This window comes from Prevotella micans F0438, from assembly GCF_000243035.1.
GTDB lineage: Bacteria > Bacteroidota > Bacteroidia > Bacteroidales > Bacteroidaceae > Prevotella > Prevotella micans.
Window position 1 is genome coordinate 381,744 of record NZ_JH594522.1, and the last position, 85,020, is coordinate 466,763.

66 protein-coding genes, 1 tRNA gene and 2 pseudogenes (1 of these 69 cut by a window edge) are annotated in these 85,020 nt (G+C 45.3%); 28 read left to right on the forward strand and 41 right to left on the reverse strand.

Annotation, left to right across the window (positions count from 1 at the left end; genetic code table 11):
* The 13 genes and pseudogenes from HMPREF9140_RS06100 to HMPREF9140_RS06160 all read right to left on the reverse strand — a co-directional run.
* On the reverse strand, positions 1-529 hold the 5' portion of the coding sequence (locus HMPREF9140_RS06100) for a lysylphosphatidylglycerol synthase transmembrane domain-containing protein (protein ID WP_006952641.1). The gene continues 476 nt to the left of window position 1, outside the view; 529 of the gene's 1,005 nt are visible here — the first part of the coding sequence; its start codon is at positions 527-529; the stop codon falls past the left edge of the window.
* Positions 526-1,641, reverse strand: a complete 1,116-nt coding sequence (locus HMPREF9140_RS06105) for a PdxA family dehydrogenase (RefSeq protein WP_006952643.1) — start codon at positions 1,639-1,641, stop codon at positions 526-528. Before HMPREF9140_RS06105 ends, HMPREF9140_RS06100 begins: the two co-directional genes overlap by 4 nt.
* Positions 1,638-2,569: pseudogene (locus HMPREF9140_RS10955) on the reverse strand (DUF4837 family protein). The gene HMPREF9140_RS06105 and the pseudogene HMPREF9140_RS10955 overlap by 4 nt, the downstream one beginning before the upstream one ends.
* Complete coding sequence (gene rlmN, locus HMPREF9140_RS06115) at positions 2,570-3,598, reverse strand: 23S rRNA (adenine(2503)-C(2))-methyltransferase RlmN (RefSeq protein WP_018571900.1); 1,029 nt, start codon at positions 3,596-3,598, stop codon at positions 2,570-2,572.
* A gap of 12 nt (positions 3,599-3,610) precedes the next feature.
* Positions 3,611-5,293: a S41 family peptidase gene (locus HMPREF9140_RS06120; protein ID WP_006952648.1), complete on the reverse strand. Its 1,683-nt coding sequence runs from the start codon at positions 5,291-5,293 to the stop codon at positions 3,611-3,613.
* 20 nt (positions 5,294-5,313) lie between these two features.
* Entirely contained in the window at positions 5,314-6,639 is a 1,326-nt protein-coding gene (gene ftsZ / locus HMPREF9140_RS06125) for a cell division protein FtsZ (RefSeq protein ID WP_006952650.1), read from the reverse strand.
* Positions 6,640-6,694: 55 nt separating this feature from the next.
* Positions 6,695-8,128, reverse strand: coding sequence for a cell division protein FtsA (gene ftsA / locus HMPREF9140_RS06130; protein WP_006952652.1), 1,434 nt, complete (start codon positions 8,126-8,128; stop codon positions 6,695-6,697).
* 137 nt (positions 8,129-8,265) lie between these two features.
* Positions 8,266-9,138: a hypothetical protein gene (locus tag HMPREF9140_RS06135; RefSeq protein ID WP_006952653.1), complete on the reverse strand. Its 873-nt coding sequence runs from the start codon at positions 9,136-9,138 to the stop codon at positions 8,266-8,268.
* Positions 9,139-9,141: 3 nt separating this feature from the next.
* Complete coding sequence (locus tag HMPREF9140_RS06140; protein ID WP_006952654.1) at positions 9,142-10,521, reverse strand: UDP-N-acetylmuramate--L-alanine ligase; 1,380 nt, start codon at positions 10,519-10,521, stop codon at positions 9,142-9,144.
* A gap of 42 nt (positions 10,522-10,563) precedes the next feature.
* Positions 10,564-11,673 carry an undecaprenyldiphospho-muramoylpentapeptide beta-N-acetylglucosaminyltransferase gene (gene murG / locus HMPREF9140_RS06145; RefSeq protein ID WP_006952655.1) on the reverse strand — a complete coding sequence of 370 codons (1,110 nt, stop codon included), beginning with the start codon at positions 11,671-11,673 and terminating at the stop codon, positions 10,564-10,566.
* Between the two features lie 9 nt (positions 11,674-11,682).
* Positions 11,683-12,972, reverse strand: a complete 1,290-nt coding sequence (locus tag HMPREF9140_RS06150) for an FtsW/RodA/SpoVE family cell cycle protein (protein WP_006952656.1) — start codon at positions 12,970-12,972, stop codon at positions 11,683-11,685.
* A gap of 4 nt (positions 12,973-12,976) precedes the next feature.
* Positions 12,977-14,308, reverse strand: a complete 1,332-nt coding sequence (murD, locus tag HMPREF9140_RS06155; protein ID WP_006952657.1) for a UDP-N-acetylmuramoyl-L-alanine--D-glutamate ligase — start codon at positions 14,306-14,308, stop codon at positions 12,977-12,979.
* A gap of 486 nt (positions 14,309-14,794) precedes the next feature.
* Positions 14,795-15,577, reverse strand: coding sequence for a DUF6261 family protein (locus tag HMPREF9140_RS06160; RefSeq protein WP_006952658.1), 783 nt, complete (start codon positions 15,575-15,577; stop codon positions 14,795-14,797).
* 646 nt (positions 15,578-16,223) lie between these two features.
* Between HMPREF9140_RS06160 and HMPREF9140_RS06170 the strand changes: the two genes are divergently transcribed.
* The gene (locus HMPREF9140_RS06170) at positions 16,224-16,598 is read left to right on the forward strand and encodes a RidA family protein (RefSeq protein WP_006952660.1); all 375 of its coding nucleotides are present in this window, start codon (positions 16,224-16,226) and stop codon (positions 16,596-16,598) included.
* A gap of 50 nt (positions 16,599-16,648) precedes the next feature.
* Positions 16,649-16,933, forward strand: a complete 285-nt coding sequence (locus tag HMPREF9140_RS06175; protein WP_006952661.1) for a hypothetical protein — start codon at positions 16,649-16,651, stop codon at positions 16,931-16,933.
* A 166-nt stretch (positions 16,934-17,099) separates the two neighbouring features.
* Here HMPREF9140_RS06175 and rplS read toward each other — a convergent pair whose 3' ends face one another.
* Positions 17,100-17,468 (reverse strand): 50S ribosomal protein L19, encoded by a 369-nt coding sequence (rplS, locus tag HMPREF9140_RS06180; protein ID WP_006952662.1) that lies wholly within the window; start codon positions 17,466-17,468, stop codon positions 17,100-17,102.
* A 141-nt stretch (positions 17,469-17,609) separates the two neighbouring features.
* On the opposite strand from rplS, the gene HMPREF9140_RS06185 reads away from it, so the two are divergent.
* Positions 17,610-18,371 carry a 5'-nucleotidase C-terminal domain-containing protein gene (locus HMPREF9140_RS06185; RefSeq protein ID WP_006952663.1) on the forward strand — a complete coding sequence of 254 codons (762 nt, stop codon included), beginning with the start codon at positions 17,610-17,612 and terminating at the stop codon, positions 18,369-18,371.
* A gap of 20 nt (positions 18,372-18,391) precedes the next feature.
* Complete coding sequence (locus HMPREF9140_RS06190; protein WP_025073429.1) at positions 18,392-19,252, forward strand: bifunctional metallophosphatase/5'-nucleotidase; 861 nt, start codon at positions 18,392-18,394, stop codon at positions 19,250-19,252.
* On the opposite strand, the gene porT is transcribed toward HMPREF9140_RS06190, so the two are convergent.
* Positions 19,224-19,970, reverse strand: coding sequence for a type IX secretion/gliding motility protein PorT/SprT (porT, locus tag HMPREF9140_RS06195; protein WP_006952665.1), 747 nt, complete (start codon positions 19,968-19,970; stop codon positions 19,224-19,226). The two genes, HMPREF9140_RS06190 and porT, sit on opposite strands and share 29 nt — an antisense overlap.
* 208 nt (positions 19,971-20,178) lie before the next feature.
* On the opposite strand from porT, the gene HMPREF9140_RS10290 reads away from it, so the two are divergent.
* The 6 genes and pseudogenes from HMPREF9140_RS10290 to HMPREF9140_RS06215 all read left to right on the forward strand — a co-directional run bounded on the left by HMPREF9140_RS10290 (position 20,179) and on the right by HMPREF9140_RS06215 (position 25,932).
* Positions 20,179-20,349, forward strand: coding sequence for a 4Fe-4S binding protein (locus HMPREF9140_RS10290; RefSeq protein WP_006952666.1), 171 nt, complete (start codon positions 20,179-20,181; stop codon positions 20,347-20,349).
* 199 nt (positions 20,350-20,548) lie between these two features.
* Positions 20,549-21,652, forward strand: a complete 1,104-nt coding sequence (locus tag HMPREF9140_RS06200) for an AI-2E family transporter (RefSeq protein ID WP_006952667.1) — start codon at positions 20,549-20,551, stop codon at positions 21,650-21,652.
* A gap of 553 nt (positions 21,653-22,205) precedes the next feature.
* Positions 22,206-23,327: a DNA polymerase III subunit gene (locus tag HMPREF9140_RS06205; protein ID WP_006952669.1), complete on the forward strand. Its 1,122-nt coding sequence runs from the start codon at positions 22,206-22,208 to the stop codon at positions 23,325-23,327.
* A 27-nt stretch (positions 23,328-23,354) separates the two neighbouring features.
* Positions 23,355-24,503, forward strand: a pseudogene (locus HMPREF9140_RS06210) (PSP1 domain-containing protein); the annotation flags it as partial.
* Positions 24,504-24,509: 6 nt separating this feature from the next.
* Positions 24,510-25,001: a gliding motility lipoprotein GldH gene (locus HMPREF9140_RS10925; protein WP_018571893.1), complete on the forward strand. Its 492-nt coding sequence runs from the start codon at positions 24,510-24,512 to the stop codon at positions 24,999-25,001.
* A 19-nt stretch (positions 25,002-25,020) separates the two neighbouring features.
* On the forward strand, positions 25,021-25,932 hold the full coding sequence (locus HMPREF9140_RS06215; RefSeq protein ID WP_006952671.1) for a DNA/RNA non-specific endonuclease: 912 nt from the start codon (positions 25,021-25,023) through the stop codon (positions 25,930-25,932).
* 8 nt (positions 25,933-25,940) lie between these two features.
* Here the strand turns inward: HMPREF9140_RS06215 and HMPREF9140_RS06220 are convergent, their stop codons facing one another.
* The 6 genes from HMPREF9140_RS06220 to HMPREF9140_RS10665 form a co-directional block, all read right to left on the reverse strand.
* Positions 25,941-26,564: a radical SAM protein gene (locus HMPREF9140_RS06220; protein ID WP_006952672.1), complete on the reverse strand. Its 624-nt coding sequence runs from the start codon at positions 26,562-26,564 to the stop codon at positions 25,941-25,943.
* Positions 26,561-27,253 (reverse strand): carboxypeptidase-like regulatory domain-containing protein, encoded by a 693-nt coding sequence (locus HMPREF9140_RS06225; protein ID WP_006952673.1) that lies wholly within the window; start codon positions 27,251-27,253, stop codon positions 26,561-26,563. The genes HMPREF9140_RS06220 and HMPREF9140_RS06225 overlap by 4 nt, the downstream gene beginning before the upstream one ends.
* A 2-nt stretch (positions 27,254-27,255) precedes the next feature.
* Positions 27,256-27,738, reverse strand: a complete 483-nt coding sequence (locus HMPREF9140_RS06230) for a DUF6359 domain-containing protein (protein WP_006952674.1) — start codon at positions 27,736-27,738, stop codon at positions 27,256-27,258.
* Positions 27,739-27,752: 14 nt separating this feature from the next.
* On the reverse strand, positions 27,753-29,945 hold the full coding sequence (locus HMPREF9140_RS06235) for a S9 family peptidase (protein ID WP_006952675.1): 2,193 nt from the start codon (positions 29,943-29,945) through the stop codon (positions 27,753-27,755).
* A gap of 564 nt (positions 29,946-30,509) precedes the next feature.
* Complete coding sequence (locus HMPREF9140_RS06245) at positions 30,510-33,902, reverse strand: leucine-rich repeat protein (protein WP_026253231.1); 3,393 nt, start codon at positions 33,900-33,902, stop codon at positions 30,510-30,512.
* A 32-nt stretch (positions 33,903-33,934) separates the two neighbouring features.
* Positions 33,935-34,075 carry a hypothetical protein gene (locus HMPREF9140_RS10665; protein ID WP_018571889.1) on the reverse strand — a complete coding sequence of 47 codons (141 nt, stop codon included), beginning with the start codon at positions 34,073-34,075 and terminating at the stop codon, positions 33,935-33,937.
* A gap of 23 nt (positions 34,076-34,098) precedes the next feature.
* Between HMPREF9140_RS10665 and HMPREF9140_RS06250 the strand changes: the two genes are divergently transcribed.
* From HMPREF9140_RS06250 to kdsB, 3 genes are read left to right on the forward strand one after another with little or no spacing between them, the layout of a single operon-like run.
* Positions 34,099-35,019, forward strand: coding sequence for a YitT family protein (locus HMPREF9140_RS06250; RefSeq protein ID WP_006952677.1), 921 nt, complete (start codon positions 34,099-34,101; stop codon positions 35,017-35,019).
* A gap of 7 nt (positions 35,020-35,026) precedes the next feature.
* Positions 35,027-36,004, forward strand: coding sequence for a GNAT family N-acetyltransferase (locus tag HMPREF9140_RS06255; protein WP_006952678.1), 978 nt, complete (start codon positions 35,027-35,029; stop codon positions 36,002-36,004).
* A 6-nt stretch (positions 36,005-36,010) separates the two neighbouring features.
* Positions 36,011-36,754 (forward strand): 3-deoxy-manno-octulosonate cytidylyltransferase, encoded by a 744-nt coding sequence (gene kdsB / locus HMPREF9140_RS06260; protein WP_006952679.1) that lies wholly within the window; start codon positions 36,011-36,013, stop codon positions 36,752-36,754.
* Between the two features lie 428 nt (positions 36,755-37,182).
* Here kdsB and serB read toward each other — a convergent pair whose 3' ends face one another.
* Positions 37,183-38,424 (reverse strand): phosphoserine phosphatase SerB, encoded by a 1,242-nt coding sequence (gene serB / locus HMPREF9140_RS06265; protein WP_006952680.1) that lies wholly within the window; start codon positions 38,422-38,424, stop codon positions 37,183-37,185.
* A 9-nt stretch (positions 38,425-38,433) separates the two neighbouring features.
* The gene (locus HMPREF9140_RS06270; protein ID WP_006952681.1) at positions 38,434-39,063 is read right to left on the reverse strand and encodes an HAD family hydrolase; all 630 of its coding nucleotides are present in this window, start codon (positions 39,061-39,063) and stop codon (positions 38,434-38,436) included.
* 114 nt (positions 39,064-39,177) lie between these two features.
* Here HMPREF9140_RS06270 and HMPREF9140_RS06275 point away from each other — a divergent pair, with 114 nt between their 5' ends.
* The gene (locus tag HMPREF9140_RS06275; protein WP_006952682.1) at positions 39,178-39,756 is read left to right on the forward strand and encodes a GNAT family N-acetyltransferase; all 579 of its coding nucleotides are present in this window, start codon (positions 39,178-39,180) and stop codon (positions 39,754-39,756) included.
* Here HMPREF9140_RS06275 and HMPREF9140_RS06280 read toward each other — a convergent pair.
* Positions 39,741-40,190: a type I restriction enzyme HsdR N-terminal domain-containing protein gene (locus HMPREF9140_RS06280; protein WP_006952683.1), complete on the reverse strand. Its 450-nt coding sequence runs from the start codon at positions 40,188-40,190 to the stop codon at positions 39,741-39,743. The genes HMPREF9140_RS06275 and HMPREF9140_RS06280 overlap by 16 nt on opposite strands.
* A gap of 84 nt (positions 40,191-40,274) precedes the next feature.
* Here HMPREF9140_RS06280 and holA point away from each other — a divergent pair, with 84 nt between their 5' ends.
* Together holA and HMPREF9140_RS06295 are read left to right on the forward strand one after the other, a co-directional pair.
* Complete coding sequence (gene holA, locus HMPREF9140_RS06285) at positions 40,275-41,300, forward strand: DNA polymerase III subunit delta (RefSeq protein WP_025073409.1); 1,026 nt, start codon at positions 40,275-40,277, stop codon at positions 41,298-41,300.
* Positions 41,301-42,683: 1,383 nt separating this feature from the next.
* Positions 42,684-47,198: a choice-of-anchor J domain-containing protein gene (locus HMPREF9140_RS06295; RefSeq protein ID WP_018571883.1), complete on the forward strand. Its 4,515-nt coding sequence runs from the start codon at positions 42,684-42,686 to the stop codon at positions 47,196-47,198.
* 455 nt (positions 47,199-47,653) lie between these two features.
* On the opposite strand, the gene HMPREF9140_RS06300 is transcribed toward HMPREF9140_RS06295, so the two are convergent.
* Entirely contained in the window at positions 47,654-49,282 is a 1,629-nt protein-coding gene (locus tag HMPREF9140_RS06300) for a hypothetical protein (protein ID WP_006952704.1), read from the reverse strand.
* 37 nt (positions 49,283-49,319) lie between these two features.
* Positions 49,320-50,447, reverse strand: coding sequence for a hypothetical protein (locus HMPREF9140_RS06305; RefSeq protein WP_006952706.1), 1,128 nt, complete (start codon positions 50,445-50,447; stop codon positions 49,320-49,322).
* A 168-nt stretch (positions 50,448-50,615) separates the two neighbouring features.
* Here HMPREF9140_RS06305 and prmA point away from each other — a divergent pair, with 168 nt between their 5' ends.
* Positions 50,616-51,470 (forward strand): 50S ribosomal protein L11 methyltransferase, encoded by an 855-nt coding sequence (prmA, locus tag HMPREF9140_RS06310; RefSeq protein WP_006952708.1) that lies wholly within the window; start codon positions 50,616-50,618, stop codon positions 51,468-51,470.
* On the opposite strand, the gene HMPREF9140_RS10300 is transcribed toward prmA, so the two are convergent.
* From HMPREF9140_RS10300 to HMPREF9140_RS06350, 8 genes are all read right to left on the reverse strand, one after another.
* Complete coding sequence (locus HMPREF9140_RS10300; RefSeq protein ID WP_006952710.1) at positions 51,397-52,293, reverse strand: glycoside hydrolase family 25 protein; 897 nt, start codon at positions 52,291-52,293, stop codon at positions 51,397-51,399. The genes prmA and HMPREF9140_RS10300 overlap by 74 nt on opposite strands.
* A gap of 330 nt (positions 52,294-52,623) precedes the next feature.
* Positions 52,624-53,259: a murein L,D-transpeptidase catalytic domain-containing protein gene (locus HMPREF9140_RS06320; protein WP_006952712.1), complete on the reverse strand. Its 636-nt coding sequence runs from the start codon at positions 53,257-53,259 to the stop codon at positions 52,624-52,626.
* 94 nt (positions 53,260-53,353) lie between these two features.
* Positions 53,354-54,997, reverse strand: coding sequence for a diphosphate--fructose-6-phosphate 1-phosphotransferase (locus HMPREF9140_RS06325; RefSeq protein WP_006952714.1), 1,644 nt, complete (start codon positions 54,995-54,997; stop codon positions 53,354-53,356).
* Between the two features lie 447 nt (positions 54,998-55,444).
* The gene (locus HMPREF9140_RS06330; RefSeq protein WP_006952716.1) at positions 55,445-62,179 is read right to left on the reverse strand and encodes a hypothetical protein; all 6,735 of its coding nucleotides are present in this window, start codon (positions 62,177-62,179) and stop codon (positions 55,445-55,447) included.
* The gene (locus HMPREF9140_RS06335) at positions 62,176-64,623 is read right to left on the reverse strand and encodes a hypothetical protein (RefSeq protein ID WP_006952718.1); all 2,448 of its coding nucleotides are present in this window, start codon (positions 64,621-64,623) and stop codon (positions 62,176-62,178) included. The genes HMPREF9140_RS06330 and HMPREF9140_RS06335 overlap by 4 nt, the downstream gene beginning before the upstream one ends.
* A gap of 13 nt (positions 64,624-64,636) precedes the next feature.
* Positions 64,637-65,191 carry a DUF3575 domain-containing protein gene (locus tag HMPREF9140_RS06340; protein WP_006952721.1) on the reverse strand — a complete coding sequence of 185 codons (555 nt, stop codon included), beginning with the start codon at positions 65,189-65,191 and terminating at the stop codon, positions 64,637-64,639.
* On the reverse strand, positions 65,188-66,714 hold the full coding sequence (locus HMPREF9140_RS06345) for a DUF3575 domain-containing protein (protein ID WP_006952723.1): 1,527 nt from the start codon (positions 66,712-66,714) through the stop codon (positions 65,188-65,190). Before HMPREF9140_RS06345 ends, HMPREF9140_RS06340 begins: the two co-directional genes overlap by 4 nt.
* A gap of 76 nt (positions 66,715-66,790) precedes the next feature.
* A tRNA-Leu gene (locus HMPREF9140_RS06350) sits at positions 66,791-66,872 on the reverse strand.
* A 332-nt stretch (positions 66,873-67,204) separates the two neighbouring features.
* Between HMPREF9140_RS06350 and HMPREF9140_RS06355 the strand changes: the two genes are divergently transcribed.
* Both HMPREF9140_RS06355 and HMPREF9140_RS06360 read left to right on the forward strand, forming a co-directional pair.
* A complete protein-coding gene (locus HMPREF9140_RS06355; protein WP_006952724.1) occupies positions 67,205-68,023 on the forward strand; it encodes an AAA family ATPase in 819 nt (272 codons plus the stop codon).
* Between the two features lie 4 nt (positions 68,024-68,027).
* Positions 68,028-69,047 carry a DUF4435 domain-containing protein gene (locus HMPREF9140_RS06360; RefSeq protein ID WP_006952727.1) on the forward strand — a complete coding sequence of 340 codons (1,020 nt, stop codon included), beginning with the start codon at positions 68,028-68,030 and terminating at the stop codon, positions 69,045-69,047.
* Positions 69,048-69,956: 909 nt separating this feature from the next.
* Here the strand turns inward: HMPREF9140_RS06360 and HMPREF9140_RS06365 are convergent.
* Positions 69,957-70,805 (reverse strand): hypothetical protein, encoded by an 849-nt coding sequence (locus tag HMPREF9140_RS06365; RefSeq protein ID WP_006952730.1) that lies wholly within the window; start codon positions 70,803-70,805, stop codon positions 69,957-69,959.
* A gap of 142 nt (positions 70,806-70,947) precedes the next feature.
* Here HMPREF9140_RS06365 and fabD point away from each other — a divergent pair, with 142 nt between their 5' ends.
* From fabD to HMPREF9140_RS06380, 3 genes are all read left to right on the forward strand, one after another.
* Positions 70,948-71,835 (forward strand): ACP S-malonyltransferase, encoded by an 888-nt coding sequence (gene fabD, locus HMPREF9140_RS06370; protein WP_006952731.1) that lies wholly within the window; start codon positions 70,948-70,950, stop codon positions 71,833-71,835.
* Between the two features lie 94 nt (positions 71,836-71,929).
* Positions 71,930-73,609 (forward strand): alpha-amylase family glycosyl hydrolase, encoded by a 1,680-nt coding sequence (locus HMPREF9140_RS06375; RefSeq protein WP_006952739.1) that lies wholly within the window; start codon positions 71,930-71,932, stop codon positions 73,607-73,609.
* 182 nt (positions 73,610-73,791) lie between these two features.
* The gene (locus tag HMPREF9140_RS06380; protein ID WP_006952741.1) at positions 73,792-74,067 is read left to right on the forward strand and encodes a winged helix-turn-helix domain-containing protein; all 276 of its coding nucleotides are present in this window, start codon (positions 73,792-73,794) and stop codon (positions 74,065-74,067) included.
* A gap of 778 nt (positions 74,068-74,845) precedes the next feature.
* Here HMPREF9140_RS06380 and HMPREF9140_RS06385 read toward each other — a convergent pair.
* From HMPREF9140_RS06385 to HMPREF9140_RS06410, 6 genes are all read right to left on the reverse strand, one after another.
* On the reverse strand, positions 74,846-75,448 hold the full coding sequence (locus HMPREF9140_RS06385; protein WP_006952743.1) for a Maf-like protein: 603 nt from the start codon (positions 75,446-75,448) through the stop codon (positions 74,846-74,848).
* On the reverse strand, positions 75,415-75,933 hold the full coding sequence (locus HMPREF9140_RS06390) for a KdsC family phosphatase (protein ID WP_006952744.1): 519 nt from the start codon (positions 75,931-75,933) through the stop codon (positions 75,415-75,417). Before HMPREF9140_RS06390 ends, HMPREF9140_RS06385 begins: the two co-directional genes overlap by 34 nt.
* Positions 75,930-76,712: a Rossmann-like and DUF2520 domain-containing protein gene (locus HMPREF9140_RS06395; RefSeq protein ID WP_018571877.1), complete on the reverse strand. Its 783-nt coding sequence runs from the start codon at positions 76,710-76,712 to the stop codon at positions 75,930-75,932. The genes HMPREF9140_RS06390 and HMPREF9140_RS06395 overlap by 4 nt, the downstream gene beginning before the upstream one ends.
* Before the next feature lie 271 nt (positions 76,713-76,983).
* The gene (locus tag HMPREF9140_RS06400) at positions 76,984-77,334 is read right to left on the reverse strand and encodes a DUF2023 family protein (protein ID WP_018571876.1); all 351 of its coding nucleotides are present in this window, start codon (positions 77,332-77,334) and stop codon (positions 76,984-76,986) included.
* Positions 77,335-77,386: 52 nt separating this feature from the next.
* On the reverse strand, positions 77,387-77,875 hold the full coding sequence (gene fldA / locus HMPREF9140_RS06405; RefSeq protein ID WP_006952748.1) for a flavodoxin FldA: 489 nt from the start codon (positions 77,873-77,875) through the stop codon (positions 77,387-77,389).
* Positions 77,876-77,998: 123 nt separating this feature from the next.
* Positions 77,999-80,110 carry a S8 family serine peptidase gene (locus HMPREF9140_RS06410; protein WP_006952749.1) on the reverse strand — a complete coding sequence of 704 codons (2,112 nt, stop codon included), beginning with the start codon at positions 80,108-80,110 and terminating at the stop codon, positions 77,999-78,001.
* A 211-nt stretch (positions 80,111-80,321) separates the two neighbouring features.
* Between HMPREF9140_RS06410 and recF the strand changes: the two genes are divergently transcribed.
* Genes recF through HMPREF9140_RS06440 form a run of 6 tightly spaced genes read left to right on the forward strand, consistent with a single transcriptional unit; the run spans position 80,322 to position 84,972 of the window.
* Positions 80,322-81,443, forward strand: a complete 1,122-nt coding sequence (recF, locus tag HMPREF9140_RS06415; protein ID WP_018571874.1) for a DNA replication/repair protein RecF — start codon at positions 80,322-80,324, stop codon at positions 81,441-81,443.
* Positions 81,430-81,720 carry a DUF721 domain-containing protein gene (locus HMPREF9140_RS06420; protein ID WP_006952752.1) on the forward strand — a complete coding sequence of 97 codons (291 nt, stop codon included), beginning with the start codon at positions 81,430-81,432 and terminating at the stop codon, positions 81,718-81,720. Before recF ends, HMPREF9140_RS06420 begins: the two co-directional genes overlap by 14 nt.
* Positions 81,721-81,747: 27 nt before the next feature.
* Positions 81,748-82,848, forward strand: coding sequence for an Mrp/NBP35 family ATP-binding protein (locus HMPREF9140_RS06425; RefSeq protein WP_006952758.1), 1,101 nt, complete (start codon positions 81,748-81,750; stop codon positions 82,846-82,848).
* Positions 82,845-83,345, forward strand: a complete 501-nt coding sequence (locus tag HMPREF9140_RS06430; protein WP_006952759.1) for a low molecular weight protein-tyrosine-phosphatase — start codon at positions 82,845-82,847, stop codon at positions 83,343-83,345. The genes HMPREF9140_RS06425 and HMPREF9140_RS06430 overlap by 4 nt, the downstream gene beginning before the upstream one ends.
* On the forward strand, positions 83,342-83,599 hold the full coding sequence (locus HMPREF9140_RS06435) for a hypothetical protein (protein ID WP_006952761.1): 258 nt from the start codon (positions 83,342-83,344) through the stop codon (positions 83,597-83,599). The genes HMPREF9140_RS06430 and HMPREF9140_RS06435 overlap by 4 nt, the downstream gene beginning before the upstream one ends.
* An 11-nt stretch (positions 83,600-83,610) precedes the next feature.
* A complete protein-coding gene (locus HMPREF9140_RS06440) occupies positions 83,611-84,972 on the forward strand; it encodes a dipeptidase (RefSeq protein WP_006952763.1) in 1,362 nt (453 codons plus the stop codon).
* The last annotated feature ends 48 nt before the right edge of the window (positions 84,973-85,020 follow it).

Genomic DNA, 85,020 nt, shown 5'->3' on the forward strand with positions numbered 1-85,020 from the left:
ACCCCGTCAGAAAAAACCATATCGCAGAAAGACTGAATACTGCTGTGAGGACGAGAATCGTAGCAGTGAAACTGTCGAGCGGTTTAGTGATGATGAAAAGAAGAATGGAAACAAGCCAGAACCAAAAATGACTGAAAATGTGAGTCATGGCATAAAGCAAAACCGACGAGGTGGCACGCTCAGGACCGAGTTTCGGCGTTAGTTCCATTATTCGATAGGGCTCACCACCCATGAGCCCAACAGGGGTAGTGTAGTTAAGCGCAAAACCTGAGACGGTGATTTTGTAGAGCCATCCGAAAGATATTCTTCGCCCGGCACGGTCGGCCGGCGTGTCTTGACTCCTAATAATTATCATCCAAGCCGAAGTGTTGAAGATGTAGAGAAATGCCCAGAGCACAATGACAGCCACAGCCCAATAACCTGCATGCTGAAGGGCTTGCCAGGTTTGGCGATAGTCGAGCCCGGCAAGCATAACACCAAGCAATGCAAGACCGAGAATGAAGAATATGTTCTGGTATTTTCTCTTCATTCGGAGCCGTTTTGTATTGACGATTCGTTTTGCTTCTTCGGAATATTGAATCGCACCTTGTCGTTTTCGTCGCGTTTTTCGTGATATAATTTCTGAAGCGGATTAGCCATCGGTTCGTCGTATTCTTTCCTGTGCCTGAATATGTCGATAGCAAGGAATATCGCATGACGCATGGCTGCCGGGTCGGCAATGCCTTTACCGGCAATATCGAATCCAGGTGTAAGTTCGGGGGCAGTTCTTACCAGAGGTAATCCGGCGAGATAGTTCTGCGCATCGTCGAAAGTCAGGGTCCTGAAAGGTATGAATCCCTGGTCGTAGTACATCGCAAGCACTGCGTCGAAATAAACCATTTGGTTTTCGGCGAAGAATCTGTCAGCAGCATATGGCCCGAAAACTTGTATACCTTCCTTAGCCAGTTCTTTGGTAGCAGGCACAATAATTTCTTGTTCTTCAGCCCCGAGAAGACCGTCCTCGCCAGCTTTGGGATTCAGTCCAAGCATTGCTATTCGCGGGTTTGAGAGTCTGAAATCACGTTTCAAACTACGGTGCAATAGTGTAATTTTCTCCTTTATGTTTGCTTTCGTGATTGACTCGGCCACCTGTTTTAGTGGCAAGTTTCGCGTAACGAGCGCCATTCTCATTTGCTGATTAAGAAGAATATTAAGGCCTTGTCCTTCAACTTCCAAATGGTCTTCAATGTATCTACTCTGTCCGCTGAACTGGAAGTTTTGGTTGTTCTCAAGCGGGGCCGTGACAAGCACATCAAAATACCCCTCATTGTAATCGACTAATGCTCTGTCTATAGCGTGCAATCCGGCAAGCCCAGAGTTTTCAGTAGGTATTCCGAACTCCACTTTGATTTCTTCGTCGAAAGCAGGCATGAAGTTCACGCGGCCGTCTTGAATTTCGTTCCCATCATTGATAATTGTGAAATTGGGCTGCATTTCAAGAACATTTCTATGATATGTTGCCACCTTCGGCGAACCATAAATGATGGGTGTACAAAGTTCTAGCATCTCGGGATCTTCGAATGTTTTGAAGATTAATTCGTATCCGATTCCGTTTGTGTCGCCGTGTGTTATTGCGACGCGTATCTTTCTATTTTCGTTCATTTCGTATCGTGTTTGGTTGATTGTTTCAATGTGTATATCGCTGCTTCGAGTCTTCTAACAATATTTCTTTTCTTGCTTTCGGGGGCAAACACAAAGGCTTCTGCCACGAGGATTGAGCGCGATCCGGGAGATGGAATATAGGCCACGAATGGACCACCCATTGCGTCGGAATTCATTTCCCAAAGTCCGCGAACGGTTTTTGCTCCGCGTTTGCTCACAACTACTTCATCTATCCGGGTAGTCTGCATAAATGAGCCTTTCCACTCACCTGGAATATTTCGTTGCATAATGCTGTCGCGCTGCTCTTTGAAGTCGGCTGTATTGATGGTGTAAAGACAGATACTAGCCATAGATGTATTTGCGTTATTCGACAGCCAAAGGAAGTTTCTGCCTTGTTTCGAAGCCAACATATCAGCAGGAACAAGCATTTGGGCACCGAACATCTGTTTTATTTTTTTTCGGCTTCGGTGTTGTGAGTTAGTTGCAACAGATGTTGCTCACGTCGGAGTTCAATTTTCGTGAAATAGTTTACAAGTCTCTGTCCAGTACTTCCCAAAAATCTGGCAAGCTGATTCTTCGAACGTGCCGTGATGTAGAGAATAACCTGATGCTGGGCATAAACGTTTTGTTCAGCTTTTATATCAATGTTTTTATATCGATTGTCAATCTTCAGAACAATTATGTTTCGTGCCAAACGCTCTATTCCGGAGAAGTTTGCAGAGTCAGTTTGCGAAATATCGAAGAGCGGTTCACTTTGAGGCAGACCATTCATCGGCTTTTCGAACTGCTGACACAAAATACCCTCTTTATCACCAACAATTAGCATCTCATAGGGTTTGTTGCTACTTGCAGGCAAAGTTCCAGTTGACTTTCCGCAACTTGCAAGGAGAATGGCCACATAGAACAAAATAGGTCTAAGAGCACGCATCTAATTGCTCCTCTTTGCAGTTGAAAGCAATCCGCAAGCGGCAAAGATATCTTCACCACGACTTGCTCTAATAGTCGTAAAAATACCATGTGAGGTTAGGAAATCGCGCATTCGTTCCATAGTTTGCAGACTGGCACCTTGCAGATCGACGTTCGGAATCTTATGAAATCTGATAAGATTTATCCGACAGTCAACACCGCGCAACAAATTAATTATCTCCTTAGCATGAGTTAGCGAATCGTTCACCCCATCAAAAACTATATATTCAAACGATAATCGGCGTTGGTGGGCGAAATCATAATTTCGAAGCAGCGCAACAATTTCACCGATACTCATAGCTTTCTCCGCCGGCATGAGCTTGGCGCGCTGATGGGTAAGAGGAGAATGTAAACTTATAGCTATATGACACTCACTCTCGTCAAGAAATCGTTTCAGTTTGTTTTTCACGCCCACGCTACTCACTGTGATTCGTTTCGGAGACCAAGCAAAACCATATTCAGCCGTCATGATTTGCGTGGCGCGAAGTACGCTGTCAAGATTATCCATCGGCTCACCCTGTCCCATGAAAACAATGTTTGTGAGTCGGTTTCTTTCGGGCAGTGAGTGAATTTGATTCAATATGTCAGCAGCCGAAAGATTTCCTTCAAATCCTTGTTTTCCCGTTTGGCAAAAAAGGCAGTTCATTTTACAACCAACTTGAGATGAGACACACAACGTTGCTCTGTCAGTATCAGGAATAAAAACCGTTTCAACCATCTTACCGTTCTCGACCGAGAAGAGATATTTCACCGTTCCATCCTTGGAATATTGTGCATCTACGGGTTTGCTGGCTCCAACGGAATAATTCTCAGCCAACCGAAGCCGATTAACCTTCGAAATGTTTGTCATTTCGTCTATCGTTGTCACATGATGCGAGTAGAGCCATTCGGTAATTTGCTTGCCGACAAATGCAGGTAAACCAAGGTCGACTACAACCGAACGTAGTTCGTCAAGTGTCATTCCCAATAGCTTTTTCTTCTCAGCTTTCATGCAACAGAAGGATTAATTTTTATTGGAAGCGGTCAGAATCTTGCGATATTCCTCGAGATTTCTGAGCAACTCCACGGTACGCTTCCATTGTTTATCGAACTGCAGACTGTTTTCAACCGTTCCGCGTTGATAATAATAAACAGCAACAAGGTCGGCCGTAAGAACCTGTTTCAATATTTCCTTATTGTAGTCTAGATCTTTCGCAAGATTGTGACTCAATTTCTTTTCGAGAGCATCGAATTCTTCTTTCGCATCATTATAATAACCCTCAAATTTGGCAAGCTTTACGAGATTTTCCATGTATCTTTTGCTTTCACGGTCGTATTTGAATCCGCTTTTGAGAACGGTTTTCTTGAAGTCTTCGTAGTCGGCATCCGAGATGAAGAAGTTACGAGCGGGTGCAATCGTGGGATGGTTCTTGATGTATTTGAGTTCCCAATTGAGCATTACTTCTGTTGAGTCACGTCCGGTTGATGCTAAATAGAAAGCTATATTCGGCAGCGAGTCGGGTGTCACCTCCACGTCAGGTTTGATACCTCCACCATCGCGCACTTCTCTACCATTAGCAGTATGGAATAGTCGGGTGAGCGAATCAGGAACATGCTCGATGTAACCTCCATTATTATGCTTGTAGTTGATGGCCTGAATACAGCGGCCGCTTGGAATATAGTATTTACTTGTTGTGAGTTTGAGATTTCCATTATAGGGTAAATCCACCGAGGCTTGCACCAATCCTTTGCCGTAGGTTCGCGTACCGAGCACAACAGCTCTGTCTAGGTCTTGCAAACTTCCGCAGGTTATTTCACTTGAGCTCGCGCTTTCGCCATTAACCATCACCACAATAGGAATAAGTGTATCGATGGGTTCAACAGTTGTTTTGTACTCCTTATTTGTACGTTCCAGTTTACCCACAGTTTTCACCAGCGTCAAATCTTTCGGCACAAACATATTCACAATATTTATTGCCTCCTGCAAGCTACCTCCGCCATTGTTTCGGAGATCGAGTACGAGCGATGTCATACCTTGTTTTTTCATTTCGAGGAATGCACGCCGAACATCTTTTGCACAGTTGGTTGTGAAAGAATTGAGATTGATATAGCCTATACCATCTTCCTGCAATCCATAATAGGGTACTGCTGGAAGTTGAATAGACCGACGAGTGAGTTTAAACTTCATTGTTTTTCCGGTTGTGGGACGTTGTATTTTCAAGATGAAGCTCGTGCCAGCATCTCCGCGAAGATGATTACTCACGAAAGGCACGTTTTTGTCAACCATCGACGAGTCATCTATAGCCAGAATTATGTCGCCTTTCTTTAGCCCTACTTCTGCTGCCGGCATATTTTCGTAGGGTTCGTCGATTACAACGCGTTTGAGCTCCATATTGTATCTGATGAGAGCTCCCACGCCAGCATATTTTCCTGAAATCATCATGTTCAGGTCTTTTACGTTCTCCTCGGGATAGTAAACAGTGTAGGGGTCAAGCGAACGCAGCATTGCATTAACTCCATAGCCCACAACATCGTTGGCATTGAGCGTGTCGACATACATTATGTCAAGATATTTATATATGGCCGAGAAAGTTTCTAGATTCTTGGCCACATTAAAATTATGTTCTTTTTCGTACTTATCTTGCGCCATGATATTCATTGCCGAGTTGAGCAAGCATAACACGATGAACAGAAGAGTTTTTTTCATTATTACTGTTGGTTTAAACGTTACACGAAGCTAATGATTCCTTGGTCGGGCGCACTGGTTTCGTCGTCGTTCTGCATTTTGTTTGGCGACCCGATACGTTTTATGTCACCTAGCATTTGTTTTGTACGAAGATATGTCGGCGTATTTTCAACTGCAAGGATAACATCCTCATTATCCAGTTCGTCGAAATTAAAGAGGAATATCTGTGGACGATGTTTGTATTGTGAACTGTTATTATCCTTATAATAATTGTTACGTCGGTCGCGACGTTCAGCTCGTTCTTCTTCTTCTCTTGCGCGTTGTTCCTCTTCTTCGAGAGAATGTTTTTTCATGTGCGAACCCATTCCTTCCACGTCATCGATACCGAATCCGGTTGCTAGTATGGTTACTTTCACTTTCTTATCGAGTGTTTGATCTATTGCTAAACCCCATTTCAACTCAAAATCGGTTCCAAATCTGCTCATAAATTCATGCACATCGTTCATTTCTTCCATCGTGAGATCATCATTTTCCTTATTGTCGCTTTTAAAATTGATGGAAAGTAGAATTTTTTTCGAGTTGTAGATGTCGTTATAGTTCAGCAGTGGTGAGTTCAGAGCATCTTCAATAGCCTTCCTCACGCGACCTTCACCTTCTCCGTAACCAGTACTCATTATCGCCACTCCGCCGTCTTTCAGTACGGTATTCACATCTTTGAAATCGAGGTTTATCACTCCTTCAACTGTGATTATCTCGGCTATACTTTTGGCTGCTACACTAAGTGTGTCATCGGCCTTTCCGAAAGCTTCAAGCACTCTCATTTCGGGGTATATTTCGCGCAGCCTTTCGTTGTTTATAACTAGCAGTGCATCTACATACTTTGCTATTTCTTCGACTCCGTCGAGCGCCTGGTCTATTTTTTTTTCGCCTTCGAAACGAAATGGAATAGTAACGATACCCACCGTTAATATGCCCATTTCTTTGCTCAACCGAGCTATCACGGGAGCAGCTCCGGTGCCGGTTCCACCTCCCATTCCAGCGGTTATGAATGCCATTTTGGTTCCGTCGTTGAGCATTTCGCGAATATCGTCAATTGTTTCTTCAGCAGCTTCGCGAGCCCGAGCCGGTCGATTTCCTGCGCCTAAACCTTCGCTGCCAAGTTGCAAGCGGAAAGGAACAGGTGAATTATTGAGTGCCTGCGCATCGGTGTTACAAACAACGAACGACACGTCGTAAATACCTTGGCGATACATGTGATTAACGGCATTTCCGCCACCACCGCCAACTCCTATCACTTTAATTATACTAGGTTTAATTTCGGGGGCCCCGAAGTCTAGGACATCTTTATTTTTATTATCGTCTGTCATAATGATTCGTTTCTTGGTCTGAATGTTTTGCAATTTGTCTATTTACGAACTATTGCTAGTCTTCGGGTTCGAGCATGGAGCCACTGAAGTCTTTTATTTTTCGCGATAGTTTTCCCCAGAAGCTATTTTTGCGTTTCTCGGCTTCTTCATGTTGCAGTTGTCCAGCTTCTTCATCCTCGCGTTTGCGTTCTTCTTCGCGTCGGCGTCGTTCGACTTCTTTTTCAGCTGCGGTTTGAACCACTCCTGGTTCTATTTCATTTGATTTACGAGTGTTTTGATGTAAAGTTGATGGGTTGGATGGTGTTGAACTATTCTCATCGAACAGGTTGGGTGAGAGCACAACCTCGTTACCGGCACAGTTAATATCGCCTTTAGCCATCAAACCCAGAAGAGTGTTCATTGTTCCATCCTTCGCGTTGATTTCAGGGTTTGTTGATGTTACGGTTTGGATAACGAACTTGGCATTTCTGATTTTTTCGATTCGGGTACGACTACGGAAAGCTTGTTCTATGTTTTTCAGATTTGCTCCGCCGCCGGTGATAATCAATCCGCCCAGGAGTTTTGAAACATATTCGGAGGGAATTTGATGCAATGCATTCTCGACTATTTCCTGCACGCGTGCTTCGACTACTTCTGCAAATTTGAGGCTTTCAACCGAGCGTTCGGAGTCGATTGAATAGTTTATCCTTATGTCTACATCGCTACCATCAGTGAATGCGCTAGCATATTTGAGTTTCATTTTCTCAGCATCGGCTTCTTCCATCTGTAAACTTGCGATATCCTTGGTTATATTGTTCCCACCAAGTGGTATCACGGCCAGATGCCTCAATACGTTTTTGTGATAAACGGCTACAGTTGTCGTGTCAGCTCCAAGGTCGATGAGTGCGCATCCGCCGCGTTTTTCGGCTTCGGTGAGTACACTATCAGCCAGGGCCAAGGGTGATAGATACATCTCTGCAATAGCTATGCCTGCTTTTTCGAAACAGTTATTGAGATTGTCATAGAATGATTTCCTTCCAAGGATGTTGAGGAAATTACCCTCTATATGACAGCCTTTCATACCGACGGGGTCGAGCGTGAGTTGTTTGTCGACTTTATATTCCTGCATGGCTGCATCGAGAATTTCTTGCTCTGGATATGTCATATTGCGATTGGCATCCATGAGTTCGTTTATCATATCGCTCGTTATGATTGTTTCAGCTGGGAGATTTTTCACAATCACATTCTTGACGCTACGAATCGACTGTCCGCCTACACCTACATACACGTGGGCTATTTCGTGTTTGAGTTGTTTTTTCAGTTTGCCGACGATAGTCGTGAGACTTTGTGCCGTTTTATCGATATTGTTAACTACTCCTTTCCTGATGCATTGGGATGCGTCTTCTACAACAAGGGCGAGCACCGTCATTGTACCGTCTAGATTTTTTCTGCCAGCTATTCCTGTAATCTTAGATGAGCCTAATTCAATGGCTACTATGAATTCTGCCATATGTATAAAAGTATTTTATTCTTGTATTTCTTATTTGTTTTACACCAGGAAACGTTGTTTCTAGATGATTCCAGTTTGGGATGCTTGAAGAAATATTGTTTCCGATTATTTCGCTCGCGGAATTATACTTCATTCGATCATCCCCCTTCAGACTGTCCGGTTTTGTTCGCTGTCTCCTCAAGTGTATTCTGTTTAGATACATCTTTCTCCTTATTGACTTCAATTGGATATCGTTTGCAGATTATCTGATTGTCGAACTCGACGCTGATGTAGATGTATTTTTTCCATCCAGCCTGCGAAAGCCCGTATCGATAGAACTTTTGCAGGCGCGAAAGCCTGTGTTCAACCGTTTGAGCTATCTCGTCGGCAGGCACGGGCCGCAAGTCTCTTACGGGCAAATATCCAATGAAAAGAATATGATTTCCTACGCGCGGCACGAGTTCTATTCCACGGTCGGGAAGCACATTTATTTGTTCAATCTGGTTGGTCCAGAAGTCCGATTTCGCAATGACTTTTGCAATCGGTGTGATATAGAATCGTGCGAACCATAGGTTTATAGAACCGGTTGCAATGATGAGGTCACTGGTGTATTTCGAGTTGGGCAGTATTCCGCCATTATCGTCGAGATAATAGTCATTACCGGCTATGTTTTTGATTCTCACAATGGGCATACGCTGCGAAATATTTATGCAGGCCTGGCCGTTCTGGGTTATGTAGCACTGGGCTGTTTTAACAAACGGGCCCACTTTGAGAGCCTCCTCGATGTCGCGCGGCTTAATGTTTTCGAGCGGTTGGTTGAGGGGGTATATTCCAGCCTTTACGAGAATATGTTTTATTTCCTCAGCGCTGAGAAAACCGGCATTGTTGGAATCAGAAATTTTGATATCGACCTTCGTACACACGGTTCGCGCTCCGCTTGGTGTATTCCACGAGATTACAGCCATGAGAATATAGAACCCTAGAACTATATCGAAAAATCGAATAATATTCTTTTTCCAATTTAAGCACATTATCTACTCCTTTTCCTTTATGAGCTTGGTAATTTGCGGAACGTAATCGTCGAGATTTCCAGCTCCTAGCACTAAGAGAACATCGAAATCGCGCTGACTGACGAACTCAAGTACGTCGTCCTTACGGATGATTTGCTTATCGATTCCCGGTGCAAGATTGTCGTATATCAGTTTCGAACTCACTCCTGGGATAGGCTCCTCGCGGGCGGGATAAATTTCGGTGAGAATAACCTCGTCGAAATTGCTCAAAGCCTGAGCAAATTCTTTATGGAAGTCGAGAGTGCGGGTGTAGAGGTGGGGTTGGAAAATAACGGTTATTTTCCTGTTCGGATAAATCTCTTTCAAACTCTTCGCGCTCTGAAGAACCTCCCTCGGATGATGCCCATAGTCGGAAAGAAACACGTGCCGACTGTTTTTAATCTTGAAATCGAACCGGCGGTCTACCCCACGATAGGTTTTCATTCCTGTTCGCAGTTCTTCGGCATTGCATCCGTTTAGCTGTGCAATGGCCATTGCGGCAATTCCGTTCTCGATATTTATAGGGATGGGTTGACCGAGTTCAATGTTCGGAACATTCTCAACAGGCGAAATGAAATCGAAAGTTATCATGCCGTCGGCAATCAGAATATTCTCTGCATGAAAATCGCCGGACGTTTTCCCGTAATCGTATATTTTCACTCCTGACCCAACATTCGGTTTCAATTCCAAATCACAATGAATAATTAGCGCACCACCCGGTTGAATTAATTCGGTATAGTGTCGGAACCCTTCGAGATAGGCCTCCTTCGTACCGTAAATATCAAGATGGTCGGGGTCTGTAGATGTTATTACGCTCATCCATGGACGCAACCAATGAAAGGAACGATCGAATTCGTCGGCCTCAATTACAACAAAATCGCTCTTGTCGGAAAAGATATAGTTTGTATTGTAATTCTTCGAAATTCCGCCGAGAAAAGCGTTGCAACCCACGCTGCTTCTATGCATGATGTGAGCGCACATCGTGGAGGTAGATGTTTTACCATGAGTGCCGGCGAAACACAGTCCTTTGTGAATACTAGTTAGGCGACCGAGGATTTGAGCGCGTTTTTCGATATTGAATCCGTTCTCGCGAAAGAAAGCCAGCTCCTTGTGGTCAGCAGATACAGCCGGCGTGAACACAACGAGGGTTGTCCGAGGGTTACGAAATGTTTGCGGAATGGCGTCGATGTTTTCCTCGTAGTGTATCGGCATTCCTTCCTTTTCGAGTTCGCGGGTAAGATTGGAGGGAGTTCTGTCGTAGCCTGCAACATCCAAGCCCTTATAAAGGAAATAACGGGCGATGGCACTCATACCAATACCACCTGCTCCGATGAAATAAACAGCTTTTATATCTTTAAAATCCATCTTGTTTTTATTTGCTATCCCTGTGTCTGTTGAATCCTACAATTACTTTCCGATGAGTTTTACAACCTCTTCGGCAATTACCTCGGCAGAGTTTTCGAGACCCATTTTCTTGATGTTTTCGCTCAACATAGTGAGTTTTGAATCGTTGACAATCGTGTTGAGAGAGAGTTCGAGGAGTGTTGCAGGGGCTTCAGAATCTTTTACGCAGAGAGCAGCATTTTTGTCAACCAGAGCCATTGCATTTTTCGTTTGATGATCTTCGGCAACATTCGGACTCGGAACAAGTATAACGGGCTTACCGATGAGCTGAAATTCGCTGATTGAACTTGCACCGGCACGACTTATAACCAGATCGGCTGCCTTATATGCGGCACCCATATCACTGATGAAATCAGTTACTTTGAGATTCGGAAGCGCTGATTCCAAATTGAGCTTATCTATGATGTTTTGATAATAATATTTCCCGGTTTGCCAAATAAATTGCACGTCGCTCTCGGCAACTAGTTTGAGATGTTCCATCACAGAACGGTTTATTGTACGCGCGCCTAGACTTCCACCCACCAACAGGATTGTTTTCTTGTCGGGATTCAAACCGAACGTTTTCCGCGCTTCTTCCTTGCTTAGAGGAGTGTTGAGAATATTCTGGCGAACAGGATTACCAGTCATTATTATCTTTTCGGCTGGAAAAAACCGCTCCATTCCATCATAGGCTACGCAGATTTTCGATACACGCTTTGCAAGCAGTTTGTTCGTGAGGCCAGCATAGGAATTTTGTTCTTGAATGAGACATGGAATGTTCATCTTTGAACATTCATAGAGTGTTGCACCACTTGCATATCCACCCACGCCTACGGCAACTTGCGGACGAAATTCGCGTATAATTTTCCGAGCCATACGCAAACTTTTCCATAGCTTCAGAATCACATCGAAGTTTCTCAACTTGTGGGCGCGGTCGAATCCTTTTATCGGAAGACCTTTTATTTCATATCCTGCAGCTGGAATGCGTTGCATCTCCATTCTACCTTCGGCACCTACAAAAAGAATCTTTGATTCGGGGAATTTAGTTCGTATGGCGTTTGCAATTGACACAGCCGGAAAGATATGTCCGCCCGTTCCGCCGCCGCTAATTATTATCCTTATTTCCTGATTCATATCGCTTTTTTATTGCCTTGCAAATGTAGCTAAATTTTTAGCGTTGGCTTTATTACCACTCTCATGTGTAGAATCTTTGCGCTGTCGGGCAGATCGACTTATACTTAGAATCACACCGATGTAAATACAGTTAATTATTGTCGAGGTACCTCCCTTACTTATGAGCGGCAGCGGCTGACCAGTCACAGGAGCCAGTCCCACGGATACGAGCATATTGAACAGCGCTTGTAGAACCAACAAAAGAGCTAATCCCATTGCCAAAAAAGCGGGGAATGAGTTTTCACATCGATTTGCGATGCGTCCTGTACGATAAAGTAGGATTATATAGAACAGGGCCACTAAAACTGCGCCTATTATTCCCAATTCCTCGATTATTATGGAGTAGATGAAATCGGAGAATGCCTGCGAAAGAAAATCGCGCTCGGTTGAATTACCGGGGCCTTTACCAATGATATCCGACGAGGCTATGGCGATGTTAGAATGCCCGATTTGTCCGTCTTTATCTAGGTCGAAATCTTTTGGTGCGACTTCCGTGTTATCGAAGAACTTTTTAATTCGTCCTTTCCACGTTCCTGCGCGATGGAACACTCCGCCCGATGTTTCTTCTTCTTGCTGGGGCATACTCATTTCGGTTAGGTTTTGTTTCTCGGGGATTTCTTTTTCTTCCTCTCCGAAAAGCATCACGAACGACACTCCAATAATGGCTATGAGCATTACGCCGCCAATGGTTGCGCCGATATATTTTTTCGGAACTCGGCCTATGAACATCATCAGTAAAACGGTTGTGAAAGCAAGTGCGGCTGTTGAGAAGTTCTCAAGAAAGATGAAGAATGTTATAACAAGAGTTACCAGTCCGATATATTTAAAGGATTTGGGATGTGCACCGTTTTCAGTTTGCATCGCGCTTAAAATTTGGGCAACGGCGAGCACTAGGGTTCCTTTCGCTATTTCGGAGGGTTGGAATTGGATTCCCAGTAGACTAATCCATCTGCTGGCGCCATTAGTAGATTCTCCGGCGAAATAAACCCACAATAATGTGAGAATGGAGAAGGCTATCAACGGTGCTGTGAAGAGTTTGAAGTATTTGCAGGGAATGTTTAGCACAATAACCATTGAGAAGATTCCCAGAGCAATCAGACCGACGTGTTTTAGAATCGGACTCCAATAGTCGCCTCCTTTATACGACAGTGAACTCGAGGCCGAGAACACTTCGATTATGCTTACCATGCATAGGAAGAAGAATACGACCCAAATGACTTTATCGCCTTTGAAAATGTTTCCGAACGATTTGTTTTTCATTTTTTCATAACGCCTTGACGAGTTGTTTGAACTGTTCGCCGCGGTCTTCCATGTTTTTGAAGAGATCGAAGCTGGCGCAGCAGGGGCTGAGCAGAACTGTGTCGCCGGGGCGAGCTAATTCATAACAGGCGTCGACGCATTCTTTCATTGAATGGGTGTCGCGAACGGGAAGTCCGAGTGAATCGAAATTTTCGTGAAGTTTTCGGTTATCGGCTCCGAGATAAACCAGGGCGGTGCACTTTTCTTTCACGAGTGGTTTGATTGGTTCGTAATCGTTGCCTTTATCTTTTCCGCCTATGATGAGAATAGTTGGTGTGCGCATGCTTTCGAGTGCATACCAGCATGCGTCGACATTTGTGGCTTTCGAGTCGTTGATGTATTGCACGCCGGCTACTTTGCAGACTTTTTCGAGTCGATGTTCTACTCCGGGGAAGTCGCTGAGGCTTTTGCGGATGTTTTCCTTGCGTATGCCGCTAATGTTCGAGGCTATTCCGGCTGCGAGTGAGTTGTAAATGTTGTGTTTGCCGGTGAGCGAGAGTGATTCTTGCTCTATATTGAATGGTGTGGGTTGTTCGATGGTGTACATGCCTTGTTCGATGTAGCCGATGCTTCCGTGTTCTTTCAGTTCGGAAAATGGGTAGCAAACGGCTTTTACGTTGAACTTGCGGAGTTCTTTTTGAATTACGGGGTCGTCGTTCCAATAGATGAAGCTATCGTCTGGGGTTTGATTTTGGATTATCCGCATTTTCGAGTCGGCGTAGTTTTCGAATTTGTTGTCGTATCGGTCCAGATGGTCGGGTGTGATGTTGAGCAGGATGGCTATGTTTGCGCGGAAGTCATACATATTGTCGAGCTGGAAGCTGCTTAGTTCTATCACGTAGTATTCGTGTGGTTCGAGGGCTACCTGGAGTGCTAGGCTGCGCCCGATGTTTCCGGCCAGACCTACGTCGTAGCCGGCGTCTCGGAAGATGTGATAAATCAAGCTTGTTGTTGTTGTTTTACCGTTGCTTCCGGTTATGCAAATCATTTTCGAGCTTGTGTAGCGCCCTGCGAATTCTATTTCGCTGATTATTCGGGTGCCTTGTTTTATTATTTTTTTGACGATGGGAGTTGTGTCCGGAATGCCCGGGCTTTTGATTATTTCGTCGGCTCGGAGTATTTTTTCTTCCGTGTGTTGTTTTTCTTCCCATTCAATTTGGTGTTCGTCGAGCAGTTTTTTGTATTTCGGGTTTATTTCTGCCATGTCTGAGACGAACACTTCGAAGCCTTTCACTTTTGCCAGAACGGCGGCGCCGCTTCCGCTTTCGCCTGCGCCTAGAATTACTATTTTTTTCATTTCTCGTTTGTTTTTTCTAATTCTTTTTTTGGGGGGGGTGATATTCAAAAAAATCCGGAGCGTATGCCCTCACGGGGTTGCTCCGGTTAGAGAAATATAAACATTAAATATTAATGCTATTATTACTTATTCTTTTTTTATAGAACCTTTTTCCTCGCTCGGAAAGGGTTTCCTTGGGCTGTGCTCTCACGAGTGAGTCCAAGTGAATATGAACTAATTAAAATTATATATTTCTTGGGGTGGGGATTTGTTCTTAAATAGATAAAACCGGGATATGCGCCTTCGCAGGTTTTTCCCGGAAATTACTCTAGATTTTCAATCTATTGAATTCTAATAAATAAATCGAATTTTACATTTTTATTCCTTTAGATTTGAAAGACGCTTGCCTTCTCAGGGTTACGTCTTTTGTTTTTTAACAACTTATCCAGCCGCTACTGGTGTGTAATACATTATTGCCATTAATTGACATTACATCTATCTATATTTTCATTCTGTTTCTTTATTTTCTTCTTTCTTTTTCTTGGCTGCTTTCTTCATCGCTATGCTTTCGCTGTGCGATTTTCGGATTGCGTCGCCGGAGGTGTTGAGTTCGTTAACTAGGATTATGACGATGTCCTTGTCGGCTTGATTTTCGGCCATTAGATAGGCTGCCGATATGCAGTGGCAGATTTCTTCGTAGACTTCGTCGGTGTGTTTTCGTGCTTCGCGTGCGGATGGCAGATGGTCGTCTATTTGATTGTCTTGCCGCTGCATTCTGAGTTCTTCGAAGGTGTCGTTGGCTGCTTTGAGGAGTTCGAACGACTTTTTGAGTCCTAGTTTATCGATTTCGGTTGGAAAGTTCACTGTGTCGACCATCATTCCGCGTATGTCGGCGCTTTCTTCGGGTAGGGGTTTGAATTGGGTACCGAAATAGGGTTTAAATGCTGCATAGAGTTTTTCGGCTGCTTCTTTCACTTCGTTTATGGGTGAGAAGCGTTGTGAGCGAATCACTCCGAAGATATTGTTCAGTGCATCGTCGCGTACTTTATCTTGTTCGGTGAGTTTTTTCGTTACTTCCGACATTGCCGACTTTTTATTGATATCGGTTTCGAGTTCGATGCACTCTTCCCATTCTTTCAGGAGTTTGTCGGACACCTTAATCTTCTCTTTGTTTGTTCGAGCAACAAGTTCGTGCTGCTGGAAATGGAACTGCACGTGAAGCGAGTTCGAGAAGCTTTTCAGATACTCGTTTTTAATCTTGGCAGTTCTTGGATAATTGAGTTTTCCCATTGTGTTTGTTTTTTAAAATTATTTTTTGATGCTGATGGGGTTGTTCTATCGCGTAATGGATTTTGGTGAGACATGAATCATTTTCCGAATGCAAAAAAAATAATTTTTTTCGGGTTATCGGTCTATTGGCCCTGTAAAAAAAACTTTTTTTTCGACCTAAAAGTTCCCGGGGGACGGAAAAAAATCTTTTTTTCAGACCAAAAGTTCTCTGGAGGTCGGAAAAAACTTTTTTTTCGGGCCAAAAGTTCCCGGGGGACGGAAAAAAATCTTTTTTTCGGACCAAAAGTTCTCTGGAGGTCGGAAAAAAACTTTTTTTTCGGGCCAAAAGTTCCCGGAGGACGAAAAAAAATCTTTTTTTCGGGCCAAAAGTTCTCTGGAGGTCGAAAAAAAATCTTTTTTTCGGGCTAAAAGTTCCCGGGGGACACAAAAAACTTTTTTTTCGGGCCAAAAGTTCTCCGAGGGTCGAAAAAAACTTTTTTCCGGACCTCGGAAACTCTGTCGACATCAAAAAAACTTTAAGATTCAGAAAAGCATTACTTTTGGCACTCGAAAAACAAACAGAACCCACAACGCACTAGCCTACGAGCGGATTCCATGTTTTTTGCGTGATAAATGAGATTCATAACCTTCAAAATAAATAAGAATAATGAAAGTACTACACTCAGAAAAGGCTCCTAAAGCAGTAGGACCCTACAGTCAGGCCATCGAAGCAGGCGGATTCGTTTTCGCCTCGGGCCAGTTGCCCATCGACCCCTCAACAAACCAATTTGCAGAGGGCGGTGTGAAAGAACAAACCCGCCAGTCGCTCACCAACGCCCGCAACGTTCTCGAGTCGGCCGGCCTCGGTTTATCCAACGTGGTTAAAACCACCGTATTCCTCTCCGACATGGAAAACTTCGCCGCCATGAACGAAGTTTATGCCGAATTCTTCAAAGAACCCTATCCCGCACGCTCGGCCTTCGCAGTGAAAACCCTTCCGAAAGGCGCACTGGTCGAGGTTGAATGCATCGCCGCCCGATAGAGAGAATTAAGAACCGGAACCCCGTTTCCACCGTCTTAAAACCCATCATCATGAAGAAGCGTATCAAAACATTCATCGAGGAGCTCGGAAAAAAGAACAACAGGCCCGCCGAAACATCAGGCAACCTAACCAACCTCTCGGCCAGCCTTGAAAAACAACACATCCACCTCCATTCAAAGTCCCTGCATAAGCTCCTGGGCTATCTTTCGGGAAGAGAAAAGCCGTCGCGCAAAACCCTCGACCGTTTAGCCCTGTTCGCAGGCTTCCAGAACTGGAAAGATTTAAAATCGGCGCTCCACGGCGAATGCGATGCGCAGGTCAACTATGAGGATTAAACTTGGAGAACCGGCCGGGTCGGAAATCCAACCTTTATAACTGAACCAAAAGCGGGCGAAGAAACTTTTTTAGTTTTCGCCCGCTCTTCTTTTCGCCCCACAACAAAAAGAAGTTCGAAACCCGAAGGCCCCGAACTCCAAATGCTGATTTTAAAACAGTAGAAAATTACTTTTCAGTGCCAGAAGCAAGCACTCTCTTTTCCTTGATTCGAGCAGCCTTACCAGTGAGCTTCCGCAAATAATAAAGCTTAGCACGACGCACTTTACCTCGTTTATTCACCTCGATTGAATCAATGTTCGGCGATTCGATTGGAAAAATACGCTCAACGCCAATCGTGCCCGACATCTTGCGAACCGTAAAGCGTTTCTTGTTACCCGCACCGCTGATTTTAATTACAACGCCGCGATAAAGCTGAACACGCTGCTTGTTACCTTCAACAATCCTGTAACCAACGGTAATCGTGTCACCAGCCTTGAACTCTGGAAAATTTTTGCCTGTTGCAAATGCTTCTTCAGCAACTTTAATTAAATCCATTTTTATTACTGATTTAAACTGTTATTTTTCGAGTGCAACTTGGCTCATGACTCTTCCACGGCCAGCGGTTACACCGATTTTCGCTTGCAAAGATACGCCTTTTGAATAACTTTGCAGAAATCAATAATTAAACGCATACTGATGAAACATCTTTCATCTCCAATCCTTTCGCTCATGCTGCTCTTATCGGCCTGCGCAAAAAATTATGTGCTCACCGACGTGTCAGGCAGCCGAATTCTAATCGACTCGAAATTCGACGCCCGAGAGGACAAACACGTAACCAATTTCATGAAACCATACAAACAAAGAGTAGATAGCGTGTCGAATCCCGTTGTCGGACAAAGTGCACGTCGAATGACTCGCGACAGACCCGAAAGCGAACTCTCAAACCTCATTTCCGACATCATGGTATGGGGCGCAAACGAACTGCTCAACCAACAAACAGATTTCGGAGTCTACAACATGGGCGGACTTCGCGCATCGCTCCCCGAAGGCAAAGTAACCTACGGCGACGTGGTCGAAATCGTTCCATTCGAAAACAAACTATGCGTCCTCACCCTATCGGGCGAAAAAGTACTACAGCTATTCGGCGAAATGGCCCATCGAGGAGGCGAATGCGTCAGCCACGGCGTCGAACTAGTCATAACCCGCGACGGAAAACTCAAAAATGCCCTCATCCACGGCAAACCAGTCGATATTTCAAAAAACTATCGCATAGCAACCGTAGACTATGTCGCACAAGGTAACGACGGAATGAACGCCTTCAAATCGAAAACCAATTACATAGCCCCACAAGAATTTGAACTCAACAGCAGATTTGTCGTCATGGCCTACTTCCGCAAACTCGCCGCACAAGGAAAAACCGTCGACGCCAAACTCGAAAAGCGAATAAAAATAGAATGAACCTCAAAAACCCAGTAACAATGAAACGAAACATAACTCTACTCGCACTCTGCACACTTGCAATCCTCGCACAAGCACAAACAAAACAACTAACCATATTGCACACTAACGACACACACAGTCAGATTTATCCTCTCACCCCGAACCTCACCGATACAATGCTTGCCGGAAGAGGCGGATTCATACGCCGCATCGAAATGCTAAAAGAAGAACGAAAAAAAGACCCCGAACTACTGCTCTTAGATAGCGGAGACTTCTCACAAGGCTCGCCATATTATACTCTATACAAAGGTGACGTAGAAACAAAGCTGATGAACATGATGCACTACGATGCCGTAACTATCGGAAATCATGAGTTCGATTTCGGACTACAAAATATGGCGCGAATCTTCCGGCTCGCAAAATTTCCGATAGTTTGCGCAAACTACGACTTCACAGGCACAGAACTGGCCTCAATCGTGAAGCCCTACGTGATTCTTAAAAGAAAAGGATTAAAAATCGGAGTCTTCGGTCTTGCCCCTAAACTCGACGGACTAGTTATGAAACAAAACTATCTTTCAGTAGTCTATAAAGACCCCGTCGCCGTAGCACAGAAAATGGTAAACGAACTAAAAACTCAAAAATGCGACCTCATAATCTGCCTCTCTCATCTCGGATGGAAAGCCGAAGGCGTGAGCGACGAAGAGGTGATTGCAAACACTCGAGGAATAGACCTGGTCCTCGGAGGGCATTCGCATTCCTATTTCAAGAAACTCGAATATGAAAAAAATCTCGACGGCAAACCAATTCCCGTAGACCAGAATGGAAAACACGCCGTATTTGTAGGTAAAATGATTCTGACCTTCGCACCCCTTACTCGAAATAGAAAGTCAGAGCAATAATCTTCGACCGCGCGTCGCTAACCGAATTTGTGTACATCAGCATTCTCTTATCACGCAGATTTTTCCCGTGATTCATGTCCAAGCAATTGCTAAGTCCAAACATAAACTTCAATTCGGGACGCAGCTTGAAGTAGGGCAAGTAAAAATCGCAACCCAAACCTAACTCCACAAAAACATCGCTTCTTTTCAACTTTAAATAATCATCATCCTTGCTTGAAAGGTTCAACATCGGATTAATTCCAAGCAAAACATACGGCCTATGATTATTAAATCTTGGCGCGGCGGCAATCAAATCCAACGCACAAGAAATATAAGCCGATTTCAACCCCTGAACCTGTTCCGTTGGCTCGCCATTGGGCAAACGGTCGCTCAAATTCCTGAACGTAATGTGTCGCGTTCCGAAATACAAAGCCGGAGCAACCCGAAACTGGAAAGTACTGTTCAATCGCAGCTCTCCCAACACGCCCACCGTAAATCCGGCATCCCATCTATCCTGGTCGGCCGAGATAATCTTCTCCACCGGCCCGTTTCCATCTTCCAAATCAATAAACTTCGGTCCTGCATTTAGCAATTCCATATCCTGAAGATGCGTGCCCACCAAAACCCCGAAATGAAACTGTCGCAAATCGGTATAAGGCCTGTTCTGAACTGTTCGCTCTTGCGCACCGGCCGCCAATACACAAAAAAAGAATAGTATAGTGTAGATATTTCTTTTCATACGCCATCCTAAACGCTTTCCGCAGTCCTTTTATTGTTTCACTCCGAGAGAGGAGAATATTTTTTATCGCGTCTAAATTCTTATCCTTTTTATCATCACAATTAGGTATTGCACATAAACCATCTACCTTTGCATCGCACACAAGTAGGTATTCGCTACGCGTTCTGTGCACGAAAACATTATCAAATAATTAAAAAATAAAAACATTATGGCTTACGTAATCAGTGATGATTGTATCGCTTGCGGTACGTGTATTGACGAATGTCCGGTTGGAGCAATTTCCGAGGGCGACAAATATGTAATCAACGCAGACGCCTGCACAGAATGTGGCACCTGCGCCTCTGTTTGCCCGAGCGAAGCAATTAGTCTTCCCGAATAACGAGACCGTTAGTTAGTTTATTGATTTAGTTTATCCGCGAGTTCCGTTTGGAGCTCGCTTTTTTGTGCCATCACATTAGACCCTCAATTCACTTGCGCATTTTCCCTACATTTGCAAACAATTTATGGCACGAAGCACACAATGCCCCTATCTGCTTCCCCCAAAGCCATCCGAAAAGGGAAACAAAACAACATAACTCATGCAAAAACCAATAACATTCGACAAGTTCATTCGCTGGACACTCATCGCACTGGCAATTCTCGCCACATACTTCATCGTCAACAGTCTCTCGGGCGTGCTTCTGCCCTTCTTCGTCGCCTGGTTTATGGCCTATCTGCTCTACCCCATCGTAAAGTTCGTGCAATACAAGCTCCACGTGCCCACCCGAGCCCTGAGCATAATCGTTGCCCTGCTATTTGTTGGAATCATCATGGCCGCGATATTCTATTTCATAGTGCCGCCAATGATTGACCAATTCAACCGCCTGAGCGTCATCGCATCGAAATATTTCCACGAAACAACCCACGTCAACAGTCTTTCGTCGATTGCTAAACAATGGGTGCTCGAACATCAAGACGAAATCGAGAAGTTTCTCCGAAGTCCCGACTTCCGCAAGACTCTGCAATCAACCATGCCGAAGATATTCTCTGTCATCGGTCAAACGGCAAGTATAGTAATTTCCATAATTGCCTCCTTCATAACGTTGCTCTACATGTTCTTCATCCTCCTCGACTACGAAACCTTATCCACTAAATGGGTTAAGATTTTCCCCAAAAACGTTCGCCCTTTCTGGCAAGGATTGGCACAAGATGTTGAGCGCGAACTCAACAACTACATCCGCGGCCAAGGCATGGTTGCTCTTTCGATGGGTATTCTTTTCTGCATCGGCTTCACAATTATCGACTTCCCGATGGCCATCGGTTTGGGCATTCTCATTGGTATCCTTGACCTCGTGCCCTATCTTCACACTTTCGCCCTCGTGCCCACTGCCTTTTTATCGTTGTTGAAAGCAGCCGACACGGGGCAGAATTTTTGGATAATATTTCTTTCGGCCGTCGCTGTGTTTATAATCGTGCAGATAATCATCGATATGATCATAACCCCGAAGATAATGGGCAAAGCAATGGGATTGAACCCTGCCATTCTTCTCCTCTCTCTATCGGTTTGGGGCGCCCTTCTCGGCTTCATCGGTTTGATAATAGCCCTTCCGCTAACCACCCTAATCATAGCCTACTGGCAGCGTTATGTTACGAAAGATGTCAAGCTCCCCCGAGCTTCCGAAACACCGCCTGCCAGCACTTGAACATGAATCTTCCTTTACACAACTTAAACAGGGCTATCCCAACTGCGGGATAGCCCTGTTTTTTATGATTAGTTGAAATCATATATAATGCTATCTTATAAAATAAAATAGTAGTATCAGCATTATTAATGCTAACTATTAAAAGTAAATATTCCATAGCGCATTATTAATGCGCTATGGAAAAAACAAATATAACTCTAGGCATCATCAATGCCTAAACTACAAATAAAATAATGGTTAAAGAATTATCGATGCGCATACTTAAAATAAAATATTAGTTAAGGCATTATCAATGCGTGATTGATAAATATTTTTCTACTATAAGCATTATAAATGCCGATAGTCAAAATAAATTTTTAGTCTAAGAATTAATTATTCCGGAAATTGAATTACTCCCCGATTATAATCGAACGCTACATTACAGCAAATACGCTCGGATATCTCATGAAACCAACGGCATAACAAGGCGTGCCACAGGTCTCTCGCCTTTATTTCTTAACTTTGTCGGCGAAAGATATTTTTAAATAAAATTCCAACTTCCCCAAAACATACAATGGAGTTTTCTGACGTAATCGGACAGGAAGAAACTAAACGTCGACTTCAACAAATGATGAATGACGAACGCATACCGCACGCTTTGATGTTCTGCGGACCGCAAGGATGCGGAAAAATGCCGCTCGCCATGGCTCTCGCTACACAATTGCTAGTCGACAGCGCCGAAAATAAGGAAAACGCCAAAGCTATGCTTCGAAAATGGGAGCATCCCGACCTGCACTTCGTCTACCCCACCATAAAACTGCCCGGCATGAGCTCCGACCATCAGCCCGTGAGCAGCGATTTCATCAAAGAATGGCGACAGCTCATCGCCGAAAACGTCTACATAACCATAAACCAATGGATGAAGCAAATAGGAGCAACCACACAGCAGGCCGTTATAACCGGAGCCGAAAGCGACGAGCTAGCTCGCCATCTGTCGCTTAAAGCCAGCCAAGGCGGAAAGAAAGTGGCCATAGTGTGGTTGCCCGAACGAATGAATCTCACATCAGCCAACAAACTACTTAAACTGCTCGAAGAACCACCGAAAGACACGATATTCATAATGGTGAGCGAAGAACCCGAAAAACTGCTCGAAACAATCAGAAGTAGAACGCAGCGGATAAATATAAAAAGTATAGAAACGCAAGCCATTGAGCAAGCCCTCAAAGAGAAACGAGGAGTAGACAACGAAACCGCCCACCGAACAGCCCGAACGGTAAACGGTAACTGGAACAAAGCCCTTGAGATACTTCAGGCCGGAAACGAAAATCAAGAATTCTTCGCAATGTTTCAGATGCTTATGCGACTGTGTTACATGCGCAACGTAAAAGATCTCAAACGATGGAGCGAAGCCGTGACAGCCTACGGACGAGAAAAAGACCGCCGGATGCTGGAATATTTCATCAAACAGGTGCGAGAGAATTTCATCTACAACTTCCATAATCCAGAACTCACCTATATGACCGGCGAAGAAGAAGCATTCGCCCAAAAATTCTCACGATTCATAAACGAAGCTAATGTAGTCGAGATTGCACAACTGCTGCAAAGGGCGCATCGCGACATCGGACAGAACGCCAATCCTAAGGTAGTTTTCTACGATATGGCACTCAACTTGATTGTGCTCCTACTTCGAAAATAAAGCCTACACACAATTCAAAACACTCACATGGACTATAAAGATTTGAAATTCAAAATATGCAATGAATGCGACCGCGGACTGGCATGCTCGGCGTGCGGACGACAAAACAGCCAACTCAACACCTACAACTGGCTTGAAGATGTGCCGGGAATTAACGAAACAACCGACCTCGTGGAGGTGCAATTCAAAAATACAAGGAAAGGATATTATAAAAACGTTGGCCAACTCAACCTCAAAAAAGGCGATATCGTGGCTGTAGAATCAACTCCGGGACATGACATCGGAACCGTGACACTCACCGGTCGACTCGTAATTCTGCAAATGAAAAAGTGCAACGCACTCAAATCGCTCGACGATATTAAAAAAATATATCGTATCGCAAAAGACACCGACATGCAAAAATATCGCGAAGCAAAAGCGCGTGAACACTCAACAATGATTGAAAGTAGGCAAATCGCAAAAAACCTCGGGCTCAAAATGAAAATCGGAGACGTGGAATATCAAGGCGACGGAAATAAAGCCATCTTCTACTACATAGCCGACGAACGCGTTGACTTCAGGCAGCTCATCAAACAACTTGCAGCAGCATTCCACGTCAGAATAGAAATGAAACAAATCGGAGCCCGACAAGAAGCCGGTCGTATAGGCGGAACAGGCCCGTGCGGACGCGAACTTTGCTGCGCAACATGGATGAAAAGCTTCTCGAGTGTGTCGACCAACGCCGCCCGAATACAAGACGTACCACTCAACCCAACCAAACTCGCCGGTATGTGTGCCAAATTGAAATGCTGCCTCAACTATGAAGCCGACGAATATGTCGAAGCAAGAAAACAATTCCCCAGTAAAGATGTGAAACTACAAACATCCGACGCCGAATACTTCCTATTCAAAAACGACTTCTTGCAAGGACTCTGCTCCTATTCAACCGACAAGAACCTCGCAATAAACCTCGAAACCATAACCGCCGAACGGGCAAAAGAAATAATCGAAATGAACCGCCAGGGCGAGAAACCACTATCGCTCCAAAATAACGGTAGAATAAAAGCTTCCAGAAAGCCTGCCGATCTGCTCGATGGAGCTGACATAAGTCGCTTCGACAAAACCAAGAAGAAAAAAAGAAAAAGAAATCCACACGGAACACACATCAAAACAAAACCGAACAAGCAAAGAAAGAATAACCCGATGCACCCACGAATAGCCCAACTACTCATCGGTATCCTACTCCTATTCCTTCCGGTTGCCTGCCAAGACAACCGGACATTCAACAGCTACAAACACATCAAAATCGGAGGATGGGCACGAAATGACACCGTTATGTTTAACATTCCACGCCAATGGGAAGGACACTACTCAATGGAACTGGACGTAAGGGCGACATATAAATTCCCCTATCGAAGCATTAGCATGATTGTGGAACAGCAAATCATTCCCGCTAATAAACACCACATACCCGTGAAATCGACCACCGACACGATTAACTGCCGAATCTTCGACAACAACGGCAACATGCTCGCCCGTAACGGCATCTTTACCTCCGAAAACACGAATCACCTTTCATCATTCCATCTCAACCGCGGCGATTCACTCCGCCTCACGATAACCCACATCATGAGCCGCGATGAACTGCCAGGCATAAGCGAAATAGGCCTCTGCCTCTCGCGTATTATGCGATAAAACTTACTACATACAAATTATGAGAGAAATTCTATCCATATTCATTGTAGCACTGACTATACTCAGCATGTCGTGCAAAAACGAAACAGAGACAACCGGCAAGTACGACGACACAAACAAGAACATGAACGAAAAAAAAGCCTTTGTACGCCGCCTGGAATTTCCACGGCTTAAAGGTGGAAAGAGCGTAGTTGTGACTCATATTCTCGAAAACGGCGAAGTGAACTATTCTCTGGAATGGGACGGCGATAAACGGTCTAACCGCTGGACATGCTATCAGCTCTACTCGTCAAACTGCCAGCAAAACGTAAAAAGGTGGCGGCCCGAAAACGGAGAAAATCAATATCCCGACGACCCCAAACTGCCCGCCGGGTATGCTTTCAGCTACGACCACTATGTTCGGTCGGGCTACGATCATGGGCATCTCTGTCCGTCGGCCGACCGACTGGCGTCACTTCAGGCTAATAAACAAACTTTCTTCATCAGCAACATGCAGCCGCAAGTGCACAATTTCAACGACGGCATCTGGGAAACTATGGAACGATGGGTGCGAAATCAAATCACATTCGGGTCACCTGACACGCTGTTTGTTTGCCGTGGTGGAACTATCGACAAACCCGAACAAATAAGCAAAAAACTGAAAGACGAATTCATAGTGCCGGGATATTTCTTTAGCGCGGTTTTACTGAAATACCGCGACCCTAACGGCGCATGGCAATACAAAGCCTTAGGGTTTTGGTTCGAGCACAAAGCGAATAAAGATGCCGACCTAAGGAAGTATGTTGTAAACATCGATAGATTGGAATCGCTCACCGGATTGGATTTCTTCTGTAATCTGCCCGACAATATCGAAACGCGCGTAGAATCTTTGCCTATTGAAAGCATTCTATCTATTTGGAACTTCGCTTCGTCAGCAAAGAAACAACGCTAAAAGAAGCATCATTCGGTGCGCAGAATCTTCTTGTAAACAAATTCGTTGAAGTGCGAAAAGCCCATACCCTCAAGCATACGCCGACTGGCAATTATGTCGGTCGGCGTATTGTATTCGGGAATAAGTGGCAGTCGCACAATAACTTTTTCGGCCAGACCTTGCGAGGCCAGCCAATCGAGGCTCTGAATGGTTTGCTTGTTGTTTTTCTTAGTGTAGGTCGAATAAATTTTACCATTCATATCCTTAACATCCACGAAAAAACGAGACACTAACGGGGCGACTTCTATTAGTTTTTCAAGCGGAACGTTGAGTGCCGTTTCGAGGGTTATTTTCCATTCGGGATTCATAATTGTAGTGAACTCCCGAATAAAACTGCTCCATAAAAGCGGTTCGCCGCCTCCGAAACAAATACCTCCGCCCGTAGCAACAAAATAGAGGTCGTCTATTTCAACCTCCGAATATAAATCGCCCGGTGTTAAATTCCTCCAAATTCCGTCGGGGCGCAGACATTGCGGATTCAAACAATATTGGCAGTTGAGCGGGCATCCGTGAAAGGCTACAAGCGTGGTTACACCATCGCCATCGGTACCCATTCTGTGCCTGTTGATGGCAATGAGCGGTGCCTCGGTCATCGCCGTTTTGCTTTGTGCGACCGCGGTCTGCTGCTCGACTTTCGCCGATACATGTCGTCGGGCCTCGAAAATCCAGTTATTATTATTTCGCCCTGCAGCAAATCATTACTGGGAGTAAGAGAAATGTTCACATTCTGCAGGTTGCTAAGTTCTCCAACCTTGACGAGTTTATTTTGAAAGCCAACGAAGCTGAACTGGAGTACTGCGTCGGGAGCAACGCGAACAGCAAACATCCCGTCGAGATCGGTTGCCATGCCCATTTGTGTTCCTTGCAAAAGAATCGTAGCCCCTATTAAAGGTTCGTTGGTTTCATCGCGTACGGTCCCGCGCACCACTACCGAGCCTATTTTGGTGGTTGTTAGGTCGTAAATATTTATCGAGTCGGCCTTGTTCTGCGTTATGCGAACCTTTCCGAGCATTGGAGTTTTTGTTTGTGCCTCTACGGCCTGCGGCATGGCTACGGCGCATATTCCGGCAGCCACCGCAGCCACCTTTGCACGAGTGCCTTTGCGCTTTTTCTCGGCGAGCTTGTCTTCAAGAAAGCGAATCTCTTGTTCGCACGCGGGGCATGTGCCCAAACATTCGCCTTTGAAACTGCACTCTGTAGGCGAATAATCAATTCCATTGGCCTCGGCAATGCGACGCCTAATCTCTTTGAGAGTCTTACAAGTGTCTTTTCCTTTGTTCATAATTAATCTTCTCTTGGCAGGTCTTTCCAGCCATATTTATCGATATCTTTTTTCATTCCGGGCACGCCCAGATATTTCTGCTTAGTGCCGTGAAAAGCTGCGCGCCTGTGTAAATTTTCGGGATGAAGTGGAAGAGCGAAAGTGTTTTTGAGTTCGTTGTTGCGCAACTGTATGGCAACAACCCGTTCGATATTTCTTTCGCTCGGCGCATCAGCAATTAACACGGCTGTTTTATGAGAAAAAGGCTGCTCCCATTCGGCATTATTTATACTTCGAGAGCAAGCCCCCACAATGTAGCCTGCAACCCACACTTTCTGTTTCCCAAAATCGGAGTTGATGAATTCTTCAACGCTGTAGATTTCTTCATCATCGGGAAGAACGGTTGAATCTTTCTTATGACGTCCGGGGGTATGCTCGTCGAGAACTTCCTTTCCACAGCTTGATAAGAACAGAAGCAGAGCGAGGGCGCAGGTCAATGTTTTCACAAGCGATGACTTTTTTATAGATTATCGAAGAACCATTGCGAAATCTGTCGGAGCAGATGATTGCGAGTATTACCACCATAGATCCCATGATTCCGATTAGTATAGAAGAGTTCTTTGAAATCCTTATCAGCTTGCACAAGTGCTTCGGAATATTCGAAGGTATTTTGCGGTTGTACGTTATCGTCGGCCATTCCGTGGCAAATAAGGAGTTTGCTGTTCATTTCGGACACTCGTGCTATCGGGTTCATGGCATATCCGTCGGCATTTTCCTGCGGTGTACGCATGTAACGCTCAGTGTAGACGGTATCGTAGTATCGCCAGTTTGTGGGTGGGGCTACTGCAACCCCGACCTTAAATGCTTTCCGGCCTTCGCTTATGCTCATCAAAGTATTGAATCCGCCGAAGCTCCAGCCCCAGATACCGATTCGCTCAGCGTCGACGAATGATTGTTTACCTAGCCAAAGGGCAGCCTCTACCTGGTCGCGCGATTCCAGTTCGCCGAGTTTCAGATAGGTGCTTTTCTCGAATTCAGAGCCGCGTGCGCCTGTGCCGCGTCCATCCACACAGGCAACGATATAGTTTTTCTGCGTGAGATAATAATCGAATATTCCGCCGTTACCCATAGAGCCGATATTCCAGCTGTCGACAACTTGCTGACTTCCTGGACCGCTATACTGAAAGAGTATCACGGGATATTTCTTTCGCGCATCGAAATCAGATGGTTTAATCAACCAACCGTTCAGTTCCACGCCTTCCGAGGTTGTGAACTTGAAGAACTGTTTGCGAAGCATATTGAACTTTGCCAGTTTTGCGATGAGTTCTTTATTGTCGAGCACCTGCCGAATGGTTCGTCCCAGGTTATCGTGTATGGTATATATAAAAGGAGTATTGCTATCGCTCCAGGAGTTAAGGAAATATTTGTAGTCGCTTGAGAACGATGCAGAATTCCATCCGTCGGCAGCTGCGAGCGGTTGCACATGTCCATTTTTATCGGCCACGTAGATTTCACGCTGCATGGGAGTCTTGGCTGCTGCTTGGAAATAAGTTCGACCTGTTTTCTCATCGAAACCGTAGATGGCCGTAACGTCATAGTTTCCGTTTGTGATTTGTCGTAGCAGTTTGCCATCCTTGTTGTAAAGGTAGAGTTTGGTATAGCCATCCCTATCCGAGGGGAAAAGAATATAATCCTTCAGAATTGTTATGCCTTCCATGGCCTCTTCCTTCACATATTTAGGCACGCGCTCTTCGATGAGTAAAGAGCAGCGACCGTCTGTGGGATTAGCAGCGTAGAGTTTCAATTCATTTTGATGGCGATTCATTGTGTAGAGAATAATCCTGTTAGCCTGTGCGGTAGTCTTGATTCGCGGAACATACATGTCGTTGGTCAGAGGCAAATCGTATTTCAGGCTTTTTCCGCTAGAAAGTGAATAGCTCCACACCGAGACAACGGAGTTTTTCTCGCCCGGCTTCGGATATTTATAGCTGTATTCGCCGGGATAGACGTCGAAGTCTGACAGCTCCGGGTTCATTCCTCTAAAGAGTTGCAAGGAATATGTTTTTACATCCGATTCATCATATCGAATCCAACTCAGCGTCTTTCCGTCGGCATCCCATGCAAGCGCATTGTTAAAACCGAACTCTTCTTCGTTTACCCAATCCGGAATACCATTTATTATCTTATTGAAAGCACCATCGGTTGTTATTTGTTTTTCTGTCGTACCGTCGGTTATGAAAATGTTGTTACCTCGCACGAATGCAATGTGTTTGTTGTCTGGCGAGAAGGTTGGGATTTGCTGTGCTCCTTCTTTCGAGAGTTGTCGAAGATTCTTGGTTTTGACTTCATAGATATAGAATTCGGCCGTGTACGACCGACGATAAATTTGTTTCCTCTCTGTTTCAATCAGAATTTTCTGTCCGTCGGGCGAGAGCTGATAGTCGTCGAAATAATCCAGCTTTTCGCCTCGAGTGTTATTCACATCGAAAAGCACTCCCGATTCTCTACCGGTTTTGAACGAGTACTTCACAATTTTTGTTCCGTCGTCCGAGATTTGCGCATACTCCGACGTTCCTTCAATCGTGTTTAGTCCGGCTATTCTTTTGGCGGCAAACTCGCCGGCAGTTATAGCATTTAAGGATATAGGTTCGCCGGCCATCAACTGCGTTGCGGCAGACAGTAATACTGCACACATAAATATCTTTCTTTTCATACAAATGTTATTTTCTTTCTTGTTTAGAGTTTTTGCAAAGTTACAAAACCATCGCGCACGCTCTGCGAAGCAGTTGCAAAATTGCAAAACCACCACACGCGCTCTGCGAAGCAATTGTAAAATTGCAAAACCATCCCACGCACTCTGCGAAGCAATTGCAAAATTGCAAAACCACCGCACGCACTCTGCGAAGCAATTGCAAACTTGCAAAACCATCCCACGCACTCTGCGAAGCAATTACAAAATTGCAAAACCACCGCACGCACTCTGCGAAGCAATTACAAAATTGCAAAACCATCCCACGCACTCTGCGAAGCAATTGCAAACTTGCAAAACCACCGCGCACACTCTGCGAAGCAATTGTAAACTTGCAAAACCACCACACGCACTCTGCGAAGCAATTGCAAAATTGCAAAACTACCGCGCACACTCTGCGAAGCAATTGCAAAATTGCAAAACCATAATTCACACACGCGCGATAGGTTCGTATAATATAAAATGCCGCCTACGCTGTGATTCATATAGCGTAGGCGGCGAGATTATTTAAAGATGCTGCGAAGAATACTAGAGTTTTATCTTGAAACTCTTTCGGGAACCGGCAGCGTGGAGAGTTGCTATGCAAACCTGATTGCGAAGGCCGGAAACAGACAACACGGCTTTCCCACCATACACGGCCGACGCGGATAATACGCGGCCGGACAGGTCGGTTAACTCAACCTTATAATACATATGGTCTATTCCCTCGATTATGCACTCTCCCGGCACGAGACGAATCATGGGAATGAGAGCCTCAGCCGACGAGATGTTATCGGGAATGGATTCCACTATGTTGAAACCGCCCCAAGTGCGCGAGGCCTGATAAGCCGCCTTTGTACCGGCGGGAACACTAAGCTCGCAGGCGCTCTTAGTTAAACCTTCGAAAACATCGTCGACAAATTCGTTTTCAACTGGCGTAGTATTCTTTACGGTTAACTTCTTCAGATTAGAGCAACCGCAGAAAGTTCGCCAGCCGAGATGTTGGAGTTTCGATGAAAATTCCACTTCCTCAAGATTGGTACAATACCAGAATGCAAAATCGTCCAGAGTTTCGGTGGCATCGTTCATCTTGAGTTTACTGCCGTTTGCGTTGGGATAGAGGCACAGACGAGACATGTTTTTCGTGTAGAGTGCTCCACCCTGGGTTGCATAGACCTCGTTGTTATTGTCGACCGTTATCTTCTTTAACTGCACACAGCCCAGGAACGGATTGTTCACCAGCTGAGGAGCTGCCATTCCCAAATGAACCTCCTCCAAGTCGGCACACTCGGCAAAAGCAGCATAGTCTATCATATTTATTCCGGCGGGGAATGTTAGGGTCTTCACGCCGTGGTTGTGAAAAAACGCCTTTTCACCTATCGATTTCAAACCGGTACCGAAAGTGATACTTTGCATGTTTTTGCAGTTGATGAAAGCCTCGTTGCTTATCTCTTCCAACGAATTTGGGAAAGCAAGCGATGACAAATTCTCACATCCTTTGAAGGCGAAATGACCAATGGTTTTGAGGCCTTCGGCAAAATGAACAGCTTCGAGTGCGCGGTCTTCCTGGAAGGCTGTCTCGCCAATGTGGCGCAAGCTAACTGGAAGATTAACCGTGCGCAGAGCCAGGCAGAATCCGAAGCAACTTTCGGGAATGGTGTCTATACCTTCAGGGATGGTGATTTCTTCGAGTCCGATTGCACCGAAGAACGATTCGGGGTCGAACTTTTCGATAGTCGAAGGCAGATTAATCTTGCTGAGCTTTGCTGTTTGGTCGAACAAGCGCATGTGCAAATGCTTCACTCCGGTCGGTATGGTTACTTCCTTCAAATTGGCACAGTGCGTAAAGGCATATCCGCCCAGATGAGTGAGCGATGTGGGGAGTTTTATGCTCTCCATAGCGTTGCACACACCAAACGCGGTGCTGTTGATTCGCGTAACTTGGTCGGGAATGACAACCTCTTTTAGCTCGATGCATTTATAGAATGCGCCGATACCTATTTCGCGAATGTTTTCGGGCAGAACGATGCTTTCAATTGTACAGCAGTTAAAGAATAGCTTGTCGGGCAGGAGTTCGTCTTTCCCTTCCTCAACCGAATATTCGCGAGATGTCCCCTGGTCATCGGTTACAATGTAGTATGTTCCTCCGGGCACTATAGTTGCTTTCGAGAGGTCAAGGCGTTTGAGTTTCTTTGGAATGAACGAACCGTATTCGTCAGACCCGCAGAATCCACGAATAACTCGGAGGTCGTAGCTGTTGATTTTGCCGATGATTTTGAGCGTGTGCACAGCATCTTCCCAAACCTTTTCGGGTGCTTCGTCGTAAAGTGCGCCTGGTGCAGAAACATTCACAACAACAGTATTGGCGTCGCATCCGGTTCCGTCGCCCTCTACGCTTACCATCCATCCTTTGTCTGTTGCAAGCTGCGTTGTGCTAACTTCAGCCGAACCAGGCACGTCGTTGAAAAGCAGTAAGCCACCGAGTTCGTTATCTTCGCCCTCGCGTTTCTTCCGGAGCGAATTATAGAGCTCGTTCAGGGCACAGGGGTCCATTTGTGTATTGTTCACGGAAACATATCGCAGATTTGGCGACGTGTCGAACGAAATCCCGCTAACGATTGGATTATTGCTTATGTTCACATCGAGCAGAGCGGGCTTATAACCGAAATCGAGTCGGGAGATGTTATTGTTGCTGCAATTAAACGACGTTAGTTTCATCAATGACGAGATGTTCAGCTCGTTCAAACTATTGTCGTTACAATTGAGGTCGGTGAGTTCGCTGAGAGTTGTCACATCGAGTTTCGAGAACTTGCATCCGCTGCAATTGAGCGACTTCAACTTTCGCGGGAACGCAGCTACACTGAGTCTTTCATTCATCGAACAATCCAAATTAATCAGCGCCGGGCAGCCGTCGAGCTTCAGCTCCTGCAACTCGTTCGAGAAACACATCAAGGTCTGCAACTTAGTCATTCCGCTAACGTCGAGCTTTGTAAGTTGGTTATTGTTACAAGTCAACGTTTCGAGGTTGCGGGTGTCGGTGAGGTTCAATTCTGTCAGACTGTTGCCCAGACACGAAAGGTCCTTCAGTTTCGTCATACCCGACAAGTCGAGCGCCGAGAGCTGGAAATTATTATCAGTTGCCAGCAGACGCAGGTTCTTGGTTTGTGAAAGGTCGAGCGTTTTTAATCCGGCCATCGGCAACATGAGAGTATCAATCTTGTTTGCGTCGGGCAGTTTAAACTTGGTTATTGGACGTCCTAATCCCACCGCCACATAGGTTAGTTCTTTATTTGGACTCAAATCATATTCCGTCACCATTGTCTGCATCGCGTCCAGATGTTCCAGTTTGGCGCATCCACTCAAATCCAACTTCTTCAACTGTGAATTGGATGTACACATAAGTAGTTTCAGAGCCGACTGGCCAGGCAGAAGCAGATTGGCCATCTTGTTATTTGTCACGATAAGACTATCAACTTTCGGGTTATCCGACAGGTCGAGCTCTTCCAGCGGAGAATCCTGTATGCAAATAACTTTCAGATTCGGATTACCTGAGAGGTCAATGTTCCGAATAAAGTTTTTACGAGAAATGAGATGCGTGAGCGTCGGCATCTTTGTAACGTCGAGACTCGTAAGCTGGTTGTATGAGCATTCTAGGACAGCTATCTTCCCGTAGATTGTTAAGTCCTGACTCGCAGTCACGCCCGTCACCCTAGTTGCGTTGGTTTTCAGTGTTCCTTTAACCAGATTACCGTCGCCCCAGTCAAGCGAATATTCTCCAGGTTCGGAACCCATAATTAACAGCGCAAACTCCGAGCCTTTGGCACCGGCAAAGTGCATCTTAACGCATGGTTTTCGAGATTCGTCACTAACGGCTGCAACCGTATTCAACACTCCGACACAAAACAACGTCAGAAGGAATAAGAAGTTTCTAACTTTTCTCATAGCGTATTAATAAAAATGAATAAGATGATTATCTAAGTAAATGGTAATAACCAGATTTTCGTGTCGCTAAAATAGTAATATTTTTCCAAACCGCCTGCCTCCGCACCATCTGTGGCAAATAAGATAAAGTAACAACTGGCATCCGACGGTGAAATATCTACTTTTGCAACCATAATTTTAAACCGAATGAAAAAGAATGAAAAAGATTAGTAAGGGCACCATCTATCGCGAAGTAATCGACTATATAATGATAGCCGTCGGGATGATGTCCTACGCCCTCGGGTGGACTATTTTCCTTCTCCCCAACAACGTCAGCACCGGCGGCGTGGCTGGTTTGTCGTCGATTGTTTTCTGGGGGGCAGACGTGCCGGTGCAATTCACCTATTTTGCAATGAATGCCATCCTACTGTCGATAGCCCTCAAGGTACTCGGCTGGAAATTCTGCGTGAAAACAATCTTCGGTGTAGTGCTCATGACCATCTTTGTTGGCACTTTCCGAAACTATTTTCCAAGCCCCACTATTCTGCACGGTCAAACCTTCATGGCAACAATGATTGGTGCCGTGTTCTGCGGTGTTGGTCTGGGTTTCGCACTGTCGCACAATGGCAGTTCGGGAGGATCGGATATCGTGGCTGCAATGGTGAATAAATATCGCGACATATCACTCGGTCGTGTTATTCTGCTTTGCGATATGACCATTGTAACTGCCAGTATCGTTGTGCTCCACAGTTGGGAGCAAGTTATCTATGGCTATGTTAACCTAATCGTGACTTCTTTTGTGCTCGACCAGGTTGTAAATTCCGGTCGCCGCAAGGTGCAGTTCCTCATCATATCCGAGAAATATGAAGAGATATGCGAACAAATCACCGCCGGTCCCACCCATCGCGGATGCACTATTCTCGAGGGCAAGGGATATTACACCGGCAATAACATAAAGGTAGTTGTTGTGGTTGCACGATTACAGGAGGCCAGACAGGTTTATCAAATGATAAACGACATTGATGAAGAAGCCTTCATCACCCAAAGTCAGGTTATGGGTGTATTCGGCAAAGGTTTCGACAAGCTGAAGGTGAAGCATCGAAAACAAGCTGCCCAGAAACTTCCTTCCGAATCGTAAACATTCAATGAACGTAAGCATCGTAACCAGTAGCAGCTCACTTCCGCAGCTTGTGGAAGGAAGTTTCTTCCACAGTGAGGAATTGTTCCGAATGATGGAACTCACGCCCGGGATGTGGCCGTGCATGGCTGTGGTATGCGATGATAACGGGCGTGTAGTGAGTAATATGCTGGCTTGCGTGCGGCGACGAAAATCCATATTCCCGCTCTACATTCTCTCGCAAGGAAGAATCTACGGCGAAGGCAACTATCGGTCGGAGATAACCGAGCCTGAAAAAACTCCGCTATTTGCACTGATGCTCGACGCTGCTATGAAATTCATGCGGAGGAAGCATTGTTTTTATATCGAAGTGAGCGACACGAGTCGGAAGATGTTCGGCTACAGAAATTTCCGCCGTTTGAATTTTTTCCCCATACCGTGGATGCAGATTCACAATTCGCTACACAGCAAGGCTCCCGAAGAGCGACTCTCCGACAAAACAACACATCGCATACAACGAAGCTACAAGGACGGAATAATAACCCGAGAGGCAACCGGCACAAACGAAATTCACAAACTATACAGACTCTTTAGAGCCTATTTCCGCTTCCGCAAACAACGCTTCATTCCCGACGAGAAGATGTTTCTCCTGCTCGGCGAAAGTAGTAACGGGCACATCTACGTCACTGTTTACAAAGACCGAATCATAGGAGGAAGCGTCGTGGTTGATTCGCAAACCGACTCGATGCTTTGGTTCGATGTATCGCGAAAGAAAAGCCATCCTATTCTTCATCCGCACCTGCTCACCGTGTGGCATGCAATAAAAGAAACTTATCAGCGAGGACAAGACCATATTCATTTCCTCAACGTTGGCCTTCCTTTCAGGCATAATCGTTATCGCGACTTCATTCTCCGATTCGGTGGCAAACCGGTAAGTTCTTACAGGTGGTTCCACTTCAGCTTCGCCCCCTTGAACAAACTACTTTCGTGGATATATAGAGTTTAAAAACGCATGAAAACAATTGCAATTATTCCAGCTCGCTACGGTTCGTCGCGCTTTCCCGGGAAGCCGTTGGCATTACTGGGCGGCAAGCCCGTGATTGAACGCGTGGTTAGGCAGGCAGAAAAAGTGCTCGATGAGGTTTATGTGGCTACCGACGACAATAGGATAGCTCAATGTGTTGAATCGTTCGGCGGATATCCGATTATGACACGCGCCGACCATCAGAGCGGAACCGACAGAGTGTGCGAAGCTCTGGATAAGCTGGGCTCCGATGCCGATGTTGTGATAAACATCCAAGGCGACGAACCTTTCGTGAATCGCTCCCAGCTCGAAACCCTCATCTCCAGTTTCGAATCGCCCGAAACACAGATTGCCACCCTCGGCAAAACATTCTCAACAATCGAAGAAGCGAAAAATCCCAACTCGCCCAAAATAGTTCTCGACAACGAGGGGTATGCAATGTATTTCACCCGGTCGGTAGTGCCTTTCATCCGCGGGAAGGATGAGTCAGAATGGCTCGCATGCTATCCCTTCCTGAAGCACATCGGACTGTATGCCTACCGTTCCGACGTACTCCGCCGTATAACCCGGCTGCCCCAATCGAGCCTCGAGCTGGCCGAAAGTTTAGAACAACTACGCTGGCTGCAGAACGGCTATAAAATAAAGGTCGGAATAACCCACATCGAAACCGTAGGCATCGACACTCCTGCCGACCTCGAACGCGCCGAAAAATTCTTGCTTGGCCAGTTGTAACAAGCATCTTTTTCGCGAAAAAACGCTTCGCCAAAGTGCGAAGAGCTAAATCCAACGGCGGGAACGCTTCGCCAAAGCGCGAAGAGCTAAATCCAACGGCGGGAACGCTTCGCCAAAGCGCGAAGAGCTAAATCCAACGGCGAGAACGCTTCGCCAAAGCGCGAAGAGCTAAATCCAACGGCGAGAACGCTTCGCCAAAGCGCGAAGAGCTAAATCCAACGGCGAGAACGCTTCGCCAAAGGGCGACGAGCCGAATCCAACGGCGGGAACGTTTCGCCAAAGGGCGAAGAGCCAAAACATCTTACACACATGCAAAAAGGAGAGGACGTAATTCTCGTCCTCTCCTTTATTTTTCAGCTTAAGTTACTTCCGAAATCGAAATAGAAGGATGGCGGGTGTCTGCACAGGTTAACTAAAGGAGAACCCAACTACAGCTTACCGGCCTCACCGAGATAACTGTCTTTCATTCCAAGGAAGTATAGAACGCCGTCGAGCCCTATGGTGGTGATATTCTGCTCGGCGGTGGCCTGAACGCGGGGCTTGGCGTGAAAGGCAATGCCAAGGCCGGCTTCGGATATCATGGGGAGGTCGTTGGCCCCGTCGCCCACGGCGATGGTTTGTTCGAGATTAACCTTCTCGACTTGGGCGATGAGTTTTAGAAGTTCGGCTTTGCGCTTGCCATCTATTATGTCGCCCACAAACCCACCGGTGAGACGGTTGTTCTGGTCGATTTCGAGCTGATTGGCATAGACGTAATCGATGCCATATTTACGCTGAAGATATTCGCCGAAGTAGGTGAACCCACCACTCAGGATGGCAATTTTGTAACCACAACGTTTGAGCACGCTCATCAGGCGGTCAACTCCTTCGGTCATGGGCAGTTTCTCGGCAATATCGGCCATCACAGAGGCGTCGAGCCCTTTAAGTAGCGCCACGCGCTGAATGAAACTTTCACGGAAATCAATCTCGCCTCGCATAGCCCGTTCTGTTATTTGGGCCACTTCCTTTCCCACGCCTGCTCTGCGCGCCAGCTCGTCGATACACTCGGTTTGAATGAGAGTTGAGTCCATGTCGAAGCAAATGAGGCGACGCATGCGACGATACATATCGTCTTTCTGGAAAGAGAAATCGATACCCTGTTCGTGGCTCATTTGCATGAGTTGGGCTTGAAGCATGTCGTAGTCGTTAGGAGTTCCGCGGAGTGAGAATTCAATGCAGGCTCGAACGCTCTGACTCTGCCGACGTATGCTTTGCCTGCCTGTGAGCCTTAGAATAGAGTCGATGTTGAATCCTTGCGCGGCAATGACATGCGTTGTGGCCTCGATGTTGGCAGCCGAAAGCGAGCGACCGATAATTGTGAGTATATAGCGGTTCTTACCCTGGCGGTCGACCCAGGCTTCGTATTCTTCGTCGGACACCGGCGAAAAACCGATGTTCACTCCCAGCTCGGTGGCCTTGAAGAGAAGTTCCTTCATCACCTGTCCGGAATTAGTGTCGCTGATACGGATGAGAATGCCCAGCGAGAGAGTTGCGTGAATATCGGCCTGTCCGATGTCGAGAATGCTCGCACCATATCTTGAGAGTATGCTCATTATGGAGGTTGTGAGTCCACGACGGTCGTGTCCGGTGACGCGAATGAGAATCTGTTCTTTTTGTTCGTTCTTGTTCATAGGGCTATTCTATTTCAATTGTTCGAGTTCGTTGAGCATTTCTTGTGTCCAGTCGGCCCCATTCTCGGCCAGCAGGGTATTTATACCGAGCTTGGCGGCCGACGCCACATTGCCGGGACTGTCGTCTATGAAGAGAGCTTCGGCGGGCGCAATGTTTTCTTGTTCGAGGATGGAGAGGAAAAATTCGGGAGCAGGTTTGAGATGCCCGAGTTTATAACTCACATAGAGGCGGTCAATGTAGTGCCCGATACCGTTGCCCCGACTGTCGAAACGGCCGCTTTCCATCCATTCCATAACAAAAGGATTGGTATTGCTGGCCAGCACTAGCCTGTAGCCTTCGTGTCGCAAACGTTCTAAGAGCGCAATGTTTCGTTCGGGAAGTTCCTTGCAGTAACCCAGCCAGCAGTGTTGACATTCTTGCCAGGAAATGTCGCGATGGCAGAGGGTAGAAAGTGCGCCGAGGAAGTCGGTGTCCGACATGGAGCCGTCTTCCAGCTTACCGAATATTCCGGTTTGCGTATAGGCGTTGAGGCGCTTCTCAACATCCTGTAATCCGATATCCCTGAATCGACTCATAGCTCGGTCTACGTCGCCGGTGTAGATAACTCCTCCGAGGTCGAATAAGATGGTTTTAATCATTACTCTTTCTTGATTTAAAATGTTCTGGGGAAATATGATGTTCTTAACTCGGCAGTAAAAGTAAGGCTTTTTTCTCTGACGCTTCAAGCGGCCTGTTTTAGCTACCTTCGCAGCATGATTACAATTGAAAACGCTAAGAAAGAACAGGCCCCCGCGATTGCCCGAATGATTATGGAAGCCATGAATCACGAATGCTGCCAGTGGTTTGCAGGACCTAATCATACGCTCGACGATTTCCACCGACTGATAACCGGCCTGGTAGAAACCGAACACTCGCAATATTCCTTCCTAAACACGCTAGTTGCCGTCGATAAGACCGGCCGATTGATTGGAATATGCGTAACCTACAACGGCGCTCTGTTGCACGAACTTCGCTGTGCGTTTGTCGACGGAGCCAGGGAGGCGTTCGGGCGCGATTTCTCCGACATGCCCGACGAAACAACGGCCGGCGAGCTATACATCGATTCACTCTGTGTAGACAAGGCTTTTCGCGGTCGCGGAATAGCCACACTGCTCCTCGAAGCGGCCGTTAAGAAAGGAAAAGATATGGGATTGCCCACCGGATTACTTGTCGACAAGGGCAATCCTCGGGCCGAACGGTTATACATTCGTGCAGGATTCCGCTACGACGGCGACAACCTCTGGGGAGGGCATGCTATGCGTCATTTAGTTCATCCTCAAAGCTCGGAATAGGTTGGAATAGAAGTCATGAAAGAATAACCGCCTCGCTCATAATCCATCTTGCAGGCATAGGTATCAAGACCATTAGTCACCACAAGATAGTCAACCCGAAGAAGAAGATTATAAGCCGAAATCTGGTCGAACACCTTTTGCGTGAGCGCTACATCGGGCGCTTTATACTCCATAATCATTCGCGGTGCCAAACGCCGGTCGTAGAGCACGCTGTCGGCCCTCACCCGCTTATCGCCTATTTGCAACTGTACTTCGTTGGCCATGAGCATTGCCGGATAGCCCAGATGTTCGATGAGATAATGAATGAAATGCTGTCGAACCCACTCTTCGGGAGTGAGCGAAACATATTTCTTCCGCAGAACATCAAATATTTGTCTACGCCCGGAAACACTTCTTACACGAGCTTCGTAGGAAGGGAGATTCAAGCTGTTCATCTTCGTTTCATTACCTTTGCAAAGGTAAGAGCAGGTATTCATAATCAAGAAAAATGCAACGCCACGCCCAACAACAAAAAACAAATGGCAACAAAACAACAAACAACTTTCCAGGGGATTATGCAAAGCCTCGAATCCCGCAACTTCGCACCGATATACATCCTCATGGGCGAAGAGTCGTACTACATCGACCAGATAGCCGACTACATGGCAAACCAAATCCTATCGCCCGAAGAGAAAGACTTCAACCTAACCGTTTGTTTCGGCTCCGATGCTACCGCCGGACAAATTGCCGACATGGCGCGACGCTATCCCATGATGGCCGAGCATCAAGTAATCATCGTTAAGGAGGCACAGAATGTTCGCTCGCTCGAACCACTGGAAAAATATCTCCGAACCCCCGTCAACTCAACCATACTCGTGTGGTGCCACAAAAACGGAAAAATAGATGCACGAAAAAAAGTAATCTCCCTTGCCCAAGCGGTAGGCGTGGTGTTCGAAAGCAAGAAGCTGCGCGACTATCAGCTGCCCGACTTCATTCAAAACTACCTAAAAGCACGGCAAGCAACCATCGACCCGAAATCAACTCAAATGATAGTCGAAGCTGTAGGCGCCGACCTTAACCGATTAACCTCCGAACTCGACAAACTACTCATAGCCATGCCCGACAACGACCGCCGAATAACCCCCGAACTCGTTGAAAAAGAAATCGGCGTGAGCAAGGAGTTCAATTCATTCGAACTGCGCGACGCCGTTATCAGAAAAGACACACTGAAAGCCAACCGAATTATAAAATACTTCGACAGTAACCCCAAAGCCGGTTCGCTTTTCGCCTTCCTACCCCTATTCTTCGCCTACTTTCAAAATCTAATGATTGTGCACTACGCCCCTAAAAAAGAAACCGAAGCCGACATTGCACACGCACTAGACATGCACACGGCCTGGGGCGCACGCGACTATGCCCTCGGTTTGCAAAACTATCCCAGCAGAAAAACCATGGAAATTATATCCAAAATCCGCGAAATCGACGCCAAGAGTAAAGGACTCGACAACCCTAGCACAAGCGCCGGCGAACTGATGAAAGAACTCATTTTCTTTATCCTGCATTAAATTTTACATCAACGACGCAAAAGCAAGGCTTTACCGTCTTTCTCCAAAGAAAAAAGGCTGAATGCTTCCAATTTGAGCATCCAGCCTTTTTCTATTTGTTATGCGGAATCCCGTCTGCTAGTTCTGTGGCTTCTCGGCTTACTTTATAACTATTTTATGTAGTAGACCGCCCTCCAGCCTTAATCAAAAATCAGTTTCCGCTTTTCTTTATTCAGGTTGAGGGCAAATACAATTCAGATATATTATCGTATGAGCCTACAAACGAACCATTATCAAAATATATCAGTGAGTGCAATGATTTGTATTTCATCCCAGTCAACTCTTCATAAAATAGGCGACTATATCTAGATCTCACGTCAGTACGATAGGCTTCATTATTTATTGAAAACACTTGAATTATATTACTATTAAATTCAAAAACCCCTGTATAACAGTTTGCTATCAAAATGAACTTCATGTTATTTTCATCGCAGAACCTTTTTATTAAAGTCGGATTTATACAAGAACTACTTCTACAGAAAGGTGTCCAATCATAGACAAGAACTTTATTATTTTCTTTGATGTATTTCCGAAGCTGATTACAGGTTATACTATATATTCTCTGAGTAGCAGAGTCTATATTTTTTGAATCCTGTATTTCATCTCTCAAAGGGATTATTCTTGTCTTTTCTTCTTCTGATAAAGATTTAAAACCTGATGTAAACCCGGATGTCCTTATACAGGAGTCAAATAATAGCGATAATGAAATCACTATGAGAATATGGATAATTTTCATTATAACGAACTTATTTCCCATTCTTACATAATCCCCAGTTCTTCTTTAAGAACACTCTATATCCTCCATAATTATCTATGTTAGGATTAAATAGTACAGAGCCTTTGGGGACTATAAGAGTAGTATTATTATGTATATTAGAAGTGTCTCTTACTATAAGAGGCAAATCTGTTGCAAAATTAATGGAATTCTAAAAATGCAGTAATTACATCAGGTTTCAGAAGTGAGTGGTATTTGCGTCAACGACGCAAAAGCAATACAAAAGTGCATGAGGTTTGCGTCAACGACGCAAATACAATACAAAAATGCATGAGACTTGCGCCAACGACGCAAAAGCAATACAAAAGTACACGGGGTTTGCGCCAACGACGCAAATACAATACAAAAGTGCATGAGGCTTGCGCCAACGACGCAAAAGCAATACAAAAATGCATGAGGCTTGCGCCAACGACGCAAAAGCAATACAAAACACTTTTTGAGTTAAAAACAGTAGTATGAAAGACACATCCAACTGCATTAACCATAGAAAAACTGTGCTTGCATTTATTCTCTATCAATTACAACTCTTTAATTTTGCGCCGAAACCAATTACCTATTTTTAAGAGTTTATGAAGAAGATAATAACAACAATCATGCTGACCGCACTGGCTCTACTTCAGCCTATACCGAGTGCAGCACAGCAAGCACAAAAGCTGGTGAAACCCGGCACAATGCAATCAAAACAACTTCTGCAAAGCCTCACACCGCAGCAGAGAATCATCCTGCTCAAAACCGGTTCTGCAGACCCAAAACTCACACTCTGGGGAAACATCAAAATCAATGACGAATGGGGATTCTACTCTTTCCATCCGAAAAGTACGGCCGGCGATATTGAGTTCACACCTGTGAGCAAGCAAAATCAACGCATCGCCAAAAACGGTGTGCAGGTGGTCGACGGAAAACTATACGCCGTGGACTTCCAACGTTATGGAGTGGGAAGCGGCGAACTGACGCTCTACACCTACGACCTCGCAACCTGGACGGGAAGCGGCAAAAGCTATAACGACTTCTCGCTAGCCGCACTCGAAACAGCACAAGCCAAAGACGGCACCGTCTATGGAGAATTTTACAACAGCTCGGCAAGTAATCAGCAATACGAGGTGGGCACCGTAGACTATCGTACACGCACACGCACAACATTCGGCTCTACTACGCGCCGATATGTAGCAATGGGCATAACGGCCGACAAAAGACTTTACGGTATCGCGGCCGACGGTAATCTTTACAACATCTCTATAATCAATGGCACCGAGACACTCGTAGGTCCTACCGGAATTGAACTCATCGACGAATGGGGTGGCCCTTACGACCAGACGGGCGAAATAGATTCAAAGGACGACACATTCTACTGGTATGCACAAGATAAGGACTACAACACAGCCCTCTACACCGTAAATCTAACCACCGGAGCAGCCACTAAAGTATCAGATGCCCACGTCACGATGTTCGGCATGCTGCTTGCGCCGGTCAGTGCAAGCGGCGACGCTCCTGCCACGGTTACAAACCTAACGGTTGCATTCAGCGGAACAAGTCTTAGCGGCACCGTGAACTTCACCATGCCCACACAAACAGTTGGCGGAAGCAACTTGCAAGGAAATATCGACTACTCCATCACTGCCAACGGTTCGCAACTCACCTCCGGAACGTCACAGCCGGGTGCAACAGTGAGCGTGCCCGTCAGTTTAACGCACAGCGGCGATTACGCCTTCGCAGTGACCGTATCGAACACCAATGGGGCGTCGCCGGCAGCCACGACGAACAAATGGGTGGGGTTCGACGAACCGCAAACTGTGGGTAATCCGTCGGCAACGCTTTCCAACGGTATTGTAACAATAACATGGACGGCGCCAACTGCCGGCACTCATCAGGGAACACTCGGCACACTCACCTACGATGTTGTGCGCATACAAGGACGCGACACCACAACAGTGGCAACAGGCATCAGCGGCACATCGTGCACCGACGACGTGTCGGGAGCTCAATTGGGCAGCTACACGTATGCCGTCAGAGCCATCAGCGGCGACGCTAAAGGACGTTGGGCCAACACCTCGACTTTGATAGCCGGCGCAGCAATCGAGCCCGACTGGAATCATACGTTCGAAGGAACTTCAGCACTGGCCCTCTTTAAAGTTATCGATGCGAACAACGACCGCTTCACCTGGTGGGCCAATGGCGTTGCAGGCTATGGCGCAATGAGCAATCAAGGACATGCCACCGCAGCCAGCGACGATTGGCTTATCACACCGCCAATACATCTCACAACCGACCGCGTATATACCGTTGCTTTCCGAGTACGCAACATCATGGACAAGTATAAAAACACCATTGAGGTGAAATGGGGAAACGGCGACACTCCCGCACAAATGACCAACACCTTAATAGAAACATTCACACCCGCCCATTCGGAAACCAACGGAAAATGGCAGGTTTGCACGGCCGACTTGATACCCAACGCCAATGGTAACTTCTACATAGGTTTCCACGACAACACCGCCGCCAACGAAAAGTTTCAGGTGGCCATCGACAGTATAACCATCACCAAGACGGCCTACACAGCTGCACCCGATTCGGTGAAATCGCCAACCGTGATTCCGGGACAAAACGGAACGCTACAAGCTACGCTGAAATTCACTGCGCCTAACATAACCATAAACGGCGCAACACTGGCCCGAATAGACAGCTTTGTAGTAAAGCGCGACGATGTTTTAGTTACCCGAATCGGGAACTCGATTCCGGGAGCGAAAGTATCGTGGACAGATAACGATGTTCCGGCAAACGGATTCCACTCCTACACAATTACGCCATATCTCGACGGACATTCGGGACGCACGGTAACAACACGCGCTTTCATCGGAATGGATAGACCGAAGAATCCTACCGGCGTATCGTTCGTTGACCAAGGTACAAGTCTGCATGCAACCTGGAATGCCTTCGGTGCGACAGGTGTTAACGGCGGATTCCTCCGTCCGGAGAAGGTTAGTATGACGTTCTTCTCACTGGTAGACGGCGAATTGGGCGACTCGCTCACAACTAGCTTGCTAGGCGAAACAAGCACAACCATACCATTTAACCCAAACATCACCACAGCCGAAGATGGTAAAACACAAACCTTGGCATGGTTCGCAGCAAGAGCCAACGGCGAAGGCGGACATAGCGATTACATATCAGCGCGCGGAGTGGTGATAGGCCCAAGCATCGTACTGCCTTTTAAGGAAAGTATGAAAGGCGGGAAGCTAGACAACGGCTTTGCATCGCTCCTGGGTAACGAACAATATAACAATAGGAAAACGGCCGCACCTTGGCGCGTAGTTACTGATGCAGCCTCCGACAACGACGGCGGCAGCCTGGTATGGGCTAACTACAGCGAGGAACACTCCGGAACAACCGTTCCTTTCACCATCCAACAAGGCGACGAAACATCGGTCAACATGCCCAAGGTTACACTATCGGGAGCAGTTCGCCCGAAACTCTTCTTCGACCTATACTCACTTGTGGGCAACGAAGCCACGCTGAAAGTGCTCGTGCAAACGCCCGACGGAATAGACCACGTAGCGGCTGAGTACGACCTAACAAAGACCGATAAGAACGGATGGGCGCGCCAACTGGTCGACCTGGCCTCTTTCTCATCAGAACGATACATAATCGTCAAGTTCAGCGGTGCGGCCCAAGGTTCCAAAGTCTTAATCGGCGTCGACAACATAAACATAATCGACCAGCTTGACCGCAACATAGCTGCCACAAGCATAAAAACACCAGAAAGCATTCGAGCAGGCAAGACCGGCAACGTAACCGTGACGCTACAGAACCTCGGCTCCAAAACGGCCGACGCTTATCGTGTAGTGCTTTATGCAAACGACAAACCGTGCAACACTGTTAGCATAAACCAACCATTAGCTTCTCTCGATGGCGACACCGTCAGCATGAACTTATCCGTAGCCATAAACGAACAGGCAGCAAAACTGAACGTAAAGGCCATGATTGAATACGACGGCGACGAATCGGCCGATGACGACGACACAGAAACAAATAGCATCAATGTAATAGCATCGCCCTACGGACGCATCAACAACCTGCAAGCCCAAGCAGCCGAAGGCGGACAAGCAACACTCACCTGGGGACAACCAGTATTACCCGAACCGGAACTAATCAACGATGGATTTGAAAGCTATACGCCATTTGCAACACAGATGTCGCCCTGGACACTTATCGACGGCGACAAAGGAACAGCCGGAGCACTGCAACCATCTTCATCCTATCCCGGACAGGGAGAAGCATTTGCTTTCACAGCCTTCAATCCTAACTCGTGGATTGCAAACATGACCACCGTCAACCCCGGATTAACCCCTCACGAGGGCAACCAATACGCCGCCGCCATCTATGCTTACAATGCCGACCGCAAACTCGTTACACAAAACAACTGGCTCATATCGCCGCGCCTATCGGGCAGAAAGCAAGAAATTTCATTCTACGTGATGAATATAGCCACACGTGCAGGCGACAAGAGCTGCACCGAGTACTTCGACGTGCTCTATTCCACGACAGGCACAGACACAACAAGCTTCGTCAAGCTCCAAGGCGCTCAAGCCGACGGCACGGTAGCCTTCAACGAAGGTTCAAACTGGAAGCACATCACCATCGAACTACCGGAAGGAGCAAAATACTTCGCCATACACCACAACACGCCCAAGAAAGGCGCCTATGTTTTCGGTGTAGACGACGTTAGCTACGAGCAACTCGCCACAGGAGCCGACGACGACGTAACGGCATTCATCATCTACCGAGACGGAAAACAAATTGCCCGCCTAGACGGCAACAAGTTCACTTACACAGACGCAACCGCCCTCGGCAGCCACGTCTATAACGTTACCGCCATCTACACCTCGAAGGAAGGCGAAGTCAACGAATCAGGCTTCTCCAACGACGCTTCAGTCACCGTTACGTCTATCGAAAAGGTCGACGGCAACGAAACACTCTTGGATGTCATAAACCTCGGCGGCGCCAGAGTTCGCACCAAAGCCAAGACGCTCAACGGTCTGCCACGCGGCGTTTATATCATTAATGGCAAAAAGCGCGTAGTGAAATAACGCTTACGCGAGTCCAGAATAAACCAGCATTACGTGAGTTCGGAGCTAGAAAACAACTAAACCGAACTCACGTTTTGCATCCTCTTGAAAATGCACACGTGAGCCCGTAAATTTCTTTACATGTCCTCGTAAAAAGCAACACGTAAAGAAATTTACGGGGACACGTGTCCGCCGGCAAAGCACAAGGTGTATAATGAATCATACAAATGTGTATAATGAATTATACAAACGTGTATAATGAGTTATACAAGTGAGTATAATAAGTTATACAAATGTGTATAATAAGTTATACAAACGTGAAGAAATTTACGGGCTCACGTGTGCATTTTCAAGAGCACGCAAAAAACCGACTTATACACCAGTATATACTACAAAAACAGGATGCGAATTTATTAGTCGCATCCTGTTTCTTAGTTGGTTACCGAAGTAACCGAATAAATGGGAAATACTATCGTCTAAAAATGGAAACCTAACGTGAATAACAACTGTCCTCGGTTGTTTTCAACCTTAGTAGGTGTGGGAGTATTCTTGTAGACTTTATTATTCTTTGTATCCTCCACGGTCATTGAAGAGAAAGGATAGAAAGTTCCGTTCTGAGCGCTGTACTGATAAGCCATATCGATACTGAAATCGTTGATTCTATAGCCTATTCCGCAAGTGAAACGGTTGATTGCATCCCAATTAGTGAAATCGGTTGCCGAGGAATAACTCGTTCCCAATGATGCTAGAGATGGATTCTTCTGGGCATTTGCCGAATATTTCGAGCTCACATAGTTATATCCTACACGGAGTGAAAGGTCGGCAACAGGCTTAAACTCGGCTCCAACTTTGAATGTGCTCACGCCTTTGAGAGCGCCTTTGGTGTGATTGTTCATCACGGCATCCTTGACAGATGTTTCGTAGATATCACCATAGTAGTAGTCTACATAAGTTCCGTCGTTGACTCGTGTGTTTGTGCTACTATAGTCTTCATATTCGTAAGTAACGCCAATTGCGAATTTATTACCAATAGTGTGTCCTAACGACAGACCGAATCGCCATGGTGTCCAGAGTTTAAATTTGTAGCTGTTCGACACCCGTCCATGGTCGTAAGTTCCACCTGAGGTCGCGTTATTATGGATAACGGTTTGGTTGCTGGTTTCGAGCTCGTACCATGTGGGCGATTTTATGTAGGCTCCAATTCTGAAAGGCGACGAAAGAACAGGACGAACGATGGCTCCGAAAGAAACATCGTAGCCTACCCCAACAATTTGCCGCTGGTCTTGTACGGTTACGCTTCCAGAGTTACCGGATAGTTGTTCACGATATTCGCTGTAGCTATTGTAGTGTACATCCTTAATACCTAGTGTGAATCCGAGGAAAACGCGGTCTCCGAAGTTAGCGCTTGAGTTGAAGTCGTAATTTCCAACATAGCCGGTATTCTCACGATTGAAGTCGTAAGAGCTCGCGTCGTAGTAGAAGAACTTATCTCCATTCTTAGCATCAGGAATCATGGTGTTCCAATATAGATAGTCAAGCTGACTCCATGTGAGAGCTAGTTGTTTGCTCTGGCTGTCGAAGTAGCCATAGTACCTCTTATTCCCATCTTTGTCTTCAATTTTATCAATATTGAATCCACCATTCAGTTCACTTCCTAACAATCCTTTGAGGTAGGATTGTGTGTTTTGCGAGCTCCCATTAAGAGAATTAGCTGCGTTGAGAAAATAGTTGAAGTTCTTTCCCTTATGATAGTTGAATCCGAAGTTTATGTATTCGTTGTCTCCGGTTCGCGTTGAGTACACGAGGCCTATCTGGTCGAAACTCAAATTGGTTTTAGAACCGCTGTTGAACTCTTTGCCACTCTTTTTGAAAACCGGACCGGCACTTATCGAGAAAGTGCTGTGACGAAATAATCCGATTCCGGCAGGGTTAGTTCCAATTGTCGATATATCGGCTCCAAGAGCTTCCAAAGCTCCTCCCATACCTACATACCGAGCCGTTCCGTTAAGGTCTTCGCCCATGATTCTTTCATTCTCATAAGTTTCTTGCGCAACAACGGGCAGTGCAACCAATGACGTTGCTATGAAGATGTGTCTTAATTTCATAATCGATTTATTTATAATACTATTTAGTTAATGATTTCTATCTGCGTCCGCCAAAACTTCCGCCGCTTCGTGAACCGCCGAAACTACCCGAACCGCTCGAACTGCCGGAGCCGCCGGAGAAACTGCGAGAACCACTGAAACTACTGCTACTGCTTCCGCTACCGAAGCTCCGACTACTGTTTGAGCTTCCACTTCCGAATGAACTGCTTCGGTTGTTATCATAGGAGCGTTGATAGTTCGAACTGCGAGTTTCTGTTCGCGAGCCACCGAAACGGGAATCATAGGATTCTGTGCTACGCGAGTTGTTGTATGAACGAGTACCGAAACTTCTGCCCTCGTAATTCTGGCGCGAACCGGAGTTGTAATTCTGACGTGAGCCCGAGAAGTTATCGGAGTAGCTTCTGTTACCTCCGAAATCTCTTTCTACATATCCGCGTGTAGAACGCGAGCCCGATGAGTTATTTCCTCGGTATCCACTGAAGTTTCCGCCTCTGTATGCTCCATCATAATATGACGACGAGTTTCCCCAATGATTGGCCGTTCCAGTGTGCCCGTTTGGATAGTAGTTCCGGCTGTAATAATATCCTCCGTAATATGGATAGAAGTCCCACCAGGAATCATAGTAATAAGGATAACTCCAGCCTGCATATCTGTTGTATCTCCAAGGAGAAGTCCAGCCGTAGTAACCGTAATATCCTCTATATCCATAATACCATGGGTCATACCAATCGGAATACCACGGGTCATAGTATCGCCAACCTATATAATAGTAGGGACGTCCTATAAACCATGGGTCATACCATCCCCAGAAACCTTCGAATCGGCCCATTCGGCGACTATATGCAAAATCGTCTTCATCTGTATCATAGTAGCGTTTATATCTCCGATTGCCTGTGTCGGTAAAAGTAGAATCGCCATCGCGGAATTGCATCATATCGCTCTGCAGGGAATCTTTTCCGAGCATCTGGTAAGAATCGCCCTGACGATAGCGACGATTATATTCATCTTCACTCTTATTGATTCCACTGTAATAGTTTTTGGAATCAACATTCTTCTGCGAGTATTGCGTTTTATTCTTTGAAGGAGTAAAATACAAGTCGTCTTGCGCTAACATTGTTATAGGAATACAAGAAGCAAGAATTGAAAAAAGGATGAATTGTTTCATAATTATATCTCCTGTTGTTGTTAACTTATTTATACTATGTTATTGGGAATTCTAAAAGCTTTCGTCGCAAAACTATTTACAACTAGTAGGGCAAATATACGGAATTTCCCTAGCCCCATATAGCTTTTCCCTACTTTTCATAATTTTGCAAGACAAAAATAACAAGGCATGAAATATCTACAAATAGAGTTTAGAATAGAGCCGTATTCACAAACCAGTAAAGATTTAACAGCAGCGATTGCAGGAAGCGTGGGGTTCGATTCGTTCAACGATGAAGAGGGTACACTGATTGGATATTGTCAGGAGAGTTTGTTTGATAAGGATAAGCTTGACGAGGCTTTGAACGAGTTTCCGATAGAGGATACTACAATCACTTATAATATAGAAAAGGTGGGCGATGAGAATTGGAATTCGGAATGGGAGAAGATTGGATTCTCTCCTATTGTGATTCAGGATAAATGCATCATTAGGAGTGCAAAATCTGTTGATGAGGTTAGTGGGGCAGATTATCCAATAACCATTACCATTGACCCTTGCCAGGCTTTCGGTTCAGGAACGCACGAAACAACTCAATTGATTGTTTCCGTTCTTCTTAATCTCCCTATAGAAGATAAGCGTATTTTGGACTGCGGATGCGGTACTGGAATACTCGGTATCGTTGCAGCTAAATGTGGGGCTAAAGAGGTCGTGGCGTATGACATCGATGAATGGAGCGTGAAAAACACTAAACATAACGCCGAGCTGAATGATGTTTCGATAGAGGTTCTGGAGGGAGATTGCAGCGTTCTGACTGATATCGACGGGAAGTTCGACTATATTTTGGCCAACATCAACCGCAACATTCTTTTAAATGACATGCGTGCTTTCTCCGACGTAATGTCTAGCCAAGGTACTTTGATTCTAAGCGGATTCTATAAAGAAGATGTTCCTCTGCTGCTAAAGTATGCGGCTAATCTCGGACTTCGTCCAGTTCGAGAAGAAGAGAATCATGATTGGTGCTGTCTGGTACTAAAATTCGCATAGGCTCGGGAATAAGCATTTGATGCAATTCGTAGAGATTCCCGTTGTAGATGTCCAGGTCGACATACCCTTCAATCCCCGGCAATCGTCCCGCATCGGTATGCTGCCAGAATTTCCACGGCCCGGTATATTCCATCTTTCCAACATAATAATGAGCTATCCAATAGGGGTAATCATCGAATCTTGAATCAGACAGATACAGGTCTTTGAACTTATAGTAAGTGTACAGAATAGGCTTAACATGGTATCTGTCTTCCACGATGTGCAGCCACGTTAGAACGTTTTGCTGAAATTCTTCTATGGTTATATCCTTCGGTTTATACTCGACATCCAATATCGGAGGTAAATCGCCCGGCTGCAAGTCTACCATTGCCAGGAAGAAATAGGCCTGACGACGTGCCGACGAATTATTGCTCCAGAAATGATAAGCTCCGCGTATGAAACCACTTTCACGGGCATTTATAAAGTTTTCTCTGAATTTACGGTCAAGGTGACTGTCGCCCTCGGTCGATTTGATGATGACGAATCTTATCGGTGCAGTTTCTATCATGGCATTTCGCAATCTGTTCCAGTTGATGTTTCCTTGATAGCGGCTAATGTCTATCCCGTGTATACTATAGCCATCCGGGTAATCCGGGTCGCCGTATATGGCACGCCACCGAAATCCCGACGGGGCCACGAACAGTTGATAAAAAACGACACAATACAAAAGAGCTGCTCCGATTCCGCAAGCCCAGCGAACCGACGATGGTTGTCTGCCGAACCATCTCCGCAGTTCATGCACACTGTCGGAAAGCTTTTTCCTATGAGGTTTATCGTATGACATAATCGAAATAGAATTTGCGAAATCTGTTTTATTGCAGTATGCGTGTTTTGATATCACAAGGCCAAACTTCAAACTCGATGGTTAATCAATCCAGGGGTGATGTAGGATGAGTATGGGACTGATGTACCCTTAGTATGGGACTGATGTACCCTCGGTATGGGACCGATGTACCCTTAGTATGGGACTGATGTACCCTTAGTACGGGGGTAAGGTACCCTTAGTCCGGAGGGGAGGTACCCTTAGTCCGGGGGTGAGGTTCGACGAGGCCGATTAGGTTTGAGTGAATGATGGTAATCATCCCAATGTGGATGATTACCATTATTTCTCCTTCTAGGGGTAGATTGCCCAAAGGAGAACACTCTTGCTTGTGGATTGGAACTTATCATCAAGAATCTTGAACACTCTCGGCGACACTGCCGGACAGCCCCAACTCTCGGGTACTCCGTTGGGATAAGGCCTCTCATCGGGGATGATTGACCAGGGATGAATCACAATATCTCTCTTTAGGGCTCTGCTGTTGGTGCTTTCTTTGCCATAAAGCAGATATTTCTCGCCAAAACTCGGACTGGGCATTTTCTTCCTTCCTATCCAGTATTTGCCGAGCGAAGAGCAATGACTGTTCGGCTGATTGCTGAATATGGGCTTTTCTTTGGAACAATCCTGCCCCGTAGGCTGGACACCGCATCCATGGCTAACCAGAAAGCTGTTTGTGATTTTGTTCTTTCCGAAGTCCCAAATGAACATCCTTTCCTTACCGGAATGAATAGAAAAGTCAATCAACACAAAGAAATCAGTCGAGATTTTGTTTGCCTTGCAATAAGCATATGCTTCGTCTGCATATTTCTTATAATCCTTAGGCTCTACCTGCAATTTCTCCCGAGGAATGCTGCGATACTCTGTAGGATGCTCTTTACAAGAAAGGATTATAACTGCAAAAAGGCACAAGGCCAGAAGAGTTCTGTTCATATTTTCCAAATTAAAAACCTCCTTATTTTGACTAAAGAGGTTTTTATGTTTAACACAAAGCTTGTTTATTGCTTAGCTTGAACAAACCGGCGTATCATTTCGCCTGCTCCAACTGAAGTGTCTTGGTGGTTCGGTCGCAAATATCAGCCGGACCCCAATATTGAATCGGACCGGGATAAACATAATTAGTTTCGCGAGCCCAAGAGTCACGTCTCGCGGCAAATTCCTTGAAGGGAGCACCGTCGAGTTCAACTAGAGCCTTGCGAATTACTGGTTTCATCTCGCCGTTACGCTTCTCCATGTTCATCATCATCGTGATAGGAACTCCTCCGGCTTTCCATTCGTCAGTGCTGGCCGTAGTGTTCTTCACGATAGCCATATATCCGGTTTTGTCGTTGGCTATGAGTTGCACTGCCGATACACCCAAAGCATAGCAATAGTCGGCATCGAAATTCGACGGAGCAGCGCATCGTCCTTCATAACCGAAGAAGTGATGCAGAGCCGAATATTTACCGTTGTATTTTCCTTCCTTTTTCCATTGAGCGAGCTTTGCGCCAACCATCTCGGAAATGAGTTTCTCGGTTTCGATGAGCGATACTTGTACGTTTCCGTGCGGGTCGCGGTCTAACGACAACTGATGAGCCACTCCCTCGGGAAGAGTCTCGAATGTGCTCCGATTTCCGGCTGACAGATGGGTGAGAATATATTCCCGTTGTGCCGCCGGTTCCAAATCTTTATAGTCGGCTCCATGCGAGGCCAGAAGGTCGTTGAGTTCCTGGATTAGTCTGCCAACTGCCGGAATGAACTCAATCAATCCTTCGGGAATAAGCACAACGCCATAGTTATTACCCTGTGCGGCGCGATGGGCTATTATGCCGGCGATGTGTTCAATTATGTCGTTCAGTGTTTGGTCTTTCGCCTGAATCTCCTCCGAAACGAGACAAATGTTAGGCTGCGTTTGGAGGGCGCATTCAAGTGCGATATGCGAGGCCGAACGACCCATGAGTTTTATGAAATGCCAGTATTTGCGTGCCGAATTACAGTCGCGCTCAATGTTTCCAATCAATTCAGAATACGTTTTCGTGGCCGTATCGAAACCGAACGATGTTTCAATCTGGTCGTTCTTCAGGTCGCCATCGATAGTCTTCGGACAGCCAATAACCTGTACTCCGTACTTCTTCGCTGCATAATATTCGGCAAGCACGCAGGCGTTCGTATTCGAGTCGTCGCCCCCAATGATGACAATTGCATTTATATCGAGCTGGCGAATAATCTCCAATCCTTTCTCGAACTGCTCAACCTGTTCGAGTTTTGTTCTGCCCGAGCCAATCATGTCGAAGCCTCCCGTGTTACGATATTGCTGTACGAAATCGGCTGTGATTTCAATATAGTTGTGGTCAACCAATCCGCCCGGTCCCATGAGGAATCCGTACAATCTATTGTTTGGATTGAGTTTTTTCAGCTCATCGAACAGACCCGAAATCACATTATGTCCTCCCGGTGCTTGTCCACCGGAGAGAATCACACCCACATTGACGGCTTTCGATTCCGTTTTGTCAGTCGGAACGAATTCCACGAGCGGCATTCCGTAAGTGTTCGGGAAAAGTTTCTTAATATCATCCTGATTGTCTACACTCTTTGTAGGCTCTCCTTCTTTAATCTTTACTGCACCCTGGAGTGCTTTCGGCAATTTGGGTTGATAGCCTGCTCTCTCCTTTTGCAATGCACTAATTTCCATAAATAAAACTGTTTTTGAATGTAAATAATTTGTTAATCGAGTCTGTTTCAACACATCGCAAAAGTAGGTTTTTCCGCCCTATAATCGGCAGAAAATGTTCCAAGAAACATCAACACACGTGGCTCGGTTAATGTATCTGCTTCAGCCTCGGAGGAACGGTGGAGTACAATGGCTACACACATAGCCTAAACTGGGACCACCGGTATTCCAAACCGAATTCATATATATTATTACTCGTCCTGATGGATAGGATGGATAAGGTGGATAGCGAGAAACAACTTGCCCACTCGGGCGTTAGCCTACATGTATTAACCCCTGTGTGGAATCGTTATCACTAATCATCCTCCAGTAGGAGTGACGATGTTCTCACGCATAACAAACAAAAAGGCCATCTCATTCATTGAGACGGCCTTTATTACAATAGCTGTTCGGTATTTAAACTTCCTCTTAGAAATGAAGCATCAAACCTAGGTTGATTGTGTTGAGCGCTGTCACCTTAGAGAGGATTCCTGCTGTTGGCAGAACATCTTCGTTGCCGACGCCGAACATGTAGATGTTGTGATTATAGAACAACGATACGTTGCGGGAGAGCTTGTAGTTGGTTAGGAAACCGAGGTTCAAAGCTGCATCCATCTTCTTGTTGTCATTGAGACGCATTGCAAGCGCCGGACCAGCAAAGAAGTTGAAATCTATTTTGCGGTTCGGGGCGTAGCCTCTGAATGCGCTCAGAACATCCATCTGATAGGCTAGCGAAACGAAACCTAGATTGTAACGCTTATCACTGTACTGTTCTACTCCACCTATATCTAAACGAGTCTTCATCCGGTCGGATATGAATTCGAAACCGGCACGAATTGCCGACGATTGATTAAAACGATATCCAAGGAAGAAGAGGCCGTTGAGCTTGGCTCCACTTTCAACAAGGCGATGACGACTCAAGAGGATATTCCAACCGCCACCAACTCCGGTGAAGAATTTAGTGGGCTGATTTGAAATACTGTCATTCCAGTTAGCATCTGTCAAGCGGTTCAGCATAACGGTGAGTCCCATCTTTATCGAGAAGTTGTTTCCGGCGCGGAGTGGTGTGCTCGTACCGGTTTCGATTCTACGATATACGGTGGTTGTATTGGGGTCTAAGAATAGACGACCATGTGCATTAAGCGTAGAATAAACCGGCTCGATATTCAAACGTAGGTCACGGTTCAGACGTACCCAAATCTGTGCACCGGCACGGAATCCGTCAACATATATGCTCAAGCTCTTATCCAGATGTTGAGCGTCGCTCATGAGCATTGCTCCAGTTTGATAACCCAAGATTAGGTTAAATCCGGCAGGTGTATCCCAATTATAATTCCTGGAGAAGCCTATCGGGTTAACAAGAGCGTCGATAGCAACTGTTCCTAATCCGACCGAGTGAAGCTTTTCATGTCCGGAAATTCCATCGATTGATGGTGTGCTCAAACCGGCTCCTTTCGCAAAGTTGAAACCTGCACGAACTCCGAAGAAGGGCGTAGCCCATACTCCACCCATGAAGTGCATAGCACTACCCCATGAGAGATTCGACTTTATCGGGAGCATCGGGAAGTAACCGTAACCATATCCATAGTCGAAGAATGCTGGACGCTGCAAGCTTGCAATGGCTGCATCTCTATCGCCATCTTTATTTCCATTTCCATTTCCTCTTTCACCGGCACTTGCACGTCGGTTATTCAAAGAATTAATTAAGCCTGTTATATTGTAAACAACACCCACATTGAGCGCATTGCTTATTGCACCCGGCGTGGTGTAAAGCAATGGGGAGTTATAGTGCTTGTCACGCATCCAATAGATGGTGTGACTATAGAAGAGTGAGAGATTAGGCAGAACTCTATAGGATAACATTCCTCCAAAGTTGGCACCGAAATCTACTTTCTTATCAACATCGCTAAACACCATCGAAGGACCAAGATAGATATTGGCACCCCAACGACGATGAGGATTATAGCCTGTCATCGCATTCAGAATGTTGAATTGATAGTCTAAAGACAAGAAAGTGTTCTTGAAGTTATTCTTAACCATGTTGCCTCCATTCTTCTCCCAAACCGGATTAGATACATATTCGGCCATGAGCTTAACGCCATGATACATGTTAAGATCATAGCCTGCAAAACCGTTGAAGTTGAGAATCAAACCACGGTTATGACCAGAATAGCGCCAACGTGTTATCGCACTGTTCCAACCTAATCCGCCACCGACAAAGAACCCACGTTCGGGAAGGTCGTTATTCGAAGGAGTCTCGTCGTAAAGGCGACGTGAAGGTTCGCGGAAGAGCATTGTTATACCCATACGCAGGTCGAACTCATTATAACGGTCATTGCTCGGCTGTCCACTTCTATGATTCAACAATGTATAGACTGGCGACAAAGTTAGTCGAAGGTCATTCGACAGACGAGTCCAAAGCTGACCGCCCAAACGAACACCGCCATAACCACCAATCGTCTTACTGGTTGCAGTAGAATTCACCAACTGCAATTTACCCATCTCATATCCGACAAGGAAGTTGAAACCAACTGCGCTATCCCAATTGTAATTACGAGTGAATCCAAATGGATTTACTAAAGCATCCAAATACACACCAGCCTTACCTAACATGCTTTCCGTATCTGTACCTTTAGTCCACGGAGAGTTGCTAAATTCTGCACCAGCTCTAACTCCGAGAACAGGAGAGATCCATTGTCCCAGACCAGCACTAACTCCAAAACCAGCAGTGTTGCCAAAATCGAGTGGTACCTTGCCATAGAAACTTGTTCCAATAGAATAATCCACAAACCAAGGACGACGGAAATTAGGTGAAGTGGGATCACCAAAAACAAATCCTTTCCATGCTTGGTTGCGGAAGAATCCGTCGGAATTATAAAGAAGACCTACATTCAGGGCATTTGTTATCGCGCCTGGCGTAGTGTAAACAAGCGGAGAGTTGTAATGCTTGTCGCGCATCCAGTATACAGTGTGACTGTAGAAGAGCGACAGGTTAGGCAGAACTCTGTAGGACAACATTCCTCCAAAGTTTGCTCCGAAATCTACACTCTTATCAGTATTACTAAACACAAGCGATGGACCTAAGAATATATTTGCTCCCCAACGGCGATGAGGATTGAATCCTGTCATCGCATTCAGAATGTTGAGTTGATAATCTACTGAAAGGAAAGTATTCTTAAATGTGTTCTTCACCATCGTTCCTCCATTATCTTCCCAAACAGGATTAGACAGATGCTCTATTATGAGCTTAGCCCCATGATACATATTGAAATTATATCCTGCAAAACCATGTGCATTAAGAACCAGACCACGGTTATAGTCAGAATACCGCCAACGTGTTATCGCACTGTTCCAACCTAAACCACCACCAATGAAGAATCCGCTATAGGGCATATCTCCTTTGGCTGGAATAGAGTCGTAGTTGCGACGTGATGGCTCACGGAACAACATAGTTAAACCAAGTCGGACATCCAACTCGTTATATTTATCATTAGAGCTGTTACCACTTCTATGATTAATCAAGGTATATATTGGTGACAATGTCAAACGGAAATCTTCTGAAAGACGAGTCCATAATTGACCTCCTAAACGAACACCACCATAACCACCGATAACTTTACCAGTTGCAGCAGCATTTACAAGCTGTAGCTTACCCATTTCATAACCTGCTATAAGATTAAGTCCTGCCTTACTATCCCAATTATAATTGGTGTTTACAAAACCAAAAGGATTAATCATAGCGTCAAAATATATGCCTGCCTTACCTAGCATACTCTCTGTCTTAGTTCCTTCTACCCATGGCGAATTAGCAAAGGTTATACCTGCTCTAGCACCAATAACTGGAGATATCCATTGTCCTAAACCTGCACTAACTCCAAAACCGTTTGTCTTACCAAAACTTAAAGGAACTTTAGTAAAGAAGCTTGTTCCAACAGAATAATCTATGAACCAAGGACGACGGAAGTTTGAAGAGGAGGGATCACCAAGAAGATAGCTCTTCCAAGGTAGCCCTGCAACAGCATGGAAGAAACCATCCGAATTATAAAGCACACCAATATTGAGAGCATTGGTTAATGCACCTGGAGTTGTATAAATCAATGGAGAGTCATAATGCTTGTCACGCATCCAATATACCGTGTGACTATAGAATAATGATAGATTACGCATTATTCTATACGATAACATTCCACCAAAATTAGCTCCGAAATCTACACTCTTATCTGTATCACTAAACACAAGCGATGGACCTAAGTATATATTAGCTCCCCAACGACGATGAGGATTAAATCCGGTCATCACATTTAAAATATTGAGCTGATAATCGAGTGAAAGGAAAGTATTGTTGAAAGTGTTCTTTACAATATTACTACCCTTATTTTCCCAAATAGGATTCGATAGATGTTCTGCCATCAACTTAATTCCATGATACATATTGAAATTGTATCCTGCAAAACCATTTAAGTTAAGAACCAGACCACGATTATAGCCAGAATAGCGCCAACGTGTAATTGCACTATTCCAACCTAAACCTCCTCCCAAGAAGAAACCTTTTTCAGGTTGATCATTTTTATTTGGAATCTGATCATAATCACGTCTTGATGGCTCACGAAACATCATAGTGAGACCCATACGAACATCAAATTCATTATAGCGTTTATTTCCAGGATCATCTGTTCTATGAGTTAAAAGCATATAAGTTGGTGCCAAAGTTAGTCTAAGGTCCTCTGACAAACGAGTCCACAACTGGCCGCCCAAACGCACGCCTCCATAGCCACCTATAGTTTTCCCAGTTGCATTAGGATGAACTATCTGTAGTTTTCCTATTTCATATCCAGCAAGTAGATTTAGTCCAACTGTACTATCCCAATTATAATTACGCTTAAACCCAAAAGGATTTATAAGCATATCAGCGTAAACACCAGCCTTGCCTAGCATACTCTCAACTATCCCACTCTTTGTCCATGGCGCGTTGCTAAAGTCTACACCACCTCTAAAACCAAGAGCTGGGGATAACCATTTTCCCAAACCAGCACTTACACCAAAACCTCTAGTTTGTCCAAATTCTAAAGGAACATTAGTATAGAAACTTGGGCCTATATAATAGTCAATAAACCAAGGACGGCGCCAGTTCTCAGAAGATGGGTCTCCATAAAAGAGGTCACGCCAAGGTAAGTTTACAAAAGTCCTGAAAAATCCATCAGAATTATATAGAAGACCTAAATTTAGCACATTTGTTACTGCGCCTGGAGTTGTATAAACCTGAGGAGAATCATAATGATTGCGCCTCATCCAATATACAGTATGGCTATAATAAAGGGAGAGATTACGCAAGACTCTATATGAAAGCATACCTCCAAAATTAGCTCCGAAGTCTATACTCTTATCAGTATTACTAAATATAACAGAAGGTCCCAAATACAGATTAACTCCCCAACGACGATGAGGATTATATCCTGTCATCGCATTTAAGAGATTAAACTGATAATCAAGAGAAAGGAATGTATTCTTAAATACACGTTTCTCCATATGACCACTATTATCCTCCCATATTGGATTTGCTACATAATCTCCCATCAACTTTACTCCGTGGTACATATTAAAATTATATCCCACAAAAGCATTCCCATTTAATAACAACTCTCTTTTATAATCAGAATATCTCCAACGATTAGCAGTCGTATTCCATCCTAGACCTCCTCCTAGGATAAATCCACGTTCTGGAGAATCATTTCTTGTAGGGATTTGATCATATTCACGACGGGTATAATCTCGGAAAAGAACTGTAAGTCCCATTCTAAGGTCAAACTGATCATATCTCTCTCTAACAGGTTCATATCCATGATGCTGTAGTAGAGTATAGGTAGGCGAAAGAGTCAAATGTAAGTCATGAGACAATCGCGCCCAAAGCTGAGTTCCCAGTCTATAACCTGCATAATTACCAATAGATTTACCAGCAGAATTAGCATGCACTAGTTGAAGTTTACCCAATTCATAACCAGCAAAAAGATTTATTCCAACGGAACTATCCCAGTTGTATTTACGAGTAAAACCAAAAGGATTAAGTAAAGCGTCAAAATATATTCCCGACTTACCTAACATACTTTCTGTAGAAGTGCCTCTTACCCAAGCATTGTTAGTTATATCTAAGCCGGCCCTTACTCCAATAGCAGATGAAAGCCATTGACCTATGCCAGCATTAACACCATAACCAACTGTCTTTTGGAACTCTAAAGGAACACGTCCATAAAAGCTTGTTCCCATAGAATATTCTAAGAACCAAGGTCTACGCCATCCTGAAGAATAAGGATTCTCATAAAACAAACGTTCACCTTCAAGGAAACGACGCTTAAATTCTCCTGAATTCTGTTGTTGTAAAAGAGTATTATAGAAATACCATATATAAGATGCATTTACACCATACCCAAAACGATTAAAACTTTTGTTAGAGGTAAAATTCATCCCATCGGCACCAGCCATAACGAAAGGTTCTATACTAATAGCTGCATGAGACCCTGCAAAAAATTTCATTTGTAGTCCTGTATGAATATTAAAGGAATTAGCTTTTGAATTCATATAAGGAGCAACACTAGAACCATTTAATCTGGTTAGATTAGAATATTGCCATCCTATTCCCAAAATTCCTGATACACTAAAAGGACGTTCAGGGCGATAACCCAATAAATAATTAGAGAAATTGAACAAATAATCCGCACTTAGACGAGTTGTCCAATTTTCATTATTTTCTTTACTAACAAAACCTAACTCACGCGCAAATCCTATCCGAAAAGCACTCATTGGGCTTATCTCTTTACCTAAACGAAAGGCTATACCTGTTTGGGGAGTAAACTTATACCCAACTGTTGGTTGATAAAGGACTATATCTGCACCAAAGTCAAAGAATGTATGACGAAAAAATCCACCCTTTTCCCATCTATCTCCTAAATAACGATGGCGGTCGTCCATTATATAAGGTAGAGCATTAAAATTCCGCTGCTTACGTGCTCCAAGATTAATTGTATCTTGATCCTCAACTATATTTTCTGTTGCAATTTTCCTTTCAAGGTCTGTCAAATCCTGTGCAATAGAATCTTTACCACCGGTAGTTTGAGCATGTATACCTATAACCCCAAAAAAGGTTACAAATATTATCGATATTTTCTTCATTCTGATATTTCCTTCTCTTTTGATGTATCATTCATATCATCTACTTCGGACTTAGGAGCTTCCATTTTCCCAGCTGCAACCATAAGGTCTATAAATTTCTGACGATATTGATCTGCTTTCTTCTCATCATAAGGGTACTTCTTGCGACACTCATCACTGATATTTGCATCCGTCTCATAAAATTTTCTATATTGTGGCCTCATGTCAAAACAATGCTGGAAATAAGCTAGAAAAGCAGGGTTACTATTATCTGTCATTCGTAATGCCACATCTGCTCCATATTTAGTAGCAAGCTCCATGAAGTCAGCATCACTAACTTCTGGTTTATCTGCCTCTATAACAGCCTTTATATACCATTTCTTAGGATTAGTATCAGGTAAAGAATCAACAAGTGGTTCTATATCATCATATGTCTTTCCTAGCTCTGATGCAAGTTCAAAGCTTAATATCACATTATTCTCAAGATTAGAATTCATGACATATCTAAGTGCCTCTTCAGCCCTTCTCTGTTCTTGGGGAGTTTTTCCTTGTTTAAAGAATAATACTTCCAAATCTGTAAACATCTTAATATCCCTATAAGAATCTGTGTTAGGAAGTTTGGCTGCCAAATGATAAGCCTCACCTAATCTCATTGACTTGAAATACATAATAGCTTGGTTTGCCACAAGCTCACGACGATTTACCATATAATAATATGAATTATCAAAAGATATTGGACGAGAAATCTCTAATCCTGATTTCATATCAATAAACGGAGCTAATATAGACAAATCAATAGAATCATCATCTATAGCATAACATGCCATACGATTTGCTAAATATGCGGCAAATGGACTATACTTCATTGTTCTTTTACCTTTATTTTCTCTCCAAGCACGATAAGTCAGTTTACGTAACTCTGTCGAATCCTTTATAGAACGGAATAAATTATAATAGTCACCATTAGAAAAAGCACTAGTTCCACCTTCCAGATAATCGGAAGCATTATAATATGCCCATAAGGCTTCGTCTGGAGAAAGAATCTTATTCTGTCTTAGTGTATATGTACAACGCATTAGACGTTGATTATTCAAGATCTCCTGAACGGCAGGTGTCATCTGCATCTCTCGAATTCCAGCAGCATTATTATTTGTTGCAAAATCTCTTAAAATACCAGATTCTGTTACTAATCCTCTATCAGCCAAAGAGTCGGCTACATCAAACCAAGTATAAACCAAAGGTTCTTTAACTTCTAGGCCCGCACTACTAATTTGGCTACCTATAATACTTAATGCTTTTTTAGCACGGCTAGTAGCTAGCTTAGTATTTAACGTAACATTTCCTTCAGGAGAGGCTGTTCCTTGAACAGTAAAGTTCATTAGTGACCTACCGAAAGAACGAAGTTCTCCTATAAGGCGATCGAGATTCACTTGATTAGAAGAATCAGGCGTGAGTTCATCTTTTCCAACAATAAAGGTCAATTGCAAGTTACGAGGGACCTCACGAAGTTGAGCACGAGCCTGTTCATAATATTGTGGCGTAAGCTCTATTTCCTTTTTAGCCATTGAGACATCAAGAAATTTCCATGGCTTTCTGGTATTACAAGTTCCACTCCTAGAATTATCATTGAAATACACATGGGTGTAATCTGCAATTCGAAGTATTGACCCCCATTTATAACTTCTAGCTGGATCAGGCTTTAAATATGTCGTTTGCCATCTGAATATAAAAGCAGAATCTGTCGTCGGTTTATCAGAAATATAATAACTATGTAGAGAGTCATTACGATCATAGTCGAAACTCTTTCTCCTTATTTGATTACGATGATAACTCTTACCCTCATAAACCAATGGCTCAAGATATTGTATAGTATCTTCTGTCTGACAATCTATAGCCATAGGCTGAAAAATAAGTCGAGAATGATCACTCGTGTACCATTCGGGAAGTCGAATCGTAACATCCCAATGAAGATTAGGCCCATCATCAATAGGTTTCATCTCCAAGATATTTACCCCCTGTTGTTTACCTATAACCGTTGTATTTGCTAGAAGGATACTCTTAGCTGCATCCGAAAACACGATCTCATAAGTTAGAGCAGAAGTTATTGGGACAACTTTCACCTCATTATCATTAATAATAAGTAAAGCTCCCTTAGCAGAAACTTCTGTCTCGAAATGACCGTCATAATCAGGATTTACAGTTGCATTACTGGTTATTTTTACCTCTTCACCAAGTCCCTTATTCTTACTACGAAATACGTTTGCTTGCCGATTAGCCTCTGATTTATTATCAAAAACATAAACCGGAACCGATAAGGGCATCCTATTATCATGTCCTCCATCCAAACCTTTCATAGTTTTATAAATGTTACCCGTAATATGCATTACCTGAGCAGAAACCTTTCCTACTGGAATAAAAATCAATAGGAAAAGAAGTGAAAGACAATATACTTTTCTTGAATTCATTCTTTATTCCTCCTTATCTTATTATATATGAAAGGGTAACACCAATTTTTGTAGGCATCAAACCATAGCCTGTATATCCTTCTGACATCTTTGTATTAAGTGTTGTCTTAAGATCAGGTAGTCCTTCTACTGTTTTCTTCTGGTCAAAAAACATTAGCCCTAAACCTGCATGAGCATCTATAGTTAAGCGTTTTGTTATAGACACCACATATCCAAAAGTCAAACCAGCACCTGCAGCAACTCCATCATAATGTCTACCATCTATATCTGATTTATAATCAACTATCAAACCACTTACACCAACAAAATAATGATATAAGGGACGACCACCGAAATAATATCTATATTCTGGTTGAGCACCTGTTACTCTTATACCCTTATGCCAATAAGGTTGATTGACAGTGAATACACTCATCCCAAGAGTTGACCGGTTGCCGATTGTCATATCCGCACCTATATTATAAGTCTGCAAAGCTAACAATGCCACATCGGTATTGATGGCGAACGACTGTGCACGTGCAATCATCACATTACACAATACAAGCAGTATTAACACTATCCTTCTCATTTCTCTCTCTTTTTCTTTTCATCTGCTTCAGCTTTACGAGCTGCCTTTTCAGCAGCTTTGGCTTCAGCTTTTTGTTTCTTCTCAAGCTCTTTCTGTTCTTTCAGTCTAGCCTTTTCAAGTTCACGTTGCCTTTGACGTTCTTCTTTCTCGGCTTTCTTTAATGCTTCTGATTCATCCTTCTTATTAGAATTGATATTACCTGCGGCTTTTTGGGCAGCCTTCTGAGCTTTTTCTAATTCTTTTTGCTCTTTCTTTCGAGCTTTTTCGAGTTCACGTTGCCTCTTGAGCTCAGCTTTATCAGTCTTAACATCGGATGGAGTTTCATTCACCGTTCCACCTGATTTTTTGGCTGCTTTCTGAGCTTTTTCCAATTCCTTCTGTTCTTTCTTTCGAGCTTTTTCTAATTCACGTTGTTTCTTACGTTCTTCCTTAGAAAGTTTTCCATTATCATCAGTTGCTTGTTGAGAGTTCTCTTTTTCAGCTTCTGCGGCTGCTTTTTGTGCAGCTTTAGCTTCAGCCTTCTGCTTTTTCTCAAGTTCTTTTTGTTCTTTACGTTTAGCTTTCTCTAAAGCTCTTTGTTCCTTTCTCTCGAGTTTTTCAGCTCTAAGCGTATCTTCTCTCAGCTTTTTAAGTTCAGCTTCAGCTGCCTCTGCTGCTTCTTTATCAGCTTTAGCATATTCTGCGAGTTTCTTTTCTCTTGCTTTCTTTATACGGAGCAATTTCTGACGCTCTTGGTCTGCAGCTTTCAATGTATCGGCACGATACTGATCATTAGCCAGCTTCAAACGATATTCATCATCAATGAATTCACGTTTCTTATAGCGATTTGAGACTTTCGTTCCGAAATGATAAACCAACGAGACATGTGCTATGTCTGTCGTTGCTGCATAAACCCAAGGATCGAAAGTCAACTTATAGCCTGTGCCAGGCCATGTTACATTATAAATATATTTATCACCCTGAAGAGTTCGACGATATTCATCGTATTTAGCCATAACTGCACCGGCATATACGGCCAAATCCAAATCTAAGCTAGCGCCATTCTTATAAGAATAGAGCTCGTTAGTTGTTCCTATCATACCACCAAGGAAAAAGGAATTACCCCTTCTGCCTATATCTGATATTTTTATGTCGAACTTTCCTGCTCCGGCATATACACCCCAATAAAAAACACGGCGCGTACCTGCTCCGTGCCAGTATTTCCGTAACTCTAAACGTCCGTCGTAAATATCATAAACATGATAAGTGTTCTCCTTCATATTTGTCCGCCAATTCACTCTTCCAAAAGCGCCTAGAGTCCATTTATGCCAGTTTTTATTACCGAGCGTAAACTCTATGCCCAAATTGGGTGACAATGTTACCCAGTCAATTATATTCGACCGGAAATTAAACCTAGATCCAAATTTCAGAGTATCCACTTTACTGTAATATAAAACAGAACCCTGACCATACGCCTCTGGAAGCATAGGGAAGGAAAACAGGAATAGCCCCAATGCAACCAGACTCTTCTTTAAGTAAGTCATATTTTTAAGTAAGTCATAATCTTTTTACGAAGAAGTAATACAAGTTAAATGCTAACTGACATCCTCTGAACAATAGTGCGCCTAACAGGACTCGAACCTGCACGATTGGAATCACTAGATCCTAAGTCTAGCGCGTCTACCAGTTCCGCCACAGGCGCTTTATGAGCGGCAAAGTTATGTGTTTTTTTTAGAACACCAAATATTTTCTAATTTCCGTATTCAAAGTACAAACTCTATTAGTCAGAAAGTTAGCAGGTTATTAGCTTTCTCGAAATATTCAAAAATGAACAGGTGAGCCAGATAGGAAACGGAAAAAGGTTAGGGAGAAATGTTTTATTTTTGCTGAGCTTTCGAAAGTAATGGTCTATATACCGTGAATATATTTAAAATAACGGCTTATATACTAAGGATGATAGATGATATATTGTAGAATGACGGCTTACATAAACCAAATTGTGGATGATAAGCCAAGTAAAATGTTCTAGGAGCTATGCAGAAATTTGCAGATTACATCGAAGAGATTGAAATTGATTCACTTTGGGGTGGAAAAAAGCACATCAGGTGGGAGCTGAACCGGCGAGTAAACATTCTCAGCGGGATAAACGGTGTGGGGAAGAGTACGATATTGAATAAGGTTGTGCGTGTTTTGTCGCAGGGTGGAGAATTTCCGAGTCATTTACTGAAAGGCGTACGATTGCGCGTGAATCCGGAAGATGCGCGTTGGATTAGATACGACATAATCCGCTCGTTCGACCGTCCGCTGCTCAACATGGAGAGCATTAGCAAGATAAATCTCAATTTGTCGACAGAGCTCGACTGGCAGCTCTTCCAGTTGCAGAGGAAATATTTGGATTATCAGGTGAATATCGGCAACCGAATCATCGCCACGTTACAAAGCGGAGCGGCCGACGCAGCTGAACAGGCGCAACGCATTTCGCATCCCAAGCGGTTGTTTCAGGATATTATCGACGACCTGTTCACCGATACCGGAAAGAAAATAATTCGATCGGAAAACGAGATTCGATTCACCCAAATCGGCGAAACTCTAATGCCCTATCAGCTTTCGAGTGGCGAAAAGCAGATGCTCGTGATTCTTCTAACTGTGTTGGTTGAAGACGGCCAGAGCTACGTGCTTTTCATGGACGAGCCCGAAGTGAGCCTCCATATCGAATGGCAGAAACGGCTCATCGACCTGATTCTCGACCTGAACCCTAACGTTCAAATCATATTGGCAACCCACAGTCCGGCCGTCATCATGAACGGATGGATGGACAGCGTCACCGAAGTGAGCGACATAACCGACAAATAGCCCAATGCCTAAACATTTACGCGACAACATTTCGTCGTACTACATCCAAGCCGCAAACCGATTGAACAGCAGAAAAGCCCGACAGAAAATCGTGGCCTATGTTGAATCATACGACGATATATTTTTCTGGCGAACCGTGCTCAGCGGTTTCGAAAACGAGCGAATATTCTTCGAGGTTATGCTTCCTTCCAAGCAATCGCTCACCCGCGGAAAAAAATCGGTGCTCATGAACCTCATCGCCGGAAACGCCGGACAAAATATGATTGCCTGCGTGGATGCCGACTATGATTATCTTCTCCAGAACACCACCCTCACCTCGCGCGAAGTGAACAACAATCCATTTGTTTTCCACACTTACGGATACTCTATCGAAAATTTCCAGTGCTACGCTCCGAGCCTCCACAATGTGGCCGTGGCCGTGACGCTGAACGACCATTCGATGTTCGATTTCCAGGCCTATCTCGAAGCCTACAGTCGCGCTATATTCCCACTTTTCGTATGGAACATTTGGTTCTACAGGCGCAACATTTACGCCCAATTCACGCTCACCAGCTTTAATCACATAATCGAGACAGGACATTTCACAATCGAGCGAAGCGAAGAAATTATCAATAAAGTTAGGCGAAAAGTACACCGTAAGATTCAGCAACTTCAAATCGAACATCCCGACGCCAAGCAAAGCTATCTGGAGCTGAAAGACGAACTCGTCGGCCTCGGCCTAACTCCATCGACAACCTATCTTTTCATCCAGGGTCATCACCTGTTCGACACAGTTGTTTTGCCCGCCCTCCGGAAAGTTTGCGACCTACTAATACGCGAGCGCGAAACCGAAATAAACATCAGCGCCAGTCACAACATCCAACGTCACAACGAGCTGTCGTGCTACGAGCGACGCATCGACGACCTCCTTTCCGCTCTTCGTCGCAACACGGCCTACACCTCCTGCGACTTGTTTCAGCGACTAACGGATGACATCCGCATCTTTCTCGACCGGAATTACGCCGCATCGGTCGAGATGCACTAAGAAAACAAGCTATAATCCTCCACATCGGTAGGTATCTACAGCGAATCTCTCCCGATACAGGTTATTTCTCACAAAAAAATCCGAATAAATTGTGTAAATCTAACGAAATTATACAAACGATTCACAGCGGCTATTCGATTTACACATTTTTATAAAAGCGATTCACGGCGGCTATTCGATTTACACATTTTTATAAAAGCGATTCACGGCGGCTATTCGATTTACGCATTTTTATAAAAACGATTCACGGCAGCTATTCGATTTACACATATTTATAAAAGCGATTCACGGCAGCTATTCGATTTACACATTTTTATAAAAGCGATTCACGGCGGCTATGTAATATAAATTATATTCTACAATAAACACGGATAGGCTGGATAATTTTCGGGAAAATTCCGTAGAACGTCACTTGCGACCAGGCATATTATCAACAATCTTGACCTGTCGACAGGAAATATCTCCCGACGACGACAATAATACAACCTATGCAATCTCGATTTAAGACAAACTCCCACTCGGCCGCCAGGCCGCATGTAGGGACAGACCCCGTGTCTGTCCGCACCCATCAGATAAGAGCAGAATATATCATGCGGGCGGTAGACAAAATTGGCATGGGGTATCGGACAGACACGGGGTCTGTCCCTACATGCGGCCTGGCGGCCGAGTGGGCACCCGCGACTGTCCGCCGCCCCGTCAGATAAGAGTAGGGACAGACCCCGTGTCTGTCCGCCCCCGTCAGATAAGAGCAGAATATATCATGCGGTCGGTAGACAGAATTGGCAAGAGATATTGGACAGACACGGGGTCTGTCCCTACATGCGGCCTGGCGGCCGAGTGGACAGACCCTATTTCATGATATTCAACGAGTAAGTGCAACGTGAGATTATACCGTATACAATATGCCGATTATTCTTCCTCGACGGCATATTCGGCCAACGCACGGAGGGGCGATCTGAGAACCTTATCCAAGGTAAATCCGAACTCTCCGGCAACCTGGCGTAGATTCTTTTCAAAGAAAAAGGCAATGCTGCCAACGGCCGAAATGGTTTGCAAGTCGGCCGTTCGATAGGCCAGGATGTTTCGACTGAAAAAAGCGCGAAAATTTTCGTTCACCAACTCGTTTACCTCCGGAATATCGCTGTGGCGGGAAACGAACGGCGATAATCCAGCCAAAAAACGGTTGGCCGACGGCTGACGATAAACCCGCTCGATAACGGCAGGATAACTTAACCCCTCTTCGTCCTCGAAAAGTTTGCGCACCCGGTCGGGAAGCAATCCTTTATACATCGCGTTGAGGAATATTCGCCCGAGCGACGCACCGCTACCCTCGTCGCCAAGAATATACCCAAGCGGCGGAACGTTGCTCTGAATCTGCCGCCCGTCGTAGAGACAGCTATTCGATCCGGTGCCAAGGATACACGCAATTCCGGCCCGTTTTCCAAGAAGTGCGCGAGCTGCACCGAGCAAATCGGTTTGCACCTCAATACTGGCATCGGGAAAGTTCACGCGGAGAGCTTCGGCCATACGTTCGGCGGCACCGGCAGTACATCCCGCACCGAAGAAAGCCACGCGAGCGATGGGAATATTAACGTTCGGGAGAAGTTCGCGGCGAAGAATATCGTCGATCGTCTCGGCCGACATGTGGACGGGGTTTATTCCCTGGGTTTTTATTACGATGGAATCTGAAATCTTTTCGAAAGCATCGGCAATCAGCCAATCGGTTTTGGTGCTTCCGCTGTCTGCAATAAGTGTCATAATGATGATTATTTGTGTCGGGAGGCAAAATTAGCAAAAAGGGGCTTAGCGCCCGTCGGCAGGGCGCTTCATCGGCAAATCGTTCTTATTATATTACCTTTGCGCCTACCAATTTCATAATCAATAAAAAGTAAAGACAGAAATGAAAGCATTCGTTTTTCCCGGACAGGGCTCGCAGTTCATCGGAATGGGCAAAGAGCTCTATGACAGGAATCCGCTGGCCGAAGAAATGTTCAATAAGGCCAACGATATTCTTGGTTTCAAAATAACCGATATTATGTTCGCCGGAACCGACGAGCAACTCAAAGAAACCAAAGTTACTCAACCGGCGGTGTTCATTCACAGCGTTGTTTCGGCGCTCTGCATGGGAGCCGATTTCAAACCGATGATGGCAGCGGGCCATTCGCTCGGCGAATTTTCGGCACTCGTCGCCGTTGGAGCATTGAGCTTCGAAGACGGATTGAAACTCGTTGCAGCCCGCGCCAACGCAATGCAGAAAGCTTGCGAAAAGAATCCGGGTACGATGGCAGCAATCATCGGATTGGCCGACGAAAAAGTGGTCGAAATCTGCGAAGAAGTGTCGAAGAGCGGCAAGATTGTCGTGGCAGCCAACTTCAATTGCCCCGGTCAGCTTGTCATTTCGGGTTCGCAAGAAGGCATCGACGCAGCTTGCGAAAAGATGAAAGCCGCCGGAGCTAAACGAGCCCTCCCGCTGAAAGTGGGTGGAGCATTCCACTCGCCGCTGATGCAACCAGCCAAAGACGAACTCCAGGCCGCCATCGAATCAACCAAATTCAAAGTGCCGAGCTGTCCGGTTTATCAAAACTTCGACTCACTTCCGCACAGTGTTCCCGAAGAAATCAAAGCTAATCTGATTGCACAACTAACGTCGAGCGTCAGATGGACAGAAAGCGTGCAACACATGATTGCAAACGGAGCAAACGAGTTCGTTGAATGCGGTCCTGGCAAAGCTCTGCAAGGAATGATTGGCCGAATCGACAGCTCGGTTAGCGTTCACGGAGCCGAATAAGACTCGCTATACGAATAAGAGAATCACATCTCCCCAATCTCCTTTATCCCAACTAGAAAACGGGCGGAGATTGGGGAGCATTGCATAAAGATTTATGAAGAAAAAACTAATCATCTACCAAACGTTCGTGCGCATCTTCGGCAACAGAAACCTCACACGGAAAGAATTCGGAACAATAGCCGAAAATGGCGTCGGCAAAATGAACGATTTCACGTCTGAAACGCTGAAACAAATTCGCGATTTCGGAGTAAACTGCATCTGGTTCACCGGAATTCTGCGGCATGCAACAACAACAGATTATTTCCGGTTCGGCATACCGTCGCAAAACCCACGAGTGGTGAAAGGAAGAGCCGGCTCGCCATATGCTATCGTCGATTATTACGACATCGACCCCGATCTGGCCGTAGATGTTTCAAAACGTATGCAAGAGTTCGAAGCGCTGGTGAAACGAACTCACGAAAAGGGAATGATGGTTGCCATAGACTTTGTGCCGAATCATGTAGCACGCCAGTATAAAAGCATCGCGAAGCCCGACGGAGTTAGCGACCTGGGCGAAAACGATGACTGCGGAAAACATTTCTCGGCCGAAAATAACTTCTACTACTGCCCGGGATGCGCACTCGACCTTTCAGACGTTCCGGTTGAAGAATATGCCCAAAACAGCGAACCCTACGAAGAATTCCCGGCACGATGCACAGGCAACGACCGCTTCGACGCTCACCCCGGGGCAAACGACTGGTTCGAAACCGTGAAACTCAACTACGGAGTAGATTATTGCGACGCCGGCGGACGAAGTAACCACTTCTCTCCCACCCCGGACACATGGCGAAAGATGACCGACATATTGCTCTTCTGGGCACAAAAGGGCGTCGACGTTTTCAGATGCGACATGGCCGAAATGGTTCCCACCGAGTTCTGGCAATATGCCAAACAGAAGGTGAAACAACAGTTCCCCGAAATAATCTTTGTCGGCGAGGTCTATAATCCCGCACAATACAGAGATTACATCGCCGCCGGATTCGACTATCTCTACGATAAAGTGGGGATGTATGACACTCTGCGAGACGTGATTTGCAACCACAGGCCAGCAACCGACATCACCTTCGCATGGCAACAAACTGACGACATTCGGTCAAACATGCTCTACTTTCTCGAGAATCACGACGAGCAACGAATCGCCTCAACCTTCTTCGCCAACGACCCCACCAAAGCCATTCCCGCAATGCTGGTGGCTGCACTGCTCGGCCCGAATCCGCTCATGATTTACGCCGGGCAGGAATATGGCGAACTCGGAATGGACAAAGAAGGATTCTCCGGCTGCGACGGCCGCTCTACAATCTTCGACTACTGGGCTCTCGAAAGCATCTACCGCGGCTACATAAACCGCCAACATCTCGTCAAAACCGCCCGCAACCTGGGCGTCATCTACAAGAATATTCTACGTATAGCCAACCGGAATATCATATCCGAAGGCCTGATGTACGACCTCATGTACGCCAATCCGCAAAGCACGCACTTCGACAGTCGGCACCTCTTCACCTTCATGCGTCGCAGAGACAACGAAACTCTATTAGTGGTTGCCAATTTTTCCGACCAAATTCAAGAAGCCGACATAATCATTCCTGCTCACGCTTTCGACTTCCTCGCACTTCCCGAAAGCGACGTAACGGCAACCGACCTGCTAACCTCTCGGAAGCAAACTCTCCGACTACGGCGCGACAAGTCAGTATCGCTCACTGTCCATCCTCACGACGGTTGCGTAATGAAGTTCTGAAATCTTTACTATTGATTCATGTCAATAAAACACTGAAATGCTCTGTTACACCCCGTTATGAGGCCATTTTGTAAATGAAACCTTATAGCCTGTCGGATATTTCCGTTACTTTTGCAACCAATCATTAACAAGATGTTATTCAAGAATTATTCTGATTTACAAACAATAGACATTAAGAAATTATGGTAGAAAAGAAATCAACTAGCGCAGTGAAGACAACAGCCAAGAAAGCATCATCCCAAAAGGCCATAAACATGGGCAACATGCTCAATGCCGAGAATGTGGGATTTAAAGCAGGCGATGTTTACAACGCACTCGCAGCAGCTAACAAAGCACTAACAGTGGCAGAGATTGCCAAAACCGCAGAAATCAGCATGGAAGAAGTACTTCTCGGAATCGGCTGGCTCCTGAAAGAGGGCAAAGTGAAAGACGAGGCAAACAAGATGACTCTCGCTTAATCAGAAGATTAAATTTTATATTATTAAACACGATTGGTCTGTATACGGTTAGAACGTATGCAGACCTTTTGTATTTCCCCCTACCCTATCCCAACTTTGGGAAAGCGTGCCTGAGATTTTATATGCGTTTCCCAACTCATCGGACGCTGGTATCATTATTTCTTTTATATGTTATGTGGAGGGGTAGACCAAATTGGCATGGGTGTCGGACAGACACGGGGTCTGTCCCTACATGCAGACGTGCTGCCCTAGTTGGTACCCGCGTATAATCCTTTGTTCATCCGTGAGTCTAGGCGGGTTCTTAAACCAGCCCCACGTATCATACGTGTAAAATCGTTGTATTACGAGTGCAGGAGTAAAACCAAATAGTTTGGATCTTGCGGAACTTCCGCGAGCATAAAACAAAACAGTTTGAGTGCCGCGGAACTTCCGCAAGTATAAAACAAAATGGTTTGAGCGCCGCGGAACTTCCGCAAACATAAAACAAAACAGTTTGAGCACGGCGGAACTTCCGCAAGCATAAAACAAAATGGTTTGAGTGCGGCGGAACTTCCGCAAGTATAAAACCAAATAGTTTGAGCGCCGCGGAACTTCCGCGAGCATAAAACAAAATGGTTTGAGCGCTACGGAACTTCCGCAAGCATAAAACAAAATGGTTTCGACGCTGCGGAACTTCCGCGAGCATAAAACAAAATGGTTTGAGCGCTGCGGAACTTCCGCAAGCATAAAACAAAATGGTTTGAGCGCGGCGGAACTTCCGCAAGCATAAAACCAATTATCAGAGCTTTTGAATTTCCTCCCAAATTCGTTGAACAGGGAACCCCATAACATTATAGTAGCTGCCATTGATGGAGGTTACGCCAATATAGCCTATCCATTCCTGAATACCGTAGGCACCGGCCTTGTCGAACGGTTTGTAGCGGGTAATGTAATGGTTGATTTCTTCGTTGGATAGCTGTTTGAAAGTTACGTCGGTGGTTACCGAGAAACTGCGCTGGCAGGAAACTGTTGTAAGACAAACGCCGGTGATAACCTGGTGAGTTCGCCCGCTGATAAGCCGTAACATTCGTGCCGCATCGTGGGCGTCGACAGGTTTACCGAGTACTTGATTGTCGACAATAACAACCGTATCGGCCGTTATGAGAAGGTCGTTTTCGACGAGCTTACCGGTATAAGGCTCGGCCTTCTCCACGGCAATGAATTGGGGCACGTCGCAAACTGGCAGATTCTTCGGAAACGATTCCGACACTCCAGGTAACACTCGCACCTCAAACTCAATATCAAGTCCGGAAAGTAATTCCCGACGGCGCGGCGACGCACTGGCCAGGATTATTCTATAGTTCTGTTTCACCACCCGAAAGCCTCGCTTGATGTCATCCATTTGCCCTGAGCGCGCAGAACTTGTTCTATTATGTCACGACCAACGCCATGTCCGCCGATACGGTCGCTCACGTAGTCCGACACGGCTTTGATATCTATGCACGCATCCTTCGGACAACAGGCGCATCCGGCACGTAGCATAATATCGCGGTCGGGAATGTCGTCGCCCACATATATCATCTCCTCCTCGAGCAACCCATATTTCTGCATCAATTCGTTCCAAACCTTGATTTTTCGAGAACAATTGAGAAAGATGTCCTTCACACCAAGATACTCGAACCTGCGGCGGATGTTTTCGTCGCGTGCGCCGGTTATTATGGCTATGTGCAAACCCAGTTTAACGGCCAGCTGAATTACATATCCGTCTTTCATATTCACAGTTCGGAGGGGTTCGCCGTCCGGGCCCATCGAAACAGTTTCGCCCGAGAGAACGCCGTCGACATCGAATACCACTGCGCGTATTTTCTTTAAGTCGTAATTAATCATGATTGTTGTTTTTTGTTTCGTTGATGAATGCTTGTCGACATTCGTTCGTATAAATCTTTGAGCCGCGAATCGCCGGACATAAGCTGGGCCTGCGAACGGATTATATTCTCGTCGAATCTCACGGCTGGCCCGGTTTGAGCCTTGTTAGGAGGAAGTCGATGAACCTTTGCGGCGGTTTCGTCGATGAGAGGAAGTAGCACGTCGAATGGAATATCGCGTTGTCCGAGGATTCCAGCCGCGATGTCATAACAATGATTCACAAAGTTGCACGCCCAAACGGCCGAGAGATGCAAATATCGCCGGTCGGCCGAATCCAGATGCCTGTGATTATGCGATATTCCGTCGGCCAGCAAATCGATTTCTCTTTCCACCTGCGCATCGCATCCTTCGATGAAGAGTGGCACGTTAGTAAACTCAATTTCGCGGCACTTGGAGAAAGTTTGCAGGGGGTAAAGAACTCCATATCGCTTCGCCATCCCCCGGAAACAATCCATCGGAGTCGAACCGGATGTGTGCAGCATTAGTCCATTTTCCCGTCCGTTGCACACCTCATGAATAATCTCGGTAAGTGCGGCGTCAGTCACGGCGAATATGTAAACATCGGCGTCGCGAACAATCATCTCTATGCAGTTCGTGTGCGATGCCCCCAATTTTTCGGCCAATTCAGCTGCAGCCTCTATCGTCCTACTATATACCTGAGTTATCTCGTGTCCTGCTCGTTGCAAAGCTCCTCCGATATGTGTTGCCAGATTCCCGGCTCCGATGAGAACTATTTTCATAATGGCGGCAAAATTAAGTAGACATCTGCTTAAAACTCCCATTATCTCATTTTAATGGCCTTTCGTATAAGCAACATTTAGTACTAGCACTTTCCGCAATCAGATACAAGACTCCCAGTAATTAGCGTTAACTGGAAGGCTATAAACAATAAAAGGCTTGTCTCACGACAAACCTATTTATTATACAAAAACATTATGAAATAATTTTATTTCGCGAACAAGATTTTCATTTGATAATTTGGAGCTCCTTCTTCTCCCAGATTTATACTCTCTATGCCTGCCTGCATAAACGACATTTCCGTTCGCAATAGCGTTCGCATTGCACGCGAATGTCGTAGCCTAGCATTGCGCCGAGAATAAAGTCTTCTTCAGGAGTAAGCTTGTTCAAAGGTTTCGTAACTATAAGCTGAATCGCGTTAAGACATTCCTGCCTGCCAAAAAACAAGTTTAAACAGGTTTCGCCTACGGGTTGCGTTAGGTAGGGAATATTTTGGCGATCAAGCCTTGCTTTCACGGATGATTCATACCTCTTGTTGAAAGTGTAAAGAACCATTTGCCTGACACCTTTCTTGAATTCATAGATATGGTTCATAAGAACTTTCATATCTGCTGAGAGCATCATTTCCGTATCCATAAGCTACGAGCTTGAAAAAGGGAGCCTCTCGATATTCGTCTTAGAGCTGAGCTTTGATGCTCTCAATCCAAGAGTCTATGCGACCTTCGGTTTTGTCTTCTTCGTTCACGTCGTCGAGGGCAAGACCAACGAAGTTTCCGTCAATAACGGCGTCGCTGTCATCGAATGTGTAGTCTGAGGTCGACACGCCGGGGAGGATATTTGCGCCTTGAGCTGCATCATAGATTTCCTTCATTGCTCCACAGAATGTGTCGGAGTAGGATTCGCAGTCGCCACAACCGAACAGAGCAACAGTTTTGCCTGTGAGGTCGGCTTCTTTGAGCACGTTTATTCCGTCATACCAATCGTCTTGCAACTCGCCTGCACCCCATGTAGAGGTTCCAAGAATCAAGTTGTCGTTGTTGGCAACGGTATCGGCATTGAAATCCGAAACGTTGATTACTTCTGCACCAAGTTTGCTTCCAATGGTATTTGCGATGTTTTCGCAAGTTCCGGTTGATGAACCGTAAACTACAATTGTTTTCTTCATATTCCTAAGTAATTGACTTTATTTCTGATTTAACATTTGCAAAGGTAACTGGGCGCATTCTTTCTCACAATACCTAAATGTAGGGTGTACCTCAAAATACCTACTATTAAGTAGAAGTAACTTTCATCTCTTTATGAATTTTCGATGGGCACGAATGTATATTCCAGGCGAAAGGCTCTCTGCATCGAGCCCCACGAATCGTCCGTCGAGCAAATAGATTGCATTCGAACTCGATGATTCGGACTCTACCTCTTCAATTCCAGCAGCGGATAACTTCAGAACCTCTTTCAATCCGGCGAGAACATCAATTTGTCCATAGCCATATCGGTTGTTGGGATAATTGGCTACACTGTCATTATGAGTACTCGTGCGTGCGAATATTGCTCGGCAATCGGCCGCTGTGAGCTTCGGATATGCCTCGAGCCACAAAGCAATAGCACCTGCCACAATAGGTGTCGACATGGATGTACCGCTATTTGCATTCCATGCATAGGTGCGATTGTTGAGTTGAAAATGGCGCACATCGCTCGCTATCAGTGCACCGTTGTTTGCAGGATTCATCACAAAGTGAGAGCTGTAGGCTGATATTATATTATGCCCAGGTGCAACCACTTCAGGCTTCAATCGACCATCGCGACTTGGTCCGGTACTCGAATAGTAAGTCAACCTACCGTCCTTTCCTGAGTTATAAATCTTTCTTTCGCCCAAATAATTAACGAATTCCGTACGATATGCCGTGGCCCCGACAGCAATAACCGACGGTGCACTGGCCGGGGTATGAACACTTTGCGAAACATCACCATCCACAAGTGCAGGGTTAAGATCGCGTGGCGTGAGATAACCTCTCATTCTGTACACCTCCACATCTGCGTCTGTACCAACTATTTCAAAAGATGCAAACACGTCGTGACCTAACGATGGACTGGAGGATATAATGAAATCATAGGCCGTTCGCGACAAGTCATAGCACGATGGATAGGCCGACACTTTAACGATATATTGACGACCGCCTACAAGTAGAGTATCGCACAGCAACGAGTCGGTACTCGCAACTATTCGTTCGGTTGGAATCGTAAAAATGGTCGGATTATGTTTGTCATTATAGACTGCCACCCGAAATACAAATTCATCGGCCGATAAAGCCGTGAGAGATACCTTATCAGGATTACCTAGCAAAAAATTACCCGCACTCTCCCGACCACGTTCTTTATGGAGATGGTTAATGAATTCACCTTCGTTACCTGCCGATGCCACAATAATTCTTCCAGGCCCGGTGAGTGAGTCGAGTACCTCGTTGATTAGCATTTCTTCATTGGTAAATCCTTGCGGTGAACCTTCGCTGAAGTTAATTACACATGGTTTAGAAACACTCCGAGCGTAGTCGAAAATATATTTAAATCCGAGCAAGTCGGTTGCATAAGTATATTTATAATATAAGGTAGGATCGATGAACCTAGCGTTATCGCTCGTTACATTGGCCACCAAGCAGATATCAGCCTCGGGCGCCATACCTCTATAATTTGATACGACTCCAGGAGCTTCGACTCCACTTCCAGCAGCTATTCCAGCCGTGTGTGTCCCGTGAGCCTCTGTCTGTCCGTCGCGCGAACATCCTATAATTTCTAGAGCCTTCTGTCCCACATAATCGCGCCCCACACATAGCCTACTGCCTAGGGTATCGGTCGACAACTGGTCCCACATTGCCACGATTCTATTACGCCTCATATCAATCGTGTAAAACGTTGGATGCGTAAGATCGAATCCAATGTCCTGCACACCAATCACGACTCCCCTGCCAGTATATTCATGGGGTAAATTCATGCCGCTATTCACTGCCTCGGCGTTCACTAGAAACCGAGTCGTATCCATATGTACTGATGCAAAATGGCCTGTCTCAATGCGTTTCACTTCCTCGCTATTTGACATCTGGGCAAGATTATTCAGTGGAATCATAGTGACATAAATATCTCCGAATTTGGCCATGATTTCGCAACCATATTCTTTTAGTGTATTCTCGCTCGTCGCACGTACCAAAGCCGTGAGCAAAGCCGTTCTATCATTAGTTTCATTTCTAAATTGAGCTTTCGTCTTGTTGCCATAAGTTTCTATAGCCGCCTCACGCACCAGTGCCGACATCTTCCATAATACAGGCTTCTGGCCGATAATCTCAAGAGTTTGCACAAGTAAGACTAAAAGAACCCCTCCGATTCTAATACAATCTATTAACCTCTTCATAAATCATATATTGATTTTCAGCGTACAAATAAAAATAATTTAAACGATATATCAAACTCACATCTCCATCACTCTCCGAACAAATAGAGAGAATATTCATCGCCCTGACAAGAGGTGTCTAAATATTTATTTGAAAAGCTTCACGATGTAAATGCGGAACAGTGCTCTATTGTATACATTTAATTTTGAACATCTTGCTACCTTTGCGCACATGCGATTAGAAAGGCTTTCTATCATTAATTATAAGAATATTCAGGCTACAAATCTGACTCTTTCTCCCAAGATGAACTGCTTCATCGGACATAATGGCGCCGGCAAGACCAATTTGCTTGACGTTATTTATTATTTGTCATTCTGCCGGAGTGCATTCAATTCGAAAGATTCGGAGGTAATACGACACGAAAGCGATTTCTTCATGCTTGAGGGCGATTATGCTGCCGACGATGATACACACGAGCAAATTTATTGCGGGATGAAGCGGGGCACAAAAAAACATTTTAAACGGAACAAGAAAGAATATAAACGACTCTCGGAACACATCGGATTGATTCCATTGACGTTTGTTTCGCCAGCTGACATCTCTGTTATAGAAGGTGGAAGCGATGAACGACGCAAATTGATGGACGTTGTGATTGCACAATACGACCGTACCTACCTCGACTCGCTCACATTATATAACAAAGTGCTTCAACAACGCAATAGTTTACTGAAACAAGAGGACGAGCCAGACCTTACGCTCATGGAGCTACTCGAAATGCAGATGGCGGAGCATGGCGAAAAGGTATTTACCAAACGGGATGCATTTGTGAAAGAGCTCATCCCGATGTTCGAGGAGATTTATGCAACGATTTCATCAAGTAATGAGCGTGTTTCATTAGGATATTCGTCACATTGTCAACGCGGACCGCTATTGGAAGTGATTCAACGAGACAGGATGAAGGACCGCATCATGGGATACTCGCTACATGGAATCCATAAGGATGATCTGCAGATGGAGCTGGGTGGATTTCCGATAAAACGAGAGGGCAGTCAGGGTCAGAGCAAGTCGTTTGTGCTTGCGCTGAAACTCGCACAGTTCAAATACCTGCAACGCACAGCTCAGGACAACACCCCATTACTATTGTTAGATGATATTTTTGACAAACTCGACGCCTCACGAGTAGAACAGATTGTGAGATTGGTTTCGACCGACAACTTCGGACAGATTTTCATTACCGACACCAACCGCGAACATCTAGACAAGATTCTCGAGAATTCCAATTTCGACTATAAACTCTTTGCTGTCGAGGGCGGCGAAGTCACAGAAAGGGGTCAGACCGATGTTCAGACGTAAGGTTCAACCGCTATCTGCGCTCATAAACCAGTTTCTGCGGCAAGAGGGATTGGAAACTCCGCTGCTGCAAAAACGCCTACTCGATGCGTGGGCCGAGGTTATGGGTGCGACGATAGACGGATACACTGCCGAAAAGACAATTCGGAATCAAACGCTTTTCGTTAAGCTCACCAGCCCGGCTTTACGAGCTGATCTCAGCATGATGCGCACCGAATTGATTAAGAAACTCAACTCCAAAGTAGGGGCGATGATAATTACCGACATACGATTTTACTAAGAATAAAGATTAATACATTTCAAGATTATGACACTCTATCCAAAGCTAATCACCGATGTGTTGAAACAGGTGATTTATCCAGGAACGAAGAAAAGCATCATCGAGAGCGAAATGTTGGCCGACGATGTGCGAATAGACGGACAGAAGGTTAGCTTCACATTGATTTTCCCGCGGGAAACCGATCCGTTTCTCAAGTCGACGCTCAAGGCTGTCGAAGCCCAACTCCACTATTCATTGGGTAAGGACATCGAGGTGAGCATCAATACGGAGTTCAGATCGGCTCCCCGTCCGGAGGTAGGAAAACTACTTCCGGAGGTAAAGAACATCATAGCTGTGAGTTCCGGGAAGGGCGGCGTGGGTAAAAGCACAGTGGCTGCGAACCTGGCGATAGCTCTAGCGCGATTGGGATACAAGGTTGGGCTGCTGGACACAGACATTTTCGGTCCGAGCATGCCAAAAATGTTCGGGGTGGAAACCGAACGCCCTTATGCAGTCGAAAAAAACGGTCGGCAGCTCATCGAACCGCTCGAGAAGTATGGAGTAAAGCTGCTGTCGATAGGCTTTTTTGTTAATCCGGACACGGCCACACTATGGCGCGGCAGCATGGCGTCAAATGCACTTAAGCAACTCATTGCCGACGCCGACTGGGGAGAGCTCGACTATTTCATTCTCGACACGCCCCCAGGCACGAGCGACATTCATCTAACCCTTTTGCAGACGCTTGCGATAACCGGCGCCGTAATTGTATCCACCCCGCAGGCAGTGGCGCTAGCCGATGCGCGAAAAGGGGTTGATATGTATCGCAATGAGAAGGTCAACGTGCCAATTCTTGGGCTGGTTGAAAACATGGCATGGTTCACTCCGGCCGAACTCCCGGAAAACAAATACTACATCTTCGGTCAGAACGGCTGCAAGAATCTCGCCAAGGAATTAGATTGTCCATTATTGGCCCAAATCCCTATTGTTCAGAGCATCAGGGAGAGTGGCGACAATGGTCAGCCATCGGCTGCGCAAGTCGATTCTGTATCGGGACAAGCATTTATAAACCTTGCGCAGGCGGTTATAACGGTTGTAAACCGGCGAAACAAGGAGAAAGCCCCAACAAAAATTGTCGAAATAAAGAAATGACTCATCAGCCCGACATGGAAAAGAAACTCCGTCTTCTCTTCATTTGCCTAGGCAACATTTGTCGTTCGCCGGCAGCCAATGCCGTTATGCAAAAGTTGGTCGATGAGACTGGCAAAACCAACAAATACTTCATAGATTCAGCCGGAATAGGAGCGTGGCACATTGGACAACTGCCCGACAAGCGAATGCGACAGCATGCACAGTTGCGCGGATATAACGTGAACCATATTGCACGACAGTTCAACGCTGCACACGACTTCGATTCGTTCGATTACATCATCGTTATGGACGAAGAAAACTATGAAGACATAAGCACCCGAGCCCGTTCGGAAGCCGATATGAATAAGGTTTTAAGGATGGCAAGCTTCCTAAAAGCCTATCCGAACGACTCTTTTATTCCCGACCCCTACTACAGTGGCGCCGAAGGTTTTGAACACGTACTCGATTTACTGGAGGATGCCTGCGCCGAATTGCTTCGCAAACTCGAAAAGCAATGATTAAAAGAATTCGGCAATGGCTCAAGAAGCTGTCGTTCCGCACAGGCGTAATTGTATTATTAACTTGCATTCCATTCTATATCATTTCGTTTGCCCAGATGCTTCTTCCGCTATCTACGCCAACCAAAGGCATTCTTTGGACGGTGTTTTTCGGCATGGCGAAAATTTTCCAGTATGGCGGATTGACCATCCTGGGTACGGAAGGATATAAACGAGTGAAAGAACACATAAAGAATAAACGAAAAACCAATTAATTTTTTTAGTTATGATACAGGAATATATCAATGAGAACAAAGAACGAATGCTTGAAGAACTTTTTAGTCTCATTCGCATTCCAAGTGTAAGTGCCCAACCAGACAAGCACCGTCCAGACATGATGCGGTGTGCTCAACGATGGCAAGAGTTGTTAACCGCTGCGGGCGTCGACAGAACGGAGATAATGCCCACGGCCGGGAATCCGATTGTTTATGCCGAGAAGATGGTAAACCCGTCTGCAAAAACAATTCTAGTATATGGTCACTACGACGTTATGCCAGCCGAGCCGTTTGAATTATGGAAAAGCCAACCATTCGAACCGGAAGTTCGCGATGGACATATCTGGGCACGTGGAGCCGACGACGATAAAGGACAGTCATTTATTCAAGCGAAAGCCTTTGAATACATAGTCAAACATGATTTGCTTCGCCACAACGTTAAATTCATTCTCGAAGGCGAGGAAGAAATCGGTTCACCAAGCCTAAGCGCTTTCTGCGAAGAGCACAAAGACTTATTGAAGTGCGACGTAATACTGGTTTCAGATACAAGTATGCTCGCCGCCGACCTGCCATCGCTCACAACAGGATTGCGAGGATTGGCCTACTGGCAAATCGAAGTCACCGGTCCGAACCACGACTTACATTCAGGCCACTTCGGCGGAGCGGTTGCCAACCCAATTAACGTTCTATGCAAGCTCATTGCCGACGTAACCGGTAAGGACGGTAAGATAACCATTCCAGGATTCTACGACAACGTTGAAGAAGTTCCCGAAAACGAAAGACGTATGGTTGAACAAATACCGTTTGATGAAGAGAAATACAAACAGTCGCTTGGAATCGATGAGCTTTTCGGTGAGGAAGGCTACAACACAATTGAGCGCAACGGCTTCCGACCCTGTTTCGACGTCTGCGGAATCTGGGGAGGCTATACCGGAGAGGGTTCAAAAACCGTCATACCATCGAAAGCATATGCCAAACTTTCGTGCAGACTAGTTCCGCACCAGAATCATAATGAAATAGGACAGTTAGTTGTCGACTATTTCAAACGCGTTGCCCCTAAAACCGTTAAAGTCGATATCCAATCTTTGCACGGCGGAGAAGGATATGTTTGCCCAATCGACATGCCGGCCTACAAGGCGGCCGAACGTGGTTTTGAAAAAGCATTCGGACGTCGTCCGCTGCCTGTCCGCCGTGGTGGAAGTATTCCAATTATTTCGACTTTCGAGCGAATTCTTGGAGTGAAAACCGTACTAATGGGCTTCGGACTGGAATCGAATGCCATCCATTCGCCAAACGAAAATATGCCGCTTAAGTTGATATGGAAAGGTATAGACGCCGTTGTAAACTTCCATCTGGAGTACGACAAGGATTAATGCAGTAACCGGAAAGTTTATACCATATTATAAAAAAAGCAAAGAGGG

Excerpts from the sequence above, each read along its gene's own strand:
- HMPREF9140_RS06105 (WP_006952643.1), bottom strand. The coding sequence starts at position 1,641 with ATGAACGAAAATAGAAAGATACGCGTCGCAATAACACACGGCGACACA.
- rlmN (WP_018571900.1), bottom strand. The coding sequence starts at position 3,598 with ATGAAAGCTGAGAAGAAAAAGCTATTGGGAATGACACTTGACGAACTA.
- HMPREF9140_RS06120 (WP_006952648.1), bottom strand. The coding sequence starts at position 5,293 with ATGAAAAAAACTCTTCTGTTCATCGTGTTATGCTTGCTCAACTCGGCA.
- ftsZ (WP_006952650.1), bottom strand. The coding sequence starts at position 6,639 with ATGACAGACGATAATAAAAATAAAGATGTCCTAGACTTCGGGGCCCCC.
- ftsA (WP_006952652.1), bottom strand. The coding sequence starts at position 8,128 with ATGGCAGAATTCATAGTAGCCATTGAATTAGGCTCATCTAAGATTACA.
- HMPREF9140_RS06135 (WP_006952653.1), bottom strand. The coding sequence starts at position 9,138 with ATGTGCTTAAATTGGAAAAAGAATATTATTCGATTTTTCGATATAGTT.
- HMPREF9140_RS06140 (WP_006952654.1), bottom strand. The coding sequence starts at position 10,521 with ATGGATTTTAAAGATATAAAAGCTGTTTATTTCATCGGAGCAGGTGGT.
- murG (WP_006952655.1), bottom strand. The coding sequence starts at position 11,673 with ATGAATCAGGAAATAAGGATAATAATTAGCGGCGGCGGAACGGGCGGA.
- HMPREF9140_RS06150 (WP_006952656.1), bottom strand. The coding sequence starts at position 12,972 with ATGAAAAACAAATCGTTCGGAAACATTTTCAAAGGCGATAAAGTCATT.
- murD (WP_006952657.1), bottom strand. The coding sequence starts at position 14,308 with ATGAAAAAAATAGTAATTCTAGGCGCAGGCGAAAGCGGAAGCGGCGCC.
- HMPREF9140_RS06160 (WP_006952658.1), bottom strand. The coding sequence starts at position 15,577 with ATGGGAAAACTCAATTATCCAAGAACTGCCAAGATTAAAAACGAGTAT.
- HMPREF9140_RS06170 (WP_006952660.1), top strand. The coding sequence starts at position 16,224 with ATGAAAGTACTACACTCAGAAAAGGCTCCTAAAGCAGTAGGACCCTAC.
- HMPREF9140_RS06175 (WP_006952661.1), top strand. The coding sequence starts at position 16,649 with ATGAAGAAGCGTATCAAAACATTCATCGAGGAGCTCGGAAAAAAGAAC.
- rplS (WP_006952662.1), bottom strand. The coding sequence starts at position 17,468 with ATGGATTTAATTAAAGTTGCTGAAGAAGCATTTGCAACAGGCAAAAAT.
- HMPREF9140_RS06185 (WP_006952663.1), top strand. The coding sequence starts at position 17,610 with ATGAAACATCTTTCATCTCCAATCCTTTCGCTCATGCTGCTCTTATCG.
- HMPREF9140_RS06190 (WP_025073429.1), top strand. The coding sequence starts at position 18,392 with ATGAAACGAAACATAACTCTACTCGCACTCTGCACACTTGCAATCCTC.
- porT (WP_006952665.1), bottom strand. The coding sequence starts at position 19,970 with ATGAAAAGAAATATCTACACTATACTATTCTTTTTTTGTGTATTGGCG.
- HMPREF9140_RS10290 (WP_006952666.1), top strand. The coding sequence starts at position 20,179 with ATGGCTTACGTAATCAGTGATGATTGTATCGCTTGCGGTACGTGTATT.
- HMPREF9140_RS06200 (WP_006952667.1), top strand. The coding sequence starts at position 20,549 with ATGCAAAAACCAATAACATTCGACAAGTTCATTCGCTGGACACTCATC.
- HMPREF9140_RS06205 (WP_006952669.1), top strand. The coding sequence starts at position 22,206 with ATGGAGTTTTCTGACGTAATCGGACAGGAAGAAACTAAACGTCGACTT.
- HMPREF9140_RS10925 (WP_018571893.1), top strand. The coding sequence starts at position 24,510 with ATGCACCCACGAATAGCCCAACTACTCATCGGTATCCTACTCCTATTC.
- HMPREF9140_RS06215 (WP_006952671.1), top strand. The coding sequence starts at position 25,021 with ATGAGAGAAATTCTATCCATATTCATTGTAGCACTGACTATACTCAGC.
- HMPREF9140_RS06220 (WP_006952672.1), bottom strand. The coding sequence starts at position 26,564 with ATGACCGAGGCACCGCTCATTGCCATCAACAGGCACAGAATGGGTACC.
- HMPREF9140_RS06225 (WP_006952673.1), bottom strand. The coding sequence starts at position 27,253 with ATGAACAAAGGAAAAGACACTTGTAAGACTCTCAAAGAGATTAGGCGT.
- HMPREF9140_RS06235 (WP_006952675.1), bottom strand. The coding sequence starts at position 29,945 with ATGAAAAGAAAGATATTTATGTGTGCAGTATTACTGTCTGCCGCAACG.
- HMPREF9140_RS06245 (WP_026253231.1), bottom strand. The coding sequence starts at position 33,902 with ATGAGAAAAGTTAGAAACTTCTTATTCCTTCTGACGTTGTTTTGTGTC.
- HMPREF9140_RS10665 (WP_018571889.1), bottom strand. The coding sequence starts at position 34,075 with ATGGTTGCAAAAGTAGATATTTCACCGTCGGATGCCAGTTGTTACTTT.
- HMPREF9140_RS06250 (WP_006952677.1), top strand. The coding sequence starts at position 34,099 with ATGAAAAAGATTAGTAAGGGCACCATCTATCGCGAAGTAATCGACTAT.
- HMPREF9140_RS06255 (WP_006952678.1), top strand. The coding sequence starts at position 35,027 with ATGAACGTAAGCATCGTAACCAGTAGCAGCTCACTTCCGCAGCTTGTG.
- kdsB (WP_006952679.1), top strand. The coding sequence starts at position 36,011 with ATGAAAACAATTGCAATTATTCCAGCTCGCTACGGTTCGTCGCGCTTT.
- serB (WP_006952680.1), bottom strand. The coding sequence starts at position 38,424 with ATGAACAAGAACGAACAAAAAGAACAGATTCTCATTCGCGTCACCGGA.
- HMPREF9140_RS06270 (WP_006952681.1), bottom strand. The coding sequence starts at position 39,063 with ATGATTAAAACCATCTTATTCGACCTCGGAGGAGTTATCTACACCGGC.
- HMPREF9140_RS06275 (WP_006952682.1), top strand. The coding sequence starts at position 39,178 with ATGATTACAATTGAAAACGCTAAGAAAGAACAGGCCCCCGCGATTGCC.
- HMPREF9140_RS06280 (WP_006952683.1), bottom strand. The coding sequence starts at position 40,190 with ATGAACAGCTTGAATCTCCCTTCCTACGAAGCTCGTGTAAGAAGTGTT.
- holA (WP_025073409.1), top strand. The coding sequence starts at position 40,275 with ATGGCAACAAAACAACAAACAACTTTCCAGGGGATTATGCAAAGCCTC.
- HMPREF9140_RS06295 (WP_018571883.1), top strand. The coding sequence starts at position 42,684 with ATGAAGAAGATAATAACAACAATCATGCTGACCGCACTGGCTCTACTT.
- HMPREF9140_RS06300 (WP_006952704.1), bottom strand. The coding sequence starts at position 49,282 with ATGAAATTAAGACACATCTTCATAGCAACGTCATTGGTTGCACTGCCC.
- HMPREF9140_RS06305 (WP_006952706.1), bottom strand. The coding sequence starts at position 50,447 with ATGAAACAATTCATCCTTTTTTCAATTCTTGCTTCTTGTATTCCTATA.
- prmA (WP_006952708.1), top strand. The coding sequence starts at position 50,616 with ATGAAATATCTACAAATAGAGTTTAGAATAGAGCCGTATTCACAAACC.
- HMPREF9140_RS10300 (WP_006952710.1), bottom strand. The coding sequence starts at position 52,293 with ATGTCATACGATAAACCTCATAGGAAAAAGCTTTCCGACAGTGTGCAT.
- HMPREF9140_RS06320 (WP_006952712.1), bottom strand. The coding sequence starts at position 53,259 with ATGAACAGAACTCTTCTGGCCTTGTGCCTTTTTGCAGTTATAATCCTT.
- HMPREF9140_RS06325 (WP_006952714.1), bottom strand. The coding sequence starts at position 54,997 with ATGGAAATTAGTGCATTGCAAAAGGAGAGAGCAGGCTATCAACCCAAA.
- HMPREF9140_RS06330 (WP_006952716.1), bottom strand. The coding sequence starts at position 62,179 with ATGAAGAAAATATCGATAATATTTGTAACCTTTTTTGGGGTTATAGGT.
- HMPREF9140_RS06335 (WP_006952718.1), bottom strand. The coding sequence starts at position 64,623 with ATGAATTCAAGAAAAGTATATTGTCTTTCACTTCTTTTCCTATTGATT.
- HMPREF9140_RS06340 (WP_006952721.1), bottom strand. The coding sequence starts at position 65,191 with ATGAGAAGGATAGTGTTAATACTGCTTGTATTGTGTAATGTGATGATT.
- HMPREF9140_RS06345 (WP_006952723.1), bottom strand. The coding sequence starts at position 66,714 with ATGACTTACTTAAAGAAGAGTCTGGTTGCATTGGGGCTATTCCTGTTT.
- HMPREF9140_RS06355 (WP_006952724.1), top strand. The coding sequence starts at position 67,205 with ATGCAGAAATTTGCAGATTACATCGAAGAGATTGAAATTGATTCACTT.
- HMPREF9140_RS06360 (WP_006952727.1), top strand. The coding sequence starts at position 68,028 with ATGCCTAAACATTTACGCGACAACATTTCGTCGTACTACATCCAAGCC.
- HMPREF9140_RS06365 (WP_006952730.1), bottom strand. The coding sequence starts at position 70,805 with ATGACACTTATTGCAGACAGCGGAAGCACCAAAACCGATTGGCTGATT.
- fabD (WP_006952731.1), top strand. The coding sequence starts at position 70,948 with ATGAAAGCATTCGTTTTTCCCGGACAGGGCTCGCAGTTCATCGGAATG.
- HMPREF9140_RS06375 (WP_006952739.1), top strand. The coding sequence starts at position 71,930 with ATGAAGAAAAAACTAATCATCTACCAAACGTTCGTGCGCATCTTCGGC.
- HMPREF9140_RS06380 (WP_006952741.1), top strand. The coding sequence starts at position 73,792 with ATGGTAGAAAAGAAATCAACTAGCGCAGTGAAGACAACAGCCAAGAAA.
- HMPREF9140_RS06385 (WP_006952743.1), bottom strand. The coding sequence starts at position 75,448 with ATGGATGACATCAAGCGAGGCTTTCGGGTGGTGAAACAGAACTATAGA.
- HMPREF9140_RS06390 (WP_006952744.1), bottom strand. The coding sequence starts at position 75,933 with ATGATTAATTACGACTTAAAGAAAATACGCGCAGTGGTATTCGATGTC.
- HMPREF9140_RS06395 (WP_018571877.1), bottom strand. The coding sequence starts at position 76,712 with ATGAAAATAGTTCTCATCGGAGCCGGGAATCTGGCAACACATATCGGA.
- HMPREF9140_RS06400 (WP_018571876.1), bottom strand. The coding sequence starts at position 77,334 with ATGATGCTCTCAGCAGATATGAAAGTTCTTATGAACCATATCTATGAA.
- fldA (WP_006952748.1), bottom strand. The coding sequence starts at position 77,875 with ATGAAGAAAACAATTGTAGTTTACGGTTCATCAACCGGAACTTGCGAA.
- HMPREF9140_RS06410 (WP_006952749.1), bottom strand. The coding sequence starts at position 80,110 with ATGAAGAGGTTAATAGATTGTATTAGAATCGGAGGGGTTCTTTTAGTC.
- recF (WP_018571874.1), top strand. The coding sequence starts at position 80,322 with ATGCGATTAGAAAGGCTTTCTATCATTAATTATAAGAATATTCAGGCT.
- HMPREF9140_RS06420 (WP_006952752.1), top strand. The coding sequence starts at position 81,430 with ATGTTCAGACGTAAGGTTCAACCGCTATCTGCGCTCATAAACCAGTTT.
- HMPREF9140_RS06425 (WP_006952758.1), top strand. The coding sequence starts at position 81,748 with ATGACACTCTATCCAAAGCTAATCACCGATGTGTTGAAACAGGTGATT.
- HMPREF9140_RS06430 (WP_006952759.1), top strand. The coding sequence starts at position 82,845 with ATGACTCATCAGCCCGACATGGAAAAGAAACTCCGTCTTCTCTTCATT.
- HMPREF9140_RS06435 (WP_006952761.1), top strand. The coding sequence starts at position 83,342 with ATGATTAAAAGAATTCGGCAATGGCTCAAGAAGCTGTCGTTCCGCACA.
- HMPREF9140_RS06440 (WP_006952763.1), top strand. The coding sequence starts at position 83,611 with ATGATACAGGAATATATCAATGAGAACAAAGAACGAATGCTTGAAGAA.